The 111,879-nt window shown below is 32.9% G+C and carries 93 protein-coding genes and 2 pseudogenes; 39 read left to right on the top strand and 56 right to left on the bottom strand.

Annotated features, from left to right (window positions below; all coding sequences use genetic code 11):
* Nucleotides 1-405 precede the first annotated feature (405 nt).
* Together AN960_RS25425 and AN960_RS06205 are read left to right on the top strand one after the other, a co-directional pair.
* Nucleotides 406-1,131 (top strand): annotated as a pseudogene (locus AN960_RS25425) (YwaF family protein).
* A 147-nt stretch (nt 1,132-1,278) separates the two neighbouring features.
* Nucleotides 1,279-1,638: a YgzB family protein gene (locus tag AN960_RS06205; RefSeq protein WP_091023209.1), complete on the top strand. Its 360-nt coding sequence runs from the start codon at nt 1,279-1,281 to the stop codon at nt 1,636-1,638.
* 41 nt (nt 1,639-1,679) lie between these two features.
* Here AN960_RS06205 and AN960_RS06200 read toward each other — a convergent pair whose 3' ends face one another.
* From AN960_RS06200 to AN960_RS06175, 6 genes are all read right to left on the bottom strand, one after another.
* A complete protein-coding gene (locus AN960_RS06200) occupies nt 1,680-2,117 on the bottom strand; it encodes a Fur family transcriptional regulator (protein WP_025672070.1) in 438 nt (145 codons plus the stop codon).
* 331 nt (nt 2,118-2,448) lie between these two features.
* A complete protein-coding gene (gene bcp, locus AN960_RS06195; RefSeq protein ID WP_056468369.1) occupies nt 2,449-2,913 on the bottom strand; it encodes a thioredoxin-dependent thiol peroxidase in 465 nt (154 codons plus the stop codon).
* Nucleotides 2,914-2,936: 23 nt separating this feature from the next.
* Entirely contained in the window at nt 2,937-3,344 is a 408-nt protein-coding gene (locus AN960_RS06190) for a potassium channel family protein (RefSeq protein ID WP_056468366.1), read from the bottom strand.
* 52 nt (nt 3,345-3,396) lie between these two features.
* Nucleotides 3,397-4,182 (bottom strand): ABC transporter permease, encoded by a 786-nt coding sequence (locus AN960_RS06185; RefSeq protein WP_056468363.1) that lies wholly within the window; start codon nt 4,180-4,182, stop codon nt 3,397-3,399.
* A 3-nt stretch (nt 4,183-4,185) separates the two neighbouring features.
* On the bottom strand, nt 4,186-4,977 hold the full coding sequence (locus tag AN960_RS06180) for an ABC transporter permease (protein ID WP_056468360.1): 792 nt from the start codon (nt 4,975-4,977) through the stop codon (nt 4,186-4,188).
* Entirely contained in the window at nt 4,970-5,983 is a 1,014-nt protein-coding gene (locus tag AN960_RS06175; protein ID WP_056468357.1) for an ABC transporter ATP-binding protein, read from the bottom strand. The genes AN960_RS06180 and AN960_RS06175 overlap by 8 nt, the downstream gene beginning before the upstream one ends.
* Before the next feature lie 272 nt (nt 5,984-6,255).
* On the opposite strand from AN960_RS06175, the gene AN960_RS06170 reads away from it, so the two are divergent.
* The 3 genes from AN960_RS06170 (at nt 6,256) to AN960_RS06160 (ending at nt 13,491) form a co-directional block, all read left to right on the top strand.
* The gene (locus tag AN960_RS06170; protein WP_056468354.1) at nt 6,256-7,557 is read left to right on the top strand and encodes a glutamate-1-semialdehyde 2,1-aminomutase; all 1,302 of its coding nucleotides are present in this window, start codon (nt 6,256-6,258) and stop codon (nt 7,555-7,557) included.
* A gap of 95 nt (nt 7,558-7,652) precedes the next feature.
* Nucleotides 7,653-12,044 carry a glutamate synthase-related protein gene (locus AN960_RS06165; RefSeq protein ID WP_056468351.1) on the top strand — a complete coding sequence of 1,464 codons (4,392 nt, stop codon included), beginning with the start codon at nt 7,653-7,655 and terminating at the stop codon, nt 12,042-12,044.
* Nucleotides 12,045-12,393: 349 nt separating this feature from the next.
* Nucleotides 12,394-13,491 carry an FUSC family protein gene (locus AN960_RS06160; RefSeq protein WP_056468348.1) on the top strand — a complete coding sequence of 366 codons (1,098 nt, stop codon included), beginning with the start codon at nt 12,394-12,396 and terminating at the stop codon, nt 13,489-13,491.
* Nucleotides 13,492-13,678: 187 nt separating this feature from the next.
* Here the strand turns inward: AN960_RS06160 and AN960_RS06155 are convergent, their stop codons facing one another.
* The 4 genes from AN960_RS06155 to AN960_RS06140 all read right to left on the bottom strand — a co-directional run bounded on the left by AN960_RS06155 (nt 13,679) and on the right by AN960_RS06140 (nt 17,426).
* Nucleotides 13,679-15,439 carry an ABC transporter ATP-binding protein gene (locus AN960_RS06155; RefSeq protein WP_056468346.1) on the bottom strand — a complete coding sequence of 587 codons (1,761 nt, stop codon included), beginning with the start codon at nt 15,437-15,439 and terminating at the stop codon, nt 13,679-13,681.
* A 104-nt stretch (nt 15,440-15,543) separates the two neighbouring features.
* Entirely contained in the window at nt 15,544-16,074 is a 531-nt protein-coding gene (gene ntdP / locus AN960_RS06150) for a nucleoside tri-diphosphate phosphatase (protein ID WP_025671837.1), read from the bottom strand.
* Nucleotides 16,075-16,205: 131 nt separating this feature from the next.
* A complete protein-coding gene (locus AN960_RS06145; RefSeq protein WP_025671838.1) occupies nt 16,206-16,463 on the bottom strand; it encodes a YgaB family protein in 258 nt (85 codons plus the stop codon).
* A 768-nt stretch (nt 16,464-17,231) separates the two neighbouring features.
* Entirely contained in the window at nt 17,232-17,426 is a 195-nt protein-coding gene (locus tag AN960_RS06140) for a gamma-type small acid-soluble spore protein (protein WP_056468344.1), read from the bottom strand.
* 131 nt (nt 17,427-17,557) lie between these two features.
* On the opposite strand from AN960_RS06140, the gene yfhS reads away from it, so the two are divergent.
* Complete coding sequence (gene yfhS, locus AN960_RS06135) at nt 17,558-17,782, top strand: mother cell protein YfhS (protein WP_056468341.1); 225 nt, start codon at nt 17,558-17,560, stop codon at nt 17,780-17,782.
* Between the two features lie 52 nt (nt 17,783-17,834).
* On the opposite strand, the gene mutY is transcribed toward yfhS, so the two are convergent.
* Complete coding sequence (gene mutY / locus AN960_RS06130; protein ID WP_056468339.1) at nt 17,835-18,929, bottom strand: A/G-specific adenine glycosylase; 1,095 nt, start codon at nt 18,927-18,929, stop codon at nt 17,835-17,837.
* 86 nt (nt 18,930-19,015) lie between these two features.
* Between mutY and AN960_RS06125 the strand changes: the two genes are divergently transcribed.
* Entirely contained in the window at nt 19,016-19,993 is a 978-nt protein-coding gene (locus AN960_RS06125) for a metal-dependent hydrolase (RefSeq protein ID WP_056468336.1), read from the top strand.
* A gap of 86 nt (nt 19,994-20,079) precedes the next feature.
* On the opposite strand, the gene AN960_RS06120 is transcribed toward AN960_RS06125, so the two are convergent.
* Nucleotides 20,080-20,358 (bottom strand): YfhJ family protein, encoded by a 279-nt coding sequence (locus AN960_RS06120; RefSeq protein ID WP_056468333.1) that lies wholly within the window; start codon nt 20,356-20,358, stop codon nt 20,080-20,082.
* Nucleotides 20,359-20,481: 123 nt separating this feature from the next.
* Between AN960_RS06120 and sspK the strand changes: the two genes are divergently transcribed.
* Complete coding sequence (gene sspK / locus AN960_RS23920) at nt 20,482-20,637, top strand: small acid-soluble spore protein K (RefSeq protein ID WP_082459389.1); 156 nt, start codon at nt 20,482-20,484, stop codon at nt 20,635-20,637.
* 17 nt (nt 20,638-20,654) lie between these two features.
* Here sspK and AN960_RS06115 read toward each other — a convergent pair whose 3' ends face one another.
* Nucleotides 20,655-20,978 carry a YfhH family protein gene (locus AN960_RS06115; protein WP_056468329.1) on the bottom strand — a complete coding sequence of 108 codons (324 nt, stop codon included), beginning with the start codon at nt 20,976-20,978 and terminating at the stop codon, nt 20,655-20,657.
* Nucleotides 20,979-21,128: 150 nt separating this feature from the next.
* Nucleotides 21,129-21,947 (bottom strand): recombination regulator RecX, encoded by an 819-nt coding sequence (gene recX, locus AN960_RS06110; protein ID WP_056468327.1) that lies wholly within the window; start codon nt 21,945-21,947, stop codon nt 21,129-21,131.
* Between the two features lie 79 nt (nt 21,948-22,026).
* Between recX and AN960_RS06105 the strand changes: the two genes are divergently transcribed.
* The 4 genes from AN960_RS06105 (at nt 22,027) to AN960_RS23915 (ending at nt 25,144) form a co-directional block, all read left to right on the top strand.
* Nucleotides 22,027-22,923, top strand: coding sequence for a TIGR01777 family oxidoreductase (locus tag AN960_RS06105; RefSeq protein ID WP_056468324.1), 897 nt, complete (start codon nt 22,027-22,029; stop codon nt 22,921-22,923).
* An 18-nt stretch (nt 22,924-22,941) separates the two neighbouring features.
* Nucleotides 22,942-24,072 (top strand): amidohydrolase, encoded by a 1,131-nt coding sequence (locus tag AN960_RS06100; protein WP_056468321.1) that lies wholly within the window; start codon nt 22,942-22,944, stop codon nt 24,070-24,072.
* 317 nt (nt 24,073-24,389) lie between these two features.
* A complete protein-coding gene (locus tag AN960_RS06095) occupies nt 24,390-24,950 on the top strand; it encodes a GNAT family N-acetyltransferase (protein WP_056468319.1) in 561 nt (186 codons plus the stop codon).
* A gap of 68 nt (nt 24,951-25,018) precedes the next feature.
* Nucleotides 25,019-25,144, top strand: coding sequence for a YfhE family protein (locus AN960_RS23915; RefSeq protein WP_156339631.1), 126 nt, complete (start codon nt 25,019-25,021; stop codon nt 25,142-25,144).
* A gap of 95 nt (nt 25,145-25,239) precedes the next feature.
* Here AN960_RS23915 and AN960_RS06090 read toward each other — a convergent pair whose 3' ends face one another.
* The 3 genes from AN960_RS06090 to pflB form a co-directional block, all read right to left on the bottom strand.
* Nucleotides 25,240-25,419, bottom strand: coding sequence for a hypothetical protein (locus AN960_RS06090; protein WP_056468317.1), 180 nt, complete (start codon nt 25,417-25,419; stop codon nt 25,240-25,242).
* Nucleotides 25,420-25,596: 177 nt separating this feature from the next.
* Nucleotides 25,597-26,346: a pyruvate formate-lyase-activating protein gene (gene pflA / locus AN960_RS06085; RefSeq protein WP_056468314.1), complete on the bottom strand. Its 750-nt coding sequence runs from the start codon at nt 26,344-26,346 to the stop codon at nt 25,597-25,599.
* A gap of 94 nt (nt 26,347-26,440) precedes the next feature.
* Complete coding sequence (gene pflB, locus AN960_RS06080; RefSeq protein ID WP_056468311.1) at nt 26,441-28,666, bottom strand: formate C-acetyltransferase; 2,226 nt, start codon at nt 28,664-28,666, stop codon at nt 26,441-26,443.
* 377 nt (nt 28,667-29,043) lie between these two features.
* Here pflB and AN960_RS06075 point away from each other — a divergent pair, with 377 nt between their 5' ends.
* The 4 genes from AN960_RS06075 to AN960_RS06060 all read left to right on the top strand — a co-directional run bounded on the left by AN960_RS06075 (nt 29,044) and on the right by AN960_RS06060 (nt 35,291).
* Entirely contained in the window at nt 29,044-29,937 is an 894-nt protein-coding gene (locus AN960_RS06075; RefSeq protein ID WP_056468309.1) for an ATP-binding protein, read from the top strand.
* A gap of 19 nt (nt 29,938-29,956) precedes the next feature.
* Nucleotides 29,957-31,834, top strand: a complete 1,878-nt coding sequence (locus AN960_RS06070) for a vWA domain-containing protein (protein ID WP_056468306.1) — start codon at nt 29,957-29,959, stop codon at nt 31,832-31,834.
* A gap of 231 nt (nt 31,835-32,065) precedes the next feature.
* The gene (locus AN960_RS06065) at nt 32,066-33,988 is read left to right on the top strand and encodes an LTA synthase family protein (protein WP_056468302.1); all 1,923 of its coding nucleotides are present in this window, start codon (nt 32,066-32,068) and stop codon (nt 33,986-33,988) included.
* Between the two features lie 151 nt (nt 33,989-34,139).
* Nucleotides 34,140-35,291 carry an AI-2E family transporter gene (locus AN960_RS06060; protein WP_082459387.1) on the top strand — a complete coding sequence of 384 codons (1,152 nt, stop codon included), beginning with the start codon at nt 34,140-34,142 and terminating at the stop codon, nt 35,289-35,291.
* 70 nt (nt 35,292-35,361) lie between these two features.
* Here the strand turns inward: AN960_RS06060 and AN960_RS06055 are convergent, their stop codons facing one another.
* The 9 genes from AN960_RS06055 to AN960_RS06015 form a co-directional block, all read right to left on the bottom strand.
* Nucleotides 35,362-35,844, bottom strand: coding sequence for a methylated-DNA--[protein]-cysteine S-methyltransferase (locus AN960_RS06055; protein ID WP_056468301.1), 483 nt, complete (start codon nt 35,842-35,844; stop codon nt 35,362-35,364).
* A 16-nt stretch (nt 35,845-35,860) separates the two neighbouring features.
* Entirely contained in the window at nt 35,861-36,337 is a 477-nt protein-coding gene (locus tag AN960_RS06050; protein ID WP_056468298.1) for a GNAT family N-acetyltransferase, read from the bottom strand.
* 11 nt (nt 36,338-36,348) lie between these two features.
* The gene (locus AN960_RS06045; protein WP_056468294.1) at nt 36,349-36,840 is read right to left on the bottom strand and encodes a DinB family protein; all 492 of its coding nucleotides are present in this window, start codon (nt 36,838-36,840) and stop codon (nt 36,349-36,351) included.
* A gap of 112 nt (nt 36,841-36,952) precedes the next feature.
* Entirely contained in the window at nt 36,953-37,702 is a 750-nt protein-coding gene (locus AN960_RS06040; RefSeq protein ID WP_056468291.1) for a sulfite exporter TauE/SafE family protein, read from the bottom strand.
* A gap of 626 nt (nt 37,703-38,328) precedes the next feature.
* Nucleotides 38,329-39,285 carry a glutaminase A gene (glsA, locus tag AN960_RS06035; protein ID WP_056468289.1) on the bottom strand — a complete coding sequence of 319 codons (957 nt, stop codon included), beginning with the start codon at nt 39,283-39,285 and terminating at the stop codon, nt 38,329-38,331.
* A gap of 104 nt (nt 39,286-39,389) precedes the next feature.
* Nucleotides 39,390-41,039 (bottom strand): DEAD/DEAH box helicase, encoded by a 1,650-nt coding sequence (locus AN960_RS06030; RefSeq protein ID WP_056468286.1) that lies wholly within the window; start codon nt 41,037-41,039, stop codon nt 39,390-39,392.
* 309 nt (nt 41,040-41,348) lie between these two features.
* Complete coding sequence (locus AN960_RS06025; protein WP_056468284.1) at nt 41,349-45,629, bottom strand: S8 family serine peptidase; 4,281 nt, start codon at nt 45,627-45,629, stop codon at nt 41,349-41,351.
* Nucleotides 45,630-45,779: 150 nt separating this feature from the next.
* On the bottom strand, nt 45,780-47,060 hold the full coding sequence (locus AN960_RS06020) for a helix-turn-helix domain-containing protein (RefSeq protein WP_056468281.1): 1,281 nt from the start codon (nt 47,058-47,060) through the stop codon (nt 45,780-45,782).
* 366 nt (nt 47,061-47,426) lie between these two features.
* Entirely contained in the window at nt 47,427-48,278 is an 852-nt protein-coding gene (locus tag AN960_RS06015) for an aldo/keto reductase (protein WP_056468279.1), read from the bottom strand.
* 247 nt (nt 48,279-48,525) lie between these two features.
* Here AN960_RS06015 and AN960_RS06010 point away from each other — a divergent pair, with 247 nt between their 5' ends.
* Together AN960_RS06010 and AN960_RS06005 are read left to right on the top strand one after the other, a co-directional pair.
* Nucleotides 48,526-49,425 (top strand): AraC family transcriptional regulator, encoded by a 900-nt coding sequence (locus tag AN960_RS06010; RefSeq protein ID WP_056468276.1) that lies wholly within the window; start codon nt 48,526-48,528, stop codon nt 49,423-49,425.
* Between the two features lie 223 nt (nt 49,426-49,648).
* Nucleotides 49,649-50,011 carry a VOC family protein gene (locus AN960_RS06005; protein ID WP_056468272.1) on the top strand — a complete coding sequence of 121 codons (363 nt, stop codon included), beginning with the start codon at nt 49,649-49,651 and terminating at the stop codon, nt 50,009-50,011.
* A gap of 148 nt (nt 50,012-50,159) precedes the next feature.
* Here AN960_RS06005 and AN960_RS06000 read toward each other — a convergent pair whose 3' ends face one another.
* A complete protein-coding gene (locus AN960_RS06000; protein ID WP_056468269.1) occupies nt 50,160-51,089 on the bottom strand; it encodes a DMT family transporter in 930 nt (309 codons plus the stop codon).
* Nucleotides 51,090-51,224: 135 nt separating this feature from the next.
* Here AN960_RS06000 and pdxR point away from each other — a divergent pair, with 135 nt between their 5' ends.
* Nucleotides 51,225-52,658, top strand: coding sequence for a MocR-like pyridoxine biosynthesis transcription factor PdxR (pdxR, locus tag AN960_RS05995; protein WP_056468266.1), 1,434 nt, complete (start codon nt 51,225-51,227; stop codon nt 52,656-52,658).
* A 32-nt stretch (nt 52,659-52,690) separates the two neighbouring features.
* Nucleotides 52,691-53,536, top strand: coding sequence for an FtsW/RodA/SpoVE family cell cycle protein (locus AN960_RS05990; protein ID WP_056468263.1), 846 nt, complete (start codon nt 52,691-52,693; stop codon nt 53,534-53,536).
* Nucleotides 53,537-53,569: 33 nt separating this feature from the next.
* Here AN960_RS05990 and AN960_RS05985 read toward each other — a convergent pair whose 3' ends face one another.
* Both AN960_RS05985 and AN960_RS05980 read right to left on the bottom strand, forming a co-directional pair.
* Nucleotides 53,570-54,430 (bottom strand): pentapeptide repeat-containing protein, encoded by an 861-nt coding sequence (locus AN960_RS05985; RefSeq protein ID WP_056468260.1) that lies wholly within the window; start codon nt 54,428-54,430, stop codon nt 53,570-53,572.
* Nucleotides 54,431-54,609: 179 nt separating this feature from the next.
* Complete coding sequence (locus tag AN960_RS05980) at nt 54,610-55,644, bottom strand: DUF3048 domain-containing protein (RefSeq protein ID WP_056468257.1); 1,035 nt, start codon at nt 55,642-55,644, stop codon at nt 54,610-54,612.
* Between the two features lie 222 nt (nt 55,645-55,866).
* Between AN960_RS05980 and AN960_RS05975 the strand changes: the two genes are divergently transcribed.
* Both AN960_RS05975 and gloA2 read left to right on the top strand, forming a co-directional pair.
* Nucleotides 55,867-56,085 (top strand): hypothetical protein, encoded by a 219-nt coding sequence (locus tag AN960_RS05975; RefSeq protein WP_056468254.1) that lies wholly within the window; start codon nt 55,867-55,869, stop codon nt 56,083-56,085.
* Between the two features lie 194 nt (nt 56,086-56,279).
* Nucleotides 56,280-56,666, top strand: a complete 387-nt coding sequence (gene gloA2, locus AN960_RS05970) for an SMU1112c/YaeR family gloxylase I-like metalloprotein (RefSeq protein WP_056468251.1) — start codon at nt 56,280-56,282, stop codon at nt 56,664-56,666.
* A gap of 573 nt (nt 56,667-57,239) precedes the next feature.
* Here gloA2 and AN960_RS05965 read toward each other — a convergent pair.
* From AN960_RS05965 to AN960_RS05920, 9 genes are all read right to left on the bottom strand, one after another.
* Nucleotides 57,240-59,462, bottom strand: a complete 2,223-nt coding sequence (locus AN960_RS05965; protein ID WP_056468248.1) for a glycoside hydrolase family 65 protein — start codon at nt 59,460-59,462, stop codon at nt 57,240-57,242.
* A 175-nt stretch (nt 59,463-59,637) separates the two neighbouring features.
* On the bottom strand, nt 59,638-60,036 hold the full coding sequence (locus AN960_RS05960; protein ID WP_056468244.1) for a VOC family protein: 399 nt from the start codon (nt 60,034-60,036) through the stop codon (nt 59,638-59,640).
* Between the two features lie 58 nt (nt 60,037-60,094).
* Complete coding sequence (locus AN960_RS05955; protein WP_056468242.1) at nt 60,095-61,186, bottom strand: threonine aldolase family protein; 1,092 nt, start codon at nt 61,184-61,186, stop codon at nt 60,095-60,097.
* A 91-nt stretch (nt 61,187-61,277) separates the two neighbouring features.
* Nucleotides 61,278-61,886: a methyltransferase domain-containing protein gene (locus tag AN960_RS05950; protein ID WP_056468240.1), complete on the bottom strand. Its 609-nt coding sequence runs from the start codon at nt 61,884-61,886 to the stop codon at nt 61,278-61,280.
* A 587-nt stretch (nt 61,887-62,473) separates the two neighbouring features.
* Nucleotides 62,474-63,538 carry a DUF871 domain-containing protein gene (locus AN960_RS05945; RefSeq protein WP_056468237.1) on the bottom strand — a complete coding sequence of 355 codons (1,065 nt, stop codon included), beginning with the start codon at nt 63,536-63,538 and terminating at the stop codon, nt 62,474-62,476.
* 190 nt (nt 63,539-63,728) lie between these two features.
* Nucleotides 63,729-66,107 carry an immune inhibitor A domain-containing protein gene (locus AN960_RS05940; protein ID WP_056468234.1) on the bottom strand — a complete coding sequence of 793 codons (2,379 nt, stop codon included), beginning with the start codon at nt 66,105-66,107 and terminating at the stop codon, nt 63,729-63,731.
* A 406-nt stretch (nt 66,108-66,513) separates the two neighbouring features.
* Nucleotides 66,514-67,368 (bottom strand): MurR/RpiR family transcriptional regulator, encoded by an 855-nt coding sequence (locus AN960_RS05935; protein ID WP_056468231.1) that lies wholly within the window; start codon nt 67,366-67,368, stop codon nt 66,514-66,516.
* Nucleotides 67,369-68,120: 752 nt separating this feature from the next.
* The gene (locus AN960_RS05925; protein ID WP_056468228.1) at nt 68,121-68,519 is read right to left on the bottom strand and encodes a hypothetical protein; all 399 of its coding nucleotides are present in this window, start codon (nt 68,517-68,519) and stop codon (nt 68,121-68,123) included.
* Nucleotides 68,520-69,435: 916 nt separating this feature from the next.
* On the bottom strand, nt 69,436-72,942 hold the full coding sequence (locus AN960_RS05920; protein ID WP_056468226.1) for a S8 family serine peptidase: 3,507 nt from the start codon (nt 72,940-72,942) through the stop codon (nt 69,436-69,438).
* 879 nt (nt 72,943-73,821) lie between these two features.
* Here AN960_RS05920 and AN960_RS05915 point away from each other — a divergent pair.
* The 6 genes and pseudogenes from AN960_RS05915 (at nt 73,822) to AN960_RS05895 (ending at nt 79,572) form a co-directional block, all read left to right on the top strand.
* Nucleotides 73,822-74,244, top strand: a complete 423-nt coding sequence (locus AN960_RS05915; protein ID WP_056468222.1) for a VOC family protein — start codon at nt 73,822-73,824, stop codon at nt 74,242-74,244.
* A gap of 185 nt (nt 74,245-74,429) precedes the next feature.
* A complete protein-coding gene (locus tag AN960_RS05910; protein WP_056468219.1) occupies nt 74,430-75,200 on the top strand; it encodes a MurR/RpiR family transcriptional regulator in 771 nt (256 codons plus the stop codon).
* 190 nt (nt 75,201-75,390) lie between these two features.
* Nucleotides 75,391-76,399, top strand: a pseudogene (locus tag AN960_RS25005) (PTS transporter subunit EIIC); the annotation flags it as partial.
* A gap of 69 nt (nt 76,400-76,468) precedes the next feature.
* Nucleotides 76,469-76,951 (top strand): glucose PTS transporter subunit EIIB, encoded by a 483-nt coding sequence (locus AN960_RS25000; RefSeq protein ID WP_353611574.1) that lies wholly within the window; start codon nt 76,469-76,471, stop codon nt 76,949-76,951.
* 20 nt (nt 76,952-76,971) lie between these two features.
* Nucleotides 76,972-78,162 carry a MalY/PatB family protein gene (locus tag AN960_RS05900; protein ID WP_056468217.1) on the top strand — a complete coding sequence of 397 codons (1,191 nt, stop codon included), beginning with the start codon at nt 76,972-76,974 and terminating at the stop codon, nt 78,160-78,162.
* A gap of 180 nt (nt 78,163-78,342) precedes the next feature.
* On the top strand, nt 78,343-79,572 hold the full coding sequence (locus AN960_RS05895) for an MFS transporter (RefSeq protein WP_056468214.1): 1,230 nt from the start codon (nt 78,343-78,345) through the stop codon (nt 79,570-79,572).
* 42 nt (nt 79,573-79,614) lie between these two features.
* On the opposite strand, the gene truA is transcribed toward AN960_RS05895, so the two are convergent.
* Nucleotides 79,615-80,358 carry a tRNA pseudouridine(38-40) synthase TruA gene (gene truA / locus AN960_RS05890; RefSeq protein WP_056468211.1) on the bottom strand — a complete coding sequence of 248 codons (744 nt, stop codon included), beginning with the start codon at nt 80,356-80,358 and terminating at the stop codon, nt 79,615-79,617.
* 236 nt (nt 80,359-80,594) lie between these two features.
* On the opposite strand from truA, the gene AN960_RS05885 reads away from it, so the two are divergent.
* From AN960_RS05885 to AN960_RS05875, 3 genes are all read left to right on the top strand, one after another.
* On the top strand, nt 80,595-81,713 hold the full coding sequence (locus AN960_RS05885) for a CdaR family transcriptional regulator (protein ID WP_056468210.1): 1,119 nt from the start codon (nt 80,595-80,597) through the stop codon (nt 81,711-81,713).
* An 86-nt stretch (nt 81,714-81,799) separates the two neighbouring features.
* Entirely contained in the window at nt 81,800-83,212 is a 1,413-nt protein-coding gene (glcD, locus tag AN960_RS05880) for a glycolate oxidase subunit GlcD (RefSeq protein ID WP_056468207.1), read from the top strand.
* On the top strand, nt 83,209-84,543 hold the full coding sequence (locus AN960_RS05875) for a (Fe-S)-binding protein (RefSeq protein WP_056468204.1): 1,335 nt from the start codon (nt 83,209-83,211) through the stop codon (nt 84,541-84,543). The genes glcD and AN960_RS05875 overlap by 4 nt, the downstream gene beginning before the upstream one ends.
* Nucleotides 84,544-84,654: 111 nt before the next feature.
* Here the strand turns inward: AN960_RS05875 and AN960_RS05870 are convergent, their stop codons facing one another.
* From AN960_RS05870 to anmK, 10 genes are all read right to left on the bottom strand, one after another.
* Nucleotides 84,655-86,013, bottom strand: a complete 1,359-nt coding sequence (locus AN960_RS05870; protein ID WP_056468201.1) for an Ig-like domain-containing protein — start codon at nt 86,011-86,013, stop codon at nt 84,655-84,657.
* Between the two features lie 377 nt (nt 86,014-86,390).
* Entirely contained in the window at nt 86,391-87,245 is an 855-nt protein-coding gene (locus tag AN960_RS05865) for a MurR/RpiR family transcriptional regulator (protein WP_056468199.1), read from the bottom strand.
* Between the two features lie 200 nt (nt 87,246-87,445).
* A complete protein-coding gene (gene murQ / locus AN960_RS05860) occupies nt 87,446-88,336 on the bottom strand; it encodes an N-acetylmuramic acid 6-phosphate etherase (RefSeq protein WP_056468196.1) in 891 nt (296 codons plus the stop codon).
* A gap of 74 nt (nt 88,337-88,410) precedes the next feature.
* Nucleotides 88,411-89,319 (bottom strand): BadF/BadG/BcrA/BcrD ATPase family protein, encoded by a 909-nt coding sequence (locus AN960_RS05855; RefSeq protein ID WP_056468192.1) that lies wholly within the window; start codon nt 89,317-89,319, stop codon nt 88,411-88,413.
* A gap of 51 nt (nt 89,320-89,370) precedes the next feature.
* Nucleotides 89,371-89,688: a PTS lactose/cellobiose transporter subunit IIA gene (locus AN960_RS05850; protein WP_056468190.1), complete on the bottom strand. Its 318-nt coding sequence runs from the start codon at nt 89,686-89,688 to the stop codon at nt 89,371-89,373.
* Between the two features lie 36 nt (nt 89,689-89,724).
* Nucleotides 89,725-91,062: a 6-phospho-beta-glucosidase gene (locus AN960_RS05845; RefSeq protein WP_056468187.1), complete on the bottom strand. Its 1,338-nt coding sequence runs from the start codon at nt 91,060-91,062 to the stop codon at nt 89,725-89,727.
* Nucleotides 91,063-91,470: 408 nt separating this feature from the next.
* On the bottom strand, nt 91,471-92,760 hold the full coding sequence (locus AN960_RS05840) for a PTS sugar transporter subunit IIC (protein WP_056468184.1): 1,290 nt from the start codon (nt 92,758-92,760) through the stop codon (nt 91,471-91,473).
* Nucleotides 92,761-92,797: 37 nt separating this feature from the next.
* The gene (locus AN960_RS05835) at nt 92,798-93,106 is read right to left on the bottom strand and encodes a PTS sugar transporter subunit IIB (protein ID WP_056468181.1); all 309 of its coding nucleotides are present in this window, start codon (nt 93,104-93,106) and stop codon (nt 92,798-92,800) included.
* Between the two features lie 177 nt (nt 93,107-93,283).
* On the bottom strand, nt 93,284-94,378 hold the full coding sequence (locus tag AN960_RS05830; RefSeq protein ID WP_056468179.1) for a DUF871 domain-containing protein: 1,095 nt from the start codon (nt 94,376-94,378) through the stop codon (nt 93,284-93,286).
* A gap of 11 nt (nt 94,379-94,389) precedes the next feature.
* Nucleotides 94,390-95,538, bottom strand: a complete 1,149-nt coding sequence (gene anmK, locus AN960_RS05825; protein WP_082459383.1) for an anhydro-N-acetylmuramic acid kinase AnmK — start codon at nt 95,536-95,538, stop codon at nt 94,390-94,392.
* Nucleotides 95,539-95,996: 458 nt separating this feature from the next.
* On the opposite strand from anmK, the gene AN960_RS05820 reads away from it, so the two are divergent.
* Both AN960_RS05820 and AN960_RS05815 read left to right on the top strand, forming a co-directional pair.
* On the top strand, nt 95,997-97,169 hold the full coding sequence (locus AN960_RS05820) for a M20 metallopeptidase family protein (protein WP_502692521.1): 1,173 nt from the start codon (nt 95,997-95,999) through the stop codon (nt 97,167-97,169).
* Between the two features lie 188 nt (nt 97,170-97,357).
* Nucleotides 97,358-98,122: a DUF2935 domain-containing protein gene (locus AN960_RS05815; RefSeq protein WP_056468171.1), complete on the top strand. Its 765-nt coding sequence runs from the start codon at nt 97,358-97,360 to the stop codon at nt 98,120-98,122.
* A 70-nt stretch (nt 98,123-98,192) separates the two neighbouring features.
* Here AN960_RS05815 and AN960_RS05810 read toward each other — a convergent pair whose 3' ends face one another.
* Complete coding sequence (locus AN960_RS05810) at nt 98,193-98,879, bottom strand: response regulator transcription factor (protein ID WP_056468168.1); 687 nt, start codon at nt 98,877-98,879, stop codon at nt 98,193-98,195.
* 539 nt (nt 98,880-99,418) lie between these two features.
* Between AN960_RS05810 and AN960_RS05805 the strand changes: the two genes are divergently transcribed.
* The 3 genes from AN960_RS05805 to AN960_RS05795 all read left to right on the top strand — a co-directional run bounded on the left by AN960_RS05805 (nt 99,419) and on the right by AN960_RS05795 (nt 101,645).
* The gene (locus tag AN960_RS05805; protein ID WP_056468165.1) at nt 99,419-100,321 is read left to right on the top strand and encodes a LysR family transcriptional regulator; all 903 of its coding nucleotides are present in this window, start codon (nt 99,419-99,421) and stop codon (nt 100,319-100,321) included.
* Nucleotides 100,322-100,624: 303 nt separating this feature from the next.
* The gene (locus tag AN960_RS05800) at nt 100,625-100,888 is read left to right on the top strand and encodes a CD3324 family protein (RefSeq protein WP_056468164.1); all 264 of its coding nucleotides are present in this window, start codon (nt 100,625-100,627) and stop codon (nt 100,886-100,888) included.
* Between the two features lie 118 nt (nt 100,889-101,006).
* Complete coding sequence (locus tag AN960_RS05795) at nt 101,007-101,645, top strand: FusB/FusC family EF-G-binding protein (protein WP_056468161.1); 639 nt, start codon at nt 101,007-101,009, stop codon at nt 101,643-101,645.
* 55 nt (nt 101,646-101,700) lie between these two features.
* Here AN960_RS05795 and AN960_RS05790 read toward each other — a convergent pair whose 3' ends face one another.
* Nucleotides 101,701-102,447, bottom strand: a complete 747-nt coding sequence (locus tag AN960_RS05790) for a TerC family protein (RefSeq protein ID WP_056468158.1) — start codon at nt 102,445-102,447, stop codon at nt 101,701-101,703.
* Nucleotides 102,448-102,661: 214 nt separating this feature from the next.
* Here AN960_RS05790 and AN960_RS05785 point away from each other — a divergent pair, with 214 nt between their 5' ends.
* The gene (locus AN960_RS05785) at nt 102,662-103,573 is read left to right on the top strand and encodes a bifunctional helix-turn-helix transcriptional regulator/GNAT family N-acetyltransferase (RefSeq protein ID WP_056468155.1); all 912 of its coding nucleotides are present in this window, start codon (nt 102,662-102,664) and stop codon (nt 103,571-103,573) included.
* Nucleotides 103,574-103,633: 60 nt separating this feature from the next.
* A complete protein-coding gene (locus AN960_RS05780; protein WP_056468151.1) occupies nt 103,634-103,942 on the top strand; it encodes a hypothetical protein in 309 nt (102 codons plus the stop codon).
* Between the two features lie 231 nt (nt 103,943-104,173).
* On the opposite strand, the gene AN960_RS05775 is transcribed toward AN960_RS05780, so the two are convergent.
* The 3 genes from AN960_RS05775 to AN960_RS05765 all read right to left on the bottom strand — a co-directional run bounded on the left by AN960_RS05775 (nt 104,174) and on the right by AN960_RS05765 (nt 108,580).
* Nucleotides 104,174-104,884: a methyltransferase domain-containing protein gene (locus AN960_RS05775; protein ID WP_056468384.1), complete on the bottom strand. Its 711-nt coding sequence runs from the start codon at nt 104,882-104,884 to the stop codon at nt 104,174-104,176.
* A gap of 74 nt (nt 104,885-104,958) precedes the next feature.
* On the bottom strand, nt 104,959-106,671 hold the full coding sequence (locus AN960_RS05770; RefSeq protein ID WP_056468148.1) for an ABC transporter ATP-binding protein: 1,713 nt from the start codon (nt 106,669-106,671) through the stop codon (nt 104,959-104,961).
* A gap of 598 nt (nt 106,672-107,269) precedes the next feature.
* On the bottom strand, nt 107,270-108,580 hold the full coding sequence (locus AN960_RS05765) for a helix-turn-helix transcriptional regulator (protein WP_056468145.1): 1,311 nt from the start codon (nt 108,578-108,580) through the stop codon (nt 107,270-107,272).
* Between the two features lie 615 nt (nt 108,581-109,195).
* Between AN960_RS05765 and AN960_RS05760 the strand changes: the two genes are divergently transcribed.
* Complete coding sequence (locus AN960_RS05760; protein ID WP_056468143.1) at nt 109,196-110,440, top strand: helix-turn-helix domain-containing protein; 1,245 nt, start codon at nt 109,196-109,198, stop codon at nt 110,438-110,440.
* Between the two features lie 112 nt (nt 110,441-110,552).
* Here the strand turns inward: AN960_RS05760 and AN960_RS05755 are convergent, their stop codons facing one another.
* Nucleotides 110,553-111,089 (bottom strand): hypothetical protein, encoded by a 537-nt coding sequence (locus tag AN960_RS05755; RefSeq protein ID WP_056468140.1) that lies wholly within the window; start codon nt 111,087-111,089, stop codon nt 110,553-110,555.
* Nucleotides 111,090-111,140: 51 nt separating this feature from the next.
* Nucleotides 111,141-111,851 (bottom strand): hypothetical protein, encoded by a 711-nt coding sequence (locus AN960_RS05750; RefSeq protein ID WP_056468137.1) that lies wholly within the window; start codon nt 111,849-111,851, stop codon nt 111,141-111,143.
* Nucleotides 111,852-111,879: the final 28 nt, after the last annotated feature.

Below are 111,879 nucleotides of genomic sequence, written 5' to 3'. Positions count from 1 at the left end.
AATCTTGTATTGCTCAAAAAACTAATAATTGACGTTTACTTCATGTTTTGTTTAGTTTTCAAAGTTCACTTCGTCGCGTCATTAGCGACTTTTTCATCTTAACATTCTCAGTAGAGCCTGTCAACATTTTTTTAAAATCTTTTTTCTTTCGACGCCGTCATCTCTTGGCGACATAGAATAATATAACATCGATAAATCTTACCGTCAACACTTTTTAAACGTTTTTTTCAAAAAAGATGAAAACTCTTTTCTAAAAAGAATACAAGTCGATCCGGTCATACAAATATCAAGTCAGAATACTTTAATACAAACAAGCTGAATACACTTAAAAATGTACAATGAAAAAGATCCTAACAGTAGCGAATTGTTCAATATCATCTATCTGAATTGAGAGAGGTGTAAATAATGAATGGTTTCGTCTTGTTTTCAAAGCAACATATTATTACATTATTAATCATTCTCCTACTTCTTATCTGTTTGTTTAACTTCAGAAATTTTATAAACAATAAGAAAAAAGTAGATTTATTCATTCGGACTCTATTAATCGTCTCAATGCTTACAGTTGAATTTCTATTATATGGATGGTTAATTAAAACGAACCAGTGGGATTGGGGCGATTCATTACCTCTCCAACTATGCGGTATAAGTATGTATCTATGCTGTTAAACACTCATTACAAAAAATTATAAAATATATAAGATTATCTATTTTTGGGGATTGGCTGGGGCTATCCAAGCTGTAATTACTCCAGATATCAAATATAGCTTTCCTCATTTTAAATATATTCAATTTTTCATTACCCACGGAGGGATCATTATTTCTATTTGTTATATGACGTTTATCTTTGGATATACTCCGACTCTCCGTTCATTAATAAAGTCCTTCCTTTATTTAATCTTATTAGCTATACCTATTTACTTACTGGATTATGTCATTAAAGGAAACTACCTATTTTTAAGAGCTAAACCTACCGGAGCAAACTTGCTAGACTTTTTTGGGCCATGGCCATATTGCTTAATTGTATTAAGCTTAATTCTTATCCCCTATTTTTTGATTTTATATCTCCCGATTCATTTTTTTAACAAAAAGCTGAAAATAAACCAAGTAACATCCGATCAAACTACCAATTAATTAATATGAGAATGTCCTATATTTAGCTTAAAATCAAAATTCATCAACTAAAATCATTCCATTAAATAAGTTCCAATTGTTTTCCATGTTAGCACTAACATTTCCTATCTCATTTATGCTATATTTACAATGAATGGGGTGGACAAAGTGGCAAAAAAGAAAAGTAGTAAAATTAATAATATAAGAACGTTTGCACTTTCATTATTATTTATTGGCTTCATCATTATGTATGGTGGTGTATTTTTCAGAGAGCATAAGATTGTCATGACGATCTTTATGCTTGTGGGATTTTTAGCGATTATTGGTAGTACAGTTGTTTATTTTTGGATCGGAATGCTGTCTACAAAAACAATTCAAGTCATCTGTCCGAATTGTAACAAAACGACTAAAATGCTTGGTAAAGTTGACATCTGTATGTATTGTAATGAGCCCCTTACATTAGATCCTTCATTAGAAGGTAAAGAATTTAATGAAAAATATAATAGCAAACGAGATGCTAAACAATAGCATAATAAATAAAGCACATTACAATTATGTAATGTGCTTTATTATGATAATGTTTTTTCTTTACATTTAGGACAAATACCGTATACTTCCATTCTATGATTGGTTACTTCAAATCCCGTTTCCTTTTCAACATAAAGATTGATTCCTTCTAACCCGTCGTAATGAAAGTCATTCATTTCACCACATTTTTCACAAATAATATGATAATGATCAGTTGTTATATAATCAAAACGACTAGAAGAATCACCGAAGTTTAATTCTTTAACCATTCCTACTTCACGTAATACTCTTAGATTATTGTAAACTGTTGCCACACTCATATTTGGAAATTTTCCCTCAAGTGCTTTATAGATTTCATCAGCAGTTGGATGTGTTCCACTTCCTATTAAATATTCTATAATTGCATGCCTCTGAGGTGTAATACGTACGCCGCTATTCTTTAAATGTAAAATTGCATCTTGAATATTTTCCTTATGCAACGCCGCTCTCCCCGTTTCTATAAAATAGTTCCAAAATTAATTACTTATTATTAGTTTATTCAACTGCAAGAATATTTGTCAACTTTTTGAGAATTTCTAAAAAAAATTAGTCATTTGTTTGTATTCCATATATCAAAACAAAAAAAATGTGCGAGAATTCTCTCGCACTTCAATATGCTATCATCTGAGGAGGTATGCCCTATACTCCAATATATTCCCTAAAGTAATATAGGTATAGACGAAAAGCTCGATTATTTTAGATAAAACGATTCTTTCTCAAAAAAACTTAAGATAAATGAAGTTAATTGACTCAGATTAGTTTGTACAAATTTTAAGAACGACTGATTACACTAAAAACATCTTCAACATGATTCTTTACTCTAACCTTTTGCCATACATTTTCGATACAACCTTCTTCATCAATTAAAAATGTTGTACGTTCTATTCCCATATATTCCTTACCAAAATTATTCTTTAACTTCCAAACATCATATAACTTTGCAACTTCAGTTGTTTCGTCTGAAAGTAATAAAAATGGTAATTGATGCTTTTCTATAAATTTTTCATGTCTTTTTATAGGATCAGGACTTATTCCTAAAATGACAGTTCCACTATTCAAAAACCTTTCATATGAATCTCTAAAATCACAAGCTTCCGTAGTACAACCTGGTGTCATATCCTTTGGGTAAAAATAAAGAACTACTTTCTTACCTTTAAAGTCTGATAAAGCTACATCTTCTCCATTACTTGCTGGTAAAGTAAATTCCGGTGCTTTCATTCCAATTTCAACAGTCATAATAATCTCCTTATTCATAAATATTAACGTTCTTCTTTAAATACTTGTAAAACAAAAGCCGCTGGCATCGTATATCCGATAAGAGCTTCAACCATAGCAACCCATCTTCCGATCCCCACTGGTACAATATCCCCATAGCCTACAGATAAAAGGGTGATTGCGCTAAAATATAAGCATAACCCCATTATATTGTAATTAGTCCCTTCAATAGGAATAGAATGCTCAATTAAAATTGGATGTGGCCCTCGCTCTAATATAAAATACACCGCGCTAAAGCCTATAAGTACCGTTCCATATATTAAAAATAAAAGAATGTAATTATTAATTGAAATAAGACTTTTATTAACTTTAGTAGTTGAAGTATTCCATAAATACACTAGACTATACAAAATCGCAAATATTGAAATAAAAAAGAAAAAAGCAGTTCCCATTCCAATCACCTCATTTCAATTTATGAAACAAGCTATTGAAATAGAATACTGCTTAGTTACCAGCACCTTTATATTTTTTTACACCTTGGTTCCAAATTAACACTGAGATTACAAAAACAACTAATCCCATAACTGGCGTTAAAAATGAATAGACATACCATTCACTTCTACGTAGAAAATATGCAGCTGGATAAACACCAACAAATGCAAATGGTAAAATCCATGTTAATACAAAGCGAATTATAGGGTGATAGATATTAATCGGATAACGACCATAATTTCCTATATTATACATTAACGGCATAATCGACGTTCTTGCATCTGACCAAAAACCGATACTTGCTAAAGCAATAAAGATTCCGGCATAAACAAACATTCCACCAAAAGCCATTAGTAGAAATAAAAATGGATCATACCAAGTGATTGAAAGTCCTAATTTAAAACCTGCATAGAGCATAATAATCAATCCAGTAATAGCACCTAGTAAAGATTCTAACTCCATTTTCTCTAATACAACTTGAAAAAGACTATGAATTGGTCGAGTTAAAATACGATCAAACTCTCCCTTAACAATGTAACGATCATTAAAATCCCATATATTAAAAAATGAACCAAAAAGAGCAAACGGAACTAAAAAGAAACCATAAATGAATACAATTTCATCTCGATTCCATCCTTCAATAAGTGAAGTATGATTAAAAACTAATAATATAAAAATTAAATTTACAGCCTGAGCCATCAAATCTGATAAAAATGATAAAAAGAAATTTGCTCTATATTGTAATTTCGTTTTTAAATATTGACCTGAATATTGAAGAAATATATTTAAATAAAACATTCTTTAACCTCCTTGTATAACAAGATGCTTTTTAGCTTTATACCATATAAGAGTAATAGGGATACATAAAATAATAATCCAAATTACTTGAAATAAAAGGCCTCTTAAAATTAATTCACCTTTTATGCCTTGAGCAAAAATCATACTAGGAATATAGCTGATTCCTTGAAATGGTAAGTACTTCATTACATCTTGTGCCCAAACCGGAAAGAACGTGATTGGAATCGTTAAACCTGAAAACAAATCAATAATGACACGTTTAGCTTGAATAAATCCCATATTATTTTGAAGGAAGAATGCCATTAACCCTGTTAATAAATTTAATTGTGTATTAATTGCAAAACTGAAAATCGAAGCAATTAAAAATAAACCTAAAGTTTTTAAATTAAATGAAACATCTAAACGAAAAATTAAAGCAACTATAATAAAGCCTGGAATTGAAAAGAAAAAGAATCTGAAAATCCCCTCACCTAACCCTTGCATCACTTTAGTAAGTAAATAGTTATAAGGTCTAATAAGTTCTATTGCTACTTTACCCTCTACGATTTCTTCAGCAATTTCACGGTCTAGATTATTAAAATAAAACGCCCTTGCCATCCAAGCAATCGCAACATAAGTAGTCATCTGGTTTACTGAAACACCTTGAATAGATCCTTGGTGACCATAGATTGCTTTCCATAAAAAGAAATAAGCACCTATATTAATCGTATAAATAACAATCCCAGTGTAATAATTGGTACGATACGCTAACATCATTAAAAAACGAATTCGAATGATTTCAATATACTTACTCATTACTAATACCTTCTTGGTAGATGTTTCGTATAATTTCTTCTGTAGAAATCTCTAACATCTTCATATCTTTAACAGGATTTGATTGAACTACTTTTGCGATAATCATAGAAATAAGTGTTTCATCATTCGGTAATGTAACACTCCAAATATTTTCGCCTTCTTCTTCCTTCCATTTGACATCAGTTCGTCCGATTAATTCGTTTAATGTATTATGATTGACAGGCTTAATAAACTGGAATTGAATTTCTTTCTCTTCGCCCCATTGACCTTTTAACTGTTCAAGTTTTCCATCATAAATGATTTTTCCTTCATCTAACATAACTACTCGATCACATAGTGCCTCAATATCAGAAATATCATGGGTTGTTAAAAGAATTGTTGTCCCATATTTTTGGTTTAACTCTTTTAAAAACTCGCGAATTTTTAATTTTACTAATACATCTAATCCAATTGTCGGCTCATCTAAAAATAATAAAGGTGGATTATGAATTAAAGCAGCTGCTAATTCACATCTCATTCTTTGACCTAAAGATAGTTTTCTTACAGGTTGATCTAATAAAGGCTCAATATCTAAAGTCTTAATGATATAACCCATATGTTCTTCATATTGTTTATCTGGTATTTGATAAACTTTTTTTAGTAAGCGAAATGATTCTTGTACAGCAATATCCCACCATAATTGAGATCTTTGCCCAAATACAACACCAATTGATTTAACAAAACGCTCTCGATCTTTTTGAGGGTGGTATCCATTAACTGTTACATCACCAGAAGTAGGTGTTAGTATTCCCGTCAACATTTTAATTGTAGTCGACTTCCCTGCACCATTCTCCCCGATATAAGCCATCATTTCACCTTTTTTTACAGAAAAGTTTATATGATTAACGGCTGTTTTTGTTCTATAGTTTCTTGTAAACAAATCTCTAAATGCACCTTTTACACCAGAGCGACTCAAGAAAGTTTTAAATTCTTTGTGTAAGTTTTGAACTTCGATTATGTTTTCCATAAGACTTCCTCCATTTTTTATTCCGTCGCTTAGTGTATTTGAAATACGAACTAAGTACAATAAAAAAGTACTAAAATGTAGTTTCCAATTTTTTCGGACTATTTTTGTGAAAAATATAGATTCTACAAAATGTTCAAATTTCTTTTTAACTTGTAAAGGCTTACATTTACCACGCGCTAAAATTTCGTGCTAGAATGTAATTTAACCACATAAATAATGTAAAGATGCCGGTTAAATTCTTTCATTTTTTTATCAATAATGGGAGGTACTCCATGAATAATCAAAAATCAATTGAAATACATAATGAAGCTTTAGAACACATCGTTGGAGGCGTAAACAGTCCTTCAAGATCGTTTAAAGCAGTTGGTGGCGGAGCTCCTGTCACAATGAAGCGTGCAAAAGGCGCATATTTTTGGGATGTTGATGGCAATCAATATATAGATTATTTAGCAGCATACGGTCCTATTATAACTGGCCACGCTCATCCACATATTACAGCTGCAATTACAAATGCAGCTGAAAATGGGGTCCTTTACGGTGCTCCTCATGAACTTGAAGTACAATTTGCCAAAATGCTAAAAGAAGCGATTCCTAGTATGGATAAAGTCAGATTTACAAATTCAGGTACTGAGTCCGTAATGACAACTATTCGTGTAGCGAGAGCTTACACTGGTCGTACTAAAATCGTTAAATTTGCTGGATGTTATCACGGTCATTCGGATTTAGTACTAGTTGCTGCTGGCTCTGGACCATCTACTCTTGGTACACCTGATTCTGCTGGTGTTCCACAAAGTATAGCTAATGAAGTTATTACAGTTCCATTTAATGACACCACAGCATATGCAGAAACAATGGAAAAATGGGGTCATGAAGTAGCTGGTGTACTTGTTGAGCCAATCGTCGGTAACTTCGGAATCGTTGAACCGAAAGAAGGATTCCTAGAAGCTGTAAATGAAATTACGCACAATCATGGTGCATTAGTCATTTATGATGAAGTAATAACTGCCTTCAGATTTATGTATGGTGGAGCTCAAAATTTATTAGGAATTGAACCAGACTTAACAGCTCTTGGAAAGATTATAGGCGGTGGATTACCGATCGGAGCTTATGGTGGTAAGAAAGAAATTATGGAAACTGTTGCCCCACTTGGTCCTGCATATCAAGCTGGTACTATGGCAGGTAATCCAGCATCAATTGCAGCTGGTATTGCATGTCTTGAAGTATTACAACAAGAAGGTGTCTATGAAGAATTAGATCGACTAGGTGCCATTCTTGAAAAAGGTATTCAAGAAAAAGCTGATGAGCATAACATCCATATAAAAATCAACCGCTTAAAAGGTGCATTGACAGTTTATTTCAATGTTGACGAAGTAACGAATTATGAAGAAGCAAAAGAATCCGATGGAGAAGTTTTCGGGAGATTCTTTAAACTTCTATTAGAAGAAGGTATTAATCTAGCACCATCAAAATATGAAGCATGGTTCTTAACTACAGCTCATACTGAACAAGATGTTCACCAAACAATTAACGCTGTTGGGAACGCGTTCCTAAAATTATCTACGATTAAACTATGATATATCTGAGGTCACTACAACTTGAAGTGACCTCTATTCATACATAGTTAATTCTGAATAATCAATCTTTTTACCATAAAATAGGAGGTAGTTAAATGAAATTTCAAACAAAAACAGAATGGTCACCAGGTTTATTTAGAGATTATTACAATAACGAACATGATGCATGTGGAATCGTTGCCTTTATCAATCGTTCTATAACTCAAACAAGAGAAACGATCGATATTGCTGCTGAAAGTTTACGAAAGATGAATCATCGAGCGGGATTTACGAACGGTGAAGGTGATGGTGTAGGAATTCAGACTGACATCCCTACTCTACTCTGGCAAGAAAAACTTACATCTGTAGGAATTAGTCCAGAAGTTGTTACACACCCTTCTTTTACAGTTGGACATTTCTTTTTAGATGAAAAATCTGAAATACAAACTTTACTCCAAATTTTTGAAGATAATGGTTATGAAACCTTATATCATAGTTGTAATCAAACCTTTACTTCAGCACTTGGTCCAATCGCTCAAGCAGTAGAGCCTGAGTTTTTACAAGTAGCACTACTTCCAATTAAAAATCACCAAAACACAACTTTATTTGATTTAACAAATATTATTAGCAAAAAAACAAATGTAACTGTTGTCTCTCTCAGCCAATCAACTTGCGTTTATAAAGTAATGGGAACAATCGATACTTTATTGTCATACTATTCTGATTTACAAGATTCTAATTTTCAATCATCCGTTGTAGTAGGTCATAATCGCTACTCAACAAACACATCTTCTTCGTTTTCAAGAGTTCAACCATTTAGCATGCTAGCACATAATGGAGAAATTAATACAATTGAACAATTAAGAATTGAAGCAAAACAAATTGGCGCAAATATTAAGCATGGAAATAGTGATTCACAAGATGTAAATATAACACTCGAAACACTTATTCATAAATATAACTACTCTTTGAAAGAAGCAATGGAATTATTATTCCCGCCTGTACCTGCAGAATATGAATCAGATCAAGAAGTAAACTCCATTTACAATACGATTCGAAGTACATTCGGTCCATATTGTCAAGGTCCTGCAGGTGTACTTACAAGGGAAGGAAATGAATTTGTTGCTAGTGTGGACGCATTAGGATTACGACCTGTTTGGTTACTTGAAACAAATGATTATTATGTTTTTTCATCTGAGCAAGGCATCCTTTCTCCAGAATTATTTATATCTGAGCCACATGCCCTTTCGCCCGGAGAAAAAATCGGTATTAATTTACTAAAAGACCGTGCTCAACTATTAACACACCGTGAATTATCACATTTCGTTACAACGAAACTAAACGAAAAATTAACGATGAATCTAGCAAATAAAGAAGCAAATTCAGCTGATTACGTTGAACACTCACCTCCTTCAATTCATCCGTTTGAATATGGAGCTTTTGGATGGCAAAAGGAACAAATCCAATTAGTTGAACAAATGGCAGAAAAAGGTGCAGAACCTATTCGTTCATTAGGGCATGACGCACCACTAGCATGTTTAGATGAAGCTAGAAAAAATCTTTCTGACTTTATGAAAGAAACAGTTGCCGTAGTAACGAACCCTGCAATCGATCGAGATCGTGAAACAGAGCATTTCTCTATTTCTGTCATATTAGGAAAAAGGCCATCTATTACAAAGAAAGATTCAGGTATTGTACTACAACTCCCTTCTCCGATATTAGGTGATGGTTTTGTAGGAAATACGCTAAAAGCTAGTCGTCAACAAATTTCGTATGAAGAAATTCTAAATCTATATCAATTAGAAAATAAACTTTATACAATTCAAAGTACATTTTCTAATTTACCTTTAGAAGAAACTTTGTCTCAATATAAATACGAAGCAATAGAAGCTGTAAAAAATGGTGCAGAATGTATTGTTATTACCGATGATGAAGCTCATAAAAATAATCAATACTGGATCGATCCGGCTCTTATTACAGCGATAATCCATAATGGACTTGTGAATGCTAGGTTAAGAAGAAACTGTTCGATTGTCTTGAAGACAGCTGCAGTCCGTAATCTTCACGATTTAATGGTAATGAAAGGTTTAGGAGCAGATGCAATTAATCCACATTTCCTTTTTGGAACAATTTCAGAATTGGAAGCTCCTGAAAAAATAGTAAAACTTTATGATGTTTTAAATAAAGGAATCGAAAAAGTTATTTCAACAATAGGTATGCATGAACTACGAGGTTATGCAAAAATGTTCAGTAGCATTGGATTACAAGAAGATATCTCTTCGTCTTTAGGTATAATAAATTTCTTCGGTGATCAAACAGTTTCTGGATTCAAATTGTTAGAGGCTGATTCGAAAAAACGTTCTGAAGATTACAACGCAAATAACGCAGTAATGCCAAAATCTTTCCATGTATTCCCTCGAATTTGGAAAGCTATTGGAGAAACAGCACAAACTGGTAGTTATGAAACATACCGTCAAAAATTAAATCAAATCGAAGAAGAAAGACCAACTACAGTACGTCATGCGCTTTCTTTAGTTGAGAGCAGTAAACCAGTTGATTCAAGACAGGTTTCATTAGAAATAGGTACTCACTCACTACCATTTATTATTAGTTCTATGTCATTTGGATCTCAAAATGAAGTTGCTTTCAGAGCATATGCTGAAGGCGCTAATCGACTAAATATGATTAGCTTAAATGGTGAAGGTGGAGAAATCCAAGATATGATTGGAAAATATCCAAACACTCGTGGGCAGCAAATCGCTTCGGGCCGATTCGGAGTTAATGCTAATTTACTTCACTCTTCTAACTTAATTGAAATTAAAATCGGTCAAGGTGCAAAACCTGGTGAAGGTGGTCATTTACCCGCTTCAAAAGTTACACAAAAAATTGCGGAAACGAGAAATGCAACACTTGGTTCTGATTTAATTTCACCTTCAAATAATCATGATATTTATTCGATTGAAGATTTAGCTCAAATGATTAGTGAAATTAAAGCTGTTAACCCTAAAGCAAAAGTTGCTGTAAAAGTCCCTGTTGTTCCTAATATCGGCACAATTGCTGTTGGTATTGCAAAAGCGGGTGCAAACTTTATAAATATTAGTGGTTTTGATGGTGGAACTGGAGCTGCCCGTGTTCATGCAATTCAAAATGTAGGCTTACCAGTTGAAATAGGTGTTCGTGCAGCTCATAATGCACTACTAGAATCTGGTTTACGTAACTCTGTCGAAATTTGGGCAGATGGCGGAATGAAAAGCGTAAATGATGTAGTAAAAATGATGATTTTAGGTGCAAACCGAATCGGATTTGGAACTTTATCAATGATTGCAATCGGTTGTACGACATGTCGTGGTTGTCATTTAGATACATGCCACGTTGGTATTGCAACACAAATCGAATCAGAAATAGAAGCAATGCATCACGGTTTACGAAAATTCACACCTAGACAACTTGAAACAGCTGTAACAAACTTAGTTCAATTCTTCACTGCATTCAAAGATGAATTACAAGTGATTGTCGGTTCATTAGGAGTAAAAAATGCTCAAGAGCTTGTTGGTAAAACTAAATTCCTAAAACAAACAAGATTTTTAGATACGCTAAGTTTAACTAATTTATTATCTACTAATAAAATTGAGGCTAAAGAATATGTACTTTCGAATGGAGAATCTGCTAAAGTACTTCAAAGTAATGACGTTGGAGTTTATGCAAAGGTTGACAATGAATATCGACATGCCGGCAGCTTATTAATCCATGACCTAGTAGTAAAAAAACAAACGCAAGGTGTAGCTTCCCCTGTCGAGATTAGCTTCGAGGACCAATCTATTCCTGGAAATGGCTTAGGAACTTATACAGTGGAAGATTATTCTGTATTCGTTCAAGGCGGAGCTCAAGATGGTGTAGCGAAAACTGCTTTTGGTGGAACGATTTTTATTAGTAAAGCTTTAGGTGCTAACGGTCAATACTTTGGTGGTTCGGTCGGAAAATGCTTTGCATATGGAGCACAAAAAGGACAATTCTTTATTCAAGGTAACGCTGATTCACGAGCAGGCATTCGTTTATCAGGAGCCGATGTAGTAATTGGTGGCCATAATCAATCTAGTCAACCTATAACACAGAAAACTCGTCTTGGTGCAAAAGCAAATATAAACGGATTTGCTTTTGAATATATGACTGGTGGTCGTGCAGTTGTTCTAGGAGATCCAGGTCCATGGATGTGTGCAGGTATGACTGGCGGAGTAATTTACGTTCGAAACTCATCTGAATTAGGTCTTACTAAAGATGCTTACCAAAATCGAATCGCAAAAGGTGCAAGTGTAAGTATTGTACCGGTCGATGAAACTGGTAAAAACGATCTAAATGAATTGTTAGTGAAATATATATCACTTTTAAATCAGTATAATCAACATGACGAAGCTGTATTTGTTCAAAGTTTATTAGACGATATTGAACAAAACTTCTTACAAATTAAACCTAAAAAAGAACAAGCGGATCCGTCTGTTTCAACTGAATGATTTTATAAAAAAGAAGCGAAAAATTTCGCTTCTTTTTTCACAGTTCTACCACCTTATTTAATAGTAAAGCCCTTTCATTTTTAAGTTCAAAATCTTTTAATTTAACTAATAATTTAATCTTTTTCCCCAGTCATATAATTAACAAAATTTCTTATAAATTTGTATTGATAATGCGTGTAGTTCATTGTATAGTTACAAGATGTTACATGAGAAAAAAATAAAAGTTACTTTTAATTGAAGAAATTTTGAAAAACACTCGATGTAATAAATAGTAGTTTAGTAGTAATATAGTTAAACGTTCATATTTCATTACAAGCTTTAAGCTAGACAAACAAAAAGGAGTAATACAATGAGATTAGGAGCGCGTGTTCTAAAAACTGGTATAGCTATTACGCTCGCCATTTATAGCGCGATGTTTTTTGATTTATCTACAGCTTCAATTGCAGGTATCTCTGCTATTTCGGCATTAAAATCATCAGTAAACCAATCATATAAATCGTTAATTGAACAACTTCAGGCTAACTTGATTGGTGCGATACTGGCAATTATCGCAGTGATTACTCTAGGGAATAATCCAGTAATTATCGGATTTACATGTATTCTAGTGATTATAATTACATTAAAACTAAAACTCGAAAATACAATTGCTACAACATTAGTTACTGTAGTCGTTATTATGGAGGTAAGTACAAGTACCGAACACTTTGCCATTTTTACTTTCGATCGTATTTTGGCAGTAACGATTGGTGTCTTAGCTGCATCATTTGTAAATATTTTCTTAATGCCTCCAAATTATGAAAAAAAATTATCTCGTGGCATGATTTCGATTACTGAACAAACAAATAAACTAATGATGATGGCTCTACACAAAACTGTTAGCCATAATGGTTTAAAAGATGAAATTTATCAATTAAAAGAAATCATGAGAAATGTTACGAAAATATATCGCTTATACAAAGAAGACCGAATCATTCTTGTTGGTCGTAAGAAAAAAGAGCATGAAAAAGCTCGTAAAATCGTATTGTTTAGACAAATGCTTGTCACAGCCGATAACGCATTTGATACGTTAAAAGCTTTAAACCGATTAGAATATGAAATTAACGCATCTCCGAAAGAATTCCAAGATTTAGTAAAAAATGAATTAACATGTTTAACTCAATTTCATGAACATGCTTTAATGAAATTAATCGGCAAAGTAAACTTTGATCAAACTGCTCCACTTCACAGAGAAGAAAATATAATAAAAGATAAATTAACAAAGGCATTCTTGGACCACCATGATATTAATGACGAAGAAAAACAAAAAACATGGTTACATTTATTCCAAGTAGTATCTGCCATTTTAGAATATAGCGAAAATGTTGAGCATTTAAATACACTCGTTGATAGCCATCAAACTTATCACAAAGAATACCAAGTTCAAGTTGAACAGGCTGAAACAATGTAAAAGCCTCCGAATTGCGGAGGCTTTTTGTTTTGAGTGTTTGTAAATGGGGTATCTCGACCGCATTCTTTATATGGTTGTTGCTTTTTTCAATCCTTGCCATAGATAATTAACCGATTTTTATCCATTTCCAGATCGATTTGAAAGTAATAAAAAAGCACAAAGAAACTAATTTCTTTGTGCTAATCTTTTATACCGAACTCGAACTAATCTCTAAATTTTGAATTTCAAACAAATGATAGTAAGCTTCTTTTTTAGCCATTAATTCCTCATGAGAACCAATTTCGACAATTTGACCTTGATCAATATAAACGATTTTATCTACATGTGTAATGGTAGATAATCTATGTGCAATAAATATTGTTGTACGGTTCATTGCTAGTTCATGAATCGCGTCTTGAATATACCTTTCATTTTCTAAATCAAGAGCTGAAGTAGCCTCGTCAAATATTAGAATAGAAGGATTTCTTAAAAATACACGGGCAATTGCTACACGTTGTTTTTGACCGCCAGAAAGCTTTACTCCTCTTTCCCCAACAAGCGTGTCGTACCCATCTGGTAAACTCATGATAAAATCATGTGCATTTGCTGCTTTGGCAGCCGCAATAATTTCTTCTTCACTAGCGCTCGGATTCCCATAACGAATATTCGATTTTACAGTATCACTAAATAGAAAATTGTCTTGTAAAACAATACCGATTTTTTCACGCATGCTTTTCAAATCATAGTCCCTTATATCAACACCATCAATTTTAATAGACCCTTTTGTTACGTCATAAAAACGTGGTATTAAACTAACTAATGAAGACTTTCCTCCACCACTCGATCCAACTAATGCAATTTTTTGACCAGGCTCAATTTGGAACGTTACATCTTGAATGACCTCATCGTCAACATCATTATATTGAAACGATACTTGATTAAAGTGGATTTGACCATCTAACTTTTTGGCATTGATTGGATTATCGCGATTAACGATGTCATATTTTTCATCCATTAATTCAAAGACACGATCCATCGAAGCAAACGATTGAGTTAACGCCGTTGAAGAATTCGCTAATCTTCTAAGTGGATCATATAAACGATCAATATACCCAACGAATGCAACCATCTCACCAAGCGTTAAATGACCATGAATAACTTGATAAGCAGAAAAACCGATAATTAATAAAGGACCAATATCAGTTAATGTATTAATGATTGTAAATGTCCTTGCATTCCAGCCTGTATGTTTAAGAGCACGATCTAAAAACTCACCGTTTTTTTCTTTGAATAGTCCGCTTTCATAATCTTCCAATGCAAAACTTCGTGTTACTTGCATCCCTTGAATTCTTTCTGTTAAGAACCCTTGTAAAACAGCTAAAGCTTGAGATCTTTGACGAGTCAAGAAACGAAGTCGACCGAAAAAGTACTTTACTGCTAATGTATAAAACGGTAATACGATTAGTGATACAAGCGTTAACTTTACATCCATTGTTAACATGATTGTAACTGTAATTAAGATTGTAATTAAATCTAACCAAACATTCATTAACCCAGTAATAACAAAGTCTTTTGTCGATTCAACATCATTTATTACTCGCGAAATGACTTCGCCCGTTTTTGCATTAGCATAATATCTTAAGCTTAGTTTTTGTAAATGTTTAAATAAATGATCCCTAATATCAAATAAAATTCGACTACCGATATATTGAGCATAATACTGTCTGAAATACTCTATAGGTGGTCTTACAATAACAAATATTCCAAATGCAATTAGCATGATATAGATAAGATGTGAACTTTTAGTTGCAATTGGTAATGATGAATTAATGATGTTATCTACTACATATTTTAATAAAAACGGTAATATCAATGGGATTCCAAATTTAATGATCCCGATCGCAATCGTTAAAAAAATATGAAATCGATATGGTTTAACAAATTTTAAATAACGTTTAATACTTCCCATATTTTCATCCTTTCATATCATTCAAAAAGAAACTGTTGAGCACAAGAATTTATCTTTTTGAGATGATTGATTCTCAAAAGACTAAGTCCGCTCAACAGTTTCGATTAATCACGATACATTAAGAATCGTTCATACCAATTATCAATAAAATCGGTAGCAAACGGCCCTTTTCGTTGATGAATTAATTCCTTTAAATAACCTAAGTTCTTTTTTAAGATTGGGTCAATAATAGGAGGATAATTCATTATTTGTCGATGATTCTCATATTCATCTTCATCTAACAGCACGTAAGTCATATCTGGAAAAACCTTAATATCTAGATCATAGTCAATATACTTAATGGCACCATCTTCATAGACGAATGGTGAGCTAATATTACAGTAATAATAAACTCCATCTTCTCTAATCATTCCAATGACATTAAACCAATAATCCATATCAAAGTAACAAATTGCTGGCTCTCGTGTAACCCATGTTCTACCGTCCGATTCAGTTACAAGCGTGCGATCATTTGCGCCAATTACTAACTGCTGCGTCCCTTTTAAAATGGTTGTCTCTTCCCATATACGATGAATATGTCCATTATGTTTGTAACTATGTATCTGTATTTTTTCTCCTGGTTTGGGAACGTTCATTGTTTCTCCCTTCTTTCTAGTGTGGACGCATTTCAACACTTTATTTATACTTTACACTTCTATTATAACTAGTTCTTATCCATTTTTAAACAAAAGGGAGATTAATTTGGTAAAATGCCCCATTGTTTTTTTTATTTTAATGCAATTTTTCTCTCATCTGAGAAAGATTTAATAATTTGCTGTGTTTGTATTAAAAAGGTGTCTTGGATAGCTTTTAATTCAGATCTCATTATATGTATCTCATCTTGGATAGAAGACAATTTTGATAAATCCTCTAATTCAAATAGTTGGTTTTCAATTTCTTGACAACGTTCAATTTCTTCTTGAATCTTTATTAACTGATCCATTGTTTCAAGCTGACGACTTACCAATTCATCGAATACTTGCATACCATTCACCATCCTTATTTCATTATTACACTATTTCTTGAAAACTAACATAATCCCTTTGACTACATTTGACGATATTTGACTATTGAGAAGAAATTAATAATTCTATGTGGATTTAAAATGTTGGATTTAAATTACTCTTTTCATGCTGTTGAAAAACACCCTTATCAATTAATTACCAAATTTTCGTAAAAGGAGTTAATGAGGTTGATTTCCACTACAGGGTGCTCGCTTTCCATGGGGCGAGACCTAAGCCTCCTCGGCGAGCCTCCGGGGTCTCAGCCTTCCCACTTATCCCATAGGAGTCGAGCATCCCTTCGTTCCAATCAACTATTCATCATAAAAATGGTTACTCTAAAAACCTAATTTAATATCCTTTACTTAGAGTTTTATTACAACTTGTAAATCAGTTTAAAGGTGAATTAAGGTCGAACATCAACGTATTATAATTTTTTGAAATTGTTTTTCTAAATGCTCTTAAAAATTATAAAACCGCTCAAATATACTAACAATAAAAAAAATATTAGAGCATAAAAGAAGAATTATATTATCAATAAGATTCGCTTACTATACGTTTGACCATTTACCTTTTATTTTTCAACAATATGAAAAGAGCACCCTCAATATAAGGGTGCTCTTTTTGAACGTTCTTTATAACAACTAGACTGCATGATCTCTCATCAGACAGGAAGATGATTTTTAGAAAGTAAGACTTTACTTACGATCTCCTCATCAACAGCGCACTTCTAGTAATTCCTCTTTAAAGGATTATTGTTGGTTTTGTTGTCCAAAGTTTTTAGAAGCAGATTTTTGTGCAGATTGTGCATTTGCTTCTCTTACAGCTTGAACATCAGTTTCACTTGAAAACTCTTGTCCAAAACTTTGGTTTTGTTGTTTAACTTTTCCAATGTTAGTTCCAGATGCTGTTTTTCCAGCATTGAATTGATTGTTGTTGTTGTTCATGATTTATCACCTCCACAAATAATATGATGTCCATCATTCAGTTTATTATGTAAAAAAACTTTACTAATTTTTTTGTTTATTGAACCAGTTGAGTGGAAAACTATGAGAAGAAATTATAAGGAGGTTTATTTATGTACGTTGGCAGAGATCTTTCAGAATTATCAATGACTCCAAAAACTCAGTGGAAAGATAGTGAGTTGGAATACTATCATCATTCATTTCAGCAAATAACTGGTTATTTAAATATTGAAGGTAGCACAATGCAAAAAGAAATAATAAAAGAAATTGAATCACGCGGTGGTCTTCATAGAAATGAAGCAGACTGGACTAGTGGTACCCGCCCTACTATTGACTAAAGTGACTCTCAAATCACAAAAACCTCCAAACACTTGTTGGAGGCTTTTTGTTTCAAAGCTTTTCGATTTGCTGATAAATCTTTTGATGCACTACTGGAAACGGCAGCTCTTTACACTCATCTAATGTTACCCATTTCTGATTACTTGATAAACTACCCTCATTTACTGCTTCTCCAATATAAACTTCCATTTTCCATACAAGATGTGAAAAAACATGCTCAATATTAAATTGATATGATAACCCTTCAACTACTAATTGAGATTCTTGATTTAAGAAAAAGCTAAGCGTATCACTTTTAGATAACAACGTTGATTGTAGTTCAGCAGTTGGAAACTCCCACATATTAGCAAGTAATCCACTAGAAGGTCTTTGTTGAATTAAATATTGATTATTTTTATTCTTAATGACACCTACTGCTAAATTAACTGGTTTTGGTGCTTTCTTTTTACTTTTTATCGGTAACTCAGTAACAACTCCAGTTTCAAACGCTAAACATTGTTCCCTCACAGGACAAAGTAAACATGCTGGATTTGTTGGTGTACATATTAATGCACCTAATTCCATCAGACCTTGATTAAAGGCAGATGGATCTTCATGACTAATTAAAGCTCTTACAGCTTGTTCAAAAATTTTTCGGTTTTTAGGAACACCAATGTCCTCCCAAATTGTTAGTATTCTAGATAATACCCTCATTACATTCCCATCAACCGCTGGCTCTGGTTTACCGTATGCAATACTAAGGATAGCTCCAGCAGTATATGGTCCTACGCCTTTTAATTTGCTTATTAATTCCGGTGTATCTGGTACTTTCCCTGAATACTCTTCATGGACTTCTCGTACAGCAGATTGCAAATTTCTAGCTCTAGAATAATACCCAAGTCCTTCCCATGCTTTCAATACTTTTTCATCCTCGGCATTCGCCAAGTCAGCAATAGTCGGGAAATTTTGCATAAACTTATTATAAAAAGGGATTACTGTATCTACACGTGTTTGCTGAAGCATTATTTCTGAAACCCATACTCGATATGGGTCTTTATTCTTTCTCCAAGGTAAATCTCTCTGTTCTGCTAAAAACCAATTAACTAAATTATTTTTAAAGTCATTTTTGGGGAAAACTTCTAATGTCTTATTTAAATCATTATTCATAACTTATACCTTTCTCTAACATCTATATGTTTTTGTTAATAGTCAATACTATAAAAATTAAAAGGGTAAGTAAAGGGAGGAACTAAATGGATACTGGTACTCATCTTGTAATGGGATTTACACTTGGCGGATTAGCAACCCTGAGTCCAATTGTCCTACATGATCCACATTTGACAAACTCACTCTTATTAACAACAATCATTGGATCACAATTACCAGACAGTGACACGATATTAAAATTAAGAAATAACGCAAAATATTTAAAACATCATCGTGGAATTACGCATTCAATTCCTGCAGTCATTTTATGGACATTATCACTTTCTGCGCTTATGACATTATTTAACCATAGAGATCACTATGCACTCTATTTATTTTGGTCTTTCATGGCAGTAAGTGTGCACGTATTCGTTGATTTATTTAATGCCTATGGAACTCAAGCACTAAGGCCATTTTCAAAACGCTGGATTGCTTTTGGCATTATCAACACTTTCGATCCAATTATTTTTGCAATCCATTTAGTTGGAGTTCCATTTGTTATTTTTCATTTTAGAGCTGGTCCGATCTGTGTCATGCTCTATTTCATTATGATTTTTTACTATGCGTTTAGATATCGACAAAAACAAATCGTGATTCAGACCGTCACAAAAAAATTACCAGATGTAAAACGGGTCTATGTTTCACCTTCTATAAAATACACTCATTATCATATTGTAGCAAGTACAGATTCTCATCATTACGTTGGCAAAATAAAGAAAAGAATCTTTAAAATCCACGACGTATTTAAAAGAATCCCCTTACCAGTAATTGAAGATGTAAAAGCAGCCTTTAAGGATGAAAACGTTAAATCATTTCTGGCATTTTCACCAGTTTATATTTGGGAATTGATTGGACATGATGACCATAAAGAATTAAGACTAATCGATCTAAGGTATCGAACCGAAACATACTACCCATTTGTTGCAGTAGTCAAATTCGACTACGAACATAATATTATCAGTTCATTCACGGGCTGGATCTTTAGTGAGAAAAAATTGCAGAAAAAACTAAAAGTGGAATCTTGAAAAACGCATCACTTAATGAAAATCCATTCGTTTTATCCTCTAATCAAAAAATAACCCTTAGCATTTTTTTGCTAAGGGTTATTTAATTAATGAAGAAGATTATCCTTCTCTTTCGTTTCTAAAATTTCTAAACTAGGTGGCTTCGCAATTTTGATATCTGTTTCATGCAAATATTTTCCATATTGGAAAATAAATTGTTGAACAACCTTTTTAGACATTTGTTCACCATGATATTCTCCTGCCTTAGCATAAGTTGCTTCAAAATCTTCCCATAGCCATTCAACCCAAATTTTTGCTTGTGAATATGTTAAATGACTATTTTCTTTAAGTAATAGCTCAGTTAATTGCTCTAAATACTTCTCCATATTATTACACCTTCCAATTTTTAAACATTTATTATCATCATATCTGAATCCAAAATGGTCATCATATTGATGATGGTTCATTTCATCAATTAGTTTTAATCAAATCACTAGGGGGTTTTTTTAATGACAACAAAAAGCGAACGTTTTTCAAAACAAAAGCATGATATGGCTATTGATGGTAATATTGATTACAAATCACAAAATGCTTCTATCCGTCCAAATGGGAGCATTAATACAAATCCACAAGATCGTATGGCAAAAAGTAATCGTGATGAATAGAAATTTAACCAGGGTTTTTACATCCCTGGTTTCTTTAATAATGCAATTGGGATTCCTATTTCTTCTTCACTAGTGCTTTTATGGCCCCAAGCAAAAATCCCATTCATGTATGTGATCATAAATAATACACCAGGTTCTTCAATTAATTCATATTGCTCGCCAGGAATAAATTGACTTACGTCTAATAAGTATGATTGAGCCATCGTTTTTTTACGAAGTATAACTTCAAGTTCATTGATCATATCCATTTGTTCAGCTTTTCTAGCTTGATGATTCAAATTGCTGATTTCTTGAACTAATTCATCTTTCGTTAAGTCACTATATCGTTTTGGAATTTCCATTTTAATTCTCCTCGAAATCATTTAGATATATTTATTATATCAAGCTAATAACAGACAACCAATAAATTTAGTTTCAGACTGTCGACAAACGCTTGCAATCAGTCTGAAAAACAAGTTTTTAGTTCTTTGTCTACACATACTACAAGCAATTTAATTTAGTTCTTCCTCTTCTAAAATTAAAATCGCTTTTTCAATTAGATCAATTGGGAAGCCTTTTCGAAATAATACTGTTTTCATTTTTTGATTATATTCCCAGCCGCTAAATTTTTCATATTTCTTTTTCGCTTTTCTTGCATGTATTAATAGAGCTTGTAATTCATCATCCTCTTCACTTTCATAATGTGTTTCTTCAATTGCAATCGAAGTGATGTTAGTAGAATATCCTTTTCTTCTTAGCAGCTCTTCAAGCTTTGCCTTTTTTTGATTTGTTGAGTACTTAGAAAGTGCAGAAACCTTTTTTTGGCATAGTGAAATAGCATGTTGAATTTGTTTATCTTTTGAAAATAAATTTAAGCTTTTCTCTATTACAGAAATATGAATACCTTTTGCTAATAATTCATTCTTAATGACTGTAGGTCCTTTCAACGTCGTATTAATAGACGTACGGACATAGCTTTCAGCATATTTTTCTTCATTAATATACCCTTCTTCTACAAGTCGAATAATTGTAGTTTGTATTGTTTCAATTAAGAATTCTTGCTTTGTTAAATATTGTTCTATTTCTTTTTTTGTTCTCATCATTCTAGATAAATAAACAATGCTAGAAAGATATGCCTTTCTAAGTTGATCGGCATTTAATATCTCTTCTAGTTCAAATGGCACAAATGATTGCCCTTTTTGTATGTTAAATTTAACAAGAGTATCAGCGTCTACACTAAACGAGTACTCTTCACCATTACCACTATCTGTGTAAATATTAAATCGTTCTTTATTTAATTTTTGAACTTGAATTTTCGTAATTATAGACATAATTTACCTCAAAAGAAATTTTGTTTTTATGTACACATAAAAATTATAATATCATATTATGAATTAAGGAGATGCGTGGATGAAGATTCTTCTTACAGGCGGTACAGGGTTTATTGGATCTCAATTAATAAATGAATTTATTCGACATGAATTTCAATGTTATATTGTCACAAGAAATATAAGAACATCATCTAATCCATTTATTACTTATATTAATTGGGATCAATTAACCTCGAATTCTTTTGGGGAGTCCATTGACATAGTCATTAACTTAGCTGGTGAATCAATAAACAGCGGTAGGTGGACTAAACAAATAAAAGACAAAATTCTACAAAGTCGTATAAAATCTACAAATATTCTAATTACATGGTTTGAAAGACAAGCCCATCGTCCAAACCTTTTTATTAATGCTAGCGCAATAGGGTTTTATGGAACCTCAGGGTCAATAACTTTTAATGAACATGACAAGCCTATTTCAGATGATTTTTTAGCTTCAACTGTAAGAGAATGGGAAACTGTTGCCAAAAAAGCTGAAGAACTGGGAATTCGGACTATTCTCGCCAGATTTGGTCTTGTTTTAGGATTAAATGGTGGAGCACTTCCAAAAATGATTTTGCCTTATAAAATGTTTATTGGTGGTCCAATCGGAAAAGGTACCCAGTGGATCTCTTGGATTCATGAGAAGGATGTAGTTGGCTTAATACTTCATACGATAAAAAATACCGAAATTAGGGGGCCAATCAATTTAGTGTCACCTAATCCCGTAACAATGAACGAGTTTAGCAGAACCCTTTCAGCGGCTTTACATCGACCAAATAAAGTAAGAGTTCCAAATTTTGCCCTTCAATTATTACTAGGTGAAATGAGTATGCTAGTTTTAGAAGGTCAAAAAGTTATGCCTTCTAAAGCCCTTCAAACTAATTATAACTTTCAATTCCCGTCTTTAAAAGAAGCTTTACTGTTAACTTTAAATTAGTATTTGAAAGGATTTATCATGAATCTATTATTTAAAAATGCAACCATTTTCCCCATTACATCACAAGTTTTATATAACCATGACTTGTTAATTGAAAATGGGAAAATTAAAGAAATTGCACCTGAGATATTTTCGATTGAAGATCAAACGATTGTTATAGAATGTGCTGGAAAACCACTTTTTCCAGGTTTTATTGATGTACACACTCATTTAGGACTATATGATGAAGGAACAGGTTGGGCTGGAAATGATGCGAATGAAACAATTGAGGTATTGACTCCGCATATTCGATCAATGGATGGAATATTGCCACTTGATGTTGCTTTTACTGATGCGATCCAACATGGAATTACAACAGCTCATATCATGCCTGGTAGTGGAAATGTAATTGGTGGAACAACTTGTACAATTAAAACATATGGTAAAAGTATCGATAAAATGATTATTCAAGAACCGTCTGGATTGAAAATCGCTTTTGGTGAAAATCCAAAAAGAACTCACAGTAACGGGAATAAAGAATCAATTACTAGAATGGGTATTATGGGAATGCTTCGTGAAGCATTCTATGAAGCTAAAAACTCGCATAACCCAGATGACTTTCGAATTTTACCAATTATTAAAGCTTTAAATAGAGAAATTCCAGTACGAATTCATGCTCATCGTGCAGATGATATTTTATCAGCTATACGTTTTGGGGAAGAATTTAACTTAGATATACGAATTGAACATTGTACGGAAGGTCATTTAATTATTGACCATCTAAAGGATCGAAACCTTCAAGTATCTGTTGGTCCTACATTAACTAGACGTTCAAAAATCGAATTAAAAAATAAATCCTGGACTACATACAAAGCTCTTGCTGATATTGGTGTAAGTGTTTCTATTACTACTGACCATCCTTATACACCAATTCAGTATTTAAATGTATGTGCAGCTATCGCAGTTCGAGAAGGTTTACCTGAGCTAGAAGCATTAAAAGCAATTACGATTAATCCAGCAAAAAACCTTAATTTATCTCATAGAATTGGTAGTTTAGAAATTGGCAAAGATGGTGATGTAGTATTATGGTCCCATCACCCATTTCATTATATGGCTAAACCATTACTCACTGTCATAGATGGTAGAATTGTGTATAAAAATATCGAATAATTTTAGTTTGCAATTTGAACAAAATCGTTTATTATAGTATAGTAAGAACGTTTGCGGTAAATTAAATAGAAAGTGTGAAAACACTTTTCTTATATAGTATTTTAACGGGAAAGGCAAATGGTGAGCCACCAGTAAATCGCTGGTCCTAGTGGGTTCGATTCCCACCCCGAAATTTTAGGGTGCATAAAAAAATTATTCTTAATTTATTCATAGTTAATGCACTTCACAGGACTTTAAATTTTATTGTTTAGTCCTCACAAAAATTTCGCGGGTGGCGTAACCTTCTTTCGCTACCCTTATAATGAGGAGGAGTAGAGATGCTGAAACAGCGAGATTTACAAGATTGTTCTGTACTTTTTGAACTTATGGTGCATCCTGATGTCTTTCCCTTTGTGCGTCATAAAGCAAATTCGTACGAAGAATTTCTTTTTATCACAAAGCAGGCAATCGAGCTAGAAGAACAAGGAAAAATGATATCAAGAACTATCTTAGATGAGTGGGGTAACCCTATTGGTAACATTTCTTTACATGATATTGAAGATGGATTTGGCTTTTTAGGAACTTGGTTAGGCAAACCTTTTCACGGAATGGGTTATAACAAACCAGCAAAAGACGCTTTCTTCCATGAGTTATTTCACGATTTAGGAATAAACTCTATATTTATGCGTATTCGTAAAGTTAATAAACGTTCTTTTTATGCTGCAAGTAAACTACCATACGCATCACTAGCAAATGAATCACGTAAATGTTTATATGATGAAATTAATCAAAATGAAGAAATTTACGATTTATTTGAAATCACTAAAGACAATTATTTATTGCATACAATGCGTGAAGATTACCAACAACATGAAGTTACGCATTTAAAAGAAGCATAATTTAGTATATCAGCCACAAAAAATGGAGAGACTTACTAAGGATTTTATAACTTAGCGAGGTGTTTTTTGTGGATAAACGAAAAGATAAAACGAGACGTAATTTAAGTTCTACTCAAGAAGTATTATATGCAAAGGAATTTAAGAGAGCTGATCGTGCTGCAGGTTATACTAATTTTAATGGAGTAGGCAAATAATTTTATTCAAAAAGGCTTTCTTAGGAAGCCTTTTTGTTTTTCTAGAATAACTTTTTAACGAATAAAAACATCTTTAAAAATTTACAATATCTTAATTAAATTTCACTTGATTCAAAAATATAAACCGAAGACGGTCTAACATAATATTCCTTACTAAGTTTTTCTTTTATTCGATGTATTTCATCTTCAATTTTTTCTCCTCGAACAAAAGATCCCCCTTCGATACCATTCTGTTCATCTAGTAAAACATACCACGAAAATCGAAACTCCTTCATAAAAATTCACCCTTTAAAATAAGAAACTATAAATAACTATTTTTCATTATATTCACTAACCTCAAATTTATTTTAGTCAATCGTCTAAATAATAATAAAAAGCTATTAAAATAAACTGTCCTTTAAATGTTAGACGCCTACTAACATTTAAAGGACAGTTCAAAGTAATTCGTTTTATTAACAAGTTTGTAATTCTTTCTTTTGAGTTAATAGTTGATAAGCATGATTAACACTTTCATTTGAAGGTGGTTGAATATCTTTTAAGGGATATTTTAATCCTAATGCTTCCCATTTATAGACTCCTAATTGATGATATGGTAAAATTTCTACTTTTTCCACGTTACCTAAAGTGTTAATAAAACCACCTAGTTTTATTAAATCATCTTCTGAGTCGGTGATTCCAGGAACTAGAACATGTCTTATCCAAACCGGGATATTTTTCTCGCTCAAATATTTAGCAAAAATTTTAATCTGCTCATTTGATTTTCCCGTAAGTTTTATATGTTTTTTTTCGTCAAAATGCTTTAAATCTAATAATACTAAATCAGTGTATTCTAAAACTTCGTCTAATTTTAAAAGAAAATTTTGATCAGTACTGAAACATCCACCAGATGTATCAATTGTTGTATGAATCCCATTTTTTCTACAAGATTTAAAAAGTTCTAATAGAAAGTCTAATTGTAATAATGGTTCTCCACCACTAACCGTAACGCCACCTCCAGATGATCTCATAAATGGATTATACGTCTTGATATCCTTCATTAATTGATCAACTGACATTTCTTTACCTGCGCCAATTTTCCACGTATCTGCGTTATGACAATATTGACATCTTAATAAACATCCTTGCGTAAAGATTACATATCTAAGACCTGGTCCATCGACAGTTCCACAAGTTTCAATTGAATGTATATTTCCTGAAATCATTGTCATTCTCCTTTTAACTGTTTTTTTCCTGATTAGTAAAAATATTAAAGCCTAGTGAAGCATGTCCCCCACTAGGCTTTAATTACTGGGATTTTTACATAGAACCGTGGAAAGTTCTATTTATAACGTCAATTTGTTGTTCCCTAGTTAGTTTTATGAAGTTAACTGCATAACCCGAAACTCTAATCGTTAATTGCGGATATTCTTCAGGATGTTCCATCGCATCCATTAATGTTTCTCGATTGAATACATTTACGTTTAAGTGATGACCACCTTTTACTGTATATCCATCTAACATTGCTACTAAGTTTAATATTTGTGTACTCTCGTCTTTTCCTAAAGCTTTCGGAACGATTGAGAAAGTATTTGAAATTCCATCTTGTGCATCTTCGTAAGGTAATTTCGCTACAGAACTTAATGATGCTAGAGCTCCATTTGTATCGCGTCCATGTAAAGGATTAGCACCAGGAGCAAATGGTTCACCTGCTTTTCTACCGTCTGGTGTATTACCTGTCTTTTTACCATAAACAACATTAGACGTAATCGTTAGCACTGATGTTGTATGGATTGAATTACGATATGTTTTATGCTTTCTTACTTTTGCCATAAAGCTTTCAACAAGTTCTACTGCAATATCATCTACGAGATCATTGTTGTTACCGTATTTTGGATAGTCTCCTTCAATTTCAAAATCAACAACAATTCCATTTTCATCGCGGATTGTTTTAACTTTTGCATGCTTAATTGCTGATAATGAATCAGCACATACTGACAATCCTGCAATACCTGTTGCCATTGTACGTTTTATATTTGCATCATGTAACGCCATCTCTATTCGTTCATAGCTATATTTATCATGCATAAAGTGGATACAATTTAATGTATTAACATATAATCCTGCTAACCAATCTAATAAAACGTCAAACTTCATTTTCACTTCTTCATAGTCAAGATACTCAGATGTAATCGGAGCATACATAGGTGCTACTTGAGCTTTTGACTTTTCGTCTTTACCACCGTTAATTGCATATAATAATGCTTTCGCAAGATTTGCACGTGCACCAAAGAATTGCATTTGTTTACCGATTGTCATAGCGGATACGCAACATGCAATACCATAATCATCACCATATTCCGGACGCATGATATCATCATTTTCATACTGAATTGAGCTAGTTTTAATGGACATTTTAGCGCAATATTGTTTAAATCCGACTGGTAGTTTTTCTGACCAAAGTACTGTTAAGTTAGGTTCTGGAGCAGGTCCTAGATTATCTAAAGTATTTAAAAAGCGGAATGAGTTTTTCGTTACTAGTGGACGACCATCTATTCCTATTCCACCAATTGACTCTGTTACCCAAGTAGGATCGCCAGAAAATAATTCATTATAATCAGGGGTACGAGCAAACATAACTAATCGTAGTTTCATTACAAAATGATCGACTAATTCTTGTGCTTCTTGTTCGGTTAAAGTATTCTCTTCAATATCGCGTTCAATATAAATATCTAAAAATGTTGAAACTCGACCTAAACTCATCGCCGCCCCATTTTGCTCTTTTATAGCTGCTAAATATCCAAAATATAACCACTGGAAAGCTTCTTTTGCATTTGTTGCCGACCCAGAAATATCAAATCCATGTTTTGCAGCCATTTGTTTTAATTCATTTAATGCGCGAATTTGTTCATTTAGTTCTTCACGATCTCGTATTACTTCTTCTGTCATTACACTTGTCATTTTATTTAATGTATCAATTTTATCTTTAATTAGTCGATCGACGCCATATAGAGCTACTCTTCTATAGTCACCTATAATTCTTCCACGACCATATGCATCAGGTAGACCAGTAATAACACCTGAACGCCTTGCTGCTTTCATTTCTGCAGTATAAGCATCAAATACGCCTTGATTATGCGTTTTTCGATATTCTGTAAATATTTTGCTTATTTCTTCATCAACTTTATATCCATAAGATTCACATGATGCTTCAGCCATTCGAATTCCACCAAATGGTTGTAATGATCTTTTAAAAGGTTTATCCGTTTGGAATCCAACAATTTGCTCTAATTCTTTTTCTAAGTAACCTGGTTCGTGTGAAGTGATCGTAGATACAATTTTCGTATCCATATCTAAAACTCCGCCCTTTTGGCGTTCTTCCTTAGATAACTTAAGTACTAAATCCCAAAGTTTGCTAGTTGCTTCAGTTGGACCAACAAGAAAAGATTCATCCCCAACATAAGAATTAACATTTTTTTGAATAAAGTCTCTTACATCAATCGATTTTTCCCATCGTCCAGTTTCAAATTGTCTCCATTGTTCCATCGTATTACTCCTCCTCTTCTGTATATAATACAGAAAGCTAATTAGGTATATAACAGATTACGTATATAATTTATCATACGATGAACTGAAACTTTCACTTATATTATGAACATATTGTGAAATGTTGAACAAAGTAGTTTTGATGTTAATAATATTAACACCTAATTCTTTCCACTAAATTACAGTTGCTTCATATATATAGTAATTCGCTCTGAAAACTTTCCTGTTAAACAACAAACTGTTATACTCAAAAGATAGAAACTGTATTAGCAAATTCACTGAAAAATATGGACAAGACAATCACAATCCGGATATGTGCTAATACTATGGTTAATACAAAACCGAAATTGAACAATGTTTATTTAAAGGAGTAATTTATGAATACAAAACTAAATCTTTCTAGTTCGATTAATGAAAAATTAAATTTAATATATAATGAACAAATTCAAAAAGTTCTAAAAGAAGAGCAATTATTAATCGGAACAAAGCAATATGTTTCTCAAGACAAAACGATTTTAGAAGATGCTATTACTGCCCTTCTACTTGGTAAAAATATATTATTAAAAGGTCCAACAGGAAGTGGTAAAACGGTTTTAGCTGAGACTCTTTCAAAATTGTTTTATCAACCAATGCATAGCATAAATTGCTCAGTCGATTTAGATTTAGAAGGAATTGTTGGTTACAACACAATTGCTTCTAATACACACGGATCTGAAGTAATATTCATCGATGGACCTTTAATGAAAGCAATGAAGAAAGGTCATATTTTATATATCGATGAAATTAACATGGCTAAACCAGAAACATTACCATTACTACATGGTGCGCTTGATTATCGTAAAATGATTACAAATCCATTTACTCAAGAAGTAGTAAAAGGTGACGAAAACTTTAGAGTAATCGCAGCAATTAATGAAGGATATGTAGGAACTAGCGAATTAAATGAAGCTTTAAAAAATCGCTTCATTATTATAGATGTTCCATACATTAACGGGGAATCATTACTTCAGTTATTAAAAGTTGAATCTGAGCTTCAAGATGAAGAACTACTTAAGAAATTCACAAGCTTTTCAAGTGATTTAATCCCATTAGCAAGTGAAGGCAGAATTAGTGAGGATGCAGCAAGTATTCGTGGTGTTCTTGACGCATGTGATTTATCTGTTCATATACCAGTACTTCGAGCAATTGAACGTACAATTATCGCTAAATTAAGTGATGATATTGAGCGTGAAACTGTTAGAGAACTAGCTGAAAGTTATTTTCTTTCTTGAAATGAGTGATGATTAATATATGAAACAAATCATTTTTAACAATAAAAAAATCGACGCTTCCACTTTTCTTCAAATGGAAAATTTATCGATTTCTCTTTCGAAAGATCGTAATTCATTTTTAGAATTTGATTTTCAGGCGTATTACGACGATGAAGAACAAAAATTTACTGTAAGTCATTTTTGGGATACACAAGAGCATAGTACACAGTTACAAGGTTTGAAATCAGATGTGTACTTAAAAGCTTTAGGTAATAAACATTACTCAGATTTTAGTGAATTCAAAGATACACTAAAGGAATTGCAAGAAACTCATTTAAAAAGTTTTTTCACACAATTATTTGTCCTTCTAGAGGATATCCGACTTGAAGAGTTGATTATTCATCAAAGACCAGGTACAAGACAATTATTTTCTACGAGAAAAAAAATATATAGACATTATTTTCAATCACAATTTAAAGCAAATGAAATGCGTAATTTCCAATTAGATCAATTGTTTTGTTTAATTTATCTTTCACTTACTTCAACTCAATTAACTTATCAAACGAATGAACAACTCGAGGATATTTTACCCATCCTCTTTCAAGCGTTTGAAGCTAAGAAAACAAGTGATATTGCTTCTATTGTATTTAGAGTGCAGCAGAGATTACTCTCACTGTATAAGGAAGATATGATTCACACATACTTTGGCTATTTACCGTTAAATAAAATTAATGAATTAACTTCTTGTAATAGTAAGGTAAAAGAGCTTCAAAATGACGACCAGCAAGAAGGTCTTGATGAAAGAAATAGCGAAAATGAAAGATTATCAACCTGGCATAGAGAAAGTAAAAATAATGAAACAGATGACAATTTTTTACGATTTGAAGTTGAAAGTGGTACAAAAACTTCTATTAAAGCAAATTTTGCACGAGAAGAAGAGGCCGGCGATCAGGCAATTGCAAATGCATTCGGTTCCTCCAAACAAGGAGAGAATAAAAAGTCAAAACAAACTGATTCACATGAGGCTACAAATTCATCCTCTTCACAGCAAAATCCTTTTGGTAAATACAATAGTAATGTTTCGATTAAATATAAAGAAGCAATTGGGCAAACAGTTACTGAAAAGAAACAGTATTCTACATTGTCTTCAATGGTATCAAAAGATGTTAAAGAACTAAGAAAAACAATTGAAAAATCATTAGAAAATAAACAAAATGCACCGACTGATAAATTCTATGGTAAGTTAAATAAAAAATGGGTTCGACTTTTCACAGAAGAAAATCCTAAAATGTTTTATAAAAAACAAACTGAATCCAAAGAATTAGATGCTGTCTTTTATTTATTAGTTGATTGCTCTGGATCGATGTTTAATAAAATGGATGAAGTGAAAAAAAGCGTCATTTTATTCCATGAAACATTAAAACAATTAAAAATCCCCCATAGCATTAGTGGCTTTTGGGAAGATGCTTCAAATGCTACAAAAGAAAATAAACCAAATATTTTACATCGAGTCATTCCTTTTTCAAGCTCTTTATCACCTTCAGTAGGTCCAAATATCATGCAACTTCAAGAAGAAGAGGACAATCGTGACGGCTTAATGATTCGAATTGTTTCAGAAGAACTCGCTAAACGCACAGAAAAGCACAAATTTTTGCTCGTGTTTACAGATGGCGAACCTTCAGCATTAGATTATTTCCAGGATGGGATTATCGATACGCACGAAGCAGTTAAGCAAGCTAGAAAACTTGGAATTGAAGTAATCGGTACTTTCATTGAAGAAGAAGAACATCAAGAAGAAACTTCACAATTAATGAAAAATATTTATCAACACCATTACTTAATCGCCTCAAATGCAGAAGATTTAAGACTTCAATTAAAACCAATGCTTAAAAAATTATTATTAAGAAGCATAGAATAAGATAGTTGTCCATAAAATGAAATGAAATAGGTTTACTAGTAACCTATTTCTTTTTATTTTATAGGAAGTTAAAATATTTTGTCGAACGGATTTACATAACGAAATCGTATTTCCTATTGATTTTTAAAATTAAACGGAGTACGATAAATTTTGACGACTTAGAGAGATGCATATTTAAAGAAAAGCTAGTGAATGACCGCTAGTTTGTTTGTATTTAAGGGGGATTAGACTATGCCTACTTCATTTAAAGCAACATTTTTACGCGTACGATTCGTATTATTGGTTGCGTTAGTAGTTTGGCTAAAAACGTATATTGTTACTCTGTTTGGATTCGATTTAAAAATTGATACAGTCTTTCAAAATGTAATATTATTTATTAGCCCTTTAGCATCCTCCTTATTTCTTGTAGGGATTGCACTTTTTTTCAAAGGGAAAAAACGTAATACGATTGCTCTTTTGATTAATTTTATTTTAACCTTGCTATTATGTGGAAACGTTTTATTTTACGGATTCTTTAATGATTTCATAACTTTACCAGTGCTGTTCCAAACTAGTAATATGGGAGATTTAGGATCAAGTGTAAAAGAACTAGCAAGCTTTAAAATTATTTTTATGTTTGTTGATATCCTTATCCTATATTTGATCTCGAAGAAATTTCCTAAATTTTCAAACACAGGTCGAGTTCCTTCATTTATGAAGTCAACTTATTATTTAATTACGATTGCAATTGCAGTTTTAAACTTAGGTTTGGCTGAAATGGAAAGACCTGAATTGCTTACTCGTTCGTTTGATCGTGAAATGCTAGTAAAAAATCTTGGACTTTATGTTTACCAAGGCTATGATTTATCACTTCAAACAAAAACTTCAACGCAAAAAGCCTTTGCGGATAGTAGTAAATTAACTGAAATTGAAAACTATGTAAATAGTAACGGCGTAAAAGCAAATGCAAAGCTTTTCGGTAAATATAAAGGAAAAAATGTTATTGTTATTTCTTTGGAATCAATGCAAAATTTCACAATTGGTGCAAAGGTTAATGGTAAAGAAATAACACCATTTTTAAATAAATACATTAAAGAAAGTTATTATTTTGACCACTTCTATCATCAAACTGGTCAAGGAAAAACATCTGATGCTGAGTTCATTATTGATAACTCTTTATATCCATTAGATCGCGGTGCTGTCTATTTCACACACGCAAATAACGAATTTATGGCTACACCTGAAATTTTAAAAGATCAAGGATATTATTCAGCTGTTTTCCATGCAAATAATAAAAGCTTTTGGAATCGAAATGTAATGTACCCTTCTTTAGGTTATGATCGCTACTTTAATGAAGTAGATTATAATATTACTGATGAAAACTCGGTAAACTGGGGATTAAAAGATGAAGATTTCTTTGAACAATCACTTCCTCTTTTATCACAAGTGAAACAACCTTTTTATACTAGATTTTTAACTTTATCAAACCACTATCCTTTCGTACTTGATCCTAAAGATCAATACATTGATCAATATAATTCTGGTGACGAGACACTTGATCGTTATGTAACGACAGTACGATATATGGATGAATCAATTAAACACTTTATTGAAGGTCTGAAAAAATCAGGTCTATATGATAATACAATTATTGCAATGTATGGAGATCATTACGGTATTTCTGAAAACCACAATCGCGCAATGGCTCAGTTCTTAGGTAAAGACGAAATTACTCCATATGACCATATGGATTTACAACGTACGCCATTTATTATTCATTTACCTAAGCAAACACAAGGTCAAACAATCTCAAAGGTTGCTGGTCAAATAGATGTAAAACCTACGATTCTTCATCTATTAGGTGTTGATACAAAAAATGATATCGAATTTGGTAAAGATTTATTTAGCCCAGATTATTCGGAATTTATTGTTTTCCGTGACGGAAGTTTCGTTACAAATAAATATTATTATGTAGCTGGCTCAAATGAATTTTATAATCGTTTAACTGCCGAAAAAGTTGAAGTTCCTGATCAAGATGCGAAACTATTAATTGATAAAGCAAAAAAAGAGCTTACACTTTCAGATAATATTGTTTACGGTGATTTATTCCGTTTCTACAGTGGCAACAAGCATAAAACAGGTACAATGAAAACAATAACTGAACCAAATCAATAAAAGGTACTTCAAAAGAACCTCACAGTCTGAAAATCAAATTTTTAGTATTTTATCTATACACCGAGAGATGCTTTTACAAGCATCTCTTTTTGTTATAATATGGTATTTATACATAAGTTTTTTTAATCAAAATATAGTGGGAGGATATTAATTGTATAAAAACTCTAAGTTATTATTTTGGACGATCGAACTACTATTATTATTCTTAGTCTTATTCGTTGGAACAAAAATATCATTCTTATTTCAACCAATTGCCATTTTAGTTAGTACTTTATTCGCTCCAATACTTGTCTCAATCTTTCTATATTTCCTATTCGCACCAATAGTTGATTTTTTAGAGCGAAAAAAAGTGCCCCGTTCAATAGGCATTCTTCTTCTCTATCTCGGATTAATCTTAATTGCTGTAGTATCTATCATTAATGTATTCCCAACCTTAACTCAACAATTTAAAGATTTAGTAAATAATATGCCAACAATTGTAAATGAAGCAACAGATAAGATTGGGCTATTAGAGAAATGGTTAGGAAGTCAAAATTACGTTGAAATTAAAGATTTAGAAAAGAAAGTTGCAGACTATGCCCTAGTATTTATCGGTGGCATAACTGGTGGAATTGGTGCGTTTTTCAATATTTTAAGTAATGTAACGTTAATCATCTTAACAGTTCCATTTATATTGTTTTATATGTTTAAGGATGGTCACAAGTTTCCAGATGCAATGTCTCGTTTTTTACCGCAAAGCTTAAGGAAAGAAGCAATTCATATTGCTAATGAAACAAGTGAAACACTGGCTTCTTACATTCAAGGTCAAACGATTGTTTGTATTTTTGTTGGAATTGGAACATTTATTGGATATAGTATTATCGGTATACCTAATGCCTTAATTTTAGCGTTAGTAGCTGCTATTACAAATATTATCCCTTACTTTGGCCCGTTTATTGGTGGAGCTCCTGCAGTGATCGTTGCTTTTCTAATTTCTCCTAAATTAGCTTTATTCGTAGTACTGATCATTTTAATTGTTCAACAAATTGATTCCAACTTAATCTCACCATATATCATGGGGAAAAAGTTAAATATTCATCCTTTAACGATTATTTTATTATTATTATTCGCTGGTAACTTTGCAGGTGTACTTGGTATGGTTTTAGCTGTGCCAACATACGCAATATTTAAAGTAGTGATTGTTAATATAACTAGAATCATCAATTTAAGGAAAAAAGCGAAATTCGCGGATAAAATTATTGATGACGATGTTGAAACAAATATCGAAATAAACATTAACAACGATAACGATCAAAAAGAATAAATAAGAGCAAGAATAATGAAGTTGGAGTGATATTCACTCTTACCACTTCCGTTATTCCTGCTCTTTCTTTTTACAATTTAAACGTCTCTCTTCCCTGCTCTCTATTTAAGAGCCATTCTTTCCTCCACAGGCCACCTGCATAGCCTGTTAGCTTCCCATTTGACCCAATAATCCGATGGCATGGAACGATGATACTTAATGGATTTCTTGCATTTGCATTCGCGACTGCTCTTACTGCCTTTGGGTTTCCTATTCGGTTAGCAATATCGGCATACGAAGCAGTTTCTCCATATTTAATCTTAACGAGTTCTCTCCACACACTTTCTTGAAAAGGAGTTCCTTTTGCAATCGATTTAATGCTAAATTCCTTCCTAGATCCATTGAAATATTCAATCAACTCATTTCCTGCATCCTTCAAAGAAGGTGGTACTATTTTTTGAATTTCGTTATTATCTTCTTTGACAAAATCAATATATGCTACTCCTTTTTCATTTCCAACGATCCTTAATATACCTAACGGAGTGTCTATATAAGCTGTATCTAATTGATTCATAAATCATTCTCCTAGATTATTTATCTATATTTGGAAAGTACTCCATTGCTTCAATACATTGATTATAACCATTCCGCTTATAAAAATTAACTCCTTGCTTGCTCGGCCAAACAATAACAAATTCGAAGTTCATTTCGCTTACCCATTTATTTACTTTGGAGATTAATTTACCTCCAATCCCCTTCCCCCGATAATCCTTTAATGTATATACATTCGTCATGAATGCAAAAGGATAAGTCACTCTACCAGGTCGGGGTACTTTTTGTACAAGTTCAATATAAATATGGGAAACAATTGTACCTTCCATTTCAGCAACCCATATATACCACTGTTTACTGTCTATTGCATTTAATAAAAAATCACGACATTCACTGTAAAATTCATTGTATTCGCTCTCTTTCATTCTTCCGGTCTCATAATCTTCCAAAGTAAAGTCCCATCTCATCTTAATTAATTGATCTATATCTTTTATTTCTGCCAATCTCAGATTCATTTTATCTCTCCTTAATCCTTTGTACCTAAAACATCAGTATTAGGTGGAATATAACCCATCTGTCGAGTCATCGCGACAATTTGTCCTTTATGATGATATTCATGTGTAATCGTATGTACTAGCAATTTCATCGGTGTGAATGATATTTCTTCATTATGATCTCTCCATGGAATTTTTCTATCAATTGGTTTATTTAATTGTTCAACTGTCATATCCAATAATTCACTTACGAATAAATCAGCTTGCTCAAATCTTGATTTAATATCATCAAGACTAATATTTACAATGTTTTCCTTTGGCGTAATTGGCTTTTTCGTTTTCAATAATATAAAAGATCCAATCCATGCGATATAACATTCAGCCATATGTAGTAGCGTTTCTCTTACACTTTGGAAACCGAACCCGTCTAATTTACGAGTAAAATCCTCTTGCTTTAATTCACCACAAAAATTTAATAATGCTTCACGATTTTCTTTTACCCATTGATATTCCTTCAGATTCACTACAATCACCTCTTAAAATATTGATTAATTAAGCTATTCTACCGAGTGGTAAAAATCACCTTTAAACAAAATAATAAAAGGTCTGCGGATATACACACAGACCTTGATTCCTTTATACAAATAACTTAAGACTTACTTGAACAATTAATAAAACAGAAACTGAAATCAATAAAATTCTAGCTAGCTTCATTGGAACAAATTCTGCAAATCTTAACCCTACTTGATTACCAACAATTGAAGCAGCAGCCATCGTCACTGCAATTTTCCATTGGAAGTGACCTGTCATATAAAATATGATGAATGCTGATAAACAACTCCCAAAATTTAATACTCTAGCTAACTGAACTGCATTAACATAAGTAAAGCCTTTTTTAATAAAATACAAGATTGCAAATGTTGAAGAACCTGGACCGAAGCCCCCGTCATAAACACCAATCCCTGTTAAGATGCCCCTATCTAGCAATGTTTGCTTTTCAACACCACTTTTATTCGTAGTTTCATAGCTCCACTTTTTACTAGCAAATGTTAACCATAATGAGCCAGCTAATAAAACTAATGCGACTATATTCATCACATGTTCATCTAACATACTTGTTACAAATGCACCTATTCCCCCACCAATGATTGAAACTAATATAAATTGAAAAATGACTGAAGCCTTAAAATCTTTCTTTTTAATTGTATAAAGAATACTACTAAACGACCCCAATCCCGAGGCAAACTTATTTGTGGCAATACCCGTTTGAATAGGAATGCCAAGAAAAATCATCATCGGAAGTGTAATTAATCCCCCACCACCTGCCAATGTTCCAACTACTGCTGCACCGATTCCTAAAATAAAAAGTAATAATAGTGAGTCCATTTTCCTATCTCCCTTTTTTACATCTCTCTTTAATATACACAAAATATTCGAAAAAAGGGAAACAAAAGTCCTCATCTTATGTAGATGATTATGGAATAGTAGGACTAAGGAGGAAAATTAAAGGGGTTTCGGGACTTTATCACTATAGTGTAGAATGCGATAAAATGTATAACTTAATTTAAGGAAACACTGTAAATAAGTGTGGGAGGAACGCAAATAAGGGAAAGGGAACTAACTATGCAATTAAATGAAGAATAGCTGCAAATAAACGGCCAACTGCAATTAAAATTCGAAAATCGCAAATAAAAATGGCAGAACTGCAAATAAAATTCGAGAATCGCAATTAAAAATAACAAAACTGCAATTAAAATCCCAAGAATCGCAAATAAGATAGAAAATTACCTATAGTGGTATAGGTATTAAAACATAATAATTGTACTAATGTAGCTAAAATTGCTCTAAGTTCACTCTAATCGGATAAAAAACGGAAAGAAATTACTAGTTCTCTATAAAGAGTGACATCAAAATCCATCACAATTAAATAATACTGACGAGATACCTCACCTCAACATAAAAAGGACATGCCCATCCGTCAATTAACCTGACTTATAGACAGCCCTCTATGTTTAAAAAATACTCAAATTATATCGCGAAGCCAGTAACTCTAATAATTTTATACCGGCTATACTATTTCCTTTTTCATCAAGTGACGGTCCATAAACACCAATTCCAAATCGGCGCGGTACCGCACCCATAACACCGCCAGAAACACCACTTTTAGCAGGAATTCCAACTTTTATCGCAAACTCACCTGATGCATTATACATGCCACAAGTAACCATAAAAGTGTTACAAATCTTTGCTACTTTTTCAGGTATAAGCTGCGTTTTTGAAATTGGATCCCAACCATCAAGCGCAAAAATAAGTCCAATTCTCGCCAATTCTAAACAGTTTACTTCGATTGAACATTGTTTTGTATATAAATCTAATAACAATTCAACATCTTCAGTAATAATTCCATGCTCTTTCATAAAATAGCAAAGCGATCTGTTCAAGTGCGCTGTTTCAAATTCTGATGTAGCAACCTCTTTCGAATAAGAAAGTTCTTTATTATCAGTTAAAATCCTCATAAAGTTTAATAATCGATGAAAGCGATCATTTATACTATGACCTTTAATCATACTTGTAACTGCCAAAGCCCCTGCATTAATCATTGGATTTAACGGCTTTCCAGCTGACCTAACTTCTAATTTTGCAATCGAATTAAACGGATCACCTGTAGGCTCCATACCTACTCGCTCAAATACAAAATCTTCTCCACGATCCATTAAAACTAAAGCTAGCGAAATTACCTTCGAAATACTTTGCAAAGTAAAACGAATGCTCGTATTACCAGCTTCAAAATGTCGTCCATCCGGCAAAAACACAGCCAACGATAAATCCTTTTTATTTGCCTTTGCAAGAGCAGGAATATAATTAGCTACTTTTCCGTACTGGATAAACTCCTTTGCATCTTCAATAAGGACTTTCAATTCCTCCATCCGGTGAACTTCTTTTTCCTCTCGAAATCCATTCTGCGTCATAAAATCACCTGTTTATTTCATTTTTAAGGGAAAGGATACTCCCAAAATCACTTTTAAGAGTATGCCTACAACAATTAACTCCCTACTTAAACTTCCCGTTTTTATTATCTACTTCTCCTACCTGATCTTCCTTCATTTCTTGGTCTTCCTGTACTTCTCGATCTTCCTACACTATCTGTTCTTTCGCCTCTTCTTGAGTTTCCAGTATTTCCTGTTCTTTCCGCTCTACCTGCAGTTCTTGATCTATCTGCCCTGCTTGCAGTTCCCGTTCTTTCTGCTCTACCTGCAGTTCCCGTTCTTTCTGCCCTACCGACATTTTCTGTTCTTTCCGCTCTACCCGCATTTCTTGTTCTTTCTTCTCTACCTGCATTTCCCGTTCTTTCCGCTCTACCCGCATTTCTTGTTCTTTCTTCTCTACCTGCAGTTCCCGTTCTTTCCGCTCTACCGGCATTTCCTGTTCTTTCTACTCTGCCTGCACTTCCCGTTCTTTCCGCTCTACCCGCATTTCTTGTTCTTTCTTCTCTACCAGCATTTCCTGTTCTTTCTGCTCTGCCTGCATTTCTCGATCTTTCTACTCTACCAGCATTTCTTGTTCTTTCTTCTCTACCTACATTTTTGGTTCTATCCGCTCTGTCCGAACTTTCTCCTCTTTCCATTTCAATTCTCTTAATTGAAAGATTAAGTTCTTTTTCAATTACTCTCATATCTTGAAAATCTTTTGGAGTAGCAAAGGTAATCGCAATACCAGTATCTCCTGCACGTCCTGTTCTTCCAATTCGATGTACATAGCTTTCTGTATCCAGTGGTATATCATAGTTGAACACGTGAGTAACACCTTCGACATCAATTCCTCTAGCTGCTACATCTGTTGCTACAAGATATTGTATTTTAGCTTCACGGAACAATTTCATAACTTTTTCGCGCTTGCCTTGAGTTAAATCTCCGTGTAGTTCTTCAGATAAAAGACCTTTTCCTTTAAGCTGTTCATTTAATTTATTAGCTCTTCTTTTTGTTCTGCAAAAAATGATAGCTAGAAACGGCTCTGCTTCTTTGATTTGATTCAATAAGGCATTAAGTTTTCCGCGATCTGTTGTTTCAATAATCAATTGTTCAATTTCATCTAGTGTAATTCTTTTAGCTTTTACTTTAATAATTTCCGGCTTTTTCATGTAACGCTTTGCAAGTGATTGGATTTGATCTGGCATTGTAGCAGAAAATAATAAAGTTTGTCTTGATACTGGAGTATGATTGATAATATCTTCTACCTCATGTAAAAATCCAATATGTAACATTTGGTCTGCTTCATCAAGCACTAGAAAATTAACTTTATCTAAATTTATTGTTCCTCGTCTTAAATGGTCTAAAAGTCTACCAGGTGTTGCAATGATTAAATGTGCACCACTTTTTAGTTTACGGGCTTGTTGTTCAACATCTTGTCCGCCATACACAGCAAGTACTCCAAAATCATCACTAACAATCCTTTTAGCCTCAGCAGTTATTTGTAGAGCCAATTCTCTTGTTGGAGCAACTACTAATGCTTGGGTATGTGGTAATTCTAAATTAATTCGTTCAAGGATTGGAAATAAGAATGCAAATGTTTTACCAGTTCCTGTTTGCGCCTGTCCTATTAAATCCTTCCCTTCAAATACGATCGGAATAGCCTTTTCTTGAATCGGAGTAGGCTCTGTTATCCCTAATTCAGTTAAATACTCAGTTAATTCCTCACTTAAACCTAAACTAGAAAATTTATTCATTATATTTACCTTACTTTCTATTTTCTATCATTATAAATAATAATGGTTGTTTCATATATTTACTCAAAAAACGACTAATCCATTGTATCACAACGTTTATTAATCTTTTATAAATAATCCTATTTAACTGAATTAGTCAATTCGATCAGATTTTTGCTCCATCAATTTATTTTTCTCAATCAATCGGTGAAATAATCAAGCCCCTGCCTATTTTTTTAACGAAATATTTCTACCTTTCCAATTTCGTATTGTTTCAACAATAAAAAAATCGGTAACCAAATAATGGTTACCGATTTACTAGTTATTCTATTACTCTAATCCAAGAGCTTGTAAAACATCATCCAATGTTTTGCCCTTATATTTCGTAGCTGCTTTTGGCGAATTATCATTCCAAGGATTTTGCATTAAGTAGTTATTGATGACATATTGCATATCTTTTGCATCAACAATACCATCATAGTTAATATCAGCATCACGCTTATTTGTACCCCAATACGTTTGGATGTAGATTGCATCTTTTACGTCTATGACATTATCTTTATTTACGTCTCCACCAGGTATATAGTCATAGTTAATTGGTTTCGATCCTGCTGTCGTTTTTCCATCTTCTTTTACGCCAATATTAAAATCTTTCGAGAATGTAAAGTGACCTGGCACGTCAATTTTAAGCGTAAAATCATCATCTGTTATTGGTAATCTTGTTCTAAATGAATATGAGAATCCTTGAGAATAACCTAACGGATCAGTTACACCAAATTCTTTACCATTTGAATCTTTCACACTAATTTTTGTACCTGCTTTATTATAATCAACTTGTTTCATTTCAGGCTCTAAACCACCAAACATCATTAATCCTTCTGCTTGGACTGATCCTCTCATAAGTGAATATGTCGGAGTAATATAGAAATATGGTTGAATACCTTGTGTCGTTACAGTCGTATTATCCACATTTGTATAAACTGCGTTAAAGAATCTACTTGAACCTGTTCCATTATAGAAGTTCATCGGTCCTTTGTAGTATAAGTCTTTTGCTTTAAATGTTAAGTCTACTAATGATACATCGCCAACAATTCCAGTGTTCGCTAAGTCACCTGTTGCCGTTGCAGTAACCGTCAATTTAGTTTTCGTAGTACTAGAAGGAGTAGTCGTATATTGAACATCTAGTTTACCTTTAAATGCAGCATTCGGTTGTACATTGACTAAATCAAGGTACTGACTTGGATAAAGGAAAGTGAATTCAGCTTTCTTCACATTTGTTTTGACATTTTTTGTAGAGAACGTAACAGTTGTTGATTCACCCATATTTATACGTTGTTTATCAGCGATTGCTGTAGTATAAGCCGTTCCTTTTCTAACAAAATATGCATCAATGAAACTACCGTAGTTTCGAACAGTTGATTTACTATAATCTGAGAAGTCGTACTCAGTAATGGCATTGACAATTGGACCAGATGTACTTAAAGGTATATCAGCATTGAAATTACCTTGTGAATCTAGTGGTATACTTTTCTCTTGAGAATTATTTGGATTATAGTAAGTAAAGTTGTTATCGCCTTGAGAAGCTTTAATACCTGCTGCCTTCATTTCGTCTATTTCTTTATCAAACACATTACCTGATACAGTAACTTTCGTGTCGGTTGGATTAGCCGTTTCGTAAATGCCTCCAGCTGTCATATTATCCATTGATACTTTTGCTTCTTTCACCCCATTGTAAACCGGTGCATCTGCAGTGAACGTTTCGCCCTTATCGTTTGTACCTACCATTCTAATTTTATATAACCCTGGGTCAATCTCTTTAAGATCATACGCAATTGGATTGTCCGGATCACCAGTTAATGGATAATATTGACCACTATTTAGAACTCCACGGAAATAATACTCAATATTTTCATCTGCTCCCATTCCGTCAGCTGATCCTAAGAATCCGATTTCTTTGTCTGTTTTTGGATCGACAAGGAAGAAATCAAAATAACGCATATGAGAATTTAATTTAAAGTTTACGCCAATTGACCATCTTGTTGCATTACTTGCCGCTTCATAAGGTACTGTAAATGCTTGTGGATTACCAGTCAAATAATCAATACCTTCTTTTACTGTGTGAATAGCAAATGGAATTTTATATGATTCATTAGGATCTTTTTGGTTTGTATATACTACATAACCTTCATATGTTCCAAGCTTTGCCGATTTAGGAATGTTAATCGTAGCATCCATATTCGCACTGCTATATTTTTTCACTTTTACAGATGATTTAACATCTAATGTAACGCCATTAGCAGTAGCATCCTGATCTGCTCTTGAGTCGCCTGTAAACCTTGCACTTAACGTTTGGAATTGTACTTTCACATCATATGTTTTATCTACTGAGCTTTTATTAAATAACGTGATTGAACGTTGATCTGTCAAATCCTTACCACTAATTCCTTGTTCACCAAAGCTCATTGCACCAGTAATATTTTTAATTTGTTTAATGCCCTTACTTGCTAAAGTAGTTCCACCATTATTACTTGCATTATCTTTTACAGTTGAAGTTTTGTCTTTTACTTGAATTTCCGTCGCTGCATGAACAGCGTCATAAGGATTTACACGTCCTGCCCCAACTTCATAAACACTGTATTTATCAGATAATGGATCCGCTGTATTCATAAGTGTTGCTTTAATATCTGAAGGAGTCATGTCTGGGTGAGCTTGCTTTAATAATGCTGCAACCCCAACAACGTTTGGAGTTGCCATTGAAGTTCCTGATAAACGTTCGTAAGCATATTGATAGTTTCCTATTTGATCTGCTCCATGCATATAAGAAGGAACAGTAGAGAATACAGATACACCAGGTGCTGTTACTTCAGGTTTAATATCATATAACACACGGGATGGACCACGTGAGCTGAATGGTGCCAATTTATCGCCCACAGTCACTGTTTGTTTCATATTACTAAAAGTAAAGTCTAAAGGTATACCTGCTGATGCACCAGTTACAGGTAATTTAGCAGCTAAAGCTTTTCCTTGTGCGTTACTCAGTAAAAATGTTGGTAGTAAGCCGTATGCATCTCCAAGATACACGTCACCTAAAGGAACATCTGCATCATATAATACAACTGCTTTTGCTCCATGCGATTTAGCTGTCGCAATAATTTGAGTAATACCAATGCTACCACGTTGGGCCAGAACAACTTTTCCATTTACATCGATTGGTACAGAATTACCATTTCCATCACGCTTAAAATAACTAGGTTCATTACCATATGATACATTCACCATTTGTAAAGTTTTCCCTTCAAAATCGGCAACGTTATCGGTTAAACCTTGAGCCGCTAACTTTAGATCAACGGATATATCGCCTGTTGAAGGATGCAATGCACCTGAAAAACTTGGAATTGTAACAGACGTGTCACTTGCACCTACTGTAATTGCTAAAGGAGCATTACCAGGAGCGCCAAGTGAATACATTCTGTCCCCAGAGTTACCAGCAGCGACAATCGCTGTTACCCCTGCAAGTACAGCATTGTTTACAGCAATACTCGTAGGATATAATGGATCATTGTAGTTTGCTCCAAGTGACATATTAATGATGTCCATGCCATCAGATACTGCTTTATCAATACCTGCCAAAATAGCTGATGTAAAACCGGAACCATATGGACCTAAAACACGATAAGAATATATATCAGCCTCAGGTGCAACACCCTCTACAGCAAAATCTGCATTATTTTTTGCTTGTCCAGCAATAATTCCTGCTACATGTGTTCCGTGCTCAGTATAGTAAGCTTCACCGCTTGACTCAAATTCAGACTCCCCAGATTTCTGCCAATCTGCATATGTCGTTTCCATTGGGTCACTGTCATTATCGACGAAATCATAACCACCTTTGAAAGCGCCTTTTAAATCTGGGTGATTGTAATCAATCCCAGTATCAATAATACCAACTTTTACACCTTTTCCTGTAAACCCTTCTTGGTGAAGTTTTTCAACGCCAGGAAATGTTACCATGGTATGTTTTGCAGCTTGACCTGTTGATGATGATGATTCGCTTATAGACGGTGGTTCTACTTGAACTTGTAAATCACTATAGACTGCTTTAACTGCATTTGATTTAAGAAGAGATTTTATTTTATTAGCTGGAATTGTCATTGCAACTCCATTAAATGCTTTTTTATATGAACGTTTAATTGAATATGGATTTTTCTTTGCTTTTATTTCACTGCTAAAAATTGTTTTTAAATCTTTTTGGAATGTTTCGTGTGAAGCATCTACTTTTGCTTTTGCATCTGCAGCTGTTAGAGTTGTACCATCTGACTCTGCTTCTAAAACCGCCGTCTGCTGTGGCTTGTCCTTAAACTCAACTATGACAGGAGTAAGCTTGTCACTTGTTTGATCGACTTCAGAAGATAATTGAAGTCCCTCTTTGTCACTTACCTTCAATTGCTTAATTGCCTCACGCTGTTGTGGAGTGAGATTTGCTAATACTTGTTCAATCTTTGAAGTTGCTTGTGCATGAACTTGTTGTGAAAAGGAACCTGGTGTCATTGTAGTACTTATAAGTCCTGTTGTTAATGCTAATGTTGTAACATTTCTAAACATTTTCTTTTTCAACTACTATCCCTACTTTCTTTTCTTAATAAGTTCATTATATTGAAACTTGATACAATTTTATTTTCTGAAAATTACGTCAAATAGTGTTTTTTTTTAATTTTCTTAATCAATCACCTCAATCTCAACTTCTTCAAATAAAATATAACAAGACTATGCAAAATTGCGCGTGGAGCTCTCCTTAATACCATTAATGCTTAATAATTGTATATACTTATTTATTTGGTCTGAAGTCGCATGGTCCTTATATCTCCAATAAATGAGAAGGCATTTATTAAATCTTTCTAAATTGCCTATTTGATTTGCTGTATAAGCCACATCCAGTAATTCATCTAAACCATTTGGTAGCTGTAAGCTTTCACACTGATAAAAAGCATATGCATAACGAAAATCCAAATGCACCTTCTGCTTTAACCATGGTTCCGAATCTATTATCAATTCTTCAATTGTATGTTGATATAAATCTAAGACTCTTTTAGCATCATCTAATCTATTCAAGCGGATAAAGGCTTCAAGAACCTTTGGTAATCCAACATATACATCCTCTCTATCTTCTAGCCAATTAAGATATTGATCTACATACTCCAGCTGTCCGTAATCTAAATAAGAAGCAAGGCGATTTCCGTTAGCTATATCAGCAAAATAATCATTTACCCCCGCATATTGTTCTATAAGTTCTAATATCTCTTCTAATGAGCCCCCAAGACGTGCAAGTGCGAAGCTTTTATACATAAGTGCTCTTCCATAATACTCTCCGTTTTTAACCAATTTACTTAATCTCTCGGCGTAGTAAAGCACCTCTTCCCATTGCTCGCGCCTATAATAGAAAGCTGAGATCCATAAATATGCTTCCATTCTAATCTTTTTCGGCATGCAAAACAGATACTCCAACACATATGTCAATGCGTGCTTACCATCCTCTGTCATTCTTAAAATATAAAAACGCCTATAATAACTAATTGCCAACAGTTCTAAAACGTCCTTCGAATCACATTCAATAATAATCTCGTACAAAAACAAAGCTTTTTCTTCTTTTCCAGCTTTAAAAAGCTCCTCTGCGACGAAGAAAATATAATTCAAATAATCGATTTGAATCGTAACTGATTTTTCAGTTGTCATAACATGTAACAGATTTTGACAGTGTTCCTCGTAACCATAAGTAAAGCATTTGAATAAAAACTGTATGCTTTTACGCTTGTCCAAAATTTGTTCTTCATTAAAGCACTCCTCATAAAAATATGAATAAAGTGTACCTTCCTCCAACCCAATAGCTTTTGAAATGGCATCCAAATATTTTAGTGTGAGTGAGCGTTTATGATTAAAAATACGACTTATTTCACTAATATGAATACCTGACTCCTGAGCCAAATCAGTTTTTGTCCAGCCTTTCTCTAGGCATTTACATTGAATTTCTTTAAATAGAGCTGCGTTCATTCTTCTCACCTACCAATTTTCTTCTTATTTATTTCGGCTCTTTCCCGAGCGTTATAAGTGCCCCATCCTCTTAAAGCTATTTAATTACAATTTCATTATAACGAGACTTGATATAATTTTATTTCTGAGAAATTTAGTCAATTTGTTTTAATCGTTAATAACATTTGATTATTAGAAGAAATATCAAAAAAAATGGCTCTCCATTAGTCACATAGCGACTTATGGAGAGCCCCATTAATTAGTTAATATAATATGAATCTACTTTTAACTTTAAGACGTTCCTTAAAGTATTAATAAAAAAGCCGATGTTTCTCTAGGGAAATCGGCTAATTATTATCACTCATTTCGGAAGTGAGTGTTAGTGTGTTAAATATCAAGTTTTCGGTTACCAATCCATTTCACCATTTCAGGATCCCTATGGGAAAAGAACAAGCTTTCCTTCGTATCTAATGCACCAATCCTCACTAGTTCTTCTTGGCTTAATTTGAAGTCAAAGATATTAAAGTTTTCGATGATTCTTTCCTTACGTACTGATTTAGGTATCGTAACAACCTCTCTTTGTGTCAACCAGCGCAAGATAACCTGTGCTACTGATTTATTGTGTTTTTCAGCAATAGATGCTAAAACTTCATTTTGGAACATGTTATTTTTGCCTTCAGCGAATGGTCCCCATGACTCTATCTGTACATTATTTTCTTTCATAAGGTCATGACTTTCAATTTGCTGACAGAAAGGATGCGTTTCAACTTGGTTTACAGCAGGAACCACTTTGTTATGAATAATAAAGTCAGTTAGTCGGTCTGGATAAAAGTTACTAACTCCAATAGCCTTAATTTTACCATCCTGGTACAATTCCTCCATTGCACGCCAAGAACCATATACATCGCCAAATGGCTGATGTATTAAATATAAATCCAAATAATCTAGTTGTAATCTTTCTAGGGACTTTTCAAATGCTATCTTTGTTTGTTCGTATCCTGTATCTTGAACCCAAAGTTTCGTGGTAATAAACATTTCCTCCCTTGGCACTCCACTTCGTTTTAATGCTCGGCCGACTGCTTTTTCATTTAAGTAAGAGGCAGCAGTATCGATCAATCGATAACCTGCCATAAGTGCATCATAAACAGCCTGTTCACATTCATTTTCATCTTGAATTTGATATACACCAAAACCTAAAATAGGCATCTCTACACCATTGTTTAAAATGACTTTTTGCATATAAATCCCTCCAGTTCTACACCTTTTCTTTAATACATTTTTTCCAAGAAGATAATATGTTTAAGTTTTAAAGATTAGTATTTCTGTAATGGTTACAATATTTTCGTACCCTTATTATGCAATAAATGAAAAAGCTACCGTTATCCAATTCTTATCAAATCATTGCCTAATTCTCTCAAGTCACTTATATTCTTGAAAAATGTATATTAAAATAGACTAGAAGCGATTTAGAATCTAGGAGGGTTTTATGTCTGATCAAATATATAAATTCCAGGCTGAACTAATTCAACTTATAGAGAATCATACGGGCCTAGATGGTTCTTATACGACTGCTATTCCTTCTTTATTTTTCTCTCGTTATTCTAATGTTACAGGGCCAAATTATGGAGTTTACAAGCCTTCCTTATGCATTATCGTTCAAGGTAAGAAGGAGGTTGTGTTAGCACAAGAGCATTATGTATACAGCCCAACCGATTACCTAATTGCCTCTGTTAATTTACCAATTACCGGAATAGTAACTGAAGCTTCTATAGAAAACCCATATTTGGCACTTAAACTTGAATTTACCCCCAATCAAATATTGGAAGTATTAAAGGATTCGGAATTTCCTCTTCATAAAGATAATACTAAAAGAGGTATGTATGTTAGCCGAATAGAGTTATCTTTATTAGACGCGGTAACTAGATTAACTCACTTGCTTAAAACTCCAAAAGATATACCTATACTCGCGCCTCTTATTACGAAGGAAATCATCTATAGACTTTTGCAAGGACAGCAAGGAATAACTCTTGCGCAACTGGCTATTGAAGGAAGTTCCACTAATCAAATCAGTGGGGTTGTCGATCATATAATGAATCACTTTAACCAGTCTTTTCGAATTGAAGACCTTGCAGAAATTGCAAATATGAGCGTTTCTTCTCTTCATAGACACTTTAAGGAATTAACTGCAATGAGCCCTATTCAATTCCAAAAACAACTGAGATTACAGGAAGCTCGTCGCATATTATTATCTGAGTCAACAGATGCCATAGAAGCAGCCTTTCGTGTAGGTTACGAGAGCCCATCTCAATTTAGTCGTGAGTATTCTCGATTGTTTGGTTTACCACCTAAGGAAGATATTAACCGGTTTAAAACAACATTTTTATAGAAATTGCATTACTCCAATAATGAATAATGCACTTCTTTTTTTGTATTTTACTAAAAGTTTTATTAGGACATAAACTTAACTTTGTACTGTTTCACTTAAACTATACTGCCATTTATTTAATAAGAATATTAACAATCTACTTTAACAGAGCCAAATAATAAAAAAGGTAAGTATATGCTCTGCAAAGAATAGTTAATACAGTAAATATAAAGGAGCTGATTAAATGAATGGAGTTTTAGATATTGTTATTTTTTGTAAAGACACAAACTCTTCTAAGAGCTGGTATGAAAAAGTTGGATTTGAATATTTAAGAGGTCACGATGGTATGTATTGGTTTAAAGCAGGGAATGGCGAGCTAATGCTCCATCCTGCAGATACGCAATCCAATACTGATGCAGTCTTTCAATTAGTCGTTAATGAAGTCGATCCACTATTTGAAAGTGTAATGGAAAAAGAATTGACGCCATTAGATTTCTCAAATGGAGAAAAAGTCATCACAGAACCTATTGTTCAACCATGGGGCTACAAGGAATTTTGCTTAAGAGATCCAGACGGTTACATATGGGCATTTGTTCAAAAATCATAATTAATTAAAACAGTTCCATAAAATGAAGAAAATCCACATGATAATTCATTTCCCATGTGGATTTTCTTTTTTAGTTATACGTTCGAATTCTGTAAACTCAACTCGTTTTACAATATTTCAACGGAACGCAAATTCAAGATTAACAATATTACTTAGAAATATTCACTTCTTTCTTTAAAAGCCTCCCTTGCTTTCTATACATAGAAAACGTTGACCAATTTGCAATGAATACTCCAGATAATATTAGTATGCCACCAATCGCCATAATTGGTTTGATTGGTTCATCTATTACAAAATAACCTAAAACAGTTGCAATTAAAGGTGATACATAAAGCCATGTTGAGGGGAAGACCGGGTTCGTTTTAGATAATAACCAACTATATAATCCGTGTCCCCCTATTGAACCTATAAATACTAGATACAATATTGGCCAGCAGGCGTCCCAAGAACTTAAACTTGCAATTTTCGGTTTTTCCAATAAAAACGAAAATAATAATAGAAATATTCCACCATATAACATTTGAAAAGCATTGATTAAAAATGGCGATACAGTGCAGTATTCTGTTAATATTTCTTTTGAGGAAATCGATCCAAATCCGTAAAAAGATTCTCCTAATAATACTGCGATACAAGCAGCAACCCATAAGTAAGAGACATGCTGACTTATTCCAGGCAAACAGACAAAAATTACACCTGCAAAAGCCATTAATAAAGCTATTAGTTGTTTACGCTCAATTCTCTTATTATTTATCCTTAATTGGAAAAGTAATATCATCATTGGACCTGTTGCAGACAAAACCGCGGCTAACCCTGATGTTATATATTGCTCAGCCCAATATAATGTTGAAAATGTCATAAAAGTTAAGCAGAATCCAATATACATAATTCGTTTTGAAAAAATAAATTTCTTCACATTTACCCCTTTAAGAAGGAAATATAAAATGACAATCAGTCCAGCTAATGTAAAACGAATGCCAGCAGAAAATAAAGGCGAAACTCCCGACTCGATTCCAAATTTTATTGCTAGAAATGTTGTACCGAAAATAATACAAATAAAAATATAATTAATAATGATCATTTCATCACCCCTTTGATAAAAGTATTATATTAAAGTCGGAGTATAACAGTATAATAGAGCATATAACAGTTAGCTCTTTTTCCATTGACGATTGATCTTTTTTTATTTAATTTATAACTAAAAAAGTGGTGATTTATGAAAATTCAAATCCATAAAAAATCAACAGTACCGATTTATCTCCAATTAAGCTCTCAAATTGCAGGTAGCATTCAAAGTGGTCTACTTTTGCCTAACGAAAAATTACCGTCTTTACGGATAATGGCAGAGGAACTTTCAATAAGCCTTTTAACTGTTAGAAAGGCTTATAAATGGTTAGAGACAAATGGCTATGTCACGGTGGAACCAGGTAAAGGAGTATTTATTAGTAAGAAAGTAAAAAAAACATCACAAGTCGATCCAAGTAATAACTGGCAACAGACTTTAGGAATCAATATTGTAAGATCTCAGTATTTAATAAATAGAGAACAGTTAAAATATGATTTTTCAAAGGCAGTTGTCTATCCACGTCTGCTTCCAAATAAATTTTTAGCGGATGAAATGCAAAAACTATTAAGAGATGACGCATCTATATTAACAACCTACGGACCTATTCAAGGAGATATTGAATTAAGATCGGAAATTGTAAAACATTTATATGAATTCCAAAAAATACGATCTAAAGCTGAAAATCTAATTATTACAAGCGGTGTTCAGCAAGGAATTGACTTAGTAGCACAAGCACTATTAAAGCCTGGGGATTCAATTATAGTCGAGAGTCCATGCTATGGTGGTGCACTTGATATTTTTATAAATAAGGGGATTCATCTAATACCTGTCGAGATGGATGAAGAGGGAATTCGATCAGACTTAATTGAAGATATGTGCAATAAATTTACACCAAAATTAATTTATGTTAACCCGACCTTCCAAAACCCAACTGGCATCTCAATGAGTAATGGTCGTAGAAAAGAATTAATTGAACTAGCACAGCAGTATCATTTTTTTATTCTTGAAGACGATTCATTTAGTGATATTTATTTCGAAAAAGCATTTCAATATTACCCAATTAAGCATTATGATCTATCAGATCATGTCATCTACATTAAAGGATTTAGTAAAACTTTAGCACCTGGAGTGAGAATTGCTGCAATGCTGGCAAATGGACCGGTTCTAGAATGGCTACTTGCAGTTAAAGCTTCAATGGATGTCGGTAGCCCTTTACTGACGCAAAAAGCGATTTTACCATTTCTACGAACCGATCGAATGCGAAGTCACGTTGAAAAACTACGAATCGCTCTACAAATTCGGCGTGATACAAGTGTTGAAATACTTTCATCTCTTAATGATCGATTAATTTTTAGGATACCTGATGGTGGTTTTAATTTGTGGCTTACATTTTATGATTCCAATCTAGATATTTTTAATTTATTAAGAAAAGCTAATCATGAAAATATCTCATTCTTACCTGGTGTAGCTTGTTTTAACAACAATACAGATATTTCATCATTTCGGATTAGTTACTCACTAGTTAGCGAAAATGATTTAGCCGCGGGGTTAGAGAAACTACGCAATATAATTAAACAAATATAAAACTATTGTAAAGGTAGGCTATTTAGAACAAGATGCTTAATTTTAAAAAAGTAAACTTATTACCGCTCGTCATAACCATGCCAGCAATGATCGTCGGAGTACTTGCTATGATCAATAACCAAGTGTCCCCGTCCATTTACGGTCAAAATATTTTTATTGCGATTGTAGGGGGCATAATCTCCTTTTTCGTACTGTTTAGACAGCAGAAATCTACTAAGAAAAAGACAAATATCATTGTCATTGCATGCATACTCATACTATTTTTACTTACCTTTTTGGACAAAGGATTACATGGTGTTCATCGCTGGATAGCAATTGGTCCATTAAGATTTAATATCGCTTTAGTTTTAGTTCCATTATTAATAATACAACTAGCCAGTTTAATGAAATCAAAACCATTTTGGGTTACCGTTAGTTTTGCATTATGCTTTACAATAATATTACTTTTTCAACCAGATGCATCTCAACTAACAGCTTTTACGATTTCTATCTTATGTTTATTACTAAATATAAAAAAGAATAAAAGTGTTCAAATACTCCTATTAATTGTTTTTATATTTTTCATTATCTTAAGTTGGTCTCACTTAGATCAACTTGCCCCAATTTCTTATGTTGAGGACATTTTAAGTTTAGTAAAGGAAATGGGAATCGGATGGCTAGTCTTATCGGTAATCGCACTTTTAATTTTACTAATGCCATTTTTCTTATTTCCGCCAACCCGTTCTAAACCATTATCGTTTAGTCTAGGGATCTATTTTTCAATTATTATCCTTTCAAGCTTTTTCGGAAACTTCCCGGTACCGATTATGGGTTATGGAACATCTCCTTTTATCGGTTACTTAATTGCTATTTCTTGGTATGTTTATAATAAAAAATGAACCATTTTAAAATGGTTCATTTTTTTATTTTCCTCACCAATGAGATGGTCTTTTAAGTGTTGCTGGTATTCTAGTGTGATAATCTCCCTTTGCTGAGTTAATTTGAGCTTGAGTAAGAAAAATACTTCCAGTAAGGTCCGCTCCACTCAAATTAGTATCACGTAAGTCTGCACCGATTAGATCAGAACCTCTTAAATCGGCTCCCTTTAAATCAGCAGCAATTAAATAGGCCCCTCTTAAGTTAGCTCCGATTAAATTTACCCCTTTTAATTTAGCACCTATAAAGTCTAAAGCCCTACCGGTTGCTTTTTGAGGCTTCTTATTGTTTTTAAATTTCTTTAAAGCCACGGCCCTTGCTAGCTCACTAGTACGTATAAGTAAAGAGTTAACTTCTGCTCGGTGAGCTATAATATCTAAGTTTAATATTAATTTAGGCTCCATAAGTGTTAGCTTTTCAGTTTCTTCTAAAATTATTTTTATTTCTTTATGAATCTCACTTGCAGCACTAATCATCAAACTTTCATTTAAATACCAAAGCATTTCATGCAGTTGCTTCATAATTGGAAATACTTCATACATCTCATTAGCCAATTCAGGATTTTGTCGCCAGTCTTTTCCATTAAAGGTTGCTTGAGATACTTTTTGTCCCGCTCCAAAGCAATCAAAAACAGTACAGCCTTTGAAACCGATCTCTCTTAAATTCTTGTGAACCCCGCAACGAAAGTCTGATTGTAAATTATGACAAGGTTTGCCTGCAATTTTATCATTAGCAAAATCAACCGAAGCAGCAAAAGGTAATGCGACACAGCATAAACCAAAGCAACTCTCACAATCCGCATTTAGACTTTTATAACGCTCGTTTACTAAATCTATATTTTCAATTTTGCTAGCCATACTTTGAGCCCCCTTCCCACCATATAGAAACGATTAATATTTTTTATCGTAACATCGTAATTTTTTTTGGTCAAACATAGACTTACAGCTTATGAAGTGCATCTTTCAATATTAATTAGTAGTCTTTCTTTATCAATAAAAAACAGATAATTATATAAAATTATCTGCTTTCATGTACTTTATTTAATTGTTACATCTTTTAAAAATGGAACAAAATTAATCCAAGTTTGACCTGGTGAAAGCTTTATTTCAGTTCCATCTAGTGTAAACGGTATGATTCGACCATCTACATTCTTCCATTGTATATTCATATACTTTCCATCAACTATATAATATCCTTTTCCACCATGTTCAATATCAATTGAACGGCGACCATAGCTATCAATAATTTTATGAGTCGCTTCTACGACTAAAATATTTTTAATTTGAAGGTCCTTCCCATTCAAAGCATCTTTTGCAATAATTCCATTTTGAACTCGTTGAAATTGTTTAGTTGAATTGGAATACTTGTAAGTCACATTATTTCTTGCATCATGAGAGTATCTTATAAAAACTTCAGCAGCATTTTGCCAAGAGTTATCAAATATCAATTCTTTCTGCGTAAAATCTAATGGAGTAACTTTTTCTGAATAAGAGTAATGTCTTTGAGCAACCCCTTTTTCAATACCTTCTTTCAAAATATAGGAATTGTGAGGTGCTTTTCTCGTTTTGTCTCTTTTAAATAACGTACCATCGTAGATCAGTCCGTTTAATGCATCAATCATCCCTGAATCCATCATTTGTTTCGCTTTAGGACTATTTCCGTGGCATATAAATAATGCATGATAACCATTTGCCAAATTGATGTAATAATCTCTCGCACTTCTTACAGGTCCAATTTTTTCTGGTATGTTGCTTTGAAAAATGGCTAGAAATCTTGTAATATCTCCTTCTGCTAAAATTTCATAAACAACATCAGCATTACTTAGACCACTTTGAGGTCTAGCCAAATAGTAATTATTAACCATAACTGCAACAGGTCTCTGTTCACTAACTTGACTTATAGGTAATCCATTTAAAGGAGAATAAATCGTATCTATTTCTCCTTTATCAATTACATGTTCATTCGAAGGATTTTTATTATCATTTTTAACTGTTTTTACAGACTTTTCGCCATGCTTACATCCTACTAGAAGCATACTTATCACAATTATTGATAAAATTTTCTTATGCATTGGCTACCTCACAATCTGTTTTTTTCTTAAATTGTATTAAATAACTTTTAAAATAGAAATAATTTGTTAGAATTTTTCGGAAATAAAACAACCATCAACTAATTGAAGTTATTCCTTAATATATGAACTTGTATTGTTAAATAATCAGCTTAAATTTGTTCTTATTTTATTTAATCTTAAATATTGTATAAAGATAAGAATGATTAGAGGAGTTGAAGCTCTATGATTGTAGTTCATTATATCGAGAAAAACGTTGAACTATTAAACCAACTACTCAAAAATGTCCCCTCTGAAGGAGATACTATTTCCATTAAAGGTCGAAAAGGTAAAGTATTAAGTGTTAATCAAATAAATGATAAACATGTACATGTAATTGTAGAACTAGAAGTTATTAAGAAAGTTCAGGTTTTAGCAAAAGATGATAAAAAAAGAAGAAGATAAATTTCTAAAACTTAATGGGAGATTATTCCCATTATTTTTTTTTGAATTACCCAGTTTTTTACATTCCACAATTCATTTTTCCACTTAAAACAATGAACTATACTGTCAAAATGAAAAGAATTCTTTTTTCAAACAGTACTAATCATGTTAAACTAGTAAAGTTTTAGTAAATCAAAGTAAGAAGGTGTTTTAATATGGATGTTAAGAATATCCACCATGTCGCTATTATTTGTTCTAATTATGAATTGTCTAAGCATTTTTACATAAATTTATTAGGTTGTAAGGTAATTAACGAAACCTATCGAGAGGAGCGAGACTCTTATAAATTGGACTTAAGTATAGGAGAAAATGGACAAATTGAGCTATTTTCATTCCCTAATCCACCGAAGCGACAAACAAATCCAGAAGCAGTTGGGTTACGCCATTTAGCCTTTACTGTAGCTAATATAGAAAAAAGTGTTCAATACTTAAAACAAAATGGTGTATTTGTAGAACCAATTCGTAATGATGAGATAACAAATAAAAGATTCACATTTTTCCAGGATCCTGACGGCTTACCTTTAGAATTGTATGAAGAGTAGAAAACCCAAAACCCAATCTTAATGAAAGATTGGGTTTTCAAAATGCCGAAATATAAAACGTTCTTTAGGTAAAACAATATTAAGTTGAACATTTTTAATGTTAAAATTCATTTTTTGATGTTCCTACAAACTATAGTAATTGTTTTTTCAGAAGTTAAAAATATCAAGAGCAATTTTTATATAAATGTTTCAAATGATTAGTTTAAAAGTTGATGTTCGATCTTAGTTGACATTCAAACTGATTAATAAACTTTTATTTCACGCTAAGTAAAGGATATTTAAATAGCTTTTTATCGTAAACTTTTTAAATGAAAAAGTTGATTGGAACGGAGGGGTGCTCGACTCCTATGGGAAATGCGGGAAGGCTGAGACCCCACAGGAACGGACGTGACGAGGAGGCTCAGGTCTCGCCCCATGGAAAGCGAGCACCCTGTAGTGGAAATCAACCTCACTCTACTCCTTTTACGAAAATATGGGTATTTATTAATGAGATTGTTCTTCAACAGCGTGAAAACCCAATCTTAATGAAAGATTGGGTTTTGCTTTTTCCTTTTATCCTTATCTTCTATCTTCTTAAAGAGAAACCTTTATCTTTTCAGTTAAATTATATGTTTCACCATTAATTTCTAATGATACTGGTGGGCCATATTCCTTTGTGACTGTTATCGACTTTTGGGTAATTGTTATTTCAAGTCTTGCTCCTTGCCATAGGAATGGAAACATCATTTTATCCCAATTTGCAGGTAATTTTGGATCAATTTTTAAACGATTTATATCCATGGAGATATTTGCAAAGCCAAAGATTGCAACTAGCCAATTTGCTCCCATAGGCGCAGCATGAATTCCTTCATCTGAAGATTTTGGATTCGGTCCTAAATCGATTAAACATCCTTCTTGAAATAATTGATAAGACTCTTCTTGATAGTCGCATCTTGCAGCAACAATTGCGTGAATTGATTTACTTATTGGAGAATCATGAACAGTACGCTCTTCGTAGTATTCTATATTCTTTTTAGCGATTTCCGTTGAGAACAAATCCGGGAAAAGATAGAGCAACATGACTACATCAGCTTGTTTTATAACTTGTAGTTCATATAGTTCTTGTAGAGAATAATCTAATAGTATTTCCCGACTTGCAATGGATTGTCTATATTCCGTTAAGTCAATCTCGGGTTTACTTAAAAATGTATCATCTTGCGGAATGATATTTTCATCATTTTGGGTTGGTAAATATAATCTTTTTAAAAAATCAGTACAGTTTTGCTTTAATTCTGCATCAGGATCATTGTATTTTCCCATATAATTTAACGCATTCTGCACATTATAAAAAGCCATGTAATTCGTATAAGCATTATTATCTACTTGATCTGTATATTCGTCTGGACCGATGACATTTTTAATGATTAAATCGCCATTTGTATCAGTTGTCCTGCTCACCCAAAAGCGTGCAGTTTCTTTGAGTAGCTCAAGTCCATTATTGGTCATAAAGCTTTCATCTAGCGTATTTTCATAGTATTGTACGACAGCAAATGCAATGTCAGCTACAATATGTTCACTTGATTTCGCTAAATTTGAACTATGAACGATCTCGGGTTTTGTATTATTCGCTGAAGCTTTCTGTGTTTCTTCTTTTCCGGAAAAAGCACTTGCCCAAGGAAATAAAGTACCCTCATACCCTGATTGGAACGCATTTACTTTTGCTTCTTTAATATGATGATAGCGATATCTTATTAATCTTTTAGCAATATCTGGTTCAGTAAATAAGTGAAACGGTGCAATAAACATCTCTGTATCCCAAAATATTAAACCATTATTTCCTTCACCAGTTAATCCCCTTGCGCCTATACTTAATCGATCATCATGCCCAGGAGTCATTGCTTCAATGTGGTACAAAGAAAAATCTAGAGCTAACTGATCTGCTTGATCCTTTGAGGTTATGACAACTCTTTTTTGCTTCCAAAAATCCTGCCATTTGATTGTCGTGCTATTTCTCAAATTATCATAACCCTCTGATAAAAATTTCTGTACAGTATTAACACTAGCTGCAGAAGGTTCTTCCCGTAACATATCATTAGAAGTATAAACTGAGCTAATTTTTGAAAACTCAACAGTCCGCTCAACGACGAGATCTTGTGTAATTGAGGCAAGAAGCTGATTATTTAAAGCAAAATATGAAACCTCACTCTCATCAGGAGTTACACAGCATGTTGCAATCGCAATTTTATGTTTAGTCTCAGTAGTTTGATAAACACCATGCATAATTCTATTATCCATTATTCTTACTAATTCTTCTGTAAGTTCATTCTTTTGTTGACTGACACACTCCGCATTAATACCTGTTTTTATTTTAATCTTGGCATTACAATCTAAAGCTGTGACACTAATTTTTGAAGCAAGTAAATGTAAATCATCCTTTGAAACAAAACGCTGAAACAAAAAGTGGAATCGATTTCCATCCTTATTTTTCCAAATTACCTCTCTTATTAATTCGCCGGTCAGCATATTTAACTTTCGATCATAGAATGTAAATTGGCCAGTTGCATTCGAAAAAATATCACCATTTATTTCAATTTCCATTCCAATTAGATCTGGAAGATTCACAATCTTTGTCGTTTGACTTGGGGATAACTGATTATAGATACCAGCTATATACATCCCTCTAGTTTGTCCTTCATAGTCTTCTTCATGACAAGATCGTAAACCTAAGTAACCATTACCTAATGCCATTAAACTTGCATATTTATTAATTAATTGTTCGTCAAACTCTTTTTCAGTAATCAAATTTACTTCATTCATATAGTTAAATTCTCACCTTTATAAAAATTCATATAGTAAAAGTGTGCAATAAATCTTCTTATTTTAAACTTGATATTATAAAAATAATGGGTGATTTGTTAAAAACAGGATTAATAACAATAAAAAAAAATCGTGTCATTGTTACCAACACGATTTTTTCTTTGCAGTTCTTTATTTATTTTTTTGCAAGAGTTAATTGCCAAGATACACCATATTTATCATTCACCCATACAAACTTTTCACTGAATGGATATGACTGCAAAGGCATTAATATTTCACCATCTTGACTTAATTCTTTGTATGCATTTTCAATTTCTTCATTTGTTTCACAAGTCACATATAATGAAACAGCTGGTGTAAACGTAAATTTATGTTTAACGGTACTATCAATGCACATAAATTGTTGGCCGTTCAATGTGAAAGTTGCATGTATTACTTTCCCTTCAAACTCTCCCATATCTGCTCCATAACGCGAAATATTCACGACCTCAGAATCTTTAAATAGTGACATGTAAAAATTCATTGCTTCTTCTGCTTGTCCTTCAAACATTAAAAACGTTGTAATTTTTTGCATTTAAGTCAACTCCCTTTTTTTATTTAAATTAAACTTTCATTGCTTAAACAATTATGGTTTATAGTGATTTCATTTCCTCGTTTAATTTGTTAAAAATATTGTGAAGATCCTCTTTAGAGATTGTTGAGTATAAGTCTCCAATACTAATCTCGCAATAACTAACTTCTTCATTAACTGGTCTTAAGTTACCGGTAATACCAATTTTTGTTTCTTCATGTATAGATTGAAGAATGTTTTTAATCTTTTCGATCGGAGCATTAAAATGGACATGAAACATATTAGAAACAGGAATAGTCGGTACAGTATTGATCGCATGACAACCATTAAAGAATTCGGCTAACTCAACTGCATCGTCATAGTATTGTCCCATCTTATTTGCTCTTTGATCAAAATAATAATTTGCACTTATTATGTAAGGATAAAGACTAATTAAATCTCCTCCATGTCTTCTTTTCCAAACTTTTGATTCGTCGATAAAATCTCTGTCACCAGAAAGAATCGCACCCGCCACTCCCCCAATGCCTTTATAAAATGACATATAAACACTATCAAATAAGCTACATAATTCAGAAGCTGTCTTCTTATAGTATGGGAGAATTTCCATTAATCTAGCACCATCTAAATGTAATTTAATTCCCTTTTCACGGCAGTATGAAGAAATTGATTCTAGTGTTTCATAAGATGGTAGTTGTCCACCAATTTCTCGTTGTGGTAATTCTAGTAATAAACAAGAGATTTCCTCATTCATTGCTAAAACATCCTCTAACTCAATAACACGACTTTTATCCGCTAGTAAAATAGGCTGTATATTATGTAGTTTTTTCAAACCATCTTCTTCATGAATTTCTAAATGTGATAAAGGATGATAAGCAACTTTATTGATTCCTTTTTGATCACACCAAATTCTTAATGCGATTTGCTGAGCCATCGTTCCGCTAGGAAAAAACACTGCAGATTCCTTACCTAAAAACTCTGCCATTTTTTCTTGAAAATCTTCAATAAAATTCCCTGCCCCATAAAGATCACTTTCTTCACTACCATTGAAATCTGTTAGTGCATCCTTTAGTACTTGAATATTTCTAAATCCACTACCTGCTAATTGTTGGTTTGTATTTTTAAATGATTCTATAAAAGGATTAATATTATTCAAATTGAACTCTTCCTTCCGGCTATTTAATTTACTTTTATCCCACTTAAAAAAATTCTCCATAATAATCAATAAATCCTTGAATCTTTTAAAATTAGTAAGTTAATCGATAGACTAAAAATCTTTCATTTTGATTTTTCATATAAGCATCCGCCAGTAGGATCTCTTGTTTTAATTCAAAGGCAGTCTGGTTTTCCAAAAAATAAATATAATCATCAGAACTATAATACAAAATGATTTCCACATTTCTTTTTGAATGCTCAACTGAAATTAAAATGTTATTAATGATATTCATAAAAATTTGGATTGAAAATGGATTAAAAAAATAGAAACAATTATCTAATGGATTAATTTGATAATCTTCAGCCAAGCAGCAATAAAACAGGATTTTGTCTTCACTTGTCTTTGTATTTTTTATGTAATTCTTTTTATTTTCAACAGCTTCATTATAATATTTTTCATTCATTTCAATTCCAACAACGGTAGCATTAAATAAGCTATTTATATAGAAATTTAATCTTCCTTTACCACATCCAAAATCAACTATTCGATCATTGCTTGAAAGTGTGTATTGTTTAAATAGTTGTTGTAAAGCGATATAGGGTGTTGGCTCATACCGGTGATAATGAAAGGATTCATTAAATCCTTTTTGCTCACCCTCTGTTTTTATATTAAGTAGGTTATCATAATACTTATCGTCCATTTTTCCACGACCATTCGAACTAATATTTTGTAAGTATCTTTATCATACCGTTTAAGAATGACCCAGTCTAACCTAAAAAAAGAACCGTCTTATTAAAACACGATTCTTTCCATTGAAAAATGATTTGTCAATTAAATAAGTAATGCCTTGTTGATTTCCACTACAGGATTCTCGCTTTCCATGGGGCATGAGCTGAGCCTCCTCGTACCTGCGGGGTCTTTAGCCTTCCTGCATCTCCCATAGGAGTCGAGTATCCTTTCGTTCCAATCATATTCATCTAAAAAAGTTATACTTTAAACCTATAATAAACATTCAGAGGAAATGTAATTAATATATTTAAAACTGCAAATAGCTTTGGTAAATCAACAAATAAAAAAGTCATATCTGTAACAAAAATTAGTAATTTTCAAACAAGGTCAATAATCATGAGAAATAGAGTAAAAGGATTGAAAAACCCAAAAATAAGTATCCTAAAATTGATATAAAAGAAAGGTCCCAACTTTTTATCAAAAACCAACTCTATATCAATGAAGTTCACGACTTTATCAATAAAATTCACTTAGCTTTCGGTATTGATTAATATATATTTAAACACGCATTAACTTAAACTTCTTACCCGCTCCAATATATTGTAATAATGATAGATCGTCTTCTATAATCTTCCCTATTACATTTACTTTCTCATCGCTTGGTAGATTAGTAAGCATTATTTGTAGTTCCCCCTCATATCTGCCATATAATTCGTTGTCAATTGTCACAGATCCAACTGAGCGGGTAATCGTATTTGCAGGTTTTAGACTATTTTCACCAAAGCTACCGTATAGTCTAGACTCCATTGATCGAATAACGTCGCGTGCAGGATCTTCTCGGTTCGTATGAACTTGCTCTACAATGGAAAGGATTTCTTCGTCTTGTGAATATGGTTTATATCTTAATTCCATATAGTTCTTCGTCTTTGAGAGTGCTTCCATCGTTTCTATTTTTATACTAATATCGCCAACCAAAACTTTATCTACGTAACAGTTTTGGTTTAAATCTAAATAAGCCAGTAGTGGGTCTACTCCGCGATGTTTTTCTAATGTTGGTAATCCTTTAAATAATGGTCCTCTAATTTCATCGTTTCCAGGAATAAATGCCATTGTTGTAATTCCGCAGCTTTTTAACCATTTATTTTTTTCAATTAAATAAGTTGTTGCTAATCCAGTTTCTGGGCGAGGATAGAAATTATGCCAAGCCTCTACATTTTCAGTTTGTAATCCATATTTAAGTAGTTCATCTAAAAATGCAGGTGTAAGTGTACTAGCATTAAGTGCAATCTTCATTTTCTTAGAAAGATCTGCTATTTGTACTTCTTTCAGTCCGTAGTCCACTCGCAAACCAGTAACTCCCCAATTTAGTAACTCACTAACGTTTGTATAATCTAAGCCTAAATGTGTAAGTGATTTTGCTGAAATATCTGCCATAAGCTCCATTTCATTTTCCTTTGCCTCTGTACCAAGTGTTTGAAGAAGTTTTTTATAAGTTGAAGGGTCATCTTCAGGAATGTGTAATGATGTGAAAATTGAATGAAATCCATTTTTTTTTGCCATTTCGATATATTTTTTATTCTTCTCAATATTTTTTTCAGATAAATAGATTGATATACCTAGCATAGTCTCTCTCCTTCTTCCTCTATAAAAAATCCTATTTGGTTATCATTTTAAACTTTCGAAATAAAAAGTCAATAAAACATAAAGAATAAACGAAACTTAATTTCATTTAAAATTAATATTGTTCTATTGGTCTATTAATTACCTAAAATAAAAAAAGAAAGGCAACATTAAGTTACCTTTCTCGTCATTATTATTTATAAACTACAATTGATCCAACTGATTTATCAGTAGATTGACCATTAACACGTACTTTTAATCCGTAGTGTCCGATGTTACGACCAGCATCTGGTAAGAATTCATTATTGTAGTCTTTGCTATCATTAAATAAAGAGATACCTTCTTGACTTGGAGATTTAAATGCTTCTCCTGTTGCATAAGAAATGTCATAACCTGATGTCGGATTTAATCCGAATGCTGCATCCGCAACATGGAAACGAGAACTTGCTTCAGCGCCATAGTTCCATAATAAATTAGTATCATCGTGAGCGTCAACAACACCTAAGAAACCATCACCTGGGTGGATACCTGTCCAGTTTTCTGTAAAGCTATCATCAACATACCATACTACTAAACCACCATCATAGCTTAATAGAGAGTTTCCACGTTTAATATGAGCTAAACCTTCGTCAGCACCTTTATGGTTACGCCATTCTAATAAGTAGTAATGATTTGCATATTTGTTTCCATCGAATTTTGAAAATCCTTTTAATGTGAATGGAGAAGTTGCATTTTCAGCACCATCATCAACAATTGTTGCACCGTCTGCTACTACTTTAATATTATCAGCAAAGAATCCAATGTTTGAAGTACCCCAGTCAGTTGCAGAACGTAAGCGAAGTTGAATTTTTTGACCTTTATATGCTGATAAATCAAAGCTTTGTGCTTCCCACCCATTTGATTTCCCAGTGAAACCAGGCATTGAATTTAAGATTGTTGGATATCCTTCAGCTACAACATCACTTCTAGTGTGGCTGTTACCTAATGATTTCCAAGTTGCACCATTATCAGTTGAAACTTGAACAAATGCGAAATCCCATTGTTCTTCCATATCGTACCAAGCATCAAAAGTTAATGTTGCTGAAGATTTACCAGTTAAATCTACAGAAGTAACCATGCTGTTATCCATTTCGTCTGCTTGTCCACCCCAATATTCATAAGTGCCAGCAGCTGGTTTATTGACTGGTAAAACTTTTTTCGGTAAATTCACTTGAATAGCTTGGTTGTTTTGTCCAAGTGGTGAATTTGCTTGATCTAATAAGAATTGAGTACCTTTTGTCGATACATCTTCCCAATTTACTACAGTTGGGTTAGTCCATTTTCCACCTAAAGTTGTTTGGAAATATGATTTTGCCCATGGAGAGAAACCAGTTGGCTCTGTTCCAGGAACTGTTCCAGCCCATGAACCTGCTGACATGATTGACCAATATTCAACAGCTTCCCCAGCACCTGAGTAGATAGTATCGTACTCATCTGGTAATCCTAAATCATGACCATATTCGTGTGCAAATACACCAGTTGCACCGTCTTCTGGCATCATTGTATAGTCATAGAATCCAGGTAACCCTTTACCAAGTCCATCTGGATCAACTAATTTAGCAGAACGGTGAGACCAAATTGCGTTGTCTCCTTGTGCTCCACCGCCAGCTTCTTGTCCCATACCTGAGTGGATGATTTGTAGGTGATCAACTAAACCATCTGGCTCCCAGTAGTTACCGTCTCCATCTAAATCATGTGGATCTTCTAAATCGTAATCTTGTAAAGGAACTCCTGCAGCTTTTGCAGCAGCATAAGCATCAATTACTAATTGTTTTGATCCACCTGGTGATACATTATCATGTCCAGTCTTAGAATCTTGACCATAAAATGCTGCAGTTCCTGGTACTTTTAACCATCCATATGCTTTACCATCAACTGTATATGTTCCACCAGATTGTTGTTCATAATATTGTTTTTGTGAAAGGAAAGTTTCTCCGTTTGGACCTTTCACACCATTTTTACCAAAAATCATATCTTCATAGTGTTGTTGAGTAAAATCTGGGTACCAGTTGTCTGTTTCATTCTTCTTAATACTGTTATGAGGAAGGTCAGAAAACTCTACCATTAACGTTAAAAGTTTCCCCTTCTTTTGAATACCAGGAGAAGCTGATTCTTTAACTGGATCCGGAGTACCTTTTAATTGACCATTTTTCTTACCGTTTCCGTGTAATAGGCCATTATTAAAATCTTTAAATTCACTATGTTTAGTAGCTTCCGCTTTCTTTACTTTACTAGCAATTGGATCTTTATCAGCTACTAGATCCGCTTGGCCTTTAACCTCTAAATAATTTTGTAACGCAGCTTGTTTCTCAGCTTTAGAAGCAGTTGCAGAAATGACTCCGCGTTTAACTAATGCCTCTAATAACTTTTCGTCATTAACTAATGATAAATCTAAAGTACTTTTTGAATGCTTAGCTAATGCACTATGTACTTTACTTAAGCTTTCAGATGATGCTGTTTTTAATGGAATTCCAGAAAATAAAGTTCCGGCAACCATTACTGATGCAAAACTAGTTACAACAAACTTGTTCAAAATAAATCCCCCTTTAATAATTTTCAAAGTACATTTTAATAATATTCTAAAAATTCTTATGATTACAGAGGGTTTTTTTCATCAAATACTAACAATTTTCACAATATTTTTACAAAAAATTTACATTACTACATAAAAACGTGACGAAATTCGTCAGTTTTTTTAACTTGCTTTTTGGCGAATCCTGTCTTTAGTCTTATTTTTTTCTTTCAATCTAGTTTTTAAAATTAGCACTTTAGCATTATTAAAATTTCATTAAAATTTAAATTTAAATTGTAAACCATGTAATTGTAACTAATTATTAAACTCCCCGCTTCATTTTTTGACATTTTCTTCCTTTTTCACTTAAGAAAAAAGAAGATAAGTCAAAAATTTACTTTTGCTCATCTTCCTCATTAAATTTTGCTTATCTTCTTAATTTACCCGCTTCTTCACTATACTCCTGAAGCCTACTAGATACTTTGTTACCGATTCGGTTAAAGCATATGACATATAAAGAATCGATTATATTTTGTTGTGCCATTTTAGAAGCTATACTTCCAATTCTTATATCTTGTTCCATATCCGGTGTACAAAGCTTGATATCGGCTTCTTTAAATAATGGAGACTTGCCAAGCTTAGTAATCGCAATGATCGTTGCTCCCTTTTTCTTAGCAAAACGAGCAAGCTCTAATACATCCTTTGTTTTCCCTGAATTAGAAACGGCAACAAAAATATCGCCTTCTTCCATATGCCCTACTAAAGTGATGACCATATGGAAGTCAGGAGACATAATGGCATGGTAGCCAATTTTCCCAAATTTATAGGCTCCGTCCATAGCTGACACAGCTGAACCGCCTACTCCATAAAATATAATCTTCTTAGCTTTTACAATTTCATCAGTTGCTTTTTCTAATTCTCTTTTATCTAAAGTTGATACCGTAGCTTCAATAGCGGCTTTATTTACATACGTTACTTTATTAAATAAATCATACGGTGTGTCCTTTTTATCCATTACAGAAAAATCATTAATATTCATTTCTGCTACAGTCAAATCTCGCACTAATGCTATTTTAAAGGCTTTAAAACTACCGATTCCTATTGTTTTACAAAATCTAACAACACTTGCTTCACTAGCTCCAGTATTGTTAGAAATATCTTTAGTCGTTAAGTTAGGGACAATTTCAGCATGATCCATTATATAAACAGCGATTTTCTTTTCGGCTTGCGTAAATCGATCCATATAATTTTCAATTTTTGATAAGATTGTTAAATGTTTCATTTACTAAACACCTTTCTGCTAAAAAACATACAAATTACTAATATTCTCTATTATGAACCAAATGTTTAGAAAATCATATTAATAACCAAATTAAAGTTGTTTTTTTAGTTCTTTCTACATTTAATATCTTGGTAAATATAAAAAGTGTAGGAAAATATATTCCCTACACTTTTCAGAGTGATTTTATAATTTATTTGTTCGGGAAGATCATCCTTTATCAGATTTGGATACCGCTTTTTTAGGTACTCTACCTGTGCTTTTAAGTAGTATCTATCTTCTTCTCCTGATTTAAATTTTGTTGGTCTACCTTTAAGTGGATTTGTAGCACTACCTCGTACATCAAATGGTTCGCCATATTTCCACTTCTTCATCCAAACTTTAAGTTGAGTGCAATGTCGAATTCCTAGTTCTTCCGCTAACACCCGTTAACTTTGGCAAACATCACTCATCACTGCATTTAATTTAAATTCTTCTGTATAACTTTTAAACTGTTGACCCTTTTTAGCCATATAAAAATCCCCTCTAAGTCACATTCATTTCTCCATGTTACCATGGAGTTTTTTTCGAATGTCTACCTAAAGGGGATAATATCAATCTCTGAGAGAAATCATGTGTTTTTCTTTATTTATAACCTTTTAGTCAATCTTTCTTTTTTTTCCTATATTTTTAATTAAAAAATATAGTACTACAATAAATAAAATAGTAATAATTGTTCCAGGTACTCCAAAACTACTTCCCATCAATTAACCCTCCTAAGGATTTACAGTAAAAGTCCCAGCTGTATGATTTACTGTTACTTCACACCATGTGCTTGCGTAAACTACAACAGCCGTATATTTTTTTGTAGCATTCAAAGTAGTATTTTTCCCACTTGTTGAAAGAGTCCCGTCATACACCTTGCCAACGCCTTTACTACCTACAATGCCATAAGCATTATGATACACAACTGTTTTAATAGAATTTACTTTAGTTGCTCCTGCTGTTGTTTGTGTTTTTACGTTTGCTCCAAAACTTTGATTTATAAAATTATTAATATCTTGAGATACATTACCACTAACTTTTACCGTAACACCGTTTACAGTTTTAGATTTACTTGCTGGAAAAGAAGCATAAGGTGTTATTTTTTGTACTCCTTGTTTTTCCGCATACATTTCAATAAAAACTTGATCTTCTAAATCAAAAGGTTCTCCGATATCATATTCTTTATCAATTTTTGAAAATCTTTCTATTTTCTGTTCTTCAGTTAAGTTTAAAAAAGTACTTTTAATATTTTCTTTTTGTTCATTAATACCTTGATTTTGAGTAGTGGTGTCTGTTTCTTCTGCAGATACCCGAGAAATGAAACTAAAAACCAGCAGTACTGATAAAATAGAATATAAAATTTTTTTTATATAAAAATCTCCTCACTTTCTATGTCAAAACTAACATAAAAACAGAGAAATTTTTCCAATAATTGTTACAAATTAGGGAACTATTGAAATCTCATCTATTTTGGAACTGAAATAGCTCAATCGATAACATGGACACCTTTTAATTTTAAAGCGATCGTTACTATCCACCGATCAGCATTGGGAACCATTTCAGTGCCTTCTAGCTTTCAAGAAAAAAATCTCACGTGAATGGATTCGTTACTTTTTTTGCTAATTACAGGGCAGTGAGAAAATTTCCTAACCGTTTAACACAACTTCTTTCTGCGTACCAACTATTTCTTTTTCTATAAATGAATCCTAATAATTTTTTAATGGAAACATAGCAATCCCTTTTTTTGATAAATGATAAATTTTACTTTTTTCTAAATTCTTAAGATCTTCCTCAATAACGACCTCTTTAATCCATTCTTCACGTTCAATGTGTTATTCCACATCAATCATATTCTCATAAAATTTACGATTTTTTGCGAGGTCTAAGTTCTCTTGGTAGTAGTACATAAAAACCCCCTTTATAATAATTTTCCGACAAAGGGTATTTTTTCTAAAATAATATGCTTAGTTCTATTGACTAAGTTATTTTTCAACACTCTGAAAAGTGTAGGAAAATATATTCCCTACACTTTTACTTTTTGATTATTTATTGTTGTACAGTAATTGTTTGTGGACTTACTGATACTTTAAATCCATCTTTACTAGATACATCCGCCGATATTGTATACGTACCATTTGGAACAGTTGCTTCTGGGGTCCAATTCAAGTGAATTTCATTTTTGTTTTGTACATCTAGTGAATCAATTACATTTCCGTTAGCATCTTTAATATAAATTTTCCAATTTACATTATTATTTGCAAATCCATTGATTCCTGCTGGCGTTTTACTATTTACATTTTTATTTGGATATACACTGAAGTAGCTAACAAGCATTCCTTCATTAATATAAGTAGGATCCCCCCAAACTGTATAACTTTGGTTTAGAGCATAGTCTACTCCTAATACTACGACACTCTTTGGCTCTTCTTTTACTAGAGTAGATGTTGCACCTTCAGGTAATGACTTATACTTACCGTTATACCAAATGACCGCACCAATATAACCACTTCCAACATCATCCGCTTTGAACGAGATTTCGTATTGGCCATCTTTAGGTGTTACTTTTATATCCGTAACAACTGGAGCAATTGAGTCAACATGCAATGGAAGTTTTACAATTTGTGGCTTCGCACCTTTATAATCAAGCGTTGTTTTGATTACATAGTTATAAACGCCATCCTTCACAACTTGTCCATTTTGATCTTTTAAATCCCAACCATATCCAGTATTCAAATAGTCTCTGTAAGACATAATGTTTTTACGGAATTTCCATGGCTTACCAGTATATTCACTAAAATCACCTAAATATTGGAGTAATTCACCTTTATCATTTTCTACGTACATTTCTGTTTTAGCTAAGTTACGAAGCACTGTAAATGATGGGTATACTTCTTTCAATGGAGTATTAGGTGACATTACAATTCGATCCATATTAAAACTTCCTGTTCTTGGATCATATCCTAATGGGAATACCCCTTCTGCTCCTATTTCATCATTCCAAAGTGTAGTATAACCTAAGAATGCATCTTTCTCATATGCTGCTGGATCAATGTTTTTTGGTTGATCCCATTTGCCATAATACCCCATGTAAGGAACTGATAACGGTACTGCTGAATCGCTATTTCTTCCTGAAGGAACTAGACGTACATATCCCTCAACAAATGAACCATCTTTTAAGCTTGATGGAAGTTGAATCTGAACATCAAGATTTTTTTCTTGTCCCGGTTTAATTTTTAATGTCTTTCCTTCTGTGCTTGTTACTTTTTCACCGTTTACAGTTGCCGTAGCCCCTTGGATACGCTCACTTTTTAATGTTAAATATTCTTTTGAATCTAATTTCCCATCATTGTCTAAGTCAAATTCTTTTGTTTCTCTACCATCTGTATATACATCTACATACACTTGATACTCTAAATCTTTTACATTCAGATTTTGAAGAGCTTCTGCATTTAATTTGAAGTGAATATTATTATTAACTTCTTTTAGTGCAACTGCTCCAGCTTGTTCAAGCGGAGTTTTCTCTCTTGTCACAAGTACAGGCGTTTTAATTGCATTTTGAATTTGCATTAAACCAGATCCTTGAATACGTGGAGAATACGGTACTTCATTATTCGTACTAGGATCTTGTACTAATTTAGAAGTGTTCATTAAAGCAATTTTCGCTTTTAACGCTGTACTCTCTGAATGTTTTAATCCTTTTTCATAAAGTGATTGTAAAACTAATGCTGAACCACCAGCAACATGTGGTGATGCCATTGATGTACCGCTCATAACCTCATAGCCATTACCTGGTACAGTTGAGTAAATATTTCCTCCTGGTGCAGATATTTCTGGTTTAAAGTCTAATGTATGTGGAGCTCCATATGAAGAAAAATATGACATCGTATTCTGATCTGGATTATCAACATATACCCCTTTAGATGGTTTCATTTTTACAACATAACCACTTTGTAACTTAGAAATTAATGCATTGCCAATCGCTTTACTTGTTGTAGCTGCTTCTACATTAAAATAAGGACTCCAATATACTAATGGATAGTCAACATCTGAATTAGCTGGAACAAGAATGATTGCTTTTGCGTTCTTTTTCTTCGCTTCAGATTGAATATAATTGTAAGTAGCATACTTTACATTTGGTTTTGCTACAACGATCTTTCCTGTTAAGTCTGGAAGATTTTTAAAGTCGGCAGTTTTACCTTCTCCAACATATACCATTTCATATGATTCTAATGGTGATAATACTTTTGATAGATTAAAGTTATATTGTGATTGGTCTTGGTATGGAAGCTGTATTCCATTTTCCTCTTTTAGCGTATTCATATGTATATTTGAATTTTCATATGAAGCCACAGATATCGCAAAAGGACTTACACCTGGTTCCCCAACTGTACCAATATCCGGATTTTCAGCATATGGTTTTAAAGAAGATTGCAGCAAATTATTTTGCGTACTATAAGCAGAGTTTCCACCTGCTACAACGACAAGCGTACCTTGCTCAGTCGCTTCACGGATCACCTTTTGAATCGGATCATCCACTTCACTAACAAATCCTGAATCAGTTCCTAAACTCATATTAATGACATCTGCTCCCATTGTTACCGCATGCTCAATCCCTGCAATGATGTCATCTTCATATGCACCATTTGCTGTATCAGAGAATACTTTTTCTGCTAGTAATTGTACACCTGGAGCAATACCTGCAACCCCATCATTTGAATCATCACCGTTTGCACCAACTGTACCAGCTACGTGCATACCGTGCTCATTTCCTGCTCCATGTGGAATGACATCTGTATCATGATCCGCCCAGTCATATCCAGTTGGAACTTTGTCACTATACCAAACGTCTCCTACACTTGTTTCAGCAAGTTTACTTTTAATGTTTTCTTGATTCCATTTTTCTTTTGCTTTTCCTTTTTCAGTGATTGTCATGTCTTTATGCGTATAGTCAATACCTGTATCGACTACGCCTACTAACAATCCTTCACCCTGATATCCGTAACTTTCCCATACTTTTTGAGCTTGTACTAATTCTTTACTTGCTCCCATTGTTGGTTGGAACTTTCTTGCAATATGTACATTCGTTACGCCTTCTGTTTGTTGAATTTCTTTTAAGTTACGATATTCTGTCTCTAAACTAAAACCATTAAAGCCTTCATAAAAGCGTTGATTTATTTTTGGTACAGATCTTGTTTTTGAAATCTTTGAGATGACTTGATCTTGCTTTTCTTTAAAACGTGCTTTTTTAGTTTGAGTAGAATCATCAGAAGTTGTTGGTTGCTCTACCTCAACGATTACACGTACTTTTTCATTTGGTTTATAAGCATGAGCATCATTTAAATCTTTATAGCCAAATGGGTCTACAGCTTTTTCCCCAGTTTGTTTTTTTTCTTCAGCAAAAATCTTTTGACCCTGCTTTGCAATCTCATCTAAACTTGGAGCTGGCACCTGATTTTCATTTGTTCCTTCAGCAAATCCAGTTGATGTAAATAACATTGAAGCTAAAGTTGTCGTTGCAAGGACTTTGTAAGGAAAGCTTTTTCTCTTTTTCATCTCTAATCTCCTCTACAGTAAACTTTAATGTTCTTAATCTATTAAAATAAAAATAGATTCAAGCCAAACTGATTTAAATAATTGCTAATGCTTTATTAAGAAACTTGATACTATATTAATTTTAATTACGTTATCCCTATAATCATATTGGGTTATTCAATCAGACTTTTGGCATATTCAATTTGGAGAGAACTGAAAGAGTTCAAGTAGAAAAAAAGTGGATTTTGACATATTCAGTCGAGGATGTTCGAAAAAAGTTTATTAACTCGGGAAAATTGCAATAATTAGGTTGAGACATTTTGGGGTTAAGTTAGTCTGTATTAGACAAAAGAAGCATTTAGACATTTTCAACCGACGTCTATTATTTTTTAAATAGGTAAAAATACTGTATTAATAGAAGTCAGAATAATCTGTCTTCACTACATTTACGACAAGTTTCTACTTATTTTTCACCTGAACAATGGTAAGGTTGGTGAGTTGATCTAAAATGGAGCATTTTTTTGAAAAAATTGTTTTTAAGTTTAAGAAGGAAGTTGGTTCTGCTATTTTAATTGCTGTTTCCCGTTTTTAATTGCGATTATAAGAATTTAATTGCCGTTTCCCGTTTTTAATTGTCATTCCATAAATTTAATTGCTATTCCACGATTTAATTGCGATACATCAATTTTCACTGCGATTTGCCTTTTTTAAGCCCCCCATGAGATTAATACAATTTCCCTTCTTAATTAAAACTCCACTATTATTTCTTCCCATTTCATAATAAAGTCAGAATTTTTCATACAATTAACAAATATTAGTTTGTTAAATTACCTTTTTTTGGATAGAATGGATTAGTAGGCTTTTAAAAGTCTTGAATACATAACATTAGGAGTGAAAAAAATGCCAATCGATGTTTATTTAAATTTTAATGGTAATACACGTGAAGCAGTTGAATTCTATGCGTCTGTATTTAACACTGAAACACCAAAAATTATGACTTTCGGTGAAGCACCCCCAAATCCAGAATACCCACTACCTGAAGAAGCGAAAAATTTAGTTATGCATACTAGACTGAACATTAGCGGTAGCAACGTTATGTTCTCTGATACTTTCCCTAATTTCCCTTTTAACCAAGGCAATAATATTTCTTTATCTTTTTTAAGTGAGGACTTAGAAGAACTTAGAACTGTCTTTTCTAAATTAAGTGATGGCGGTAAAGTAGAAATGGAACTTCAAGAAACTTTTTGGAGTAAAGCTTATGGTAGCCTAACAGATAAGTTCGGCATTCATTGGATGTTTAATCACGGTACTGGTGAATTTTAATTTATAAATAAAAAGGGAAATGAATCCTTCATTAATAGGGTTCATTTCCTTTTTTACAGATCACTACTACATTTCCTCATTTAAGGTAACTCTCATCTTTCTCCTCATTCTATATTTCTTTTCAATCAGAATATTTACTATATAATAAGGTATAATTCTAGTTCTCTAAAAGTAGGTGGAATTTTATGCAAATACTATTAAAACGGTTATCACAAAATAGAGAAAAACTTAGCCAGCTAGAAAAACAAGTATTGGATTATATTTTACAAAATACGGATTATATTACGAAGGTGAATCTTGATGAATTATCAAAAGAGCTTTATGTATCTACAGCAACAATTAGTAGAACATGCCAGCAATTAGGCTTTCGTGGGTTTCAAGATTTAAAATATACTCTTTCAATGGAAACAAATAAGATTCAAAGTCCAGTTTCTTCTACTTCCTATCTACTTAATACTCATATTGAGAGAATGAAAGAAGAAATGGAAAAAACATTGGAATATATTGATGAAGAAAAGATTAAGCTAGCTGCTAAATATCTAAACGAAAGTACACATGTTGAAATATTCGGAGTTGGTAATTCACTTCCCGCTTGTGTCGACACTTCTAGAAAACTCATGTTTGCAGGTAAGTTATGTAATGCGCGAACTGATTGGGACGAGCTACGTAGTGCAGCAAATAGTTTAACAGAAAATGATTTGGCCATACTAGTTTCATATAGTGGGGAGACTCTACATATGTTAGAATTTGCCCATATTTTAAAGAATAGGAACGTTAAAACGATTGCCATAACTGGAAACCACTCGAATCGTTTACAAAAAGAAGTAAATTTATCTCTTCAAGCTTATATTACAAACACGTACTTTGGTGAGCTTGATATGACTTCAAGGTTTCCGTTAAGTATGGTATTAGATTTTATTATTATTGCTTATTTAAACGAAATGAAAATATGTTAGTACATTAAAGAGACAGAAGTAGTCTATTACTAGACCACCACTGACTCTTTTTATTTATGAATTTATTAATCTATTTAAAGTAAGCAATATACAAAAAATGTACACGCTTACATAAACGCCTCAAACGGTTGTTAAACGATTTTGCCGTGAGTATTCTTAAGACATAATAAAAAACGAAGGAGCTAAAAGCATGGCAAAGAAGAAGTCCGTTAAATCACAATTTTGGGAATTTTTTCAAGGGCTAGGTAAGACCTTTATGGTGCCCGTAGCATTACTAGCTTTTATGGGGCTTATATTAGGAATCGGAAGCTCATTTACTAGTCCAACAACAATCGAGACATTCCCATTTTTAGGAAATTCTGTACTCCAAGTATTTTTTAGCTTTATGTCCACTATTGGTGGATTTGCATTTTCATACTTACCCGTTTTATTTGCAATGGCAATTCCGTTTGGACTTGTACGATATGAAAAAGGTGTCGCTGCTTTCTCGGGATTTGTTGGTTACGTCATCATGCACTTATCAATTAATTTTTATTTAACAGAAACAAATCAATTAGTAGCGGCAGATAAAATGCGTCAAGCCGGTCAAGGTATGGTTATGGGCATTCAAACAATTGAAATGGGCGTATTAGGCGGAATCATCGCCGGTATAATTGTCTATTTATTACACAACCGCTTTTATAGTATTAAACTTCCAGATGCATTTGCATTTTTTGGTGGTGCTCGCTTTGTTCCAATCATAACGACACTTGCATTATCAGTAGTTGGGATCATTATTCCGATGATCTGGCCAGTTTTTGCAATTGCGATTACAGGAATCGGAAGTATAATTCAAAAATCTGGCGTTTTCGGACCATTTTTATTCGGTGCCGGTGAGCGTTTACTACTACCATTTGGTCTTCACCATATTTTAGTTGCAATGATTAGATTCACAGAAGCCGGTGGTACTGAAGTCGTTAACGGTCAAACGGTTTCAGGAGCTCTAAATATTTTCTATGCACAATTAAAAGCCGGTGCTCCGATCAGTCCATCAGCGACAGCTTTCTTATCTCAAGGAAAAATGCCAACATTCATGTTTGGTTTACCTGCAGTAGCACTTGCAATTTATGACTGCCCGTCCAGAAAATCGCAATAAAATTAAAGGACTATTAATCTCTGGTGTTATTGCAACTTTTGTAACCGGTATCACTGAACCGATCGAATTCTTATTCTTGTTCATTTCTCCACCTCTATATTTCATCCACGTTATTTTAACGGGACTAGGTTTTATGGTAATGGCTTTATTACACTTAACAATTGGTAACACAGACGGTGGAATATTAGACTTCATTATCTTTGGTGTTTTACAAGGAGTTAAAACAAAATGGTATCTCGTACCTGTAGTAGGAGCAATATGGTTTGCCGTATACTATTCAGTTTTCAGATATGCAATTTTAAAATTTAATTTAAAAACTCCTGGTAGAGAAGAAGTAACTGAGGATCAACAAAGTGAGGAACCAGTGGTTAAAGGTACAAATACTCAAGCTTTAAAAATTCTTACTGCTTTAGGTGGGAAAGAGAATATTCAATCACTAGATAACTGCATTACAAGATTAAGACTTGTTGTAGATAATATGAATATTGTTAATGAAAAAGTTTTAAAAGATTGTGGCGCACTTGGTGTCGTGAAATTAGACGAACACAATTTACAAGTTGTTATTGGACCACAAGTTGGTATTCTTAAAACACAATTAGAAAAATTATCATCTTAAATAAATTGGGGTTGTACGAAATGAAATACAAATTTGATCAGATAGTTGATCGGACCGGTACTTATTGTACACAGTGGGACTATATTGAAGATCGATTTGGAGTGCCAGATCTACTACCATTCTCGATTTCAGATACTGACTTTCAAAGTCCCGATGATATAGTACATACGTTAGAAAAGCGAATGAAACACGGTATATTTGGCTATACGCGATGGAATCATGCTGAATTTAAAGAAGCAATTATAGATTGGTTTCGCAATCGATTCTCTTGTGAAATAAAAGAAGATTGGATTGTTTATAGTCCAAGTGTCATTTATTCGATTTCAAAACTAATCGAATACTTGACAAATGTTGGTGATCACGTCGTTATCCAAACTCCGGCTTATGATGCTTTCTTTAAAGTCATTCAAGATAACAATCGTTTCATTTCTGACAATCAATTAATCTACGAAAATGGCAAGTACCGAATCAACTTTGAAGATTTAGAACAAAAACTATCTCACGAGCGTGCCAAGGTCCTTCTACTATGTAGTCCGCATAATCCAACAGGACGTGTTTGGACAAAGCATGAACTCGAAATAATTGTTGGCTTATGTAATAAATATAATATATTTATTATTTCAGATGAAATTCATATGGATATTGTACATGATCCTTATTCCCATAGTCCGATTATAAACTCTAGCAGTGACTTGAAAAATGTGTGTATATGCACTTCCGCGAGTAAAACGTTTAACACTCCCGGACTAGGCGGATCATATATAATTTTACCTAATGAAACGATAAAACAATCTTTTCTTCTATCATTGAAAAATCGAGATGGCCTTTCATCCGCAAGTATTTTTGGGACGTTAGCGACAATTGAAGCCTACAAAACTTGTGAAGAGTGGGTTGATGAATTGACCGAATATATTCATGATAATTTAAAAACAGTAGAAGATTTTATTAACGAACATCTTCCGAATCTTAAATTTACAGTGCCAGAATCAACATACCTTGCATGGATTGATATTACAGGGCTGCCTTTTTCTAGCGAACAGTTGCAACATGCACTTGTTCATCATGCGAAAGTAGCCATCATGCCTGGAGAGACATATGGTGAGGCTGGAAAAGGATTTATCCGCATGAATATCGGCTGTCCAAAGTCTAAGATTATTGAGGGATTAAATCGGCTAAAAAATGCAATAGATTACTTAGAAACTAAGAAATAGTTAATTTAATAAACCTCTAAAAGTAGAAGTTCAAAAAACTACTTTTAGAGGTTTATTCATTTGAAGAAAATAGTTAAAAATTGCTTATTCAAATTTGTAAACAAGTAGTTATTAATTAGTGAAGTAACATATATTCTATTAAATCGCTTTTTTTAGAATATAAATTGGGGAAGTGTTAGAATGAAGTCCACTAAAGCTGTTAAGTACTCATCGAACTGGTATGTCTTACTGTCATTTGCTGTACTTGCTGGTATTAGTCAAATGCTTTGGTTAAATTTTGCACCTCTAATTTCATATTTAAAATCACATTACGAAGTTTCTGAGTCAGATATTAATTGGTTATTAATTGTATTTCCATTAATCTATATTTTATTTTCAATTCACTCAGGTAAGGTAATTGATCGAGCTGGATATCGATTTAGTATTTTACTAGGTGGCATTTTCATGTCCGTTTTTTCTACTATTAGAATTTTCGATTCAAGCTTCTTATTTTTGCTAATTGGTCAAATAGGAATTGCGATTGGCCAGCCTTATACTTTAAATGCAATATCAAGTTTAGTAGTTGACTGGTTTCCTAAAAATAAACAAGCAACAGCCACTGGCATTGGCACAGTCGGTATGTTCATCGGTATGGCAGTAGCCTTAGCAGGGACACCGCTTCTTGTAGATCATTTTGGATTCCAACCAACATTAATCATCATGGCAATTTTAACAATTTTTGCAACACTCCTCTTCTTCTTCATCGGTCACCATAACTCAAAATTAAAACGAAATTCTAGTACTTCAGGAAGTTTTAGCACTACATTTAAATTATTGAAAAACAAGAATCTTTTACTATTAAACATCGTTTCTTTTTTAGGTTTAGGAGTCTTTAATGGATTAACATCCTGGCTTGAACAAATCTTAAAACCGTACGGAATTTCATCAGAACAAGCCGGAATTGTAGGTGGCACTTTAATAATAGGCGGTATTATTGGTTCAATTGTGATCCCGGTGTTTTCAGATAAAGTTGGTAAAAGAAAGCCCTTTTTATTAGTCACGATTATCGGCTCACTTCTATTAATCTATCCTGTTTGTACTTCAGGTAATTTTGCTTTTCTAATTGTAATAGGTAGCCTCCTTGGATTCATATTTTTACCAGCCTTTGCTTTGCTGCTGTCAGCTACGGAAGAGCTAGTTGGTGAAAAAGTTTCCGGTGAAGCAACAGGACTACTTTTGATGGCAGGGAATTTAGGTGCTGTAATTGTCATTGGGGTGATGCAGCTAATTAAAGGCGAGCAGTCAACGTGGATTCATTCAGTTTATTTCGTGCTAATTTTAATGCTGATTGGTTTTTTCCTTATGATTTTATTTAAGGAAAGTGCTTGTATTGTAGTGGATAACAAGAAAAATAATAACGAATATAAGTAAAAAAAGCATTGGAATTTATAAATTCCAATGCTTTTTTTAAAGTTATGATTTAAATTCAATTTTCTCCAAATATAAACCACCAGGATCCGCAAGATTACTCACTTGAGCACGATCCTTTAATTCAATTATTTTCGATATATTTTCAGCGTGTAATCTACCTGCTCCAACTTCAATTAGTGTCCCAACGATTTTCCTAACCATATTGTAAAGGAAACCATTTCCACTTATTCTTATTTGGATAAATCCGTCTTTCTCTTCGAAATCAATTGAATAAATTTCTCGTACCATTGATTTCTTCTTAGATTTTGCATTTGAGAATGCTGTAAAATCGTGTTCGCCTAAAAAGTACTCGGCTGCAGCCTTCATTTTTTTAAGATCTAGTTTCTCTTCTACATGCATACTGTATTTGCGCATAAATGGGTTCGTATATTCTTCATTCCAAATTTTATAGATGTACGTTTTAGCACTAGTATTATATCTTGAATGGAAACGGTCAGATTCAATTGAAACTTCCTTTATACTAATATCTTTAGGTAAATAACGATTTAAATAACTTTTAATTTCTATTTCAGGCATGTTCTCTTTTATTTTAAAATTAGCAACCTGTTCAAATGCATGTACACCTGCATCCGTTCGACTACTTCCAATAATTTCAATTTCTCTTCCTACCATTTCTGATATTACATTCTCGATTTTACCTTGAATTGTATTTTCACCATTACCAAGCCTTTGCCAGCCTTTATATCGGCCCCCATCATATTGAATGACTAATTTATAATTGTTCATCTCTTGCTCCTTATCTAACACTATGTATGTACTATTTTCCTCTTACGTTAAGATTTTAAAGTACTGATCTTTTTGTAATTCCTGCTCTTAACACTTTACCACTTTTTTATTACATATCCTATTTTTAGCCCATTCTAGATAAGTTCATAACTTTTTTCCTTTTTCACAAACTACTTTTAGTAGAAATGAGGCATTTTACATTATACTAATAGTAACAATTGTGATAGGAGTTTGACATGGTACTTGATGAGTTGGCATTAAAGATCATTAATGAAGTTAGAAAGTTAATACAAGAGGATATCATTATTATTAATACAGATGGCATCATTATAGCAAGTACAGACCCAGCACGAACTGGTACATTTCATGAAGGCTCATTAATTGCAATTAATGAAAGAAAAACGCTTACGATCACATCAGACGATGAAAATCGTTTAAATGGTGTAAAGGCTGGAATTAATCTTCCTATTTATTTTCAAAATGAAATAGTTGGAGTAATTGGAATCACAGGAAATCCCGAGCAAATTTCCCCTTTTGGAGAAATGCTTCGTAGGATGACAGAATTATTAATTAGAGAAAACTATTATACTGATCAAATTGATTTGCAACAAAGAACTTTAGAAGCATTTGTATTTGATTGGATTCAAGATATTGAGTGGGATGATTATTTTTATGAACGTTCTACTATGCTAACTATTGATTTAAATTATATTAGGCAGGTTATTATTTTTGAATGGGAAAATACCAATATGGTCCCAATCGATACAAGGCAACTAATAATTGATTTAGCAAATCGAAATAAAGATGACGTATTTGTTCGTTGGGGCAATAATCGAATTGTATTTTTGATGAAAATTGATGATTCGAATAAAGATATTCATCAACTACAAAGAATACATGATCTATATGAGATTATAAAAAGTCGATTAAACTCCCCCATTGCTGCGGGCGTTGGGCAACAAATCACTCCAAAACAATTACATAAATCATATCATCAAGCGGCTCGCGCATTAAAAGTAGCATTAAAAACAAGTTCAATTATTTTTGATGAAGATTTAACAATTGATTTAATTCTGCAGGAACTTTCGCAAGAGATTAAGAAAACATTTATAGAACGGACAATTGCGCCTATATTAAGTGAAGAGGATTTATTTATTACAATTAAAGAATATATAAATCAAAATCAATCCCTTAAAAATACCGCACAATCCTTACATATTCATATCAACACACTTCTATATCGCCTAGGTAAAATTACTGAATTAACGAAATTGAATCCGAAAGATATCCAAGATTTAGTTAAATTGTATATCGGAACATACCTACTAGATGATTCTACAAAAAAACACCGGTAAATGGTGTTTTTTCTGTATGTTCCTCTATAGTAAATTCATCTATTAACTCTTTATACTTGAATTAAGATAATGGGGGGAATTTATTTATGATTACAAATGACATTGCACAAAGTTTTATAGCAATTGTTGGAAAAGAAAATTATGATGATTCAAAAGTAGAGAGACTCGTATATTCTTATGACGCTACACCGAATTTGCAAGCTCTTCCGGATGCAGTCATTAGTCCTCGTTCGACTAAAGAAGTATCCGAAATCGTGAAAATCTGTAACGAAAATCACATTCCGATTGTCCCTAGAGGCTCTGGAACGAATTTATGCGGTGGTACTTGTCCAACAGATGGTGGTATCGTTATCTTATTTAAACACTTAAATAATATTCTTGAGATAGATGAAGAAAACTTAACTATTACAGTTCAGCCTGGTGTAGTCACTCTTGATATGATTAATACAATTGAAGAAAAAGGCTTATTTTATCCGCCAGATCCAAGCTCAATGAAAATTTCTACAATAGGTGGAAATATTAATGAAAATTCAGGTGGCTTACGTGGATTAAAATATGGTGTAACACGTGATTACGTCATTGCTCTTGAAATCGTATTAGCAAACGGAGACATTATTCGAACTGGTGGAAAGCTAGCAAAAGATGTTGCTGGATATGATTTTACTCGTTTATTTGTTGGTTCTGAAGGAACTTTAGGTATTATTACCGAGGCTACATTAAAGCTTATTCCAATGCCAGAAACGAAAAAAACAATGCTTGCATTATATGATAGCTTGGAAGATGCAGCCAAAACGGTTTCTAAAATTATCGCTAATAAAATTATCCCTACTTCCCTTGAATTTATGGATCAACCTACTCTAGAAGTAGTTGAAAATTTTGCACAGATTGGGCTACCGACCGATGTAAAAGCCGTTTTATTAATTGAGCAAGATGGTCCTAAGGAAGTTGTAGACAGAGATATCGAATTAATAAAATCAATATGTCAGCAAGAACAATGTATTTCAGTTAGTGTAGCTAAGTCTGAAGAAGAAGCAGTAGCATTACGAACGGCTAGACGCTCTGCTCTTTCAGCTCTTGCACAATTAAGACCAACAACAATTTTAGAGGATGCAACTGTCCCTCGTTCTAAAATTGCTGAAATGGTTTCAGCAATTAATGTGATTGCTGAAAAACATAATGTAAAAATTTGTACATTCGGTCATGCAGGCGATGGAAATCTACATCCTACTTGTCCTACCGATGCTCGTGATCACGAAGAAATGGAACGAGTAGAAATGGCATTTGCAGAGATATTTGAAAAAGCAATTGAACTTGGTGGCACGATTACAGGTGAACACGGTGTTGGAATCGTAAAAGCACCTTACCTTGAGTTAAAGCTTGGTAAAGAAGGAATTAACGCAATGCTCGCTGTCAAATCAGCTTTAGATCCGAATCATATAATGAACCCAGGCAAAGTCTTTGCAAAAGACAGTCGTAAAAGAATGGTGGTGTCAAAATGACAACACTTCAAGAACAACAAGCTATTGGTCTACAATTTAAAGAGCGTATGAACGAAGATGAGCTTTTAAACTGTATGCGATGCGGTTTTTGTTTACCGAGCTGTCCAACTTATATTGAATCCGGTCAAAAAGAATCACACTCACCACGTGGACGCATCGCTTTAATGAAAGCAGTAACGGACGGATTAATTGAACCAGATGAAGATGTGGAACGTACACTTGAGCTATGTCTTGGATGTCGTGCATGTGAGCCTGTTTGCCCTTCTGGTGTGAAATACGGTCATTTACTAGAAGAAGCTAGAGATATTATTGCTCAACACAAAAAACATTCACTTCCTGCACGAGCTGTTCGTAAAGTCGTATTTAAAGAACTTTTCCCGCATCAAAAACGTATGAGACTTGCAGTTGGTCTATTAGGCTTATATCAACGAACAGGCCTTCAAGTCGTAGCAAGAAAAGCTGGTATTATGAAGCTGATTCCAAACAATTTATCTGCAATGGAAAAGGTTTTACCTAAGGTCCCAACTATGAAACAAATGAAGTCACGCCCTGACTATTTGCCACCATTAAAAGAGAAAGTAAAGAAGGTTGCATTTTTCTCTGGATGTTTAATGGATACAATGTTCTTAGAAACAAACAATGCAACGATGAAGCTTTTACAATTGGCTGGTTGTGAAATTGTCATTCCAAAAGACCAGGCGTGTTGTGGTGCATTACATGGTCATAGTGGTGAAAAGTCGATTGCGAAAGATATGGCAAAGAAAAACATCGAAGCCTTCGAAAATCTCGGTGTAGATTATATCATTACAAATGCAGGTGGCTGTGGTGGTTTCCTAATTGACTATGATCATCTTCTTAAAGACGATCCAATTTGGAAAGATCGAGCTCTTTCGTTTAAAAATAAACTAAAAGATATTTCAGAAATTCTAGTAGAAGTTGAGTTTCATAATAAAGTAAAATTAAGTTTACCAGAACAAATCATTACGTATCAGGATTCATGCCATTTAAGAAATGTTATGAAAACCGCTTCCGCTCCAAGAACATTATTGAAGTCAATACAAAATGTATACTATCACGAAATGAAAGATGCAGATCGTTGCTGCGGCTCAGCTGGTATTTATAATATCGTCGAATCCGAAATGTCGATGCAAATACTAGATTACAAGATGAAGCAAGCAACAAAAACACAAGCTACTACAATTGTAACAGCTAACCCTGGATGCTTATTACAAATGAAGCTAGGTGTAGATCGAGAGAATCAATCAGAACAAGTGGAAGTTGTACACATTGTTGATTTACTTTTAAAAGCTGCTGAATATAAAGCAAATTAATTCTAAAAAAACACAAGGAACCTAATCCTTGTGTTTTTTACTGCCCTTCTATGCGTCATAATTTACACAATAAAAAGGCCAAGGAATAAATCCTTGGCTCTCATGGAAATATTAATGTTTTACAACAGTATATGTTGCAGCAGCACTAGTATTTCCTGCTTTATCTTTTGCAGTTACAGAAATGACTGTTCCTTTTTTCTGTGCTTTGATACTAACTGAATAAACTCCACTAGTGTTAGTTGTTGCAGATCCTAATACCGTAGAACCTTTCTTAACCGTCACAATTGAACCTTTTTCAGCTTTTCCAGTTACTTTTAAATCATTGTCGTCTACTTTATTAATTGTTGGTTTTCCTGGAGGAATTACATCAACGACAGTTACAGTAGTTGCCACACTTGTATTTCCTGCAGCATCTTTAGCTGTTACTGTTAATTTAGTGCCAGCTACTTGAACAGCGATTTTCGCTGTATATGTTCCAGAAGTTGTAGCCTTTACAGTCACTAGTGTTGTTGTCCCTCTTTTAATCGCAACAGTAGAACCAGCTTCCGCTTTACCTGTTACAACTACATCGTTATTATCAACTCTGTTAACAATTGGCTTTGCAGGCGCAATAACATCAACAACTTTTGTTGTCCCAGCAACACTCGTATTCCCAGCTGCATCTTTAGCATAAACACTTAAAGTTACTCCAGCTTTTTGAACAGGAATCTTAACCGAATAAGTTCCAGTTGATGTTGCTTTTGTAGGAGTTCCTAATACCGTACTACCGTTTTTAACTGTTACAGTAGAATTGGCTTCAGCCTTTCCAGTAACCACTAGATCATTATTATCAACTTTATTTACTGAAGGTTTAATTGGTGCTACATTGTCCTCAAATCCAGTCGCGATCACATATTGGTCATCTTCTGTATTATTGTCAATGTCTTGTTCTTGATCATTATCGTAAACTTCTACATAATATGTACCAGCTTTTGCCTGATATACTTGGTATTCAATCCCGTCTTCTTCCCAATTATCTAAATATTGTAATCTATTACTTTCAACATAACCTTTTTCCCAAGCTAAAAATGATAGATCAATATTAGTAGAATCAGTATAACCAGCTACATATAATAGTCCATCATTTGGTACGACTACTTTATGTAAATCATAATCATAATACTCATCTGTTGAAAGTAACTGGCCAATTAACGGTTTTTTGAAGGAAGTATTATCTGCAGTTGCAAACTCTTCATTTGGCTCTGTCTCAAAAATAAAATCATCGTCTGAACTTGTGGAATTACTAAGAATACCCATTTTATTAATGTTTTTTACTGAAAAAGACCGTGAGTATTTAATTTCGTTTCCAAGATGTTCAATCATATTCTTTGATAGATTGTACCCGTTTCCTTCTGCATGAGCAGTTGTGAAAGATAATGGTGAAGCTAATAAACCTAAAGTTGCTAAAGATAAAATACCCTTTTTCATCATAATGTTCTTTCCCCTCTTTTTCCGTTCGTTATAGTGAATCCTTTATTAGTATCCTTCAATAATTAGCTATGTGCAATAAAAATTTTGCACTATACTATTAAAACTTTATGACCACTAAACAGTTCCCTGGCCAAAGTGATTGGACAACACCAATCACAATAGCATTTTCGTTATTTCTGCCTTCCCAAGCAGCTTTCTAATCCTCCTTTGTATTTTTGATGTTAACCATATTCTACCAACTTACCCTTTCATTTTTTTGAGCACCTAACTGCCCATCATAATAACTCTCTTTAAAATAAAAAGCACAAGAAATATTGATTTCCTTGTGCTTTTTATTAAATTGCCTATTCTCTGTTTTATCCGTAAACCTACATTATTTACTTTTTTAAAGAAGAAATAGCCGTTCTTGTTTGATCGATATACTGAATTGTTTGATCGTACTCTTGTGTTGCGACAGCCATAAATAAAATATCGATGACATGTAGTTGAGCCATCCTTGATGACGTTGCTCCACTTCGAAATGTTGCTTCACGATGTGGAGAATTGAATAATTTAATGTCCGCTAAGTTTGATACAGAGTTCGAACCAAAGCCCGTGATACTAATAGTGTTAACACCGTTTTCCTTGGCAATTTGAACAGCTTTTTGAACCTCTAGTGTTTCTCCAGAAAATGAAATTCCTACTAAGACATCATTCTCCTCATGGTTCGCTATTTGAACAGCTAACAAATGCAAATCAGTAAATGCAGATGTATATTTTTTTATACGCAAGAACTTTTGTTGTGCATCTAAGGCAACTACCATTGAGCCACCTACTCCAAAGAAATATATATTTCTAGCTTTTGTTAAAGCTTGTACTGCTTCCTCTAAATCACTCACATTAATAATATCGCTAGTATCTTTAATTGCCTGAATATTGTTGTTCGTCATCTTTTTAATGATGGAAGCAGTTGATTCTCCTAAATTGATATCTCTTGACCCTACCTCTGTTGTCGTGATGATATCACCTGCAATTCGTAGCTTAAGTTCTTGAAAGCCTTTAAGGCCTAATGAGCGACATAATCTAATAATTGCAGAGTTACTTGTTTGACTTTTTTCTGCAAGTTCAAAAACTGTATATTGAATTGATTTTTCCGGGTTTTCAATTATATATTTAGCCGCCCTTCTCTCAGAAGGTGGAAGTTTATATAGCATTTCCTTTAACATGATTAAACCGCCATTTAGTGCATTCATTTAATCTACTCAACTCTCTCTTTATTAGTATAAAATGATGAATGATAAAAATCTTCAACCGGCATTTTTTTCTCTTTTAATCGTTTTCGCAATATGATTACAACCAAATTATAAAGTATAAAATAGAAAAGCAAAATCATATTTTAATATGAAATAGAAAGGCGACATCTAGTATCAAATGACTAGTTGTCGCCCTTTAATTAATTTTTTACTACTTTGGTAATAAAACCACTAGCTTTATTCAAACTGATTATTGCTTCATCATAATTCATTCCCGTTAATATCATAACAATTGCTATTTTCGTTTGATTATTTGCTTTTTGTAAGTAATTACTCGCCGTTTCATATTCACAGCCAGTCGCTTCAACAATTATCCTTTTCGCTCGATCAACTAGTTTACTATTCGTTAATTGAAGGTCTACCATGAGATTTTTATATACTTTTCCAATTCCAATCATTGAAGCCGTCGAAATCATATTACAAATTAACTTTTGAGATGTTCCAGCTTTTAATCTGGTAGAGCCTGTTAACACTTCTGGACCATTATCGACTTCAATTTTTTGGAAGGCAACCTCTCCAATTTTTGAACCTTTATTACATGCTACCGCTACAGTTTTTGCTCCAATCTCGTTTGCATACTTTAAAGCACCTATTACATAAGGCGTTCTACCCGATGCTGCAATACCGATCACGATATCATTTCTTGTAAGGGATATTCGTAATAAGTCTTCCTTACCTAGCTCTTCACTATCTTCGGCACCTTCAACAGCTTTAATAAAAGCTCTTTCACCGCCTGCAATTAATCCAATGACTTCACTAGGATTCGTTCCAAATGTAGGTGGGCATTCAACCGCATCCAGCAGACCAATTCTTCCGCTTGTACCAGCCCCTGCATAAATTAAACGTCCTCCGTTTTGAAATGCTTCAACAACTAGTTGAACTACCTTTGAAATCATCGGAATTTGTTCTCTAACTGCAAGAGCCACCTTTTGGTCCTCTTCATTCATTATATTTAAAAACTCATCGACGCTTAGTTGATCTAAGTTACTCGTACGCTTGTTTCTAATTTCGGTTGTTAAGTTCTCTAACATAATTTCACCTCGATCATTAGGCAGGATTTTTATTCTTTTGTTCTTCCTGCACTTCCTGTTTTTATCGCATTTAATTATTCCTTACGTGAATTTACTTCTTTCATAGCTAATAGATATCCTCCGAAGGTCGAAGAGATTTCGTCCGTATAAAATGTTACTTTTGGATAGTGCTCATGTATTGTTTGAATAAACGTTTTCTGAACGACTGGTATTCGACTTAGAATACTTCCTTTTGTTGCAACACGTGGCTCTTCTCGAAGATTTAACTTTTTTATGGCTTGGATCGTCGTTTTTCCAAGAAGTTGGCCAGCCCTATCTAGAACTGATAAGGCCATTAAATCACCCATATTGGCCATTTCAACTATAAATGGAACATGTGAAGCAATCTCGGCTTTTGTATTGTGATAAATGTATTTTTTAAGTTCTTCAGCTTCCTTTAAATGCAATTTTTCTAGCATTTTTAAAGATAAATAACTTAATGGAATACCTTCATCAGATTCCTGTGTAATCTTTTTAAAGATTTCCATGCAAATCCAATATCCGCTTCCTTCATCCCCTAGAAGATGACCCCATCCACCTGCCGTAACAGTCCGTTCTTTATGCATTCCGATACAAATTGAACCCGTACCAGCGATTGTTAAAACACCACTTTGTCCATTTAGTAATGCTGCATGTGCAATTTGTGCATCATTAACAATTTTAAAAGGGATACGAAAAGCACCATTTAGTGCCTTTTCTAAAGGACCTCGATCTTTCACTCCACCAATTCCAGCAATTCCTAAAAATAAGAACAAGCAATTCTCTTTTGATAAAGGGCTCAAGCAATTTTCAATTGCTTCTATAATATGATTAATTCCATCTTTTTCATTGATTAGTAAATTACTAAAACCAGAATATCCTTGACTAATAATTTCACCATCTAAATTATAAGCGATCGCCTCTGACTTAGTTCCTCCACCATCAAGACCTATAACATATTTCACTAAAACTGCCCCCTACCATCTTTCATCTATTCTATTACGATATGAATCGTACTATTTCTCGGCTAATTTTTTATGTAAACGAATGATATGCTCTATTAGCTTTTGTTCACTCATTGCAGTCATTAAATGATCTTGAGCATGGATCATTAATAGAGACTTTTCACATGGCTGACCATTTAATTCAGCTTGTATTAAAGTCGTTTGAGTTTTATGTGCATGACCAATTTCTTGGTGTGATTCTTCAATTAAGCGATCTGCTGTTTCAAAATCATTTTTTTCTGCAGCCTCTAATGCCTCGTAAGCTAGTGATCTTGCATTCCCACCATGTGATATAATTTCAAAAATTTCTTGCTCGTTAGTCATCATCATATTCATACTCCTTAAGTTTTGTTTTTCTATTTATCCTTATTGAATTACCAATTCTTCTTTATAAAATAATGGTAAGTATTCTTTATGAGCGTCTAAAAGTGCATCTAGTACATCCTTTGCAACTTCATCGCTTGGAACTAATGGATTAATTGTTAGTGCCAATAATGCCTTCCCATAAGATCCAGTAACAGCCGCCTCAGCTCCAACTCGTTCAAATGATTTAATCTGCTGAACTAATCCATTTATTTGAGGTGGTAATTCACCTACTGATATCGGAATTGGTCCTTGCTTTGTAACGATACAATTTACTTCTACAGCTGATTCATTCGGAATCCCTTGTATTGAACCATTATTTTGAACGTTTAATACTTGGATATCTTTTTTATCGTTATATATAGATGTAATTAAACTACAAGCGGCATCACTGTAATAAGCTCCACCTCGTTTTTCAAGTTGAGGTGGTTTAATAGCTAAATTCTCGTCTTTATATAATTCAAATAACTCATCTTCCAACTTCTTAACGACCTCTGCACGAGTAGTGCCCGTTTTAAAAGATTCTAATTCTTCATCTAATATATGTTTCGTTTTGTAATAGTAACGATGGTATGGACAAGGAAGTACACCTAATGACATAATAAATTCTTTTTGCCATGGTAATGGTGCGATATTTTTCATAGTCATTTGTATTTCAGGATTCGCTAATAACTCTAATACATGTTCAGTCACTTCTTTTCCATCTACATAAACATGAAGTCCATATACCATATGGTTTAATCCAGCGAAATCAATATGTACACGACTTAGATCTACTTCTAACAATTTAGCAATCGTCATTGTCATATTAATTGGTACATTACAAACTCCAATCACCTTTTTATGTTTACTATATCGAAGTAATGCTTCTGTAACCATTCCAGCAGGATTTGTGAAGTTAATTAGCCATGCATTCGGGCATAGTTGCTGCATTTCTTCAGCAATTTCAAGTAATACGGGTATTGTTCTTAGACCTTTAAATAGACCACCTGCACCGTTCGTTTCCTGACCAATCATCCCAAATTGCAAAGGGATACGTTCATCTTTAATTCGCGCCTCTAGTAATCCTACTCGCATTTGAGTCGTTACAAAATCAGCATCCTTTAGCGCTAACTTTCGGTCTAACGTTAAATGAATATCCATTGGTACTCCCGCTTCTTTAACCATTCGTTTAGCTAAGTTCCCAACGATTTCTAACTTTTCTTTGCCTGCTTCTATATCTACCAACCATAACTCACTCACTGGTAGCTCGTTATATCTTTTAATAAAGCCTTCTACTAATTCAGGCGTATAACTAGATCCGCCGCCTATTGTTACGATTTTAATTCCTTCTTTACTCATGATTGTCTCACCTCATAATAGTTTAAGTACCAAAAATAGTAGTGCATTTTTATAGTGGGAATAACAGAAAATAACTCATTAATGTGCAAACAGCGGTAGAAATTAAAATAAACTTTAGTGCTTGTCTTCTATTCTTGTATTTCCCTTCTAGCTTTAAGACGACAAAAGGTAAACCTATACTACAAGCAATACTATTCGCAATAAATAATGATGTTTGGTAGGCTAAGCCTATTTGTTGAATCAGAGGACAAAGTAATAAATTGATGATTATTACGAAGGAGAAAAAGATAATTGCGCTCTTATAATTAAACTTTATAAACCAACTAGATTCTTTCAATCTGATCACCCTTTAAATAAGTAATAAAGAAAGGTCGAACTGTTCTATAAAACAGTCCAACCTTTTCACTTTTATAAAGTAAGACTATTTTTTTCTGTTACAGTCGTTACATTTTCTTCTTGTGCAAGTTTATTGTCATAAACCTTAAAGAATGGTAAATACACAAAGAATGAAATTGCGATGTTAATAAACACCAGTACAATTGCTCTCCAGTCTCCACCAGTAGATAAATAAGCTCCAATTGGTGCAGGTAAAGTCCAAGGAACCATGATATAAGTAGGTCTTACAAAACCTGCAACTGTAGCAAAATATGATAATGTTGCTGTAATAAATGGTGTTAATACAAATGGAATAATTAAAATTGGATTTAATACGATTGGTGCACCGAAAATTACTGGTTCATTAATATTAAAGATACCAGGAATAATTGCTGATCTACCAACAGCTTTTGTATATTGTGACTTTGAGAAAAATAACATTGCTAATACTAGTCCAATTGTTGCTCCAGAGCCGCCAATCCAAATAAACCATTGAAAGAAAGTTTCAGGTGCTACGTGAGGAATAGTTTGTCCAGCTGCAACAGCTTCAGCATTTTTTGCTAAATATACTTCCCAAAGTGGTCTTGCCACTGTACCAACAATTGAGTCACCATGAATACCAAAAATCCAGAAAAATGTAATAAAGAATACCGGTACTAATACACCTCCAAGACTGTCTCCAGCACTAACTAAAGGAGAAATTGCTTTATCAACTAAACTATGTAAATCAATTTTAAACACAACAGTTACTAAAGTTAATACGAATACAACAAAAGCAACAGGAATTAATGATTCAAATGAACGTGCCACTGATGGTGGAACCGAATCTGGCATTCTAATTGTAATTTTCTTCTCTTTAAAGAATCTTAAAGATTCTACAGAAAAAATAGATGTACACATTGCTACGAATAATCCATGGCCACCCATATTGCCCATCGGTAATACCATTCCAACTTTATCAACTAGTTGAGGTGTTAAAGTTAAAAGGAATGCAGCAGCCGATAATTGAGCACCTGATAAAGGATCCATCTTGTAGTTTTTCGACAAGTTATATCCAATACCATAGGCTATATAGAGCGACATAATATACATAGTTAAACGATATGGAATTAAAATTTCAAAAACATGTTTTTTTGCCCAAAGTGAGATTGCCCACTTTTCTGGTAATGGAGGAAAAGCAATTATTAAGAATAGAGAACCAATAATAATAAAAGGTAGTGCAGAAATAACTCCATCACGAATTGAACGTAAATGTTTTTGTTCAGAAATCTTTGCCATTGGGCCAGAAAGCCTGTTTTCCATAAAATTAATAAAACTGTTCATAATTCTCCCCCTTTTTCATTTTAGATAACTATTAAAATTATTTTTTTGCAATCTCTTGTACTATTGTTAATAGTTTTGGTCCACCAAGTGGTGTATAAGCCATAGGAGGTATTACTTCACATGGAACATTTGCTACATCTGCTTCAGCTTTAAAGCTATCAAAACGATGACGAACTTGCGGTGCAACCATCGCTACGTCCCAACCGTTTTTAACTTCTTCACCAAACTCTTGAGTTCCCACTGCTTGTACTTCCATTTGGATACCGTTTTTTTCCGCTTCTTTTCTTAATGCATTCACAACAATCGCACTTGACATACCGCCTGCACATACAAATAATACCTTCATACTCTTATCCTCCTAATTTAAATTCGATAATATAAAAGATTCAAAAAACTGAAAACGTTTTCTATGAAGCTATTATATTCCCAATAAAATTAAATTTCAATTATTTGTTCGAAAAAATGAAATAAAATTTTAAAAAGATGTAAAAAAAAATTTCACATTTTTTTAAATAATCATCATTTAATTTTCCTTAAACTGAAATTTACTCCAAGGATGTAAGAAATCTAGTAGGAAAATTTCTTCCTCTGCAATACGTCCAACTACATTCGTTTTCCCTGAATTCTCCATATCCTGCAGTGCTATTTGCAATTCACCTTTATACTGTCCATACAATTCATTTTCTATTAAAAGATCTCCTCTACGAATATGTGGAGTATAAGTAGGTTTAAACTCTTCATCTCTATATTTAACGCGAGACTGAGTTGAACGTATTAAGTAATCCGATACATCCCCGCGGTAAAAATGAAACTCTTCTAAAACAATCTTTTTCTCTAAATCTGTAATTGAATCATGTAAGTCAATATTTAGAGTAAATAAGTCTTTTCCGTTCTGATTTAGCTCTGCAAGTTGTTTGAACTCTTCTTCAGATGCATATGCATTTGCGATAATGACATCATCAATTAAGTCCGAATAAAATAAATGTTTCGCTTGGGTTACGACTGATAAATTACGGTGCATCTCTAAAGTACAAAGACCTTCTGATACAGGCCATGGTCCGTATGTTGCAGCTTGTGAATTAATAAATGCTGCTGTACGAATACCATGCTTTTTAAATTCTTCACTACATTTTACAAAATGTGAATAGCTCAAACCTGCATAACGATGAGGATAAAAATTATGAGATCCGATTAAATTAGATTGATTTGGCTTATAGGCTAATATATTTTCTAGATATTTCGTAGCATTACTCATGTTAATTTCAATTTTTAAACCATATGGATTATAAGTCATAATGGACTCTTCATTCCCAGTAAATCCCATATCAAGTCTAATCCCATAAGCTCCTAAGTCAGCAAAAAATGATAAATCATTATATGAAATATTTAATGTGCCAAATACTCGAGGAGCAATATCAACAATTACTTCCATCTCTAAACTATTTGCATAATCAATTATTTCTTTAAACTCTTTTAATATCTGTTGCTTGTCACCATTAACCGATAATAAACAAGTAAAGATTCGTTTAAAACCATATTGATGAGCTAATTTAATATAAGCCTTATCTTTTTCAACAGTTGAATGCTCTGGATAAATTGAAATTCCTAATTTTTTCACGATTAATCCTCCTAGTATGGTATTGGTGTAATATTTCCTAAAACAACTAAACGATTTGCCTTTGTTGCTCCAGGTACATTACTTGGTAAACCGTTTAAAGTTTCATTTGCTAAAATCGCAAAGGCAATTGCTTCTTTTGCGTCCGAAGAAAAACCAATATCTTCTTGAACTAATACTTTTGAATCCACACCTAATAATTCTTGAAGCATGCGTAGTAGCGTCTTATTATGGCTACCTCCGCCACCTACAATTACTTCATCGATTGGATGGTCTGGTAAAATAAACTTTTTATAATTTTCAGCGATCGATTTTGCAGTAAACATCGTCATTGTAGTTACTAAATCAACCGGTGAAATATCACAAAACTCTTCCAAAATTTCATCAACAAACTGTGTACCAAATAACTCTCTTCCTGTTGTTTTAGGTATAGGTGCTAAAATATAAGGAATACTCATGCATCTTTCTAGTAATCTCTCATTTACATTACCTTTCGCAGCCAAATCTCCATTAACATCATATGGACTATTAAAATAACGCTTACAAATTTCATCAATAATCATATTACCTGGACCTGTATCAAAGGCTACCAAATCATCGATTGTAGAATTCCTTGGAATGATCGTAACATTACCGATCCCACCAATGTTTTGTAGTAAACGAGTTTTAGTCTTACTTTTATAAAGTAATAACTCTGAATGTGGAACTAAAGGCGCCCCATACCCGCCAGCTGCCATATCCATCACTCGAAAATTAGAAACAACTTTCGTGTTTGTTTCATATGCAATAACCGCTGGCTCCCCTAACTGCAATGTAGATTGAATGAAATTCCCAAGAGCTTCAGGCTGGTGATAAATCGTTTGACCATGCGACCCAATAAACTCAAGTTGATCTAATGAAAATTCGTTTTTACTACAAATTTCCTTTACTGCATCTGCAAAAGCATAGCCAAGCTTAAAGTTTAAACTACATAAATGCTGAGCGTTTGAAGAAACAAGTGTAATCGCATCTTGAATTTCTTTTAATAAACCTTCCTCAAGAGGAACTGTCATAAAATCAATCAATCTTACTTCTGTTTCAGTTCCACATCCAGTGATTTCTACTAAAGCTGCATCGATTCCATCTAAAGATGTACCTGACATTAATCCAACTGCATATCCCAATTCATTCACTCCTTCATATTTTTATTACTAATACCTTAAAACAGAATTTCAATTTTGTAAAAGAAAACAATGAAAGTTTATTTAGAATTTTTCAAAAAGCAATCTTTGATGTTTTTAAGAAATCTGTGAATAGAAAGGGATTTTTATAGACTTATTTAAACACCACACATCCCCCCATGATTCATTTCTTATCTAGAATAATAAATTGCTCCAATATGAATTATTACTCATTTAATCCTCTCCCGTAAAAATTATACTTAATAAAAAATCCATACAATATAATTTCTAAAAACCCATTCATTGCGTTGATAAATTAGGCATAATTATCTGAGACAAATTAGTAACTAGTAAAAAAGTATTGAATGAACAACAGAATAATTATACAATTCTTTACATAATCAAACAAAAATTCTATATAACAATAAGGAGAATCTAAGATGAAGCATTTAGAGACACAAATAGATGAATTAGCAGATCAATATTTTACTAGATTAATAGAGATACGTAGACATTTACATATGTATCCTGAATTAAGTAATCAAGAATTTCAAACAACGAATTTTATCAATCAAGAATTAGAAAAAGCTAATATCAAAAAAATACAGTTGAATAGTCAAACAGGAACTGCAGCCGAAATAAGTGGTAATCCAGGGCCGATTGTTGCACTCCGAGCTGATATTGATGCACTTCCAATTCAAGAAGAATCTGACTTACCATTTCGTTCAGCTGTAGATGGAATCGCTCATATGTGTGGACATGATGTTCATACTACTATTACACTCGGAGTTGGATTAATTTTACAGGAATTAAAACCCCTGATTCCCGGTACAGTTCGACTGATCTTTCAACCTGCTGAGGAATCTGAAGGAGGCGCTGCGGAAATGATTGCTGAAGGCTTACTTAACGATGTAAAAGCAATTATTGGTCTTCACAATATGCCGGATCTCCCAGTTGGTACGGTTGGGATTAAAGAAGGCTTCCTAATGGCAAGTGTTGATGATTTTGAAATTACGATTAAAGGAAAAGGCGGTCATGCAGCACTTCCTGAAAAAGCAATTGATCCGATTGTAATTGGCAGCGCAGTTGTCAACCTACTACAAACTCTAGTTAGCAGAACAATTTCTCCAAAAGAATCTGCTGTCATAACTGTTGGATCGTTTCAGTCTGGGAATACAAATAATGTGATCCCGGAATTTGCAGTCTTAAAAGGCACAGTTCGAACTTCAAATGAAACAATTCGAAAGCAAATTCAAGAAAACTTTCAAACACTAGTTCAAAACCTTGTACATTCACTTGGTGGAGAAGTAGAAATAGATTATCAAGTATTACTGCCACCAGTATTTAACCATTCGAAGGTTACTTCAGTAGTACGTGAAGCAGCAATCTCAATAGTCGGAGTAGAAAATGTTGTGACTGCAGAATCGACAATGGGCGGAGAAGATTTTTCATTCTATCAACAAAAAGTCCCTGGTTCTTATATATGGTTAGGCTCTGGCAATAAAGGAAAAGATATAACGTATGGATGGCATCACCCAAAATTTATGGTCGATGAAGACTCAATAAAAATTGGTGTAAAACTAATGGCCCGATCAGTATTAAAACTATTAACGGATACAACTCTTGATAAATAATAGACAAAAAGTGAACTCATTGATTAAACAATGTTTTCACTTTTTTTATTTTTAATATATTAGCTAAATTGATTAAAAAAGCTTTGAGGTAGGACCCAATTTACCCACTACCTTTTCCAACACTTCCTGCTAATATTTTAGGACACTTCTTAATATAATTACCTTGTAGAGTTTATAGGGGGGATTTTATGCCGGATTTTGTACAAACTGCCAATTTTGAGCATTCATTTTGGTTGCATGTGTTAAGAGATCATTCTCAATTTATATTAGATGCTTTACCGTCTAAACAAGAGGAAGAAATTAAGATTGCAAAACAATTTTACGTAATTTTTAATAATTTATTTACTAGTGTAAATAACAATGAAAATATGAACGAAATTACAATTCAAGCTGAAAAAAGTGCTTTAGCACTACGCGATTTTAAACTTTCACTGCTAACGAAACATATTACAGACGCTAATTTTATGATTCACTTAACACCTACATTTTTAAACCATATGGTTAATGAATTGGAAGAATATTTATTAGTACTAACCTACTTAAAACAAAATCAAACCCCACCGATCTTCAATGAACTTCATCATCATTTATTATGGGTGCTAGATGCGGCAGGTCACGCAGATGCCATTTATACTAATCTCGATGGTACAGAAAACATGCTAAGAAAGAAAAGTCACGAATTTACAAAGCATTTTGAACACTTCTATCTGAAAGCAGTAGAACTTACCGGATATTTACGTACTAAACTAAGTACATTTCCTGCATTAAAAAGAATGAATCAAGACGTTAAATTAGAAATCCAGCTATTTCAAATATTTCTAAAAGAAATTGAAGAATTAGATATTTCAAGCCAAATGTTGAGTAACTTTTCCCCTTTAATGGCAGATCATATGTACAGAGAAGAAATGTATTTCTTAAAAAAATTAGAAGAATCTTCATCCATAAATAATTAATTTTATAAAAATTAAAGCACTCTATTTAACACGCAAGAATGTGTGAAATAGAGTGCTCTTTTACTTTAAATTATTGTTTTATTGAAATCCAGTTATTTTTAATTACTTTTATGACTGCATTTAAGCGATCCGGAACGTCTAATTTCATTAAAATATTGGCAACGTGATTTTTGACTGTTTTATTCGAAATAAATAATTCCTTACCAATTTGGATATTCGAAAATCCCTTTACTAAAAGGTGAAGTATTTCGTATTCTCTATTTGTAAGTAACTCTTTTATATATGAATCATTGGGCGGCATAAAATGGATTGAATTATCCTTGAGAAACTTGTATTCTTTTATCAATTCATTTGTAAAGCGATTATCTACCATGAATTGTCCACCTTGTACTAGCTTAACAGTATTCACTAAATATGCCTCGTCAACATCTGTTAAACAAATACCTTTTACTCCTACATTCAATAAACGATCTATTTCATAAAAGTCTAAAGAGTTTTTAATGGTAATTATTTTCGAAGAATCATCATGTAACATAATACTTTTTGCATACTTTACCATTTCTTCTCCTGAAACTTGTGTTATAAGAATTGAATGACTTACTTCCTGGAAAGAAAAACTATCTTCTAAATTAATTTTAATAGCATTTATTTGATTAAATTCTAATATTGTACGAATACCCGCAACGAAAAGCGAATTTTCAACAAAAATAACAGTATTATTATTTCTTGGATGATTTTGAACTAATTTTGCTAACATTACTGCCACCTCCAATTTGCAATTTTTTTATAGCAACATTTGTATTGTACATATTTGAATTGATTAAATAAATTAAATATTTTTGAAATTAAAGTTAAGTACTTCTTAAACAAAAGATTATTGTTATTAAAATTTAAACTAAATCGTTAAAATAAAGGTTTCAAAAACTTACGGTCTTATATTATGATATCTATGTACACATATTTTTTTATTACTATAATTTTCTCCAGGAAAAATTTTACTTTGCAACGTTTCAACTTCTTGCTTTTTTAGTAAAAAACGATTAATGAACAAAATACAAGAATTATTTTAATAATATAAATTTAACTATGTACAAGATTTTCCAATAAAAAAGGTGTATTATTAAACTGTTTTCTTATCTTAACTGTTCCTTCATACCATATCCACAATATAATTTTATTAGCTCCTCTAAAATAATGAAATTACTAAATTTTGACCATCTATGTCCACTATCTTTTAAGTTTTTATGTTCTTAAGTTACTACATGTATTAGAATTTTTTATTATTAGGAGATTACTATGAATTTCGAACAATTAGAGTATATTGTTTATGTAGCAAGTGAAAAATCAATATCTAAAGCTGCCGAAAAGTTATATATCTCTACATCAGCTATAAGCCAGTCTATTTCACAACTAGAAAGAGAATTAAATATAACAATATTTAATCGTTCAAGGATAGGCACTACACCTACACCTGAAGGAAATATTGTAATATTGAAAGCAATAAATATATTATCGAATATTAAGCAGTTAAATGAGGAACTTTTTAACTTAAATATAAAAAAAGAAAAACAGTTAAAGATCGTTGCAGCAACAGCATTTTTTGATATTTTTCAAGAAGCAGTGACAAACTTCAATTTAGAAAATCCTCAAATCTCAATTGACGTTGAAGAAATGCTTCAAGAACAGCTACTAAAAAGTTTTAATCCAGATCGTTATGATGTTGGTTTCCTACCAATAGAGAAAGAAGAATTAGATAAATATCCAAAATTGGGTAAAAAGTTAATCAGTAGAGCAAGAGTAGGTATTGTAGTTGGAAAGAATTCTAAATTATTCAATTATGAATATGTAACACCTGCAGATTTAAATAATGAGAAAATAGTAATATTAAAAAATACAAAAAATGGCATAGTAAAAAAGTTTTCAAAATGTATTACTAATCATGTGATCTTAACGACAAATAATCCTAGACTACTATTAAACGTCGTTAAGGAAAGTGCTGGTTTTTCTTTTATTCATGAGTTTACAGTAAAAAACTACCCAACGTTTCGTAATGATGAACTCAAGGTAATACCGATTACTTATACTGACGAAACGAATTACATATATCAAGATATATGGGCTATTTATTCGCAGGAACATGGATTATCAAGTTCATCTAGTGAGATGATTAAACACATATTATTTCAGTTAAATAAATAATGAAAAGGAATAGGAACAATCTCTATAAGGCTTTCTATTCCTTTTTCATATTATTCATAAGTAACAAATGCAATCCGAACAAATATAATTTATAATAAATAAAAAGTTTTTATGATTTCTTTAGGAGGTGATCTATTATGACAAGTACTGTTAGTTTGTCAGATAAATCAGCATCCCATGCAAAGCCTAGATTTAGAAAGGCGATACTTTGCATGGGTAGGTTTTACTAATCGCCCAAGTAAGCAGTTCTGATTCAACGGCTTTGCACCTTATTTACTAAATAAGAATAAGGGGCTGGCAAAGATGGCATATATAAAAGCAACTGCTATTTTACCTGAAAAGTTATTATTGGAAATACAAAAGTACGTACAGGGAGAAACACTTTATATTCCAAAATCTGAAAAAGTTCACAAAAAATGGGGCTCACGTTCAGGTACAAGGAAGCTAATTGACAGCCGAAATAAAGCGATCAAAGAAGCATTTAAAAATGGTCAATCAATCGAGCAATTAGCAAAAGAATATTTTCTCTCAATCGAAACGATAAAAAAAATTGTATATACTAAATAAATAAAAAAAACACTGATATCTTCATCAGTGTTTTTTTATGGCAACTTTGTTTCTTACATAAACTCAACATATATAAATTCACTTTTTTGATGTAAATTAAAGATTAGGAGTGATATAAATGAAACCTTTTATTCGAACAGAACAATATAATTTTATTAAACATCAACTTCAAGTCTTAACAAATGGATATTCCACAGTAAATGATAAAGCTGTTTTAAATGCATTACATTCACTAGTTAACGACAAAATACTAAGTTTATTTCCTGAACTAACTGAAGATCAACAACTACTATTCAGTTCAATTAGTACAATTAAAAACTCTGATCAAGCGGATGTTTTACTGAACCGACTAAAGCCTTATATAATACCTTTTAAAGAAGTATCAGAACAATCCATCAAAAAGCTATTTCCTAAAGCAAAAAAATTAAAGCTTCCTTTATTACAAAATATTGATTTAGTTGAGACAACATATATTGGATGGGATGATTTAGGCTCTAATTCAAAGTTTATTGTCACATATTTAAATGACAAACTAATTGGCTTACAAGGTACTTTTAATCCTATGAAAAAAAGAGGCAACTGCACAATATGTAATAAATACGGAGACTTAGGGTTATTCATGACAAAAACAAAAGGAAAAATTGAAGGTACTTTTACACAAAGAGGAAATTACATTTGCAAGGATAGCCAAGTATGCAATCAAAATATTTTGTCGCTAGATAAACTGCATGATTTTATTATGTTAGTTAAACAGTGAACACTAAAAATCGCTTAGATCCATAAACCTAAGCGATTTTTCTATTATTTTTCATTTATTCTACGTTTGTATCTGTTGATTTCTTTTTAGAGAGAAACCAGCCACCTAAAGCGATTAAAAGCATGACTGACCAGAAAATCGTATTCCAGATTGGTCCTTCAACGAAATAATGTGAAATAATGTGTAGAGAAGGATGTGCCAAAGTATGCATTAATAGTTTAACCCCTACCCAACCTACTAAAAGCATTGCTGCTGTTTCTAGACTTGGACGTGTTGTCAGCAATTTAACAAAAATACCTGCCGCAAAACGAATGACGATTAAACCTGCAATTGCTCCAATTACAATGATTATAAATTTAGCTCCATCCATGCCACCTATATTACCCATTTTTGAATTAGGCAGATCGATTACTAGCGCTACTGCTGCTAAAATAGAATCAATCGCAAATGCTATATCTGCTAATGATATTTGAGCAACTGTCATACCAAAGCTTTTTCCCTTTTTTCCTTTATCACCATCATGCTTTTTAAATAAATGCTTTAATGCTATGAAGATTAAATACGCCGCTCCAATTGCTTGAACCTGCCATACATTAAAAAGAAATGAAATAATAAAAATGGCACCGATTCGAAAAATAAAAGCTAAAAGTAAACCAATATTTATTGCTTTCTTTTGTTGTTCCTCTGGTAAATGTTTTGCCATAACAGCAAGCACTAGTGCATTATCGGCCGATAATAAACCCTCTAATAAAATTAGAATAATTAGTACCCACCCGTACTCTAGTAATAAAGATAGCTCCATGTTTTCCCCCTATTTAATTTACTTTTAACCTTTTTTTAACCACTTTTTAATTATATTCTGTTTTTTATAAATTTCTTATCCAAATTTTTGAATATTCTAGTACAATTTTCACCATTTGTACTTTTATCACACTCAAGATAGTTGACTTAGTCAACTATCTTAGTTTATATTATTAGTAATCTAAAATTTCAGAATATTGAAGGGTGATAAAAATATGAATTATGTTGAAAAAATACGCAAATTTAACAGACATTATGCTAATGTATTGGGAAAAATTGATCAAGAAATCTATAATCACCCTTTTCCATTAACCGAAGCCAGAATCATTACAGAAATCAATGAAAACCACAGATGTACTGCCACAGATATTATTGAAAAACTCGGCATTGATCGTGGTTATTTAAGTCGCATTATTCAACGATTCGAAGACGACAACATCATTACAAAAATCAAATCTCCTGAAGATAAACGTCAATATACTCTTCATTTAACGGTAAAAGGAAACGAAATTTACAATAAATTAGTTAAAGATGCGAATATCGGAGTAGAAAGTATGATTCAAAGCCTTTCTACCCCTGAAGTAAAAGAGCTAGTAAAATCAATGGAAACAATTGAATCAATTTTCTCATTAAATCAGACACCTATTCCTGAAATTTCAATTCGACCATTTAAACCTGGCGATGTAGGTTATGTCGCTTATATTCATGGAAAGATTTATAGTACGACCTACCAATTTGGACATATATTTGAATATTATGTAATGAAAGGGTTAAGTGAATTTTTAATGAATTCTAACGGAGGAGAACTTTGGGTCGCAGAAGTAAATGGAGAAATCGTCGGATCAATTGCTATAACGAAGGCAAATGAGTCAGTAGCACAGCTTAGATGGTTTGTATTAGATGAAAAATACCAAGGATTAGGTATCGGTAAAAAGCTAATCGAAACAGCGCTCAACTTTTGTAAAGAAAATGAATTCGAACATGTATTTTTATGGACTGTAAGCACATTAGAGACCGCACGTTATCTTTACAAAAAATATAACTTTACTTTAACTGAAGAGAAACCTAACTTCGAATGGACTGGATCTGAGTTAATTGAGGAAAGATGGGATTTAGTGCTTTCATAAAAAAATAAGTCCTCTTTTAATTTATAGGATAGCTTATAGATTTTTAAGACGGAGAAAATAATGAAATACAAATTGATAAAGATTATAAAAATATTTCCAATCATTGCAGCGGTCATAACGGTAATATCTCTAGCTGGATATTTTACACTAGATTATTTATTTGGAGATATGTGCGGAAATGAAATAACCCATAAAGAAGTATCTCCTAAAGGCGATAAAGTGGCTTATATTTTCCAAAGAGATTGCGGTGCTACAACTGGATATTCGTATCATTTATCTATACTTGGTTCAGATCGGAAGTTACCGAATAAATCAGGAAATACATTTGTGTCAGACGATACATTTCTAATAAATTGGATCAACATGTAGACGGGATGAAAATTATATATAGAGGAGAATAAACAACGCTAGTTTTTCAAAAAAAAAGAGCATCGGTTTTGATGCTCTTTCAGACTGTTGACAAACGCTCGCTTTCTTCGTTACTTCGCCTGTCTGCGGTGCTCATTACCGTGTAAAGGTAACTCCGCTCCTCACCAGGCTTCGCGCCTCGAAAGACAAGCGCTTGCAATCAGTCTGAAAATCAAGCTTTTAGTACTTTGTCTACACATAACCTAAATAACTTTTAGTAATATACGTATAAACGATTTTCCCTTTTAGATTGTACTTATAAAATAAATTTGTAAGTGCAGTTCTATATGGCTCAAATTCTTTTTCCCCACGTAACGGAGAAAAAGAAGAAGATAAGTTTCTCCCTAAAAATCCTTCTAAATCCATTTCCAAATCATTTCTATAAACCATCGTTTCATAAATCCCGTTTTTAAAAAATTGGTTAGTAACATCTGGCGTGTCTTCTATTCCACCGCTAAACCCTTTAAACTTAGGACAAGTTTCTTTGCAAATCTCCTGCAGTTCAATCATTAAGGGACTTAATAAATCTTTACTATTCCAAACTAGAGATACTTTTGACTTCTCTTTTAAGATCCGTTTGCATTCTAACCGGAATTTTTCTTTATCAAACCAATGAAATGCTTGCGCTACTGTTATTAAATCAACACTATTAATTTTTAGAGAAGTATTTTCAGCTGTTGCATTAATTGACTTATATTGATCATATATCTTCAAAGTCTTCTCAGCGATCCCTCGCATATCATTATTTGGCTCAATTGCTAAAACATTTAACTTTTTTTCAAGTAAAAGTTTCGTTAAAATACCCGTACCCGAGCCAATGTCTGCAATAACACTCCCCTCACTTAAATGATTTTCTGAGAGTAAATAATTGATATATTCATTCGGATAACTGGGGCGAAACATCGAATATAGATCTGCTTTACCAGTAAAATTTTCAATCAATACAAAACACCTTCTTATTAAAAATGTTTTTTGTGTTAAATTTGATGAGCATGAAGTCTAGCAAAAATCCCATCTTCCTGTGATAGCAATTCTGTATGAGTACCATCTTCAGCAATTCCTTCTTCAGTGATTACTAAAATTCGATCTGCTTTTTTAATTGTGCCTAATCGATGGGCAATAACTAATGTTGTTCGATCTTTTGATAAATCATTTAATGCCTCTTGAATAATTGCTTCTGTCTCTGTATCTAATGCTGAAGTAGCTTCATCTAATATTAGGATTGGTGGATTTTTCAAAAACATTCTAGCAATTGCTAATCGTTGTTTTTGTCCCCCAGAAAGCTTTAATCCTCTTTCTCCAATTTGAGTTTCATAACCATCAGGTAATGAAGCAATTAAGTCAGTTAAGTGGGCTTTTCTAGCTGCTTCTTCTATTTCTTCATCTGTTGCATTTAACTTACCGTAAGCTATATTTTCTTTTAATGTACCTGTAAATAAAAAGACATCCTGTTGTACGATTCCGATATTTGATCGCAATGATTCTTTCGTCATGTTTCGAATATCAATTCCATCAATTGTAATCGCACCGTTTAAAACATCATAAAACCTTGGAATTAATGAACAAATTGTAGTTTTCCCAGCTCCTGAAGGACCTACAAAGGCAATTGTTTTACCAGCCTCAATAGAGAAGGAAAGATCATTTAAGATTCTACGTTTGTTTTCATAACCAAATGAAACATTTTTGAACTTAATATCCCCTATTAAATTAACTACTTCAATTGCATCAGGAGTATCTACAATGTCTGGCTCATTATCAATTAATTCAGTAAAACGTTTAAAGCCCGCCATACCCTTAGGATATAGTTCTAATAAAGCACTAATCTTATCAATTGGTTTAAATAAAATGTTTAAATATAAAATAAACGCTACTAATTCTCCATACGTTAAAATTTTCGTAAAACTTAACCAAGCTCCAAAAACTAGAATAACAAGTGTCATTAATCGAGTAGATACATAGATTCCTAATAAATTCATGCTCATTACTTTATAAGCTTTTAGTTTCGTTTTACGGAAGTATTGGTTATTTTTATTAAATCGTTTCATTTCATATTGTTCATTTGTAAACGATTGAACTACCCTTACGCCTGAAACACTATCTTCAACTTGCGCATTAACATTTGCAATATTTCCATACATTTTACTCCATGATTTATTCATTTTCATGTTTGAATATGAAATTAACCAAACTAAAAATGGAACGATTATGATTGCTACTAATGCAAGCTTCACATTAATTGCTAGCATAATCCAAAATGCACCGATGAAGGTCATAATTGCAATAAATAAATCCTCTGGACCATGGTGTGCTAATTCACCAATATCCATTAAATCATTTGTAATCCGGCTCATTATATGACCAGTCTTCGTATTATCAAAGAAACGAAAAGATTGACGTTGAACATGATTAAATAACTCACGACGCATATCAGTCTCAATATTAATACCAAGTTTATGGCCCCAATAATTCACAACAAATTGCATACCAGAACTTACTAAATAAAGTACTAAAAGTCCGATACTGATCGAGATAATTTTACTCCAGTTCCCTTCCGGCAGCAGTTTATCAATAAACCAAGACACTGCTAAAGGAAATCCAAGCTCCATTAACCCTACTAATATTGCACAGAAAAAGTCTATATAAAATAACTTTTTGTGCGGGCGATAATAACTAAAAAAGCGTTTAATCAAAATTCGGCACCTCTATTCTATTGATTAATCTAGTTCGTTAGATGTTAATACCTTACCATATGTGTTTTAAGTGTGCTATCATTTCAGAATTTTCCAATATAAGTTTAGTAGGAGATCCAAAACAAGATTTACGAGGAAGAAATACTTTTTTGTGAACTTAATTATGTTTTAGAGACTGCTATTAATATAGATAATTTTATTCATTCGCATAAATGGAATTCTATTTTTATTTATAAGAAAAAGTAGACATAAAAAAACTACTCGTTTAAGAGTAGTCATTACTTGTCTACATTCAAGATTTACTTAATGTATATCACTTTGAACTAGTAATCATAATTCATTAATTAGTACCAACTTTTATGATGAATAAATCATATCAGTTAAAATTGTGATTTTACTATAAGAGGCTATTCTACAATATAGAGGTTTCGTAGAAATTGAGAAATCCTTATCGAGTTAATGATTGGATATTCTAAAAAAGAAGAAATAACAGAAGAAGAGAAAACAATGATCAGCACTATTTAAGAACTGAAAAAAGCTAAATAAAATATTTCGTTCAATTAAGGCTAAACTTGTTCAGTTCAACTTGTCTATTTAATTAAAAATTTAATTTATTCTCCGTTGATATTAATTTCAAATTTTCAAGTTCCAAAGGACTTTCTAGATTATGAAGTAACTTCTTAAGAAATTGATTGGATATTTTTAGATAGTGATAAGCAGTAGTGATCTCATTTTTCTCTTCATAATATGCTATTATCATATCGAAATATTTTATCCCATTATTTAACACTACATTCTGTTCTCCCCTTGGAGGCACATGCTTTATTAAATATTTAACAAGCTTCTTTTTATTCCTAGTGGCTTCTAGATACAATATTTTAAGCTTAATATAATTTGAAGATTTATCGTCTTGAAAGTAATCCAATTCTGGTTTTAATAGTTCTAACGCCTTTTCATGTTGGTTATATTGGATAAGCATGTCTGCAATCGTTGAGATAGTCAAATAATAGGAATGTGTATATTTCTGCTTAAATTTAAGAGATTGAGAGAAAAAATCAAGTGCTGTTTCAACATTCCCCTGTCTTTGATGCAAATAGCCTAAATTATGCAGAGCCATTGCTTTCATGGTTATATCCTGTAGTAAATCAGCATCGCTTAAGATTAAATCAAGCATTTGTTCCGCTCTATTAAATTCACCAATGTAAATTAAATTAACAGCCATTATGATTTTGATATGCATAATCCGTAAGATGTTGTTCTTATCTTGAAAAACTGCTAATGCTTTATTTGCATAATCAATGGATAAAGAATACTGAAACATATGACCATGTGTTGTCGATCTATAGTAATAATAATCAGTAATTCTTTCACTATATTGTTCTGCTTGTTCTTCCAACTTGTTTAGAATATTGAGCGCTTGTGCGTATTTTTGTGTTCGGCCGTAATAAATGGCTTTGAGAAACCTCCATACAAATAGCTCATATGAAGAATACTTTGGTACATCCTTTTTCATTTTCAACGACTCTTCTTCAAATTCCGAATATCGATCCAAGTATAATAAATAACGAAGCATGTATAATTCATACAAATAGATGATCTCTATACATTGGACAAATTCTTTATGCTCCATTAGCTCGTCATATAATGTTGCTGCTTTTTCTTTATGAAGACGTTCCATTGCATCATAAAACAAATCAAGTTTCTGCTTTAAAAGTTGCGTTTTTTTAGTTTCTTCCTCCATTGAGATTTCCAATCTCTCGCATAGCTTTTGCAACGTTTTTATATTCGCTTCTTTGGAATTGTTTTCGATTTTACTCAAGTGAGTAGCAGAACAAATTCCATGGCAGAGTTGTTCCTGAGTCATATGTTGCTTCTTGCGATGATAATAAATGATTTTCCCGATAGACATAAAGCAACTCCCCCTTTTTAATCCAAATACAATCTAATAACATTATATATGTCATAATCTATATAAACATATATGATGTTTTATTTTTCAACCAAGGCATTTTATTTGAATTCAATATGCTATTTGTTTAATGCTTATAGAACGATTAAAGAAAAAAAGAAAAACTCTAACCAAACTCTAACCATTTTTTAGTGGTTAGAGTTTTATTTTTAATTTTTTTTTAATAAAAAAAGTATGATAATCTTCCTTTTTTCAAAAAATTTCCCAAGTTAGAAAACATACAATTTTTAATTATTAATGCTAGTTTATTTTGAGATAAAAAAGTATAAAGTACGAAAATTCTACTGTAATTTACAATATTTTTCCCAATTAACAGAATTTTCCCACTTGTATATAATGAAATAACTCCGGAGAACATCGATTAGCTAGTGGAACATAATAATTTTAGAATGATTACCTACTACCGTCTTCGTTTAGATAATCCAAAAAGCAATAATTTCATTTGGGCATACTGCACAAAGAAATAAAATTCCAGTCTTCCAATAGTTGAACCTGATTAAATTAAAAGGAAAATTTGGTAAATTACCTAGTATTTAGATAGGGGGGACAAAAAAAGTGCTTGAAGGAAAAATTATAAAATATTACAGAGAAAGTAAAGGGATGACTCAAAGTGAATTAGGAAATGGCATCTGTTCCAACACTCATTTAAGCAAAATTGAACGAGGTTTAACAGAAGTTTCGAAAGATTTAATAGAATTATTGTCTAATCGCTTAGGGATTGATTTAAAAGCAGAAATAGAATCATATGCTCAATCGGAGCTACTATTAAAATCATGGCATGAAGCAATTATTTTACGATTTGATTCAAAAGCAAAGCTTCTAAAAGAACAATTGGAGGAGATTCCTCTTTTACATATTCCAAAACTTTATCATCAATACTTACTTATTCTTACTAGATACTATTTATCTTTTGGTGAAGCAGATAAGGCCATTCCTATTATTGCAGAAATAGAAAATCAACTTGATGATTCCCCATATAATACAAATATGTTACTTCATATTAAAGGAATCTTAGAATTACATAAAGGGAACTACAATAATGCCATTGCTATTTTAAAAAGGTTTGACTTATCCCACTATTATAATCCAGAATTTTATTATCATTTGGCTATTGCATATCATTCCATCAATTCTAAAACACTGGCTTATTATTACGCGAATAAGGCACTACAATATTTTACTGAGGCTCGCAGTTTTTCTAGAATAATTGATTCAGAGATGCTAATGCTTATTCAAGTTGAACAAGATGACTTTTATAATCCTGAAAGTATCTTAAGCTATAAAAGATTAATCGAAATGGCTGAAAATTACGGTTTAGAGCGACAAAGGTCGATGATCATTCATAATTATGCATACTATCTACTTAGACATGGATATTTTATCGATGCTAGTGAATTATTTAAGAAGGCATTAGAGGGTCGAAATCCTCTCTCGGAAAACTATATCGGGTCATTGGAAGGTTATTTAAATGCATTAAGTCACCAAGTAGAAACACCTCAAGAAACACTCTTTGAGCTTGCTAAAAAAGGGCTGAAACTTGCAAAAAAGAGGAAAGACATAATTTTCATTCACTTCTTCCGCATGCATTTGTATAAACTTCAACATAGGAAAGAAAAATATTTCCACTACTTAGAGGCAAAAGTATATCCTTATTTAACCGAAACTGGATTGTCTTTATTGACAGAGCATTATCAAGTACAACTTTTTGATCATTACATGGAAAAAGGAGATATTGAAAAGGCAAATAAATTTGCTACTCCACTAGTTGACAAGCATAGGAGAGTGAATATGTTCGTTTAATTAATAATATGGTCAGGAGAGAGATCCTCCTGACCTGCTTCTTTTTAACTGGCTCCAAGTTCCGAAAACATTATAGGACACTGATGTAAAAGATAAACTTAGAAATAAGTCTTCATGATTGTACCGATTTCTCTTTGTCTACTTGATCATTTTCTTTAGGCTCCACGTTTTTATCATTCATTGATTTAGGTGAATAGTTTGTCTTATCCTGTGGATCTTCACTGTTACTCTCCATTCCCGAGAGCTTGTTTTGATCAAGAGGGACACTTATCATTTCATCAATATAATGATTTAATCCTAATAGATGATAGTGATGTTCCTTCTCCTCACAAGAAACTTTTTGTTTCATCGTTTTATTAAATGTTTCCCCTGGATGCAATAATAGGGGTTGATCTACTAGTTTAATAGGAATCATTATGTCTGAAATATTTTTAATAGAGATTTTTTGGGAAATCTCACATTTGCTTTGATAGATCACATCACCAGTGGAAATAGAAAGTAAATCTTTAGTTGTAGCGTTGGTTATTTCTCCACTTGCTCGAACCTCGTCCGTAAACCAAGCATATGTATTCAATTTACCAACAAATAGAAATAGGCAATAGATTAAAATAATGGAGTAAAAAACTAGCATGCGCTTACTTTTTCGCATATAACCTACTCCTATCAGAAAAGCAGTCGATTAACCGACTGCCCAACAACATTATTCACCTTCATACTTAGAACCTTCATCTACTTGCTTCGCTTGAACTTTTAAATCAGCTGAATATTTTACTCCTTGATAGTCATTATTTGCGGTTTCATCTAATTTAATGGCAAACATCATATCAATATACTCATCCGATTTCAATTTCCAAAATCCTTGGTTCGCACCATTTCCAAGCTGCCAATTTTTATTAGATACAGCTGTATAACCTGCTACACCTTCTTCTCCTACTAAACCTGTAACCGCACTTACGCCTGGTGCAATTTCGGATTCGTTACTAAATGTTTGAGATTGTACTACATTAGTCGTTCCATCAAATAATTTATCAAGCTTGATTTTCGCCGCTTTTTGAACATCACCTGTTGGCTTTTGCTTATATTTTATCGCAATATACCCAACTTTATATTTTTTTATATTAACGTCCTTATCCAATTTCTGATTTAGAGTAGCTTTAATATTTGTTGCTAGCGTTCCTGTATTATCGACCGTCATCCACTCCCCATACTTTAATTGGGAAGGAGCAAAATCAACGCCATCAATAACTTTTTCTGTAATATTTTGTCCATTATTTAGTTGTAATGTTCCGTTAACAATCTGACCAGCAGCATTTGTCTCTGAAGTAAACCAGGAATACGTTCCAAATCCCACAGATACAACAAGTGCTCCTACTAATGTCGTGCCTAATAATGCTCTTTTCACATTTTTCATAAATTTCTTCTCCCATGTAAATCACATT

Origin of the sequence: Bacillus sp. FJAT-25509 (genome assembly GCF_001420605.1) — a bacterium.
Taxonomy (GTDB): domain Bacteria; phylum Bacillota; class Bacilli; order Bacillales; family Bacillaceae_G; genus Gottfriedia.
The sequence above is the reverse complement of the archived record's forward strand: the minus strand, read 5'-3'. Positions and strand labels throughout refer to the sequence as shown.

Bases quoted from the DNA above. Each gene is read 5' to 3' on its own strand.
- bcp (WP_056468369.1), bottom strand. From the start codon at position 2,913: ATGACTGTTGAAATTGGAATGAAAGCACCGGAATTTACTTTACCAGCA.
- AN960_RS06190 (WP_056468366.1), bottom strand. From the start codon at position 3,344: ATGGGAACTGCTTTTTTCTTTTTTATTTCAATATTTGCGATTTTGTAT.
- AN960_RS06185 (WP_056468363.1), bottom strand. From the start codon at position 4,182: ATGTTTTATTTAAATATATTTCTTCAATATTCAGGTCAATATTTAAAA.
- AN960_RS06180 (WP_056468360.1), bottom strand. From the start codon at position 4,977: ATGAGTAAGTATATTGAAATCATTCGAATTCGTTTTTTAATGATGTTA.
- AN960_RS06175 (WP_056468357.1), bottom strand. From the start codon at position 5,983: ATGGAAAACATAATCGAAGTTCAAAACTTACACAAAGAATTTAAAACT.
- AN960_RS06170 (WP_056468354.1), top strand. From the start codon at position 6,256: ATGAATAATCAAAAATCAATTGAAATACATAATGAAGCTTTAGAACAC.
- AN960_RS06165 (WP_056468351.1), top strand. From the start codon at position 7,653: ATGAAATTTCAAACAAAAACAGAATGGTCACCAGGTTTATTTAGAGAT.
- AN960_RS06160 (WP_056468348.1), top strand. From the start codon at position 12,394: ATGAGATTAGGAGCGCGTGTTCTAAAAACTGGTATAGCTATTACGCTC.
- AN960_RS06155 (WP_056468346.1), bottom strand. From the start codon at position 15,439: ATGGGAAGTATTAAACGTTATTTAAAATTTGTTAAACCATATCGATTT.
- ntdP (WP_025671837.1), bottom strand. From the start codon at position 16,074: ATGAACGTTCCCAAACCAGGAGAAAAAATACAGATACATAGTTACAAA.
- AN960_RS06145 (WP_025671838.1), bottom strand. From the start codon at position 16,463: ATGCAAGTATTCGATGAATTGGTAAGTCGTCAGCTTGAAACAATGGAT.
- AN960_RS06140 (WP_056468344.1), bottom strand. From the start codon at position 17,426: ATGAACAACAACAACAATCAATTCAATGCTGGAAAAACAGCATCTGGA.
- yfhS (WP_056468341.1), top strand. From the start codon at position 17,558: ATGTACGTTGGCAGAGATCTTTCAGAATTATCAATGACTCCAAAAACT.
- mutY (WP_056468339.1), bottom strand. From the start codon at position 18,929: ATGAATAATGATTTAAATAAGACATTAGAAGTTTTCCCCAAAAATGAC.
- AN960_RS06125 (WP_056468336.1), top strand. From the start codon at position 19,016: ATGGATACTGGTACTCATCTTGTAATGGGATTTACACTTGGCGGATTA.
- AN960_RS06120 (WP_056468333.1), bottom strand. From the start codon at position 20,358: ATGGAGAAGTATTTAGAGCAATTAACTGAGCTATTACTTAAAGAAAAT.
- sspK (WP_082459389.1), top strand. From the start codon at position 20,482: ATGACAACAAAAAGCGAACGTTTTTCAAAACAAAAGCATGATATGGCT.
- AN960_RS06115 (WP_056468329.1), bottom strand. From the start codon at position 20,978: ATGGAAATTCCAAAACGATATAGTGACTTAACGAAAGATGAATTAGTT.
- recX (WP_056468327.1), bottom strand. From the start codon at position 21,947: ATGTCTATAATTACGAAAATTCAAGTTCAAAAATTAAATAAAGAACGA.
- AN960_RS06105 (WP_056468324.1), top strand. From the start codon at position 22,027: ATGAAGATTCTTCTTACAGGCGGTACAGGGTTTATTGGATCTCAATTA.
- AN960_RS06100 (WP_056468321.1), top strand. From the start codon at position 22,942: ATGAATCTATTATTTAAAAATGCAACCATTTTCCCCATTACATCACAA.
- AN960_RS06095 (WP_056468319.1), top strand. From the start codon at position 24,390: ATGCTGAAACAGCGAGATTTACAAGATTGTTCTGTACTTTTTGAACTT.
- AN960_RS06090 (WP_056468317.1), bottom strand. From the start codon at position 25,419: ATGAAGGAGTTTCGATTTTCGTGGTATGTTTTACTAGATGAACAGAAT.
- pflA (WP_056468314.1), bottom strand. From the start codon at position 26,346: ATGATTTCAGGAAATATACATTCAATTGAAACTTGTGGAACTGTCGAT.
- pflB (WP_056468311.1), bottom strand. From the start codon at position 28,666: ATGGAACAATGGAGACAATTTGAAACTGGACGATGGGAAAAATCGATT.
- AN960_RS06075 (WP_056468309.1), top strand. From the start codon at position 29,044: ATGAATACAAAACTAAATCTTTCTAGTTCGATTAATGAAAAATTAAAT.
- AN960_RS06070 (WP_056468306.1), top strand. From the start codon at position 29,957: ATGAAACAAATCATTTTTAACAATAAAAAAATCGACGCTTCCACTTTT.
- AN960_RS06065 (WP_056468302.1), top strand. From the start codon at position 32,066: ATGCCTACTTCATTTAAAGCAACATTTTTACGCGTACGATTCGTATTA.
- AN960_RS06055 (WP_056468301.1), bottom strand. From the start codon at position 35,844: ATGAATCAATTAGATACAGCTTATATAGACACTCCGTTAGGTATATTA.
- AN960_RS06050 (WP_056468298.1), bottom strand. From the start codon at position 36,337: ATGAATCTGAGATTGGCAGAAATAAAAGATATAGATCAATTAATTAAG.
- AN960_RS06040 (WP_056468291.1), bottom strand. From the start codon at position 37,702: ATGGACTCACTATTATTACTTTTTATTTTAGGAATCGGTGCAGCAGTA.
- glsA (WP_056468289.1), bottom strand. From the start codon at position 39,285: ATGACGCAGAATGGATTTCGAGAGGAAAAAGAAGTTCACCGGATGGAG.
- AN960_RS06030 (WP_056468286.1), bottom strand. From the start codon at position 41,039: ATGAATAAATTTTCTAGTTTAGGTTTAAGTGAGGAATTAACTGAGTAT.
- AN960_RS06020 (WP_056468281.1), bottom strand. From the start codon at position 47,060: ATGAACGCAGCTCTATTTAAAGAAATTCAATGTAAATGCCTAGAGAAA.
- AN960_RS06015 (WP_056468279.1), bottom strand. From the start codon at position 48,278: ATGCAAAAAGTCATTTTAAACAATGGTGTAGAGATGCCTATTTTAGGT.
- AN960_RS06010 (WP_056468276.1), top strand. From the start codon at position 48,526: ATGTCTGATCAAATATATAAATTCCAGGCTGAACTAATTCAACTTATA.
- AN960_RS06005 (WP_056468272.1), top strand. From the start codon at position 49,649: ATGAATGGAGTTTTAGATATTGTTATTTTTTGTAAAGACACAAACTCT.
- AN960_RS06000 (WP_056468269.1), bottom strand. From the start codon at position 51,089: ATGATCATTATTAATTATATTTTTATTTGTATTATTTTCGGTACAACA.
- pdxR (WP_056468266.1), top strand. From the start codon at position 51,225: ATGAAAATTCAAATCCATAAAAAATCAACAGTACCGATTTATCTCCAA.
- AN960_RS05990 (WP_056468263.1), top strand. From the start codon at position 52,691: ATGCTTAATTTTAAAAAAGTAAACTTATTACCGCTCGTCATAACCATG.
- AN960_RS05985 (WP_056468260.1), bottom strand. From the start codon at position 54,430: ATGGCTAGCAAAATTGAAAATATAGATTTAGTAAACGAGCGTTATAAA.
- AN960_RS05980 (WP_056468257.1), bottom strand. From the start codon at position 55,644: ATGCATAAGAAAATTTTATCAATAATTGTGATAAGTATGCTTCTAGTA.
- AN960_RS05975 (WP_056468254.1), top strand. From the start codon at position 55,867: ATGATTGTAGTTCATTATATCGAGAAAAACGTTGAACTATTAAACCAA.
- gloA2 (WP_056468251.1), top strand. From the start codon at position 56,280: ATGGATGTTAAGAATATCCACCATGTCGCTATTATTTGTTCTAATTAT.
- AN960_RS05965 (WP_056468248.1), bottom strand. From the start codon at position 59,462: ATGAATGAAGTAAATTTGATTACTGAAAAAGAGTTTGACGAACAATTA.
- AN960_RS05960 (WP_056468244.1), bottom strand. From the start codon at position 60,036: ATGCAAAAAATTACAACGTTTTTAATGTTTGAAGGACAAGCAGAAGAA.
- AN960_RS05950 (WP_056468240.1), bottom strand. From the start codon at position 61,886: ATGGACGATAAGTATTATGATAACCTACTTAATATAAAAACAGAGGGT.
- AN960_RS05945 (WP_056468237.1), bottom strand. From the start codon at position 63,538: ATGCTAGGTATATCAATCTATTTATCTGAAAAAAATATTGAGAAGAAT.
- AN960_RS05935 (WP_056468231.1), bottom strand. From the start codon at position 67,368: ATGAAACATTTAACAATCTTATCAAAAATTGAAAATTATATGGATCGA.
- AN960_RS05925 (WP_056468228.1), bottom strand. From the start codon at position 68,519: ATGTATGCGGAAAAACAAGGAGTACAAAAAATAACACCTTATGCTTCT.
- AN960_RS05920 (WP_056468226.1), bottom strand. From the start codon at position 72,942: ATGAAAAAGAGAAAAAGCTTTCCTTACAAAGTCCTTGCAACGACAACT.
- AN960_RS05915 (WP_056468222.1), top strand. From the start codon at position 73,822: ATGCCAATCGATGTTTATTTAAATTTTAATGGTAATACACGTGAAGCA.
- AN960_RS05910 (WP_056468219.1), top strand. From the start codon at position 74,430: ATGCAAATACTATTAAAACGGTTATCACAAAATAGAGAAAAACTTAGC.
- AN960_RS25000 (WP_353611574.1), top strand. From the start codon at position 76,469: ATGGTAATGGCTTTATTACACTTAACAATTGGTAACACAGACGGTGGA.
- AN960_RS05900 (WP_056468217.1), top strand. From the start codon at position 76,972: ATGAAATACAAATTTGATCAGATAGTTGATCGGACCGGTACTTATTGT.
- AN960_RS05895 (WP_056468214.1), top strand. From the start codon at position 78,343: ATGAAGTCCACTAAAGCTGTTAAGTACTCATCGAACTGGTATGTCTTA.
- truA (WP_056468211.1), bottom strand. From the start codon at position 80,358: ATGAACAATTATAAATTAGTCATTCAATATGATGGGGGCCGATATAAA.
- AN960_RS05885 (WP_056468210.1), top strand. From the start codon at position 80,595: ATGGTACTTGATGAGTTGGCATTAAAGATCATTAATGAAGTTAGAAAG.
- glcD (WP_056468207.1), top strand. From the start codon at position 81,800: ATGATTACAAATGACATTGCACAAAGTTTTATAGCAATTGTTGGAAAA.
- AN960_RS05875 (WP_056468204.1), top strand. From the start codon at position 83,209: ATGACAACACTTCAAGAACAACAAGCTATTGGTCTACAATTTAAAGAG.
- AN960_RS05870 (WP_056468201.1), bottom strand. From the start codon at position 86,013: ATGATGAAAAAGGGTATTTTATCTTTAGCAACTTTAGGTTTATTAGCT.
- AN960_RS05865 (WP_056468199.1), bottom strand. From the start codon at position 87,245: ATGAATGCACTAAATGGCGGTTTAATCATGTTAAAGGAAATGCTATAT.
- murQ (WP_056468196.1), bottom strand. From the start codon at position 88,336: ATGTTAGAGAACTTAACAACCGAAATTAGAAACAAGCGTACGAGTAAC.
- AN960_RS05850 (WP_056468190.1), bottom strand. From the start codon at position 89,688: ATGATGATGACTAACGAGCAAGAAATTTTTGAAATTATATCACATGGT.
- AN960_RS05845 (WP_056468187.1), bottom strand. From the start codon at position 91,062: ATGAGTAAAGAAGGAATTAAAATCGTAACAATAGGCGGCGGATCTAGT.
- AN960_RS05840 (WP_056468184.1), bottom strand. From the start codon at position 92,760: ATGAACAGTTTTATTAATTTTATGGAAAACAGGCTTTCTGGCCCAATG.
- AN960_RS05835 (WP_056468181.1), bottom strand. From the start codon at position 93,106: ATGAAGGTATTATTTGTATGTGCAGGCGGTATGTCAAGTGCGATTGTT.
- AN960_RS05815 (WP_056468171.1), top strand. From the start codon at position 97,358: ATGCCGGATTTTGTACAAACTGCCAATTTTGAGCATTCATTTTGGTTG.
- AN960_RS05810 (WP_056468168.1), bottom strand. From the start codon at position 98,879: ATGTTAGCAAAATTAGTTCAAAATCATCCAAGAAATAATAATACTGTT.
- AN960_RS05805 (WP_056468165.1), top strand. From the start codon at position 99,419: ATGAATTTCGAACAATTAGAGTATATTGTTTATGTAGCAAGTGAAAAA.
- AN960_RS05800 (WP_056468164.1), top strand. From the start codon at position 100,625: ATGGCATATATAAAAGCAACTGCTATTTTACCTGAAAAGTTATTATTG.
- AN960_RS05795 (WP_056468161.1), top strand. From the start codon at position 101,007: ATGAAACCTTTTATTCGAACAGAACAATATAATTTTATTAAACATCAA.
- AN960_RS05790 (WP_056468158.1), bottom strand. From the start codon at position 102,447: ATGGAGCTATCTTTATTACTAGAGTACGGGTGGGTACTAATTATTCTA.
- AN960_RS05785 (WP_056468155.1), top strand. From the start codon at position 102,662: ATGAATTATGTTGAAAAAATACGCAAATTTAACAGACATTATGCTAAT.
- AN960_RS05780 (WP_056468151.1), top strand. From the start codon at position 103,634: ATGAAATACAAATTGATAAAGATTATAAAAATATTTCCAATCATTGCA.
- AN960_RS05775 (WP_056468384.1), bottom strand. From the start codon at position 104,884: ATGTTTCGCCCCAGTTATCCGAATGAATATATCAATTATTTACTCTCA.
- AN960_RS05765 (WP_056468145.1), bottom strand. From the start codon at position 108,580: ATGTCTATCGGGAAAATCATTTATTATCATCGCAAGAAGCAACATATG.
- AN960_RS05755 (WP_056468140.1), bottom strand. From the start codon at position 111,089: ATGCGAAAAAGTAAGCGCATGCTAGTTTTTTACTCCATTATTTTAATC.
- AN960_RS05750 (WP_056468137.1), bottom strand. From the start codon at position 111,851: ATGAAAAATGTGAAAAGAGCATTATTAGGCACGACATTAGTAGGAGCA.